This window comes from Rhizobium sp. RHZ01 (assembly GCF_014851595.1).
In the GTDB taxonomy this organism is placed as follows: Bacteria; Pseudomonadota; Alphaproteobacteria; order Rhizobiales; family Rhizobiaceae; genus Rhizobium; species Rhizobium altiplani.
This window is the reverse complement of the sequence record NZ_JACUZZ010000015.1, coordinates 1-115,343: the sequence shown is the minus strand read 5'-3', so window position 1 is coordinate 115,343 and position 115,343 is coordinate 1. Positions and strand designations below refer to the sequence as shown.

The 115,343-nt window shown below is 59.4% G+C and carries 102 protein-coding genes, 4 pseudogenes and 1 riboswitch (1 of these 107 running past the window's edge); of the genes and pseudogenes, 31 read left to right on the top strand and 75 right to left on the bottom strand.

Annotated elements, in window-relative coordinates:
• The 4 genes in view from IB248_RS17025 to IB248_RS17010 are tightly spaced (at most 27 nt apart) and all read right to left on the bottom strand, a layout consistent with a single transcriptional unit that may run on beyond the window.
• On the bottom strand, nt 1-1,045 hold the 5' portion of the coding sequence (locus IB248_RS17025) for a beta-N-acetylhexosaminidase (protein WP_192241308.1). 875 nt of this gene lie to the left of the window's left edge; only the first 1,045 of its 1,920 coding nucleotides appear in the window; it begins with the start codon at nt 1,043-1,045; its stop codon lies off the left edge, out of view.
• A 25-nt stretch (nt 1,046-1,070) separates the two neighbouring features.
• The gene (locus IB248_RS17020; protein ID WP_192241307.1) at nt 1,071-1,847 is read right to left on the bottom strand and encodes an SDR family oxidoreductase; all 777 of its coding nucleotides are present in this window, start codon (nt 1,845-1,847) and stop codon (nt 1,071-1,073) included.
• A 27-nt stretch (nt 1,848-1,874) separates the two neighbouring features.
• Nucleotides 1,875-2,738, bottom strand: a complete 864-nt coding sequence (locus tag IB248_RS17015) for a MurR/RpiR family transcriptional regulator (RefSeq protein ID WP_025661273.1) — start codon at nt 2,736-2,738, stop codon at nt 1,875-1,877.
• A 22-nt stretch (nt 2,739-2,760) separates the two neighbouring features.
• The gene (locus tag IB248_RS17010) at nt 2,761-3,150 is read right to left on the bottom strand and encodes a RidA family protein (protein WP_192241306.1); all 390 of its coding nucleotides are present in this window, start codon (nt 3,148-3,150) and stop codon (nt 2,761-2,763) included.
• 112 nt (nt 3,151-3,262) lie between these two features.
• Here IB248_RS17010 and IB248_RS17005 point away from each other — a divergent pair, with 112 nt between their 5' ends.
• Genes IB248_RS17005 through IB248_RS16995 form a run of 3 tightly spaced genes read left to right on the top strand, consistent with a single transcriptional unit; the run spans nt 3,263 to nt 6,345 of the window.
• Nucleotides 3,263-3,748: a hypothetical protein gene (locus IB248_RS17005; protein WP_062376155.1), complete on the top strand. Its 486-nt coding sequence runs from the start codon at nt 3,263-3,265 to the stop codon at nt 3,746-3,748.
• Nucleotides 3,749-3,767: 19 nt separating this feature from the next.
• Nucleotides 3,768-5,228, top strand: a complete 1,461-nt coding sequence (locus tag IB248_RS17000) for a M81 family metallopeptidase (protein WP_192241305.1) — start codon at nt 3,768-3,770, stop codon at nt 5,226-5,228.
• A gap of 16 nt (nt 5,229-5,244) precedes the next feature.
• Nucleotides 5,245-6,345 (top strand): D-TA family PLP-dependent enzyme, encoded by a 1,101-nt coding sequence (locus IB248_RS16995; RefSeq protein ID WP_192241304.1) that lies wholly within the window; start codon nt 5,245-5,247, stop codon nt 6,343-6,345.
• A gap of 338 nt (nt 6,346-6,683) precedes the next feature.
• Here IB248_RS16995 and IB248_RS16990 read toward each other — a convergent pair whose 3' ends face one another.
• Both IB248_RS16990 and IB248_RS16985 read right to left on the bottom strand, forming a co-directional pair.
• A complete protein-coding gene (locus tag IB248_RS16990) occupies nt 6,684-7,829 on the bottom strand; it encodes a hypothetical protein (protein ID WP_348648604.1) in 1,146 nt (381 codons plus the stop codon).
• Entirely contained in the window at nt 7,762-8,517 is a 756-nt protein-coding gene (locus IB248_RS16985; RefSeq protein WP_192241303.1) for a hypothetical protein, read from the bottom strand. The genes IB248_RS16990 and IB248_RS16985 overlap by 68 nt, the downstream gene beginning before the upstream one ends.
• 442 nt (nt 8,518-8,959) lie before the next feature.
• Here IB248_RS16985 and IB248_RS16980 point away from each other — a divergent pair, with 442 nt between their 5' ends.
• Nucleotides 8,960-9,256, top strand: a complete 297-nt coding sequence (locus IB248_RS16980) for a hypothetical protein (RefSeq protein ID WP_192241302.1) — start codon at nt 8,960-8,962, stop codon at nt 9,254-9,256.
• Between the two features lie 27 nt (nt 9,257-9,283).
• On the opposite strand, the gene ugpC is transcribed toward IB248_RS16980, so the two are convergent.
• From ugpC to scpA, 6 genes are all read right to left on the bottom strand, one after another.
• The gene (ugpC, locus tag IB248_RS16975; RefSeq protein ID WP_192241301.1) at nt 9,284-10,417 is read right to left on the bottom strand and encodes a sn-glycerol-3-phosphate ABC transporter ATP-binding protein UgpC; all 1,134 of its coding nucleotides are present in this window, start codon (nt 10,415-10,417) and stop codon (nt 9,284-9,286) included.
• An 86-nt stretch (nt 10,418-10,503) separates the two neighbouring features.
• The gene (locus tag IB248_RS16970; protein WP_025661280.1) at nt 10,504-11,733 is read right to left on the bottom strand and encodes an ABC transporter substrate-binding protein; all 1,230 of its coding nucleotides are present in this window, start codon (nt 11,731-11,733) and stop codon (nt 10,504-10,506) included.
• A gap of 34 nt (nt 11,734-11,767) precedes the next feature.
• Nucleotides 11,768-12,628 carry a carbohydrate ABC transporter permease gene (locus tag IB248_RS16965; RefSeq protein ID WP_018858424.1) on the bottom strand — a complete coding sequence of 287 codons (861 nt, stop codon included), beginning with the start codon at nt 12,626-12,628 and terminating at the stop codon, nt 11,768-11,770.
• Nucleotides 12,625-13,509, bottom strand: a complete 885-nt coding sequence (locus tag IB248_RS16960) for a sugar ABC transporter permease (RefSeq protein ID WP_018858423.1) — start codon at nt 13,507-13,509, stop codon at nt 12,625-12,627. Before IB248_RS16960 ends, IB248_RS16965 begins: the two co-directional genes overlap by 4 nt.
• Before the next feature lie 13 nt (nt 13,510-13,522).
• The gene (locus IB248_RS16955) at nt 13,523-14,680 is read right to left on the bottom strand and encodes a Gfo/Idh/MocA family oxidoreductase (RefSeq protein WP_025661283.1); all 1,158 of its coding nucleotides are present in this window, start codon (nt 14,678-14,680) and stop codon (nt 13,523-13,525) included.
• Between the two features lie 250 nt (nt 14,681-14,930).
• Nucleotides 14,931-17,069, bottom strand: coding sequence for a methylmalonyl-CoA mutase (gene scpA / locus IB248_RS16950; protein ID WP_192241300.1), 2,139 nt, complete (start codon nt 17,067-17,069; stop codon nt 14,931-14,933).
• Between the two features lie 246 nt (nt 17,070-17,315).
• Between scpA and IB248_RS16945 the strand changes: the two genes are divergently transcribed.
• Together IB248_RS16945 and IB248_RS31790 are read left to right on the top strand one after the other, a co-directional pair.
• Nucleotides 17,316-18,341, top strand: coding sequence for a hydroxyacid dehydrogenase (locus tag IB248_RS16945; RefSeq protein WP_192241299.1), 1,026 nt, complete (start codon nt 17,316-17,318; stop codon nt 18,339-18,341).
• A gap of 76 nt (nt 18,342-18,417) precedes the next feature.
• Nucleotides 18,418-18,659, top strand: a pseudogene (locus IB248_RS31790) (IS630 family transposase); the annotation flags it as partial.
• Between the two features lie 97 nt (nt 18,660-18,756).
• Here IB248_RS31790 and IB248_RS16940 read toward each other — a convergent pair.
• The gene (locus IB248_RS16940; protein ID WP_192241298.1) at nt 18,757-19,590 is read right to left on the bottom strand and encodes a universal stress protein; all 834 of its coding nucleotides are present in this window, start codon (nt 19,588-19,590) and stop codon (nt 18,757-18,759) included.
• A 153-nt stretch (nt 19,591-19,743) separates the two neighbouring features.
• On the opposite strand from IB248_RS16940, the gene IB248_RS31345 reads away from it, so the two are divergent.
• Nucleotides 19,744-19,998 carry a hypothetical protein gene (locus tag IB248_RS31345; RefSeq protein WP_169683449.1) on the top strand — a complete coding sequence of 85 codons (255 nt, stop codon included), beginning with the start codon at nt 19,744-19,746 and terminating at the stop codon, nt 19,996-19,998.
• Here IB248_RS31345 and IB248_RS16935 read toward each other — a convergent pair.
• From IB248_RS16935 to IB248_RS16915, 5 genes are all read right to left on the bottom strand, one after another.
• Entirely contained in the window at nt 19,995-21,389 is a 1,395-nt protein-coding gene (locus tag IB248_RS16935) for an ATP-binding protein (RefSeq protein ID WP_192241297.1), read from the bottom strand. The genes IB248_RS31345 and IB248_RS16935 overlap by 4 nt on opposite strands.
• Nucleotides 21,386-22,063 carry a response regulator transcription factor gene (locus IB248_RS16930; RefSeq protein WP_192241296.1) on the bottom strand — a complete coding sequence of 226 codons (678 nt, stop codon included), beginning with the start codon at nt 22,061-22,063 and terminating at the stop codon, nt 21,386-21,388. Before IB248_RS16930 ends, IB248_RS16935 begins: the two co-directional genes overlap by 4 nt.
• A complete protein-coding gene (locus IB248_RS16925) occupies nt 22,060-22,626 on the bottom strand; it encodes a cytochrome b/b6 domain-containing protein (protein ID WP_192241295.1) in 567 nt (188 codons plus the stop codon). Before IB248_RS16925 ends, IB248_RS16930 begins: the two co-directional genes overlap by 4 nt.
• 1 nt (nt 22,627) lies before the next feature.
• Complete coding sequence (locus tag IB248_RS16920; RefSeq protein ID WP_192241294.1) at nt 22,628-22,894, bottom strand: PepSY domain-containing protein; 267 nt, start codon at nt 22,892-22,894, stop codon at nt 22,628-22,630.
• A gap of 453 nt (nt 22,895-23,347) precedes the next feature.
• Nucleotides 23,348-24,247: a LysR family transcriptional regulator gene (locus IB248_RS16915; RefSeq protein ID WP_192241293.1), complete on the bottom strand. Its 900-nt coding sequence runs from the start codon at nt 24,245-24,247 to the stop codon at nt 23,348-23,350.
• Between the two features lie 126 nt (nt 24,248-24,373).
• On the opposite strand from IB248_RS16915, the gene IB248_RS16910 reads away from it, so the two are divergent.
• From IB248_RS16910 to IB248_RS16895, 4 genes are all read left to right on the top strand, one after another.
• Nucleotides 24,374-24,853, top strand: coding sequence for a carboxymuconolactone decarboxylase family protein (locus IB248_RS16910; protein WP_018858418.1), 480 nt, complete (start codon nt 24,374-24,376; stop codon nt 24,851-24,853).
• A gap of 75 nt (nt 24,854-24,928) precedes the next feature.
• A complete protein-coding gene (locus tag IB248_RS16905; protein ID WP_192241292.1) occupies nt 24,929-25,681 on the top strand; it encodes an SDR family oxidoreductase in 753 nt (250 codons plus the stop codon).
• A gap of 23 nt (nt 25,682-25,704) precedes the next feature.
• A complete protein-coding gene (locus tag IB248_RS16900) occupies nt 25,705-26,124 on the top strand; it encodes a cupin domain-containing protein (RefSeq protein WP_169683461.1) in 420 nt (139 codons plus the stop codon).
• A 75-nt stretch (nt 26,125-26,199) separates the two neighbouring features.
• A complete protein-coding gene (locus IB248_RS16895; RefSeq protein ID WP_192241291.1) occupies nt 26,200-27,210 on the top strand; it encodes a mechanosensitive ion channel family protein in 1,011 nt (336 codons plus the stop codon).
• On the opposite strand, the gene IB248_RS16890 is transcribed toward IB248_RS16895, so the two are convergent.
• The 10 genes from IB248_RS16890 to IB248_RS16845 all read right to left on the bottom strand — a co-directional run bounded on the left by IB248_RS16890 (nt 27,193) and on the right by IB248_RS16845 (nt 40,435).
• Complete coding sequence (locus IB248_RS16890; RefSeq protein WP_192241290.1) at nt 27,193-27,681, bottom strand: Rrf2 family transcriptional regulator; 489 nt, start codon at nt 27,679-27,681, stop codon at nt 27,193-27,195. The genes IB248_RS16895 and IB248_RS16890 overlap by 18 nt on opposite strands.
• Nucleotides 27,682-27,896: 215 nt before the next feature.
• A complete protein-coding gene (locus IB248_RS16885; RefSeq protein WP_192241289.1) occupies nt 27,897-29,516 on the bottom strand; it encodes an FGGY-family carbohydrate kinase in 1,620 nt (539 codons plus the stop codon).
• A gap of 2 nt (nt 29,517-29,518) precedes the next feature.
• Nucleotides 29,519-30,247, bottom strand: a complete 729-nt coding sequence (locus IB248_RS16880) for an SDR family oxidoreductase (RefSeq protein ID WP_169683468.1) — start codon at nt 30,245-30,247, stop codon at nt 29,519-29,521.
• 55 nt (nt 30,248-30,302) lie between these two features.
• Nucleotides 30,303-31,562 (bottom strand): ABC transporter permease, encoded by a 1,260-nt coding sequence (locus IB248_RS16875; RefSeq protein WP_018858412.1) that lies wholly within the window; start codon nt 31,560-31,562, stop codon nt 30,303-30,305.
• Nucleotides 31,559-32,380, bottom strand: coding sequence for an ATP-binding cassette domain-containing protein (locus tag IB248_RS16870; RefSeq protein ID WP_062376113.1), 822 nt, complete (start codon nt 32,378-32,380; stop codon nt 31,559-31,561). The genes IB248_RS16875 and IB248_RS16870 overlap by 4 nt, the downstream gene beginning before the upstream one ends.
• Nucleotides 32,381-32,464: 84 nt before the next feature.
• On the bottom strand, nt 32,465-33,550 hold the full coding sequence (locus tag IB248_RS16865; RefSeq protein ID WP_112643212.1) for a sugar ABC transporter substrate-binding protein: 1,086 nt from the start codon (nt 33,548-33,550) through the stop codon (nt 32,465-32,467).
• Between the two features lie 240 nt (nt 33,551-33,790).
• Nucleotides 33,791-34,687 (bottom strand): AraC family transcriptional regulator, encoded by an 897-nt coding sequence (locus IB248_RS16860; protein WP_025661294.1) that lies wholly within the window; start codon nt 34,685-34,687, stop codon nt 33,791-33,793.
• 377 nt (nt 34,688-35,064) lie between these two features.
• Nucleotides 35,065-36,294 (bottom strand): L-2-hydroxyglutarate oxidase, encoded by a 1,230-nt coding sequence (gene lhgO, locus IB248_RS16855; protein ID WP_192241288.1) that lies wholly within the window; start codon nt 36,292-36,294, stop codon nt 35,065-35,067.
• Between the two features lie 750 nt (nt 36,295-37,044).
• Nucleotides 37,045-37,542 (bottom strand): Lrp/AsnC family transcriptional regulator, encoded by a 498-nt coding sequence (locus IB248_RS16850; protein ID WP_192241287.1) that lies wholly within the window; start codon nt 37,540-37,542, stop codon nt 37,045-37,047.
• 37 nt (nt 37,543-37,579) lie between these two features.
• Nucleotides 37,580-40,435, bottom strand: coding sequence for an FAD-binding and (Fe-S)-binding domain-containing protein (locus tag IB248_RS16845; RefSeq protein WP_210333019.1), 2,856 nt, complete (start codon nt 40,433-40,435; stop codon nt 37,580-37,582).
• 274 nt (nt 40,436-40,709) lie between these two features.
• Between IB248_RS16845 and IB248_RS16840 the strand changes: the two genes are divergently transcribed.
• A complete protein-coding gene (locus tag IB248_RS16840) occupies nt 40,710-41,609 on the top strand; it encodes a LysR family transcriptional regulator (RefSeq protein ID WP_192241286.1) in 900 nt (299 codons plus the stop codon).
• 44 nt (nt 41,610-41,653) lie between these two features.
• Here the strand turns inward: IB248_RS16840 and IB248_RS16835 are convergent, their stop codons facing one another.
• Complete coding sequence (locus IB248_RS16835; RefSeq protein WP_192241285.1) at nt 41,654-43,060, bottom strand: adenylate/guanylate cyclase domain-containing protein; 1,407 nt, start codon at nt 43,058-43,060, stop codon at nt 41,654-41,656.
• Nucleotides 43,061-43,592: 532 nt separating this feature from the next.
• Here IB248_RS16835 and IB248_RS16830 point away from each other — a divergent pair.
• Entirely contained in the window at nt 43,593-44,846 is a 1,254-nt protein-coding gene (locus IB248_RS16830; RefSeq protein ID WP_192241284.1) for a D-amino acid dehydrogenase, read from the top strand.
• Nucleotides 44,847-44,927: 81 nt separating this feature from the next.
• Here IB248_RS16830 and IB248_RS16825 read toward each other — a convergent pair whose 3' ends face one another.
• The 3 genes from IB248_RS16825 to IB248_RS16815 are packed head-to-tail and all read right to left on the bottom strand — an operon-like array spanning nt 44,928 to nt 47,918.
• The gene (locus tag IB248_RS16825) at nt 44,928-45,569 is read right to left on the bottom strand and encodes a ThuA domain-containing protein (RefSeq protein ID WP_112643234.1); all 642 of its coding nucleotides are present in this window, start codon (nt 45,567-45,569) and stop codon (nt 44,928-44,930) included.
• 17 nt (nt 45,570-45,586) lie between these two features.
• Nucleotides 45,587-46,687, bottom strand: a complete 1,101-nt coding sequence (locus IB248_RS16820; RefSeq protein WP_192241283.1) for a Gfo/Idh/MocA family oxidoreductase — start codon at nt 46,685-46,687, stop codon at nt 45,587-45,589.
• Nucleotides 46,688-46,721: 34 nt separating this feature from the next.
• A complete protein-coding gene (locus tag IB248_RS16815) occupies nt 46,722-47,918 on the bottom strand; it encodes an ROK family transcriptional regulator (RefSeq protein WP_192241282.1) in 1,197 nt (398 codons plus the stop codon).
• Nucleotides 47,919-48,133: 215 nt separating this feature from the next.
• Between IB248_RS16815 and IB248_RS16810 the strand changes: the two genes are divergently transcribed.
• The 3 genes from IB248_RS16810 (at nt 48,134) to IB248_RS16800 (ending at nt 51,291) form a co-directional block, all read left to right on the top strand.
• Nucleotides 48,134-49,444 carry an extracellular solute-binding protein gene (locus tag IB248_RS16810; protein WP_192241281.1) on the top strand — a complete coding sequence of 437 codons (1,311 nt, stop codon included), beginning with the start codon at nt 48,134-48,136 and terminating at the stop codon, nt 49,442-49,444.
• Nucleotides 49,445-49,511: 67 nt separating this feature from the next.
• Nucleotides 49,512-50,450, top strand: a complete 939-nt coding sequence (locus IB248_RS16805) for a sugar ABC transporter permease (protein WP_192241280.1) — start codon at nt 49,512-49,514, stop codon at nt 50,448-50,450.
• Complete coding sequence (locus IB248_RS16800; protein WP_025661306.1) at nt 50,443-51,291, top strand: carbohydrate ABC transporter permease; 849 nt, start codon at nt 50,443-50,445, stop codon at nt 51,289-51,291. The genes IB248_RS16805 and IB248_RS16800 overlap by 8 nt, the downstream gene beginning before the upstream one ends.
• Before the next feature lie 13 nt (nt 51,292-51,304).
• On the opposite strand, the gene IB248_RS16795 is transcribed toward IB248_RS16800, so the two are convergent.
• The 4 genes from IB248_RS16795 to thiM are packed head-to-tail and all read right to left on the bottom strand — an operon-like array spanning nt 51,305 to nt 54,319.
• Entirely contained in the window at nt 51,305-52,069 is a 765-nt protein-coding gene (locus IB248_RS16795) for a 3-oxoacyl-ACP reductase (protein WP_192241279.1), read from the bottom strand.
• Nucleotides 52,066-52,887, bottom strand: coding sequence for a bifunctional hydroxymethylpyrimidine kinase/phosphomethylpyrimidine kinase (gene thiD / locus IB248_RS16790; RefSeq protein ID WP_192241278.1), 822 nt, complete (start codon nt 52,885-52,887; stop codon nt 52,066-52,068). The genes IB248_RS16795 and thiD overlap by 4 nt, the downstream gene beginning before the upstream one ends.
• Nucleotides 52,884-53,519, bottom strand: a complete 636-nt coding sequence (gene thiE / locus IB248_RS16785) for a thiamine phosphate synthase (RefSeq protein ID WP_192241277.1) — start codon at nt 53,517-53,519, stop codon at nt 52,884-52,886. The genes thiD and thiE overlap by 4 nt, the downstream gene beginning before the upstream one ends.
• Nucleotides 53,516-54,319 carry a hydroxyethylthiazole kinase gene (gene thiM, locus IB248_RS16780; protein ID WP_169683501.1) on the bottom strand — a complete coding sequence of 268 codons (804 nt, stop codon included), beginning with the start codon at nt 54,317-54,319 and terminating at the stop codon, nt 53,516-53,518. The genes thiE and thiM overlap by 4 nt, the downstream gene beginning before the upstream one ends.
• 49 nt (nt 54,320-54,368) lie before the next feature.
• Nucleotides 54,369-54,465: riboswitch (TPP riboswitch) on the bottom strand.
• 981 nt (nt 54,466-55,446) lie between these two features.
• Between thiM and IB248_RS16775 the strand changes: the two genes are divergently transcribed.
• From IB248_RS16775 to IB248_RS16765, 3 genes are all read left to right on the top strand, one after another.
• Complete coding sequence (locus IB248_RS16775) at nt 55,447-56,334, top strand: YadA-like family protein (RefSeq protein WP_348648603.1); 888 nt, start codon at nt 55,447-55,449, stop codon at nt 56,332-56,334.
• A gap of 50 nt (nt 56,335-56,384) precedes the next feature.
• A complete protein-coding gene (locus tag IB248_RS16770) occupies nt 56,385-56,999 on the top strand; it encodes a hypothetical protein (RefSeq protein ID WP_192241275.1) in 615 nt (204 codons plus the stop codon).
• A gap of 987 nt (nt 57,000-57,986) precedes the next feature.
• Entirely contained in the window at nt 57,987-59,126 is a 1,140-nt protein-coding gene (locus IB248_RS16765) for an alpha/beta hydrolase (RefSeq protein ID WP_246779257.1), read from the top strand.
• Nucleotides 59,127-59,314: 188 nt separating this feature from the next.
• On the opposite strand, the gene IB248_RS16760 is transcribed toward IB248_RS16765, so the two are convergent.
• The 3 genes from IB248_RS16760 to IB248_RS16750 all read right to left on the bottom strand — a co-directional run bounded on the left by IB248_RS16760 (nt 59,315) and on the right by IB248_RS16750 (nt 63,625).
• A complete protein-coding gene (locus tag IB248_RS16760) occupies nt 59,315-61,693 on the bottom strand; it encodes an EAL domain-containing protein (protein ID WP_192241273.1) in 2,379 nt (792 codons plus the stop codon).
• Nucleotides 61,694-61,725: 32 nt separating this feature from the next.
• Complete coding sequence (locus IB248_RS16755; RefSeq protein WP_192241272.1) at nt 61,726-61,983, bottom strand: PepSY domain-containing protein; 258 nt, start codon at nt 61,981-61,983, stop codon at nt 61,726-61,728.
• A gap of 898 nt (nt 61,984-62,881) precedes the next feature.
• Entirely contained in the window at nt 62,882-63,625 is a 744-nt protein-coding gene (locus tag IB248_RS16750; protein WP_025662403.1) for an ROK family protein, read from the bottom strand.
• A 165-nt stretch (nt 63,626-63,790) separates the two neighbouring features.
• On the opposite strand from IB248_RS16750, the gene IB248_RS16745 reads away from it, so the two are divergent.
• Nucleotides 63,791-66,199: a glucan 1,4-alpha-glucosidase gene (locus IB248_RS16745; protein ID WP_192241271.1), complete on the top strand. Its 2,409-nt coding sequence runs from the start codon at nt 63,791-63,793 to the stop codon at nt 66,197-66,199.
• Nucleotides 66,200-66,412: 213 nt separating this feature from the next.
• Here the strand turns inward: IB248_RS16745 and IB248_RS16740 are convergent, their stop codons facing one another.
• From IB248_RS16740 to IB248_RS16710, 7 genes are all read right to left on the bottom strand, one after another.
• A complete protein-coding gene (locus IB248_RS16740) occupies nt 66,413-67,402 on the bottom strand; it encodes a sugar kinase (protein WP_192241270.1) in 990 nt (329 codons plus the stop codon).
• Complete coding sequence (locus IB248_RS16735; RefSeq protein ID WP_112659794.1) at nt 67,399-68,214, bottom strand: carbohydrate ABC transporter permease; 816 nt, start codon at nt 68,212-68,214, stop codon at nt 67,399-67,401. The genes IB248_RS16740 and IB248_RS16735 overlap by 4 nt, the downstream gene beginning before the upstream one ends.
• Nucleotides 68,214-69,155, bottom strand: a complete 942-nt coding sequence (locus IB248_RS16730; protein ID WP_192241269.1) for a sugar ABC transporter permease — start codon at nt 69,153-69,155, stop codon at nt 68,214-68,216. Before IB248_RS16730 ends, IB248_RS16735 begins: the two co-directional genes overlap by 1 nt.
• Complete coding sequence (locus IB248_RS16725) at nt 69,155-70,486, bottom strand: sugar ABC transporter substrate-binding protein (RefSeq protein ID WP_192241268.1); 1,332 nt, start codon at nt 70,484-70,486, stop codon at nt 69,155-69,157. The genes IB248_RS16730 and IB248_RS16725 overlap by 1 nt, the downstream gene beginning before the upstream one ends.
• 52 nt (nt 70,487-70,538) lie before the next feature.
• Nucleotides 70,539-71,216, bottom strand: coding sequence for a GntR family transcriptional regulator (locus IB248_RS16720; RefSeq protein WP_192241267.1), 678 nt, complete (start codon nt 71,214-71,216; stop codon nt 70,539-70,541).
• Between the two features lie 5 nt (nt 71,217-71,221).
• Nucleotides 71,222-72,106, bottom strand: a complete 885-nt coding sequence (locus tag IB248_RS16715) for a dihydrodipicolinate synthase family protein (protein ID WP_192241266.1) — start codon at nt 72,104-72,106, stop codon at nt 71,222-71,224.
• A 143-nt stretch (nt 72,107-72,249) separates the two neighbouring features.
• Entirely contained in the window at nt 72,250-72,693 is a 444-nt protein-coding gene (locus IB248_RS16710; RefSeq protein ID WP_272481257.1) for an Lrp/AsnC ligand binding domain-containing protein, read from the bottom strand.
• 145 nt (nt 72,694-72,838) lie between these two features.
• On the opposite strand from IB248_RS16710, the gene putA reads away from it, so the two are divergent.
• On the top strand, nt 72,839-76,549 hold the full coding sequence (gene putA, locus IB248_RS16705; RefSeq protein WP_192241264.1) for a trifunctional transcriptional regulator/proline dehydrogenase/L-glutamate gamma-semialdehyde dehydrogenase: 3,711 nt from the start codon (nt 72,839-72,841) through the stop codon (nt 76,547-76,549).
• Between the two features lie 135 nt (nt 76,550-76,684).
• Here the strand turns inward: putA and IB248_RS16700 are convergent, their stop codons facing one another.
• The 4 genes from IB248_RS16700 to IB248_RS16685 form a co-directional block, all read right to left on the bottom strand.
• Nucleotides 76,685-78,193 (bottom strand): arylsulfatase, encoded by a 1,509-nt coding sequence (locus IB248_RS16700; protein ID WP_246779256.1) that lies wholly within the window; start codon nt 78,191-78,193, stop codon nt 76,685-76,687.
• 74 nt (nt 78,194-78,267) lie between these two features.
• The gene (locus tag IB248_RS16695; protein WP_192241332.1) at nt 78,268-78,639 is read right to left on the bottom strand and encodes a response regulator; all 372 of its coding nucleotides are present in this window, start codon (nt 78,637-78,639) and stop codon (nt 78,268-78,270) included.
• A gap of 81 nt (nt 78,640-78,720) precedes the next feature.
• Entirely contained in the window at nt 78,721-79,374 is a 654-nt protein-coding gene (locus IB248_RS16690; protein WP_192241263.1) for a response regulator, read from the bottom strand.
• Nucleotides 79,371-81,260, bottom strand: a complete 1,890-nt coding sequence (locus tag IB248_RS16685) for a HAMP domain-containing sensor histidine kinase (RefSeq protein WP_192241262.1) — start codon at nt 81,258-81,260, stop codon at nt 79,371-79,373. The genes IB248_RS16690 and IB248_RS16685 overlap by 4 nt, the downstream gene beginning before the upstream one ends.
• A gap of 189 nt (nt 81,261-81,449) precedes the next feature.
• On the opposite strand from IB248_RS16685, the gene IB248_RS16680 reads away from it, so the two are divergent.
• The 3 genes from IB248_RS16680 (at nt 81,450) to IB248_RS16670 (ending at nt 84,406) form a co-directional block, all read left to right on the top strand.
• Nucleotides 81,450-82,457 carry an HAD family hydrolase gene (locus IB248_RS16680; RefSeq protein ID WP_192241261.1) on the top strand — a complete coding sequence of 336 codons (1,008 nt, stop codon included), beginning with the start codon at nt 81,450-81,452 and terminating at the stop codon, nt 82,455-82,457.
• A 106-nt stretch (nt 82,458-82,563) separates the two neighbouring features.
• Nucleotides 82,564-83,418, top strand: a complete 855-nt coding sequence (locus IB248_RS16675) for a hypothetical protein (RefSeq protein WP_192241260.1) — start codon at nt 82,564-82,566, stop codon at nt 83,416-83,418.
• 199 nt (nt 83,419-83,617) lie between these two features.
• Entirely contained in the window at nt 83,618-84,406 is a 789-nt protein-coding gene (locus IB248_RS16670; protein WP_192241259.1) for a hypothetical protein, read from the top strand.
• Nucleotides 84,407-84,434: 28 nt separating this feature from the next.
• Here IB248_RS16670 and IB248_RS16665 read toward each other — a convergent pair whose 3' ends face one another.
• From IB248_RS16665 to IB248_RS16650, 4 genes are all read right to left on the bottom strand, one after another.
• Nucleotides 84,435-84,866 carry a DUF2721 domain-containing protein gene (locus IB248_RS16665; protein ID WP_113471327.1) on the bottom strand — a complete coding sequence of 144 codons (432 nt, stop codon included), beginning with the start codon at nt 84,864-84,866 and terminating at the stop codon, nt 84,435-84,437.
• A 38-nt stretch (nt 84,867-84,904) separates the two neighbouring features.
• Entirely contained in the window at nt 84,905-85,564 is a 660-nt protein-coding gene (locus tag IB248_RS16660) for a hypothetical protein (RefSeq protein ID WP_192241258.1), read from the bottom strand.
• Between the two features lie 82 nt (nt 85,565-85,646).
• Nucleotides 85,647-87,320: an arylsulfatase gene (locus tag IB248_RS16655; protein ID WP_192241331.1), complete on the bottom strand. Its 1,674-nt coding sequence runs from the start codon at nt 87,318-87,320 to the stop codon at nt 85,647-85,649.
• A 657-nt stretch (nt 87,321-87,977) separates the two neighbouring features.
• Nucleotides 87,978-88,238: a helix-turn-helix transcriptional regulator gene (locus IB248_RS16650; RefSeq protein WP_113113703.1), complete on the bottom strand. Its 261-nt coding sequence runs from the start codon at nt 88,236-88,238 to the stop codon at nt 87,978-87,980.
• 100 nt (nt 88,239-88,338) lie between these two features.
• On the opposite strand from IB248_RS16650, the gene IB248_RS16645 reads away from it, so the two are divergent.
• Both IB248_RS16645 and IB248_RS16640 read left to right on the top strand, forming a co-directional pair.
• Nucleotides 88,339-89,235, top strand: coding sequence for a LysR family transcriptional regulator (locus IB248_RS16645; RefSeq protein ID WP_192241257.1), 897 nt, complete (start codon nt 88,339-88,341; stop codon nt 89,233-89,235).
• Between the two features lie 74 nt (nt 89,236-89,309).
• On the top strand, nt 89,310-90,452 hold the full coding sequence (locus IB248_RS16640) for a TDT family transporter (RefSeq protein WP_246779255.1): 1,143 nt from the start codon (nt 89,310-89,312) through the stop codon (nt 90,450-90,452).
• A 349-nt stretch (nt 90,453-90,801) separates the two neighbouring features.
• Here IB248_RS16640 and IB248_RS16635 read toward each other — a convergent pair.
• From IB248_RS16635 to IB248_RS16580, 12 genes and pseudogenes are all read right to left on the bottom strand, one after another.
• A pseudogene (locus tag IB248_RS16635) lies at nt 90,802-90,981 on the bottom strand (universal stress protein); the annotation flags it as partial.
• Nucleotides 90,982-91,100: 119 nt separating this feature from the next.
• A complete protein-coding gene (locus tag IB248_RS16630; protein ID WP_192241256.1) occupies nt 91,101-92,396 on the bottom strand; it encodes an amidohydrolase family protein in 1,296 nt (431 codons plus the stop codon).
• An 11-nt stretch (nt 92,397-92,407) separates the two neighbouring features.
• Entirely contained in the window at nt 92,408-93,349 is a 942-nt protein-coding gene (locus IB248_RS16625; RefSeq protein WP_192241255.1) for an ABC transporter permease, read from the bottom strand.
• Nucleotides 93,346-94,395 (bottom strand): ABC transporter permease, encoded by a 1,050-nt coding sequence (locus IB248_RS16620; protein WP_018860270.1) that lies wholly within the window; start codon nt 94,393-94,395, stop codon nt 93,346-93,348. Before IB248_RS16620 ends, IB248_RS16625 begins: the two co-directional genes overlap by 4 nt.
• A complete protein-coding gene (locus IB248_RS16615; RefSeq protein ID WP_169684444.1) occupies nt 94,385-95,911 on the bottom strand; it encodes an ABC transporter ATP-binding protein in 1,527 nt (508 codons plus the stop codon). The genes IB248_RS16620 and IB248_RS16615 overlap by 11 nt, the downstream gene beginning before the upstream one ends.
• Nucleotides 95,908-97,332, bottom strand: a complete 1,425-nt coding sequence (locus IB248_RS16610; RefSeq protein WP_192241254.1) for an amidase — start codon at nt 97,330-97,332, stop codon at nt 95,908-95,910. The genes IB248_RS16615 and IB248_RS16610 overlap by 4 nt, the downstream gene beginning before the upstream one ends.
• A gap of 12 nt (nt 97,333-97,344) precedes the next feature.
• Nucleotides 97,345-98,331 (bottom strand): BMP family protein, encoded by a 987-nt coding sequence (locus IB248_RS16605; RefSeq protein ID WP_192241253.1) that lies wholly within the window; start codon nt 98,329-98,331, stop codon nt 97,345-97,347.
• 370 nt (nt 98,332-98,701) lie between these two features.
• Nucleotides 98,702-99,799: an ABC transporter ATP-binding protein gene (locus IB248_RS16600; protein WP_192241252.1), complete on the bottom strand. Its 1,098-nt coding sequence runs from the start codon at nt 99,797-99,799 to the stop codon at nt 98,702-98,704.
• Nucleotides 99,796-100,623 carry an ABC transporter permease gene (locus IB248_RS16595; RefSeq protein WP_192241251.1) on the bottom strand — a complete coding sequence of 276 codons (828 nt, stop codon included), beginning with the start codon at nt 100,621-100,623 and terminating at the stop codon, nt 99,796-99,798. The genes IB248_RS16600 and IB248_RS16595 overlap by 4 nt, the downstream gene beginning before the upstream one ends.
• Nucleotides 100,620-101,465 (bottom strand): ABC transporter permease, encoded by an 846-nt coding sequence (locus IB248_RS16590; protein WP_192241250.1) that lies wholly within the window; start codon nt 101,463-101,465, stop codon nt 100,620-100,622. The genes IB248_RS16595 and IB248_RS16590 overlap by 4 nt, the downstream gene beginning before the upstream one ends.
• Nucleotides 101,466-101,569: 104 nt before the next feature.
• Entirely contained in the window at nt 101,570-102,700 is a 1,131-nt protein-coding gene (locus IB248_RS16585) for an extracellular solute-binding protein (protein WP_192241249.1), read from the bottom strand.
• An 89-nt stretch (nt 102,701-102,789) separates the two neighbouring features.
• Nucleotides 102,790-103,704, bottom strand: a complete 915-nt coding sequence (locus tag IB248_RS16580) for a LysR substrate-binding domain-containing protein (protein WP_192241248.1) — start codon at nt 103,702-103,704, stop codon at nt 102,790-102,792.
• Nucleotides 103,705-103,803: 99 nt separating this feature from the next.
• Here IB248_RS16580 and IB248_RS16575 point away from each other — a divergent pair, with 99 nt between their 5' ends.
• Entirely contained in the window at nt 103,804-104,589 is a 786-nt protein-coding gene (locus IB248_RS16575) for a creatininase (RefSeq protein ID WP_192241247.1), read from the top strand.
• A 60-nt stretch (nt 104,590-104,649) separates the two neighbouring features.
• On the opposite strand, the gene IB248_RS16570 is transcribed toward IB248_RS16575, so the two are convergent.
• The 7 genes from IB248_RS16570 to IB248_RS16540 form a co-directional block, all read right to left on the bottom strand.
• Nucleotides 104,650-105,864 (bottom strand): M24 family metallopeptidase, encoded by a 1,215-nt coding sequence (locus IB248_RS16570; protein WP_192241246.1) that lies wholly within the window; start codon nt 105,862-105,864, stop codon nt 104,650-104,652.
• A 277-nt stretch (nt 105,865-106,141) separates the two neighbouring features.
• A complete protein-coding gene (locus IB248_RS16565) occupies nt 106,142-107,191 on the bottom strand; it encodes a GlxA family transcriptional regulator (RefSeq protein WP_192241245.1) in 1,050 nt (349 codons plus the stop codon).
• Between the two features lie 790 nt (nt 107,192-107,981).
• On the bottom strand, nt 107,982-108,227 hold the full coding sequence (locus tag IB248_RS16560; RefSeq protein WP_169684133.1) for a hypothetical protein: 246 nt from the start codon (nt 108,225-108,227) through the stop codon (nt 107,982-107,984).
• A 127-nt stretch (nt 108,228-108,354) separates the two neighbouring features.
• A complete protein-coding gene (locus IB248_RS16555; protein ID WP_169684132.1) occupies nt 108,355-108,654 on the bottom strand; it encodes a helix-turn-helix transcriptional regulator in 300 nt (99 codons plus the stop codon).
• A gap of 94 nt (nt 108,655-108,748) precedes the next feature.
• Nucleotides 108,749-109,228 carry a hypothetical protein gene (locus IB248_RS16550; protein ID WP_169684130.1) on the bottom strand — a complete coding sequence of 160 codons (480 nt, stop codon included), beginning with the start codon at nt 109,226-109,228 and terminating at the stop codon, nt 108,749-108,751.
• 726 nt (nt 109,229-109,954) lie between these two features.
• Nucleotides 109,955-110,344: a heme-binding protein gene (locus tag IB248_RS16545; RefSeq protein ID WP_192241244.1), complete on the bottom strand. Its 390-nt coding sequence runs from the start codon at nt 110,342-110,344 to the stop codon at nt 109,955-109,957.
• Between the two features lie 48 nt (nt 110,345-110,392).
• Nucleotides 110,393-111,226 (bottom strand): enoyl-CoA hydratase/isomerase family protein, encoded by an 834-nt coding sequence (locus tag IB248_RS16540; RefSeq protein WP_192241243.1) that lies wholly within the window; start codon nt 111,224-111,226, stop codon nt 110,393-110,395.
• 253 nt (nt 111,227-111,479) lie between these two features.
• On the opposite strand from IB248_RS16540, the pseudogene IB248_RS16535 reads away from it, so the two are divergent.
• Together IB248_RS16535 and IB248_RS16525 are read left to right on the top strand one after the other, a co-directional pair.
• A pseudogene (locus IB248_RS16535) lies at nt 111,480-111,845 on the top strand (type 1 glutamine amidotransferase domain-containing protein); the annotation flags it as partial.
• Nucleotides 111,846-112,322: 477 nt separating this feature from the next.
• Nucleotides 112,323-112,733, top strand: a complete 411-nt coding sequence (locus IB248_RS16525) for a GFA family protein (RefSeq protein WP_169684125.1) — start codon at nt 112,323-112,325, stop codon at nt 112,731-112,733.
• Between the two features lie 216 nt (nt 112,734-112,949).
• Here IB248_RS16525 and IB248_RS16520 read toward each other — a convergent pair whose 3' ends face one another.
• A complete protein-coding gene (locus IB248_RS16520) occupies nt 112,950-113,282 on the bottom strand; it encodes a hypothetical protein (RefSeq protein ID WP_169684124.1) in 333 nt (110 codons plus the stop codon).
• 202 nt (nt 113,283-113,484) lie between these two features.
• On the opposite strand from IB248_RS16520, the gene IB248_RS16515 reads away from it, so the two are divergent.
• Nucleotides 113,485-114,048, top strand: coding sequence for a GNAT family N-acetyltransferase (locus IB248_RS16515; RefSeq protein WP_192241242.1), 564 nt, complete (start codon nt 113,485-113,487; stop codon nt 114,046-114,048).
• Nucleotides 114,049-114,353: 305 nt separating this feature from the next.
• Here the strand turns inward: IB248_RS16515 and IB248_RS16510 are convergent, their stop codons facing one another.
• On the bottom strand, nt 114,354-114,656 hold the full coding sequence (locus tag IB248_RS16510) for a hypothetical protein (protein ID WP_348648606.1): 303 nt from the start codon (nt 114,654-114,656) through the stop codon (nt 114,354-114,356).
• A gap of 182 nt (nt 114,657-114,838) precedes the next feature.
• On the opposite strand from IB248_RS16510, the pseudogene IB248_RS16505 reads away from it, so the two are divergent.
• Nucleotides 114,839-115,343, top strand: a pseudogene (locus tag IB248_RS16505) (IS110 family transposase); the annotation flags it as partial.

The window sequence follows — 115,343 nt, the reverse complement described above, 5'->3', positions numbered from 1 at the left end:
CACTGTTGCCGAGTTGAGGCAGGAGCGGCTCATCCGGCCCCCGCAAGACGCCTGTCGTCGTCAGTTCCGGATAGGCCTTGATCTCAAGCCGCCATGCCTCGTCGTCAGTCAGATGCCAATGGAAGATGTTGACCTTCAGCCAGGCAAGGATGTCGATCAGGCGGTTGATATCGGCGACCGGATAGAACTGCCGCGAAACGTCGAGATGGCACCCCCGCCAACCGTATCGCGGCTTGTCGGAAATTGTCCCGGAGACGGGAAAGCGGAACGTCTGTGGATGGCTGCGGGCGCCATGCAGGAGTTGCGAGAGCGAAGTCAGCCCGTATTGACGTCCGGCAGCATCGGCAAAGGATAGCGTGATCGTCGCGGGCGAGAAGGCAAGCTTGTAGCCTTCCGGAGCTATCGTCGGATCAACCGAAAACTGCAGGGCCCGGCCCTGCGGCGAGGCCACGAGATTGAAGGGTGCGTGGTCGCTCTCAAAGAGGCGCCGGAAGAGCGAAAGGGCAGTTGCGACGGCGCGCACGTCGTCAGCCGAGGATCCTTCGGCGGGATAGAGAACGACAGGAAAGCCATCGCCGGGCCTGGCGTCGATTTCTGCCGGCCATGGCTGCAACGAGAATGGAAGCGTGAGCCTGCCTTCCGGGAGAAGCATCGGCGGCGGTTCATTGACGCGACCTTCAAGCAGCAGATCGGAGACGGAAACCGTGACATGCCTGCGATCAGCCAGCGTCACATAGGCGGACTTGGCGCCATCGGTGCAGTGGCGCGCGGGCCTGTGCAGGCCACTGACGGTGAAAGTCCAGCTCTTGCCCGGTTCGAGGACGAAGTCGGTTGGCGGTGCAAACTCGTGAAAATTGGCATTGCGGCGCACAAAGGTGGCATTTTCGCAGGCCTTGGCATCGATGACACGCGTCAGCGAGGTGTAGACCAGCGTGAAGCCGGAAAGCGCAACATCGGAAAGATTGAAAAGGGAAAAGGTAAAGCGGCCGTTCGGGCCACCATCCGGCTGCCACGAACTCTCCAGGCGGTAGGGCGCCACAGTCATATCTGTTCCTCTCTTGCTATGTCTTTCAGTAGTGCTCGGATTGCGAAAAGGTACGGGCAAGTTCCGCCTGACCGGCGGTGAGGCCGCAGTCCACCGGCAGGCAGACGCCGGTGATGGCAGCCGCCTGCGGGCCAGCCAGAAATGCAACGGCATTGGCGACATCCCGGGGATCGACAACCCGCTGCAGCGGGTACCAGCGGCGCGCTTCCTCAAAGACATTGGGATTGGCGGCAGCGCGCGCCTCCCAGGCCTGCGTACGCACGGTGCCGGGCGCAACCGCATTCGAGCGGATCCCGAGCTTTCCATATTCCACGGCAATCAGTTTGGTCAGATGCAGCAGTCCGGCTTTCGCTGCGCTATAGGCAGGATGGCCGAAGACGTTCATGCCGTTGACGGATGCAATGTTGACCACCGAGCCCTTCGTCGCTTCGAGCTGTCCCTCGACGGCGCGGAAGCAGAGGAACGCCGCCTCGAGATTGAGGGCATTGTCCATCCGCCAGATTTCCGCAGTGGTATCGTGCAGGCTGACGGCGCGCGCAGCACCGGCATTGTTGACCAGCGTCCTGACCGCACCAAGCGTTTCGGCACGCTTCGCCATCTCGGCAACACTTGCCTCGTCCGTTACATCACAGCCACAGGCGATGAAGCGTTCGGCCGCGCCCAGCGCATGGGCGGCCCTCTCGGCGGCGGCAAAGTCGATGTCGACCATCAGGATGGCATCGTGATCCTCGGCAAGCCGCTCGGCAATCGCACGGCCTATATCACCCGCAGCACCGGTCACGATTGCTACCGTCTTTGTCATTCTCTACCCCTCTTTGGCATGGAATGGTCAGTCCCCGAGCAGTTGCCGGTCATCACCATCGCGGTGGGCAACGAGCTGCTGCTTGATGCGGCGCAGCGCTACTGCCGCCTTTGGCTGGATGGCATAGGCAACGAGGCTGGCGAGAATATCGACCGCCGCCAGATAGGCGATGCGGGTCGAGGTGGGCCGGAAGATATTGTTGCCCTCTTGCAGATCGATCGGCACGACGATTTCGGCTGCTTGCGCGACCGGGCTATTGCTCTGGGTGAGCGCGATCGTCGTCACCTTCGACTCGCGCGCAAGAGCGAAGGCACGCACGAGCTCGGTGTTGCGTCCGGTGAAGGACGAGCCGATCAGCACGTCGTTCTGCTTGGCGGCGGCGGCCATCATCAATTGCATGCCGTGATCGGAGCTTGCGGTGACATGCAGGCCGAAGCGAAACAGGCGGTTTTGCAATTCACTGGCAATCATTGATGAATTGCCACCAGAGCCGAAGGCATAAATCATGTCGGCGCGTGCAAGTCGCCCGGCGGCAAGCTCGATGGCAGCAAGATCAAGTGAACGATGAAGCAGGAAGAGAGCGTTCTGCGCCTTTGTTATGATGTCTTGCGCGACATCGCCCGGATTAGTGCTTTTCGGCTCAGGTTTCAGGTACCGCATCCCGACATAGGCTGTTCGGGCAAGCTGGACCTTGAAATCGGAGAAGCTTTCACAGCCAAGCCGCCGGCAGAAACGCGTGACCGTCGGCGGCGATACGTCGGCCTTTTCGGCAAGCTCGATGATCGAGGCGTTCACCGCGAACTCGAAGTCATTGAGAAGGATATCCGCGATACGGTTTTCCGAGGGCGAAAGCCGGGGCTTCTCTTCCTGCAATGTAGAGAAAATGTCCAACCGAGCTCTCCCGTCGTTTGCGCTATTGATCCTTCGGCTTATACGCTACGCAGTCGATTTCAACCTTGCAGTCGACCATCATTGATGACTGGACGCAGGCGCGCGCCGGCGGGTGGTCGCCGAAATATTGCTGATAGATGGCGTTGAAGGTCCAAAAGTCGCGAGGGTCGTCGAGCCAGACGCCGCACCGCACCACATGCTCGACGCCGTAGCCGGCTTCGTTGAGAACAGCGATCACGTTCTCGATCGTCTTGTGCGTCTGCGCGACGATGTTTCCATCAATGATCTCGCCATTGTCCATGGCAACCTGGCCGGAAACATAGAGCCATCCGTCTGCTTCGACGGCGCGGGCAAAGGGGAGGGGCTTGCCGCCGGCACCTTTTTGAACCGTGCCATAACGCTTGATGGACATTGGTCGATCCTTGCAAATTATTTTCGTATTAAGTTGACAAGTCACCATAGAAAGCGGAATTTGACCAGCGAAAAACAGCGTTCATGAAAAGAATTTCAATGCGGGGGAGATAATGCGCGATCCTTTCAAAAATCCGTTTCCTGCTTCGGACGCTGCCCGCCACTCGATCTGGGAGATGCTGGTAGCGCGCGATATCGATGCATTCCTGGCTGCCGACTGGTCGATGGTCGAGCATGATTTCGTCGAGGAAGGCTTCCTCGGCATCGACGGACGCAAGCAAGTCAGCCCCGACAAGTGGCGCCTGGCGTTTCCGACTTTGTCGGCCTACCGTGACGAGTGGCTGCGTCAGGCACGAGACTTTGCAACACAGTCCTTCTCTGAGGACACCCGTAGCGCCATCTTCACGACCACCACGCTTGAGGACATCGAGATCGAAGGTGAAATGGCGCTGGTGCGCAAGAAGTTCGATGGCGGCCTTACCAAGGCCGATGGTACGCGTGATGTGATGCAGTGGCAGACGCTCTATTATTGCCGCCTGCATGAAGGCCGCTGGAAGATATGCGGCTTCACCGGCTACCTGCCGAACCCGATGGGCTGATCAACACAAAGGCAAACCCTTGCGCATTTTTACGGCGGCGCTCGCAACCGAGACCAATACGTTTTCCCCGATCTGCGTCGATCGGCGGGCGTTCGAGGCGTCCCTTTATGCGCCTCCAGGGCAGCACCCGGAAACCCCGACCCTCTGCACGGCGCCAATCACCGTAGGGCGGCGTGTTTGCGCCGAGAAGGGATGGGAGCTGATCGAGGGTACGGCGGCGTGGGCGGACCCGGCCGGACTGGTAAACCGCTCGACCTATGAGGGGCTTCGCGATGAGGTGCTGACCCAGCTTGAGGCCGCGATGCCGGTCGACGCCGTTATCCTCGGCCTGCACGGCGCCATGGTCGCAGCCGGCTACGAGGATACTGAGGGCGACATACTGGCGCGTGTACGCGCGATTGTCGGGCCTGATGTCCTTGTCTGCGCCGAACTCGATCCGCACAGTCATCTTACAGCCAGAAGGCTGCAGGCCGCCGACTTCTTTGTCTACTTCAAGGAGTTCCCGCACACCGATTTCGTCGATCGCGCGGAGGATTTATGGCGCATTGCCAGCCAGACGCTGGAGGGTCGATCAAAACCGGTCATGTCCGTCTTCGACTGCCGGATGATCGATGTCTTTCCCACCTCGCGCGATCCGATGCGCTCCTTTGTCGACAAGATCATGCGGCTTGAGAAGGAGGACGCTGATATCCTCTCGATCTCGGTCATTCACGGCTTCATGGCAGGCGACGTGCCGGAAATGGGTACGAAGCTGCTTGTCGTCACCGACGACAAACCGGAGAAGGGTGAAGCCTTGGCGCGTGAACTCGGCCTCGAGCTGTTTTCGAAGCGTGGTACCTTCATCATGCCGCAGATCGACGAGATTGAGGCCGTAACGCAGGCAGTGGCAGCAACGTCCTGGCCGGTCGTCGTCGCCGACGTCTGGGACAATCCGGGCGGCGGCACTGCCGGCGATGCCACCGTCCTGTTGCAGGAACTCCTCGCAAGGGATGTGAGAGATGTTGCGATCGGCACGATCTGGGACCCGATGGCGGTGCAGATCTGCATGGCGGCGGGAAAGGGGGCCGAAATTCCCCTGCGCTTTGGTGCCAAGTCCGCACCCGGCACCGGCAACCCGGTCGATGGCGTCGTCAAGGTCGTGAAGCTCGTCACGAATGCTGAGATGCGTTTCGGCGAGAGCTTTGCGCCATTCGGCGATGCAGCGCACATCGTACTCGACGGCATCGATATCATTCTGAATTCGACCCGCGCCCAGAGCTTCGACCCAAGCCTTTTCTCGGTCATGGGCATCGATCCGATGTCCAGGAAAATCCTGGTGATCAAATCGACCAATCATTTCTACGCATCCTTCTCCAAAATCGCTGCGGAGATCATTTACTGCTCTGCCGGAACGCCTTATCCCAACAATCCGGCCAAGACACCTTATCGTCGGGCGCCGAAGAACATCTGGCCGATGGTCGAAGATCCCCACGGCCGCTAGCGCGGAGAGCCGTCACATGCAGCAGAATTCGTTTGCCGTCGTCGCCAAGCCGGGCGACAGGGTCGCCGACCTTTCAACGCCGCGGCCGATCATCGATGAGGAGCGACTGGCGGCAAACATTGCCCGCACGCAGGCCTACATGGACAGGCACGGCCTAAACTTCCGTCCGCACATCAAGACGCACAAGATCCCCGCGCTTGCCACCGAGCAGATCGCGGCAGGTGCCAAGGGCATCAATTGTCAGAAGATCAGCGAGGCGGAAGTGTTCGCCGCGGCCGGCTTCGAAGACATCCTGATCACCTTCAATATCCTTGGCGCGCAAAAGCTCGAGCGCCTTGTCGCGCTCAACGACAGGATCTCGGCTCTGAAGGTCGTTGCCGATAGCGCCGTGACGGTCGACGGCTTGTCCTCTACCTTTCAATCCCGCAAGCCGCTGACCGTTCTTGTCGAATGCGACACTGGTGGCGGGCGCTGCGGTGTCCAGACGCCCGAAGAAGCCAAGAACCTTGCCAAGCGCATTCACGACGCGCCAGGGCTTTCCTTCGGCGGCCTCCTCAACTACCCGAAGCCCGCTTCCGCCGAGGCTGTGCAAGCGTTCCTCGGCAAAGCACTGCTGCTCTTGAACGCTGACGGCATTGCCTGTCCAATTGTCAGCAACGGCGGCACGCCAAGCCTGTTTGAGGCGCATCTCGTGAGCGCTGCGACCGAGCACCGCGCTGGCACCTATATTTACAACGATCGCTCCATGGTCCGTGCCGGCCACTGCAGCGAGGCCGACTGCGCCATGCATGTACTGGCAACCGTCGTGTCGCGCCCGACCGCAGATCGCGCCGTCATTGACGCCGGATCGAAGGCCCTTACGTCCGATCTGCTTGGCTTCTCCGACTTCGGAACAGTCGTCGGCTATCCCGAGGCGGTGATTGCTGGTCTCTCCGAGGAGCATGGCGTCATCGACCTTTCAAAATGCGGCAACAAGCGTCCTGAGATCGGCGAGAAGGTCCGCATCATTCCGAACCATACCTGCGTTGTCTCCAATCTCTTCGACACGATGGTGTTTCATCGTGACGGCGTGGTCACACGTGTCGAAGACGTGGCTGCGCGCGGTCTTGTCTGGTAGAGCCCTGGGGTGCTTTCCCTATCAGCCTCGGTCGTGTGGAGGTTTGCGCGGTGGGATCCACTTTGGAGCGCTGACAAGACAGCTCGCGGTCCTCAATCTCGCGGCGAGGGCTAGATCTTTAGGTGTCAGATCCTCGGCGCGGCCGCGCCAGCGTCCGGCGGTGTCCTGACCGCCAAAAAGCTCTGTGAAAGAAAAAGATGTATGAGAACTAGGGCCGGAGCGAGGAGGCGGCTTGCGGAGTCCATGGGTTACATCCAAGGCATGGCAGATAACATAACTGTTTCGAGGGCGGATTTGCGGATTGCATGCCTGCTAAAGTCGCGCGGCGAAAATCACGCTCAGCAGAACTCTTGAGAGATAGCCTGAATCTCCTTCGAGGGTGTCCCGTAGATTACAAGCTTCACATCTAGGTCGAACGTCTTCATCAAATAAAGGGCTCGCCGTATGGCGGCCTGGATCCAACTGCTGGGATTGCCGAAGGCGCCGCCGCCGAGAAGCGTCAGGAAGACTACGTTCGAAACGCCGCGTTGCGCGTTCAAAACCGCAGCCCACATGGTGGCCTCATATGCAGCCTCCAGGACTAGCGATCCGAACAACTCCCAAAAAGGCGGCGCTACGCGACTATAGGCAACGGGGAGCGCCGAACAGAGCGCCTGTGAGACTTGCGGCCGTTTCGGCCCCTCCGCTTCGGTGGCTTCCACATCTCTGTGTAGCCCAATGCGAAGCTTCCCACGCAGAATGTCGATCTCGTCCGGAGCAAGCGATTTAAGATGCCGCGTGATTGCATCAAGTCCCGCCTTGTTGCACAGCGCGTAACCGTTTTTCATGGTCCAAAGATCGCTGACAGGTAGTTTGATCCCGCTGCTCAAAGCCGCGCCAAGGTCTGCGAGCCCGTCGAGCTGCCTCGTGGCGGTCTGGCCCTCGCAACCCTCGATAGGAACGAAATAGTTTCGGTAAATGGTCGCTGAGCCCGCCGCAATGGCGCAAGCTGGCCCTTGAGTATGGTCGCTTTGATATCGGGTAATGCCCTGTTCCGGGGTCACTTCTGGCGACACCATCTCGAGGAGATTGAACTGTGATGCAACTTGGAACAATGCGCCGGCATTTTCGAGGGACCGGTGCATGCTCCGTATGTCACCGGTCACCACATTCGTTCGGATCCGACCCGGCAAACCGCCCCCAGATTTTGCCTTCTCGCGGAGCTCCTCAAGGGAAATCAGTTCAAGGTCGCCAGTCGCATAACTCGCGCTATTGACCCGGGAGTGCAGTCTCCCGTCAACGATCTTGAGCCGTGCACGGGTTTCTTCGTAGCCGGTCTCCCTGAATCCCGTGAGCTTTTCGAACCAGTCAGTCATACGTTCTATCCCTTGCCACATCCTGACGCGAATACCCAGGCCGCACGTACCTGTCGCGGGCTCAGCTTGAAATCGTTGGATTGAAATGTTCTTTGAGCTTTTCGCGGTCTTGCCGACTAACGCGCGCACCGCTCAGGTGGACGATACCCGATGTGGGGATACCCCCGAATTCTCCCTTCACAACAAGGCGATTGCAGCGTTGCCCTAGCAAGGCGGTTTCGCCGTTTGTGTTTGTTAGCTGCTTGAAGGTTCGCAGGCCAATCACGACCAAGTGCTGGGGCTCCAATACTTCAACAATCCGCTGCGCTCGTTCGAGACTAAATTGCTCCAGTTCGCGCCTTAGCGTCGACGGGATAGAATCCCATGCTTTCATATTGGGAGCGCGGAAAAAGACCATGTTGAGCCCAGTATGCTTTACCGTTTCGATCCCGAATACGGCTCGAAGATGGTTCGCCAGGGGTGACGACGCATTTGCATGCCATGATTGATCCGGCCAACCGTCATGCTGACCTTCATCGCTCTCGTCTTGCCGCCCGCCGGGCTGAAAACCCAGGAACATGTACGGCGCACGCACCATCGGCGGACCATAGAGAATTCGGAAGCCCAACGCTGCCGATCCGAGAGCCGGCTTGAGTTTGTCGTAACAGGAGCGGGTTTCTTCATAAATCTTTCGACAGACGATCTCGGCATCCGACATATTGCTCGCCGTTCTTGGCGAGGGTCGCAAACCGTCGTTAACGTCGCGCTCCACCATGCCCTTGGCTCCGGCCGCGTATTCGAGATCTATCTTTCCGACATGTCTGTAAAGGCTTCTCATGTGATCTCCGTTCGTTGACTAGACGCCTTGGCCCGCCGACCTTGCCGTACTCGGCACCACGTGCTCGGATTTTGAAGAGCTACGTCGTTGTAATTGGAACTGACACGAGCTCTACATCTCGATCCTCCCTTCATCAGAAGGCGGCGACAATCGTGGTCGAAATCGGCAGACTGAGGCCAAGAGATAAGTGGGATGCCTTACACGCAGCGACTTGCTCGCTGACGCCAATTGTTAGTGGTCAGGTGCCAAAAAGAGCGCGGTGTCCTGACGAATGCCCACCTCGGTCGACGCACGCTCTCGGTTGGCTGAAATTGACAAGCCCCCCGCAACATGACCTGTGATGTCGGACCCCGCGCCTTCCTTTGGTGTCGGACACTTGACCTTACGCGATTGAAAAGCATCTTCTTTTGTGTGGGCGTTAGGCACGCGGGAGGTCACGTCGATGAGAGTCTTAGTTGCAGTGGGAATGGCAGCAAGTCTTTTGGCAATATCGGCGGCCGAGCCGCCCTGGCAATGGCAGACCTTTCACGGCGTACGGATGGATTCCGATCCCGTGCTGCTTTCGCGGTTTGACAGGATCTATCGCTATTGCTTGCCCGAAGCCAACTATCGCGGCTCACCCTATCCGACAAATGCCTGGCACATCACAGCGCTGAGAAGCTGCATGTATCGATTCGGGGTCGTGGACCGGGGGGCTTATTCCTATCCGGCCAACAGGCTCTTCTATCCTCTCTTCTGAGGTGGAGCACCAGCACGGGGTTGGTGATCACGCAGCCGTGGGGTTGAGGAGGTTCATGTCGATGCTCGTCAGCTCCACATGGCGCTCGAACGCGATGCCCGCCTCATCGAACAGATGGCAGTCGGCAACATTGATCCCGGTGACGAGTGGCTGATCCGGGTGAACAGCGGCGCGCCCATGCAGCGTCGCGCAGAAATTCTCGCTTTCGCCGTCGAGCGACGCATAGGCGACCGTCTGGGCGCCAAGGCGCTCGATGACAGACGGGGTAACGGTGAAGGCGATGTCGCCAGACCCGATCTGGATATGCTCCGGACGTACGCCCAGGGTCAGCTGTTTGCCAATAGCGCCGCCTCTTGGCGTGACAGGGATCACCGCCTTCTGTCCTTTGTAGTCGATTTCGATGCCGGCATCGCTGACACCTGTACAGGTGACGGGCAAGAAGTTCATCTTCGGATTGCCGATGAAGGCGGCAACAAAGATGTTGGCAGGCTTGTGGTAGAGTTCTAGCGGGGCGCCGGTTTGGGCGATCTCGCCGGCATTCAAAACCACAATCCGGTCCGCCATGGTCATCGCCTCGATCTGGTCGTGCGTGACATAAATCATCGTCGCCTTCAGCTGGCGGTGCAGTTTGGCAAGCTCGATGCGCATGTCGGCGCGCAAGGCAGCGTCGAGGTTGGAGAGTGGCTCGTCAAACAGGAATATCTTCGGTTCGCGCACGATCGCGCGGCCGATCGCGACGCGCTGGCGCTGACCGCCTGAAAGCATCCCCGGCTTCTGCTGCAGGCGCTGATCCAGGTGGAGGATGCGCGCGGCATGCTCGACCTTGGCCTTCAGCTTCTGCTCTTCCATTTTTTCCACCCGCAGCGGGAACGCGATATTCTCGAACACAGACATGTGCGGATAGAGGGCATAGGATTGGAACACCATGGCGATGCCGCGCTTGACCGGCGGCAGGTCGTTGACCCTCAGCCCGTCGATGACGATGTCGCCGCCGGAGGTTGCGTCCAGGCCGGCAATCATGCGCAGCAAGGTGGATTTGCCGCAGCCTGATGGCCCGACGAAAACTACGAACTCGCCGTTCCTCACCTCAAGCTGAACACCCTTGAGAACCTCGAAGTCGCCGTAGAACTTCTGAACCTTGTTGAGAAGAAGCTGTCCCAAAACTTGTCTCCGGTCACCGCCGCTGCGGCACTGTATGCGATAGTCAAAGGGATCGCGGTTGTTGCGCCCGCGATCCCGACAAAGGCTTACTTGAACGCTTCGATCTCGCCAGCAGCCTTCTTGAGAGCATCGGCCGGCTCGGCCTTGCCCGTCACGACAGACTGTACCATTTCGATCATCGAATTCTGGAAGCCCTTGTAGTCGGTGAAGAGCGGCTCGGGACCGCCGAAAGTGATACCGTCGATGAACGGCTTCCATGACGGATCAGCCTTGACGAACTCATCGACCTTCGGCGACGGACGCAGCGGCGTCAGGCCGGCACCACCCTGAAGTTCGTATTCGCCTTGCGGGCCCGGCGAGGTGATGAACTTGGCGAATTCGATCGCCTTGTCTTCCACACCCGTACCCTTGAAGACCGCCAGGCTGTCGGTGATGAGCAGCGTGCCTTCACCCTTGGCCGACGGGCCGAGCGGCAGCGGTGCGACGCCCCAGTTGATCTTGGTGTCCTTCAGGCGGGCAGCAGCACCCGAACCTGCCTGGATCATGCCGACCTTGCCATCGAGGAAGATGGCGCGGATTTCGTTCTGCTCGTAGGCGGTTGCGCCTTCGACGGAGTAGGGCGTGATGTCCTTGTAGGCCTGCAGGGCGGCCAGGACTTCCGGGCTGTCCATGACGATCTTATCGCCGTCGATCACCTTGCCGTTGTTGGTGTAAACCCAATGCATGAACTGATGCATGGTGTTGTCGAAGGTCTTCGCCGGGAGGCCGTAGCCTGCAATGCCGGTCTTTTCCTTGATCTGCTTGGCGGCGGCAATTTCCTCAGCCCAGGTCTTCGGCGGGTTCTCCGGGTCGAGGCCGGCCTGCTTGAAGATGTCCTTGTTCCAGTAGAGTGCCTTGGTAGAGAAGGCGACCGGCACGCCCCACTGGTTGTTGTCGAAGGTGACGGTGTCGACGATGTTCGGGTAGTAGCTCTTCTTCTCGTCGTCGGTCATCGGCACCGGAACGATCAGATCGTTCTGGGCGAATTCCTTCAGCGTACGCGAACCGACATAGGCCATGCCGACCGGAGTGCCGGCAGCAGCCAGCGTCGTGGCCTTGTCCTGGCACTGTTCCCAGCCGACAACCTCAGGCGTGACCTTCCAGCCTGGGTTCTTGCCTTCCCATTCCTTGATGTATTTCTCGTGGATCGGATCGATCTTGTCGCCGCAATAGATCCAGCTGATCTCCTTGTCAGCGGCGTGCGCGGTCATTGCGCCGAGCGCGGTAGAGCCGAGCAGGGCAAGGGCCATCAGCCCGGTCTTGAATTGAATTGTCACGTTGTTAGCTCCCGTTTTTTCTCTGGTGGTTGACTTACTGTTTCACCGCGCCCGCGGTCAGACCGCTGACGAGATACCGTTGAAGGAAGAAAATCACGATCATGGCCGGCGCAATGCCGACGAAACTTGCAGCCATCAGTTCATTCCACACGACTTCCTGGCGGCCGAAATAGGCGAAGAGCCCGACCGGCAAGGGCGCAAATTCACTCTTGGAATTGAAGGTGAGCGCGAAGATGAACTGCTGGGCATAGGAGCCGATGAAGGTGGTGATCGCGACTACCATGATGCCCGGCATGGCGATTGGCAGGATGACCCGGCGCAGGGTATAGAAATGGCTGGCGCCGTCGACGAATGCGGCTTCGTCCAGCTCCCGCGGAATGCGCATCATGTAGGTTCTGAGCAGCCAGATCGCCGAAGGGATCAGGAAGGCAACGCCTGGAACCATGATGGCGAAATAGGTATTCAGCAGGCCGAGCGTTCGCATCAGCCGGAAGAGCGGGATGAGCAGCACCGCGCCCGAAAACATGTTGACGGCCAGGAACGCGCCGAGCAGCAGCCCGGCGCCTTTGAATTCAAACCGCGCGAACGCATAGGAGGCAGGGATGACGAGCACCAGGACAACGGCGGTGACGATGGTCGAGATAAAGAAGGAATTGAAGATGTAGCGCGCAAAGCCCGGCACGCTTACCCACATGGTCCGATAGGCCTCGAACGAACCGTTCTCGGGGATGAACCGGTAAGGCGATGAAAAGAGCTGGCTGAGCGGCTTCAGCGATACCAGGAAGCCCTCGACGAAGGGCGCAAGCACGAAGGTAAGGAACACCAGGATGCCGGCATAGATGCCGATGATCTCATACCATTTGTACCGATGGATCAGCAGATGCGGCTGTTTCATCGCTTGTCTCCGGAAGTAAGGCGGCTGGTCACGCGGAAGTAGCAGACGCAGAAAATCGACAGGAAGATGCAGATCAGCACGGCGCGCGCGGCGCCTTCCCCGTATTTGTTCGAGCCGATCGCGGTTTTATAGGTGTCGATGATCATCGTCGTCGTTTCGCCGCTCGGGCCGCCACGCGTCAGGATCCAGATGATGTCGAATGAGTTGAACGTAGCGATCAGCGACAGCATCGACATGGTGATCATCGACGGGACGATCAGTGGCAGGGTAATGCGCCGGAAGCGATAGAAACGGCCGGCCCCGTCGGTCCAGGCGGCCTCATAGAGATCCTGCGGAATCGCCTGCATGGCCGCGAGCATATAAAGCGTGACCAGCGGAACGCCGATCCAGACATCGGTGATGATCGTCGCCCAGAACGCCGTGGACCCCTGCGCGAGAAATGCGACCGGCGCGTCCACCAGCCCGAAGCGCTGCAGCATGCCGGAAATCATCCCGAACTGGCCGTTGTACATCCAGCCCCACATGAAGATGCCGATCGCCATTGGGACAATCCATGGCGGCATGGTCAGGACGCGGAAGAGCGCCCTGCCGGGAACCGCAGAATTCAGCATCGTTGCGCCGAACACACCGATGATCATCTTGATGGAGACGGAAAAGAACGTCCAGATGAAGGTGCGAATGATGACTTCGGCGAAGGTAGCATTGAAGATCTTGCTATAGTTCACCCAGCCGACCCAGTTCGTCGTCTTCTTCAGCGACGCATCGGTGAACGAGAGGATGAATGTGTCGACCAGCGGATAGGCGACGATCACTGCGACATAGAGGACTGCCGGAAGGAGAAGTATCCAGGCAAAGATGACTGCGTTGCGTTGGACGCTCATCTTGCCGCCCTCCTCAAGCCGCTCTTGCGTGCAGGGCTTCGTCGAACCTGTCCCAAATCGGGCGCAGATCGATCACCGCCTTTTTCATCCTTGCCTCGTCCATCGATAGGGCAAGGATGCCGGCCTCAAGGGCGTTGAGTGTCGAAACAGGAAGTTCGGTACCGGTACGCACGCTGTCGAGCAAATCCGCTGCCATCTGTTCGTCGGCACCGTAATGCTGCGAAAGCTCGGTCGCCACGTACTTGTTCTCAACCACCTTCTTGCCCGTCAACTGCTCATGGACGTCGAGATAGCCGCGGACGAAATCGCCCTCCGCCATGCCGCGCGATCCCATGATTGCAAAACGGCGGAACTGGTCGGGAACGTTGAGGTTGGTATGGAAATTCATGCCGACGCCATTGGCATATTCGACGATCGCCACCTGATAGTCGATGATGTCGCCGTCACTGTCGAAAACCTTGTCGGACCCCATCCAGCCGCTCGGCTTGCGGTGAAAAAGCTCCAGGTCGTTGATGCCTTCGCGTGCGGGATCGTTGGCCGGAATGAAGCTCTTGCGGCCGCCGAAGCTTGCAACGCGCTCCGGACGAGCGCCGACGACGCCGTTGTAGAGATCAAGGTCGTGGCAGCACTTTTCCAGCATGAAGCTGCCCGAATAACGCTCGTAGCGACGCCAATCGCGCATGAAGAAAGCGCCGTGGTAGGGCTCGATATGCTCCGAGGCCTCGATCGAGACGATCTGTCCAAGCTTGCCTGCAGCCTGAATGGCGCGAAGGTCCTTGTAGAGGGGCGAATAGCGAAGGACGAGACCAACCATCAGTCGCTCATGACCGAACTTCGCCATCAGACGGGCGAGCTCAATGCTCTCGGCGACCGTCGTGACGATCGGCTTTTCGCAGAAGACCTTCAGGCCACTTTCAAGACCCAGCCTGATATGATCGAGATGCATGTGGTTCGGCGAACCGATCATCAGGAGATCGAGCTTTTCCCTGGCGATCAGCTCCTCAGGGGAAGCATAGGCCGTGCCGGCAGAGATTCCTTTTTCGACAAGACCCGGAAGACCTGCCGGGTCGGGGTCGACGTAACCCACGATCTCGAAGCTTTCATCAACGGACTTGAAGACGTAGCCAAGATAGCCGAGCCTGAAACCTAGCCCGATAATTCCCACTTTCATGCTCTTCTCGTTCCCATTCACGTAATTTATTTTCGTCAAGTTGGGACAAAATTTCGAACTCGTCAACACGAATCCCGCGAAAAGTTGCAAGCATGAAATTAATTTTCATAACCACCCATTTCCCAGCTTCAATCGCCTTCAATCGGGCATGAACGCCCGTTCTGGCCGCGCGCAAACGCCGAAGGATGGCCTGCGAGCTTGCGTGAGGGCCCGGCAACGGCGAAAAACGCCGTCGTCGCGCTGCCTCGATCTAGCGGTTTCGCCGTTTGCCCTCGAGCAGATCGAGCACGGAATTTGCGGCATCGAGAACGTTCGTGCCCGGGCCGAAGACCGCCGCAACCCCGTGGTCCATCAGGTACTGGTAATCCTGCCGCGGAACGACCCCTCCCACCACGACGATGACATCGCCGGCGCCCTGTGCCTTGAGTTCGTCAACCAGTTGCGGTGCCAGTGTCTTGTGGCCAGCCGCCAGCGACGACATGCCAACCACATGTACCTTGCTGGCGACCGCGAGGTCGGCGGCTTCCTTTGGCGTCTGAAAGAGGGGGCCCGCCAGCACATCAAAGCCAATATCGCCAAACGCCGAGGCGATCACCTTGGCGCCGCGGTCATGACCGTCCTGGCCAAGCTTGGCAACCATGATTCTCGGCCTCTGACCGAGGACCTTGCCGACTTCGACCATGCGGTCCTTCAGTACTGCCAGCTCCGGCTCGTTGCGGTAGGCTTGACCATAGACGTCCCTGATGACCTCGGGCTCGGCTGCGTGGTCCCCGAAGGCCCGACGCATGGCATCCGAGATCTCGCCAACAGTTGCCCGCGCGCGCGCCGCTTCGATGGCTGCCGCAAGCAGGTTCCCCTTGCCGCTGCTTGCGACCTCCTCAAGCACCTTGAGGGCCGCTTGTACCGTAACGCCATCGCGGCGGCGTTTCGTGTCTTCGATCCGCGCAATCTGGGCGGCGCGCACGGCTGCATTGTCGATCGCCAGGATCTCGAGCTCTTCTTCCGTGTCGAGACGATATTTGTTGACGCCGACGATGACCTCTTCACCCTTGTCGACCGCCGCCTGGCGTCGCGTCGCCGCTTCTTCGATGAGCCGCTTGGGCAATCCCTCGTTCACCGCCCTGGTCATGCCGCCGAGTGCCTCGACCTCTTCGATCAGGGCCCAGGCCTTGTCGGCAAGCGCCTTTGTCAGGCTCTCGACATAGTAGGAGCCCGCAAGCGGATCAACGACATTGGTTACGCCCGTCTCATGCTGAAGAATGAGCTGCGTGTTGCGGGCGATGCGGGCAGAAAACTCCGTCGGCAAGGCGATTGCCTCGTCGAAGGAATTGGTGTGGAGCGACTGAGTGCCGCCCAGAACCGCAGACATTGCCTCGAAGGCGGTGCGGATGATGTTGTTGTAGGGATCCTGCTCCTGCAGCGAGACGCCCGATGTCTGGCAATGCGTGCGCAGCATGAGGGAGGACGCTTTCCTGGGCTCGAACTCCTCCATGATGCGCGTCCAGAGCAGGCGCGCAGCACGCAGCTTCGCTGCCTCCATGAAGAAATTCATGCCGATGGCGAAGAAGAAGGAGAGGCGGCCGGCAAAATCATCGACGTTCAATCCCTTGGCGAGCGCGGCACGAACATATTCGCGCCCGTCGGCAAGCGTGAAGGCGAGTTCCTGGACAAGCGTCGCGCCGGCCTCCTGCATGTGATAGCCGGAGATCGAAATGGAGTTGAACTTCGGCATCTCCCTTGCCGTGTATTCGATGATATCCGCAACGATGCGCATGGAGGGCTCCGGCGGATATATGTAGGTGTTGCGGACCATGAACTCCTTGAGGATGTCATTCTGTATCGTCCCCGAAAGCTCGGCCCGGGACACACCCTGTTCCTCGCCGGCAACGATGAAGCTCGCAAGTATCGGAATGACGGCGCCGTTCATCGTCATCGAGACCGAGATTTTCTCCAGCGGGATGCCATCGAACAGGATCTTCATGTCTTCGACGCTGTCGATCGCAACTCCTGCCTTGCCGACATCGCCGACGACGCGCGGATGATCGCTGTCATAGCCGCGGTGGGTTGCCAGGTCGAAGGCCACGGAAACGCCCTGCTGGCCGGCAGCGAGCGCCTTGCGGTAGAAGGCGTTGGAGGCTTCCGCCGTGGAAAAACCGGCATATTGCCGGATCGTCCAGGGGCGGCCAACATACATCGTGGCTCGCGGCCCGCGGGTAAAGGGTGCAAAACCCGGCAGCGACCCGAGGTGCTCGGCACCCTCTATATCGCCCTCGGTATAGAGCGGCTTGACGTCTATCCCTTCGGGCGTGTGCCAGACGAGTGCGTCGGGGGAAGCCTTCAGCTCTTTCTCGGCAAGAGCCTGCCAGTCGCCAAGCGTTTTCTTCGTCATGCTATCCTCCGGCATTCTTCTTTTGCCGCAGGCTAGCACTTTAACGACGCGAGGCGCGATAGAGCTTTAGGATATTTTATGAAGAAGCTATTCCGGAAAACTTGCTGGTCTGAAGGGGGCCTTAGGCAGCCCCAAAAAGTTATCAGGCAGCCGCTGCGATGCTGCATGAGACTGAACTGGTTCCCGACGCTGTGATTCTTTCAACATTCCACTACTATAGCCATCCTTTATTCGATGGGAGGAAACATGAGCCGCGCCGTAGTCATCGTCGATCCATTGCCACGTACCCTTGACTTAATCATGGAGCCCGACGTCCGCGCGAGGTTGGAGCGGCTAGGGGAGGTCGTCGTTTCCGAGGACAAACCGATGCCGTCGGCACTCGTAGACGAGCTCCTGCCAGATGCCGTGCTCATCTTCGGGCAAACGGACATGCCAAGGGAGCGCCTGGATCGAGCGACGAAATTGAAGGCGATTATCAACGTCGAATCCAACTTCTTGCCCAATATCGACTACAAGACCTGCGTGGAGCGAGGGATCTGGGTCATCACGCCAGCTGCAGCCTTCGCGCCCCCGGTAGCCGAGGCGGCGTTGGCCATGGGGCTCGATCTTGCGCGCGGTATCACTCAGGCGGACCGAGACTTCCGGGCAGGCGTCGAACAATATGGGTTGGCTGGTAACCACGCGACCTTCAGGTTCGCGGGAGCGCCGGTCGGCATCATCGGGTTCGGCGATCTTGGGCGACAGTTCAGAGACCTGATCCGGCCGTTCAAGAACACAGTGCGGGTTTTCGATCCGTGGCTCCCTCGGGAGATCGTCACCAATGCAGACGGCATTCCGACGCCTTTGGAAGAAGTGCTGACAGAAAGCCAGCTGGTTTTTGTCTTTGCCAGCGTGACGAGTGAAAACCAATCATTTCTGGGCAGGCGAGAGTTCGCAATGATGAGGAAAGGCGCTGCTTTCATTCTTATGAGCCGCGCCGCGGTGGTAGACTTTCCTGCGATGTTGGCAGCTGCCGAATCCGGTCACATCCGTGTCGCGACCGATGTCTTTCCCGAAGAGCCGGTGCCTGCAAATGATCCCGTGCGTTCCGTACCGGGGATCCTTCTTTCGGCGCATCGCACCGGTGGAACACGCGATGCTTTCTATGCCCTGGGCTCCATGGCCGTCGCCGATGCCGAACTGATAATGAGAGGATTGCCTCCGCAACTTTGCCGACGGGCGGATCTGGCGACGGTCAGCCGGCTCCGGTCGAAGCCTGTGACGGTGTCCTAGTCATCTTGGATCTGACGCTACATTGCTCGGCCTCTTCATGGGTGGTTGAGCAATGGCAAACGCGACTGGTCGACACAATCGGCCGCTGTTTCCCAGTATGGCCAAGAATAGCCAAATCCAAGCACACTCTCGCGCGCAGCCACTGTTGCCGAGGAGGTCTGGCGTCCATGAACGGCGCATGCATTCTTATGTTCGGCATGGCACAACGACGTTGTTTACAGCTTGCGAAGTCGCCGCCGGTATTGTCTCGGCACATGCCATAAGCGGCATCTTGCCACCGAGTTCCTGGACTTCCTGACACCGATCGATGCGACTGTGGCGCCCGATTTGGACGTGCTGGACAACCTTCGCCGACACAGGCACAGCACGGCCATCTGCCGGCCAGGCCACGTAACCGGGCCGCCAGCCTTCGACATTACCGCGACAGGAAGAGCGGGATCCGGCTTTCTTTCAGCATCGAACGGGTCACACCTCCAAACAGGCGCTGCTGTATCCGTGGGTGGTTGTAGGCGCCCATGACGACCATGTCGGCTGTCACGTCCGTCGCGTGTTGTCGCAAGGCCTCGTCCACGCGCCGCCCGCCGGTGGCCACCTGGTCAACCACCACCTTCACGCCGTGGCGGGTGAGGAAGGTGGCGATGTCAGATCCGGGCTCTTCGCCTTTCTCCAAACTTCTCGCGGCGGGGGCCACGATCGTCACATGCACGGAATCACAGCCCTGCAAGAATTCCATGGACTGGTGGGCGGCCCGTGCTGCCTCGTCGCTCGAGTCCCAAGCGAGCAGGATCGACTTCGGAAACGAGCATACAGCCTGCTTGCGGGGGTTGATCAGGATCGGTGTCGGGGACCGGAACAACGTGCCATCGATGATACGCCTTTGAAGGGCCTCATTGCCGGCGGCTTGCGCGCCAACAAGGACGAGATCGGCGTAAAGCGCATGCTCAGCAATGTCTTCCTCAGCCCATCCGAACTCAGTGTAGATCTCCTTAACATCAAACGACAGATTGGCTTTTTCTAGAACCTCTATGACCGCATTCGTTTCCTCGGCGAGGTGGCCGATTTCCCTTTCCTGGCCATCGAGCCAGCTCGTCGATATCGCTTCATAGGTGCCGACCGATGGAATGCCCCCCATGCAGATCACAAGGGCGCTCATATGAGCGCCCTGCGTTTCGCAAAACTCTATTGCCGACTTGACGTCCTCGTCCCAGCAATCGACGTCAAAGACACACATAGCGGTTTTGATGCTCATCACAGTGCCTCCTTCCTGACGGCTGTGATCGTATCACGTTCCAGGAAAGTTTCCTTGCTCTTCGTCGGCGTCGGTGGGGTCCCAAGTCGGATTGAGAACTCCGGCGAGAACCGCTGGGCGTGAGCCTGTTTTAAGGGGCGATTAGCGCTCATCATGTCGAGCCGCATGCTTCCGGCGAAGCGGACAGAAAAGCTCTCTTGTCGCCCAGTCGAGCGTTCGCGGCGACATCATCGCGACGACCCAATGGTCGTCGTCCGCCCGTTCGAGCAGGTTCTCGCCTTCGCTTCTTCTGGCGGGAGGCAGGGCTTTGCGGCGGCCGTACCCGACGCGGCAGTGACCGACATTGCTGCACGTTCTGGCAAGGACGAGAAAGCCTTGCTCCAGACATTGGTCTCGTTGCCTCGTTAAGGCCGGAAACCATAGTTTCTTACGCCCGACCCCATCGCCGGCCGGCGATTTCGGGCGTGCCTTCCCCCGCTCTTCCTTTCGAAACTAATCTCGAAGGCAAGACCCAGCCTGGACTTGGACTGGTGAAGCGAGGCCCGGTGCAATTCAGCAATCCGCCTGACGATCTTCAACCCGATGCCGAGGCTGCCATTGCTGTCGGACGCACTGATTTCTCGACACATACCACCTGGATACTGATCCTCGACACGGACCATATTGCTGCCTACCTTCACAAGAACATCAGTGCCCGCCGGCGTATGGCGTACTGCATTCTCGACGAGATTACGCACGGCGTCTCGCAGTAGCGCGGGCGCCCCTTGGACAATGGCGGTTTCTACTTGAGGACAGAACGCCAGAGAGTGGTTGTTCTCATAGACCCATGGTGCGAGTTGCTCGACGACGGAGGACGACAGTATCACGAGGTCAACGGCCTCAAAGGTCCCGTGGTCGAAGCCATCAAGTCGGGCGAGGGTCGTCAGTTCAGCGACGAAGCGTACGAGGTCGTCCAGATCGATTTCCGCCCTGCGGGCACGCGGATGGTCGATGTTTCCCAGCTCAAGCTTGATTGCCGCAAGTGGGGTACGAATTTCGTGCGCGATGCCCGATGTGAGAACTTTCTGTGACGTCATCAGTTCGCCGACGCGCTCGAAGGCGCGATTGATAGCGATGGCGAGATGGGCGACCTCACGCGGCATCTCGTCGAAACTCAGGTGCGAATTTGCGTCCATCGGATCAATCTTGTCGGCGGCATTGGCTGCTGCACGCACCGGCTTCAGGGCCTGTCGCACGGAGAGCAGGGTGGCACCGAGAACGAGGACCAGCAAGATACTCATCGGCACCAGCATATGTTCGACCACCTCCTTCCAGAAGACGGAGGAGACGACGTCTTGCGGATCGTCGATCGTTGCGACGTCGACGACGAACCGTTGATTTCCGACCACGAATGCGCGACCGCCGACCAGTGATAACGGCTTGCCTGGCTTTAGAGACCTCAGCCAAAAATCCGGCGGGTTTACATCCGCTGGAAGAAACCGGCTTTCACAGGCATCGTCGCAGGACTCGAACACAAGTGCGCCGGTAGCATCGCGTATCCTCGCGACATAGCCCGATGATCGCTCTTGGTAGCGATGTCTGACATTATCGGGAAGCTGGTATCGGACGCTTTTCCCATCCACGGTTATGCCGGAGGCTAGACGCTCGGTTTCCTGCTCAACAAACAGGCGCGACAGCTCGCCAACGTTCCAATAATAGTCGGAGAATATTACGGAGAGTTGCAGGACCATTGCGAGTACTGCAAAGAACGCAATCCGTCTGGTCAGGATTGCACCGAGGGTAGGACGTGAACGGCTCACGCGCGCTCCTCTCGTATCATGTAGCCGACTCCTCTTACAGTTTCGATCGACGAGCCCGTCCGATGTCTTTCGAGCTTCTTGCGTAGCCTCGAGATCGTCAGTTCGACAGCATTGCTGCTTCTTTCATCGCCGTATTCTGAAAATGCGTGCTCTATCTTGATTTTGGAGACCACCTTGCCGCCATTGCGCATCAGAAGTTCGAGTAGATCCTTCTCCGATGGGGTTAGTGCGATCTCTGCGTCGGCGCAGCTTACTCGTCGCGAAGCGATATCGAATTGGATGTTAGCGAATTCCAATGTCGGCATCGTGGTGACAGGAGCCCGCCGCATGAGAGCGCGAATGCGCGCGATCAGCTCTCCGTTATGAAAGGGCTTCGCGAGGTAGTCATCCGCGCCTGCATCCAAGCCAGCGATACGCTCGTCGATCGCGCCGCGCGCCGTCAGCACGAGAACGGGCGTCTGAACCTTTGCACCTCGCAGTGATATGAGAAGATCGATCCCGTCCTCGTCTGGCAGGCCGAGATCAAGAAGGAGAAGATCGTAGTCCGCGCCCTCAGCAGCGAGCCGTCCCTCCTGCGCGGTCGCGAAGGCGTCGATTTTCCAACCGACGCGTCTGATGGCCTCGCAAAGCAGTTCGCGAAGACGTGCGCTGTCCTCGATGAGCAGAATTCTCATGCCTTCTTCCGACCAGTAACCATGGACCAGACGAGATTTTCCCGGTGCCTCCAGCTTTCGAAAACGGCGGCGCCGGCGTGGATGAACGCCAGGACCATGATGCTGTTGGCGATTGCGCCGTGCAATTCCTCCAGCCACTTTTCTCCCCAGAAGGCATCGAGCGTCGTCATCCAGCCCGTCAGCGCCGTAGCCGCCAGCAATGCCATCAGGCAGAGCATCATCACCGAAGCTAAAGGGTTGTGGCCGATGTAGCGCTTTTCATTCCGATCGCGGATGTCCACGATGTGAGCCATCACCTTCGAAGGCGTTGGCACGAAATCACTGAAGCGAGAATGTTCGGTACCGACGAAGCCCCAGACAGTACGGACGACAATCGCGGCGGCAACGACATATCCTGTGACACGGTGCCAGTGCTTGCCCTCGTCAAGTATGAAGAGGTTGAGCATGCATGCCACGACGACCGTCCAATGAAATGCCCGGACGACGGGATCCCACACCTGGATCGTGCACGTGGCAGTGGTGGAGGGCCTTGAGCCCTCCGTCATCGATGAGACCCGCGTCATCTCAGTCTCCGTTCTGGACAATGGCACCAGAAACCGGGTTGAAATAGACCTCGGCCCGACTGCCGTTCTTGTCCCTGCCGTAGATTTCGTAGCAGTTGCCCGTGATTTCGAACGTCTTGACCTTGTAGCCCATGGCGTCGATCTTTGTCTTCATGGCTTCTTCAGACATCCATTTGGACTTCGGTTCACCGGTGCAGCTCGGGCTTGCGAGCGCCAGGGCCGGCGTTGCGGATGTGATAGCGATGGCGGCGATAAGTTTCAGTTTCATGGAAGATGTCCTCTGTTGGTAACCCGTTGCGGGAGACGGGGATACCGATACGACTGGGAAGCTGTCGGTTTCCTGTCTGACGAACTATCATCCAACGAGCGTCGTTTCTCGCTTTGCGCCAGTGCCCCGTCGCGCTTTGGCCTGGCAGTGGTCTACGGCAGCAGGCGCACATCCGGCCGGAAGGCTCGTTAGTGTCGCGAAAATTCGGGTTCTCAGGGCATTCCAGCTTCAAACACATCTCCGTCCGAACGAATGCCCACGCGTCGCTTCACGCCGGGCTTAGCATTCCTGAGCTCAATTGATGCCGCGCCTTGACCTTCTGCATGATCCTCGCTGGCACGGTCAGGACGAAAGCACCGGCAGCCGTAGATCACCCCACTTCACTTCGCATTGGAGACCGAACCGGCAGAGGCCATCGACTTCAACGACCTCGACCACGACGCGCGGCAAATCCTAGGAGGCCATCAACGGGTCGTCCCTCACCGTCTGCGCCAGGAAATCAAGGACCGCGCGGACCCGCAACGGCAGGTTCTTGCGCGATGGGTAGACGACGTTGATCGGCAGGCGTGCCGGCGGAAAATCGGGCATCACGTTTATCAGCCTGCCGGCCTCGATGTCGGGGCAGGCGAGGATGTGCGAGAGCACTGCAAGACCGCCCCCGGCCAGTACCGCGCGATGCACCGCGACCGCATTGTTGGCAATCAGGCGTGGCGCGATGCGCACCGAGGTCTCGTCGGAACCATTGGAAAATGTCCACGACCGCAAATCTCCGGCGCGGCTGTAGCAGATGCAGTCATGCCCGCCGACGTCGTCGGGCGTTTCGGGCATGCTTCGTCGTTCGACATAGTTCGGTGCCGCAACGAGAAAGGCGGTCGTCCATCCAATCCGCCGGCACATCAGATTGCAGTCAGAGACGGGACCGAGGCGCACTTCAAGGTCGATGCCATCGCCGATCAGGTCGGACGGCTCCTCGCGAAAAATCAACTCGACGGAAAGCCCGGCATGGCGATCGAGCAGACCGGCAAGACGCTCGCTGACATAAAGACCAAGCGGCGCGGGCAGGGTGAGCCGCACCCGACCGGATACCGTGGTGGCCTCGGCACAGGTCGCTTCGTTGAGCGCGTCCACCGCTTCGACCACCTTCAGCGCCATCGCAATCATCTGCTCGCCCTCGACCGTCAGGGCAAGTGCGCTCGTGCTACGATGCAGCAGGCGCGTGTTGAGATGTCCTTCCAGAGCGGAGACCTGCCGGGAGACCGCCGGCTGTGTCAGGTCAAGGTCGATCGCCGCTGCAGAAAAGGAGCCCGTTTCCGCAACCCTTAGAAAGGCTCTCAGTGCAGATACGATGTCCATTCGTCCCCCATACATTTCGACATAAGCCTTATGCAGCAGTCTAGGTCGGAAGCGCTTTACTGTCCAGCAATTACGGATATCTTATGTCCATAAGGATACATGATATCCTTAATTAAGGAGACCGACATGTCGCAGCGCCTCAACTACGCACAGCATTCCCCCGAACTCTTCAAGAAGATCTCGGATCTCAGCATGAGCTTGAAGGACAGCACCATCGAGCAGAAAATCCGCGATCTCGTGAACATCCGGGCTTCCCAGATCAACGGTTGCGCCTTCTGCCTCGACATGCATGTCAAGGAAGCCAAGATCCACGGCGAAAGCGAACTGCGCCTCTATCATGTCGCGATCTGGCGTGAATCGAACCTCTTCGTTCCGCGCGAGCGGGCAGCTCTTGCCTGGACCGAGGCCGTCACGAAACTTCCGGAAGGCGGAATTCCCGACGAACTCTACGAGCGGGTCCGTGGTCAGCTCTCGGAAAAGGAAGTCTCCGACCTGACCTTCTCGATCATGGTCATCAATGCCTGGAACCGCGCGAGCATCGCCTTCAAGGCAGTGCCCGGCTCCGCCGACAAGGCCTATGGCCTCGACAAGGCCGGCCTCAACTAGGCTGGCCTCAACTAGGCCTGCAACCTCATAGCCATCAACACCGCGGCCGGCGGCCGCTCGAAAGGGAGAAGTCCCATGAAGATTGTCATCATCGGCGGGACCGGCCTTATCGGCTCCAAGACAGTGGACCGCCTGCGCAAGCGGGGACATGAGGTGATTGCCGCCTCTCCGAACACCGGTGTCAACACGATCACCGGCGAAGGACTGGCCGCCGCACTTGCCGGTGCAGAGGTCGTCGTCGATCTCGCCAATTCGCCGTCCTTCGAAGACCGGGCCGTGCTGGAATTCTTCGAAACCTCGGGACGCAATCTGTTTGCGGCTGAGAAGACCGCCGGCGTCAAGCACCATATCGCGCTGTCAGTCGTCGGGACCGAGCGGCTGCAGGCAAGCGGCTACTTCCGCGGCAAGCTCGCCCAGGAAAGGCTGATCAAGGCCTCCGGCGTTCCCTACACGATCGTTCATTCGACGCAGTTCATGGAATTCCTGAGCGGTATCGCGCAGTCGGGCACGGTCGGCGACAAGGTTCATCTGTCACCGGCCTATGTGCAGCCGATCGCCTCCGACGATGTTGCCGACGCGATGACCGATGTGACCCTTGCTGCCCCCGTCAACACAACGATCGAAATCGCCGGGCCGGAACGCTTCAGGCTCACAGAACTCGTCGCTCGCTACCTCAAGGCGATGGGCGATCCACGCAAGGTCGAGCCGGATCCGCAGGCGCCTTACTTCGGCGCCCTGCTGGAGGATGGTTCACTGGTCTCGGACAACAACCCCCGCCTGGGACAGATCACCTTCGAGCAATGGTTCAAAACATCCGCGCGAAAATAACCACCCACGAAAGGAATCTCGCAATGATGAAGTCGCTTTTTGTCGCGGCTGCGCTCGCAGCCGCATCATTCAACACAGCCTTTGCCGCCGAGGCAGGCGGCAAGGCTGCCAAGGTCACCCTCGTCTATGAGCATGAACTGCCGAACGCCCCGGGCAAGAGCATCAAGGGTGTTCTGGTCGAGTATGGTCCGGGCGGCTTTTCCGAGGGGCATACGCATCCGAATTCCGCCTTCATCTATGCAACGGTCCTGGAAGGCTCGATCCGCAGCCAGGTCAATGATGGGCCGGTGAAAACCTACAAGGCCGGCGAGAGCTTCTCGGAGATGCCTGGCGACCGTCATGGCGTCAGCGCAAACGGCAGCAAGGCAAAGCCGGCCAAGCTCCTTGCCGTTTTCGTGGTTGACACCGACCAGAAAGAGCTGACCTATCCCTTGAAGAAGTAGGCGAGGACGGGGCCGGGTGTCGATCGCGCACTCGGCCCCCCCAAAAGCGCAGCAATTATCGCGATCGGAGCTGCCATGTTCAACGACCCACTTTCGTTGCCGCTTGTTCTGATCAACATTCTGGGCGTAGCCGGCATTGTTGTCTGGCATCTCCAGGGCCGTGACCGCCCGACTGCGCGGCTGATCGTCCAGATCCTCTTCTTTGCAGGCATGACCGCCGTCCTCGTTATGGCAGGCATTCTGCCTCATCGCGTTGAGGAGACGCAGCTTGCCGGCGTGATGGCATTCCTGTCCATCTCGGCAAGGGTATTGTGGTGGACACATCTGGCATGGACCCTCATCGGCTTCGTACGCATCTATATCGTTCTGGAAAAGAGGCCGCGTGAAGCGCGGCTGTTGCAGGATCTGATCGTTGCCGTCGTCTATCTCGGTGTCGCGCTGTCCATCCTGGGCTTCGTTTTCAAAGCGCCCATCGGCACCCTGGTGGCAACGTCGGGTGTGGTTGCCATCATCTTCGGCCTGGCGCTGCAAAATACGCTTGGCGACGTGTTCTCGGGGATCGCGCTGACATTGGGCCGGCCCTTTGCCATCGGTGACTGGATCTTGCTTGGCGACGGCACCGAGGGCCGCGTCATCGAGAACAACTGGCGCTCCACCTTTCTGCTCACCGGCGCTCACAATGTCGTCATTCTGCCCAATAGCGTGCTGGCGAAGGTGGGTCTTACCAACCTCAGCCGTCCCGATGAAACGCATCAGATCACGCTGCTTGTCCGGATCGCGGCAAACCATAGCCCGCAGCTTGTCGAGGAGGCGCTGCGAACCGCGTTGCAATCAAGCACGCGCATCGTCCAGGATCCACCGCCGATCGTCGCTCTCAAGGGGATCGATGCTGTCGCAATCGAGGCAGAATTGCAGTTTCGCGTGACCAGTCCAGCAAACAGGACGCCGGCGCGCAACGAAGTGATCGATCTCGTCCACAGCCACTGCCAGGAAAGCGGGCTCTCGCTCGCAATGCCCCCTCAGAGCTATCTCTACGCATTGCCCGACGCAAGCGAGGTCAAGCTGCGATCAGCCAGCTCGCTCTAACACCCACTCGAAGCTGTTCTTCCAAAGGTCTTTCGGAATATCCCTCGCCAGGGTCTCGATCAGATCGGAAAAGCTGACGCTGCGCAATTTCTGGCGCCACGCTTCGTCGGCGTCCCACATGACGCGCGCCACCGCGCATGGACTGCTTTCGCAATAGCCGTGAGGCCGACAGGGATTGTTGGCTCTGATGTTGTTGCAGACAAAGGTCTGCGCCTTGCCTTCGACTGCCTCGACGATGTCGAGAAAGGTCAGATCGGCGGGTGCTCTAGCCAGTCTGTAGCCGCCAGATGGGCCCAGCGTCGTATGAACGAGACCTGCTTGAGAAAGGCTCTGCAGCGCCTTCGAAAGATATTCCTTCGGAAGTCCGTGGAACTCGGCCAACGCCTTCGTCGACAGGTAACGGCCTTCGGGCAGACCGGCAAGTATGGCGCAACAATGCAGCGCCCATTCGACTTGGCTTTTCAGGATCATCATTTCCGTCCGAAAGGGTACCGAGCGGCACCTATTAAGGACAGAAAATATCCCTATTTCGCGGCAATGTAAACGGGACAAGAAAGCAACAAGCGTCCAGGTCGCCAGCAATCAGCCAGCGACCAGCCGTGAAGCCCGGGACCGATCTGCTCCGGTATTCAGGCACCCCCGGGCTGCAACATGGAAGCAAAGGGATGTGGACGACACCAGCCTTGTCAGATCATCTCTCGCAATCGTCGACCCGTTTCCTGCAGCAGCTTGAACGCCTGATATCGCCGATCGTGTTTGTCTCGAAGCGCCCCCGAAACAGGGCGATAGACCTTTGCAATACGCGACATGACAGCCATCGCGCTGGAAAGGTCCGGGTAGTGCCCGCCGGCGACCGCCCCGAGCATTGCAGCCCCAAGCAGCACCGGCTCAGGGCTTGTCACGCTGGCCACCTCCGTTGCCGTGGAATCCGCGATCATCTGCAGGACGAGGGGGCTGTTTGCCGCTCCACCACTGGCCATGATCAAGTCGATATCGATCGCCTTGTCGGCCAATGCGTCAAGCAGTTGCCGCAGCCCACAGCCGAGACCTGCAAGGCCCGCCACGTAAAGTGCGACAAGCGAAGCCTCGCTTTCGTCGAGCGTCAATCCGGCGATCAGGGCTCGCGCATCAGGGTCGGCAAAGGGCGCCCGGTTGCCGAGAAATTCGGGCACGACGACAATGCCGTCGGCGAGGTCGGCAACACCATCCCCTGCGCGAGCGGCTGCTCGCTCCAGATAGCCGACGAGCGACAGTCCCTCCGCCTTGGCACGCGCCTCGGATGCGCCGGCGGCCGGGTGCATGCGCACCAGATAGTCGATCGCGGCGCCTGCCGCCGACTGTCCGCCCTCGTTCAGCCAGAGGCCTGGAACCATCGCGGAAAAATACGGACCCCAGACCCCGTCGACAAAGGTGGGTTGCCCTGTTGTCGCCATCGAGCAAGCCGAGGTCCCGAAAATATAGGCGAGCCGTCGGCCGATGTCGGCGCTTCGTTCTGTTTCGATCTCACCTGCGCCCAGCGTTCCAATGCCTCCAGCATGCGCATCGATGAGCGCGGCGCCAACAGGCGTGCCGACCGGCAGGGCGAGCTCGGCAGCCGCTTCGACGGAAAGCCCGGTGCCGAGCGCGACGCCCGGCGCGACAATATCCGTCCCGATCCGCCTGAATTCATCGGCGGCCAGATCCTCAAGGCCGATGGCCCGAAAATAGTCGGCGTCCCAGCGCCCTTCATGGGCGAGATAGGTCCATTTGCAGGTCACCGTGCAGACCGATCGTGCCAGGCTTCCCGTGGCACGCCACGTCAGATAGTCGGAAAGGTCGAAGAAGTGGGCGGCCGCCTGGTATTGCTCGGGGAGGTGCCGCTTCAGCCACAGGAGTTTCGGGGTCTCCATCTCGGGCGAGATGCGGCCACCAACATAACGCAGCACCGCATGCCCGCCGTCGTTGATTTCGTCGGCTTCCGCGACCGCCCGGTGATCCATCCACACGATGATGTTTCTGTCGGGGTCACCGGAACGGCTGAGGCTGATCGGAGCTCCGCCCCTGCCGACAGCCACCAGCGAACAGGTGGCGTCGAAGCCGATGCCGGCGATCAAGGCCGGGTCGATGCCCGCGTCTGCGACGGCCTGACGAACGGTGCCGGACACTGCCCGCCAGATATCCTCGCTGGACTGCTCCACGACGCCGCCAGCCTCATGCCAGATGGCAATCGGCTGCTTGGCTGATGAGAGAAGATCACCGCTCTCGTTGAATACCCCCGTGCGCGCGCTGCCGGTACCGACATCTATGCCGAGAAAATAGCGTGCCATGTCTAGAGATCCGTGCTGTGAGGCAAAATGACAAGGTCGCGAATTGTCACGTTGCGCGGTCGCGTCAGCATGAACATGACGGCGTCGGCCACTTCGCTGGCTTCCATCAGACCGCCTGCTGCGATGGTCTCCTCGAGCTTGGCCTTCGGCCAATCGCTGATCAGGGCGGTGACGACGGGGCCCGGCGCGACGGCGCCGACGCGGATGCCATGCTTCATCACCTGTCGCCTGACAGTGTGAACAAACGCCTGCACGGCGAACTTGGAGGCAGTGTAGATCGGCTCCCAAACCACCGGAACGAGGCCCGCGATCGAGCTCGTCATGATGATGTCGCCGGTCTGCCGTTCAACCATATGCGGCAAGACGGCCTGAACGGAGCGAAAGGCAGCATTGACGTTCAAGTTCAGCATGCGATCCCAGGCATCGGGATCCCCTTCGACGACATCGCCGCCGATATAGGCACCGGCATTGGCGTGGAAGATGTCAAGCTTGCCGAACTTTTCCAGGATCTGCGGCATCATCGTTGCAACGCTTTGCGGGTTCGTCAGATCGATGACCAGCGGAAATGCCTGGGGGCCGAGTTCAGAGCAGATATTCCTCAATGAATCCTCTGCCCGATCGATGAGAACGACACTGACGCCCTCGGTAAGCAGCGCCTTGGCGCATTCAAGGCCGATCCCCGAAGCCGCGCCGGTGACCGCTGCGACCTTTCCCGAAAGTTCCTGTCTCATAACATTCCTTACCTTTTGTCTTGGACCTTTTATCTTGGGACCTTTTGTCTTGGGTCTACGCGCGTCCGTGCGACACTCTTGAACGGCGTGCGAGTGAATCGACGATGACGGCAATGGCAAGAACGGCGCCCGTGATCATGTAGCGAAGCGACGATGACAGATCGAGCAGCGTCAGTCCGTTGGCGATCGACTGGATGACGATGATGCCGAGCAGGGCCGAATAGGCGCTGCCGCGACCGCCAAACAGGCTGGTTCCGCCGATGACGGCAGCAGCGATGGCATTGAGGTTGACGTCGCCCGTTCCGGCCTGCTGGCTTGCCGATGCAAGACGAGCCGCAGACAGCACGCCACCCAGCGCAGCCAGTATCGAGCAGAGCATGAAGGCGCTCGTGTAGATCAGGCGGACATTGATGCCGGCACGGCGCGCAGCCTCGCGATTGCCGCCAACAGCGGTCATTGAGCGCCCCCACTTGGTCCGGGTCAGCGCGTAGCTCATGGCCACGACCAATCCCACGAAAAGGCCGAACATCCACGGAATGCCGCGGTCCTGGTTGAGATAGAAGACGATGAGTTCCAGCACAACGGTGATGAGGATTGCACGCAAGACGAGGCTGCCGAGCGAGCGTGAGGACAGGCTTGCCTCACGTCGGCGAACGACTGTCCGGTAGCCGGTCACGAACAGCACGATCCCTGGGATGGCGGCGAGCACGTAGGAAACAGGATCGGGCATGACGAGTAGCTGTCCGAAATTCACGACCGCCGAACCGTAAGGCAGATTGATCGAACCGGTCGCGCCGAGAAGATAGAGTTGCATGCCGAGAACCGCGAGCAACCCGGCCAGGGTCGAAACGAAACTCGGCATTCCCAGGCGATTGAACAGCAATGCGTACAGAGCGCCGATGAGGCCACCTGCGACAAGAGCGGCAAGGATCGCCAGGGCAACCGGCCAGCCTTCGTTGACCCACAGCATACCGACGAGTGCGGATGCAAAGCCGCTGATCGAGCCGACGGAAAGGTCGATCTCGCCGACCATCAGGATGCAGACTATGCCGAGCGAGATAACGCCAACCGTGGAAGCGTCGAACAGCAGGTTGACGAGATTGTTGGCCGAAAGGAAGATCGGATTGAGCGAGGCGAACACTGTCCAGATGAGAACCAGCCCGACGACAACAGGCAATGATCCAAGGTCGCCCGATCGCACGCGATCGGCGAAAGCCCGGACGGCGCCGCTGACGCCGGTTTCATGTTTGACGCGAACGTCGCTTCTATCCAGCAACGGCGCGGATGGCGCGTTCTGATTGGCGTTGCTGCTCATGGGCTGTCTCCATCAGTGATTTCCCGCGACAGCTGGCGTCGGCTTGCCCTGCGGGAGACGGAATTGTCGGCAGCTCCGGTGATGGCACTGACGAGTTCCTGGTTGGTTGCGTCGGGATAGAATATTCCATTGTTGCGACCGAGGCGCAGGACCACGATGCGGTCCGCCACGGCCCGGACGTCTTCCATGTTGTGGCTGATCATGATGACGCCGAGGCCGCGGTCGCGGACCCGTTCGATGAGGTTCAGGACCTCCGCCGTCTGTGCCACGCCAAGTGCGGCCGTCGGTTCATCGAGCATGATGAGCTTCGGTTCCAGGAGCAGTGATCTGGCGATCGCCACCGTCTGGCGCTGACCACCGGAAAGCGAAGCGATGGGGATGCGAACGCTTGGGATGCGCGCCGAGAGTTCATTCAGAAGCTTCCACGAACGCACCTCCATCGACACTTCGTCGAGCTGCAGCGGACTGGTCTCCCGGCCAAGGAAGATGTTGGCGACAACATCCAGATTTTCGCAAAGGGCGAGATCCTGAAACACCGTCGCAATGCCCAGATCAAGTGCGGTGCTGGGGTCGGAGAGGGTCACCGGCTTGCCTGCGAAGGTGACCGTGCCCGATGTCGGCTGGTGCACGCCGGCAAGAATTTTGACGAGCGTCGACTTTCCAGCACCATTGTCGCCGACCAGAGCCACGACCTCTCCCGCATGGACGTCGAGATCGATATCCGTCAGCGCCGACACGGCGCCGAAATTCTTGGAGACGCCACGCAGGCTAAGCACCAGCTCGCCGGTCGGCGGCGCGTCGTGTTGATTGTTCGTCATCGAGGCAAGCCTTTCCGTATTTTCGCATGATACCTGCAATGAGCCCCCCGACGACAAGCGCCGGAGGGCCCTCGGGAGGAGCTGTTAGCTGCCAATGCCAAGCTTCTTGCAGCCTTCCGCGTAGCGGTCGCCGCAAAGCTGTTCGGGTGTCTGGATCGGCTTGCCGTTGACCGTCTTGTCGATGATCTCGGCCTTGAGGTTTTCGGCCGTCACGAGTGCCGGCGTGAACAACTGTGTCGGCGTGTCGAACAACTTGGTATCGGCCTTCGGCGTTTCGCCGGCAAGCAACTGCATCGCGACGTTGGCCGCAGCGGCAGCAACGATCTCGCTCGGCTTGGAGATGGTGTTGTACTGGTCTCCGGCGATGATCAGCTGCAAGCCGGCAATTGTCGCGTCATTGCCTGTCACTGGCGGGACCGGATCCACACCAGCCGCCTTGAAGGCGGCGACCGCTCCACCGCCGGTACCGTCATTTGCCGCCACGACGCCGATGATCTTCTTGCCGAAGCGGGTGATCTGGCCACTTGCCCACTGCTGAGCCTTCGGGGGCGCCCATTCCGGCGTGTCATATTCGGCCAGAACCTGGTATCCGCCCTCAGCGATGCCCGCATGGATGCCCTTCTTGATGAGGCCGGCGGCCGCGTCGGTCGGCGAGCCGTTGATTTCGAGCAGACCACCATCTTCCGGCTTGACGTTGTTCTTCTTCAGATGCTCCACGAGCGATGCGGCAATCATCTTGCCGATCTCTTCATTGTTGAAGGAAACGTAGTAGTCGGCTGCTGCGGACGGGATCGGGCGGTCATAGGCGATGACCTTGACGCCCTGGCTCTGTGCCATCTTCACCAGCGAAGCAGCAGCCGTGGAATCGACCGGGTCAAGTATGATTGCCTTGGCACCCTGCGAAATCGCAGAGTTGAACTGCTGCTGCTGGCGCGATGCGTCGCCGTTGGCGTTCTGGTAGATTACCTTGCAGCCGGCGCAGAGCTTTGCCATTTCGGCCTGGAAGCCCGGGAAATCATGCTCTTCATAACGTGTCGAGCTCTGGTCGGGCATCAGGAAGGCGACGGTCGCGTCCGTGACTTTGGCCGATTGTGCAAAAACGGACGTTCCACTGAGAAGGCCCAGCGCCAGAACCGCGGCGCCTGCGAGTTTCGTCGAAAGTTCAGTCATTTTCGGTTTCTCCATTGAAGAGATCGATTGTTGCGGTTACTGACTCAGACCCGTGGCTGGCCCGAGTTCGAAAGCGTACAGAGCCCCGGTCCGAAGCTGACGGTCAAAGACGGCAGCCGGCCGCACTTCTGAGCTGCACCTGTTTCCAAATTTGAAGACAAGCGATCCCTTGCGGAGGCCGCCACGGTCTCCGTTCGCACTTGCCCTCAATGTGTCCTGTCTCCTCCCGTCCTCCTTGAGTTAGGCGGCCTCCACCGCTTTTTCGTTTTGTGCCCTCAGGGCTCGGAACCTCGAGGGCGGCATCCCTTTCTGCGCGAGAAAGTGCCTGTTGAAATTCGAAAGGTTGTTGAAACCCGATGCGTAGCAGATATCGATCACCGCCAACTCCTGGCTGCTCATCAGCAGCTGACAGGCGAGGTTGATGCGCAGCCGGTTGACATACTGAACCACCGAGAAGCCGGTATGCTTGCGAAACGACCTGGAAAATGCGCTCGGCGTCTGACCGGCAATCGCCGCCAGATCGGTCTCGGAAAACGGTTCGGTCAGGCGCTCGCGGATATACGCCAGCGCCTTGTTGGTGCCGATCGACATGTAACCGGAGGGATCGGGCTGGTAGTCGGATGTCGTGAGCGCGACGTGATTGCTGGCGCCGGTCAGGAGTTCGACGAGTTGCATGAAGAGTGCGATGCGACGGGCACCCACGGCCTCCAGCATTTCCTGCATGATTGGCTTTGCAAGTTGAGCCGTCTCGAGCGGGAAGAGCACGCCCCGACGGCTGTCGGCAAGCACCGAGCGGAATCCCTTGAGCTCCGGAAGAATGGAAAGCAGGCCATCGATGAAGGCCTCGGAGAATTGCAGAACCAGGCATCGCTGCTCGATGCGCCTGTCGTCGACAACGTCGCTCACCCAGTTGTGGGGCAGGTTTGGGCCAGTCATGACAAAATTGCCCGGCTGGAAGTCACCGATGAAGTCGCCGACAAAATAGCAGCCGGACGTCTCGGTGATGAGGTGGATCTCGTATTCGGGATGAAAGTGCCACCGCACCGTATGATAGGGATATCCGTGCGACCACATCTTGAAGGACTCGCCGGATCGTATCTGGACGACTTCCAGATCGGGCTCTGATACATCCCGCATACGACAACCCCTCCCTGGGATACACTTTGCTGCCAGGCCTTGAACGGAGGAGCTCTCCCGGCTCCATCCCGCGACCATGGAAGAAGTTTAGCCGGATGCGACAGGGGGCTCCACCACATTTGACCCCGCCGGCCGATACTTTTTTGTCATCCGATTTAGCGTTACCTAGATGCCCCCTGGCATATTTCCAGCTGAATCTGCTTTTGCCGCCGGCGACCGCGGCCGCTGTGGCGGGAGAGAATGCTCAGGCACGGGAGACACGTTCACGTCACCCCCTCGGGCGAAGAGACCACATGGTCACCGGCATATTGCTCGCCGTTGAATCGGGCTTGCGATCCCTTGACGCACACGAACGTCAAACCGGCCCTGCGAGAACGCTAGGCTCGAGCGTGCTCCGGGACGGCGGGCGCCTTGGTTGCCTCGCCCTCAAGCAACCGGTCCACGATCATCCTGCCGATCGGGATGGCCGAGGTTGCCGCGGGTGAGGGGGCATTGCAGACATGCAGCATTCGTTCGGTCTGCTTGAAGAGAAAATCATGGACCAGGGTTCCGTCGTCCATAACCGCCTGGGCGCGAATGCCAGCCTGTGGGCTCTGCAGGTCATCAATTGTCAGGGACGGGCAATATTTCCGGCATTCGGCAAGATAGCGGGCGCGCGATGCGGAATTGGCAAATTCTGAGATTGCCGAGCGCCAGTTCCTCCGTGCCATTTTCCAGAAGCCGGGAAATGTCGTCATACTGGCGACATCAGCGATCGCAAAGCTGCCCTTGGCATAGCCCTCGCGCGCAAAGCCAAGCACTGCGTTCGGGCCGACGGTCATCCCACCGTCGATCGTTCGCGTCAGGTGAATTCCGAGGAACGGCAGATCCGGATCGGGGATTGGATAGATCAGGCGCTGGGTGACCTTCGCCTTCGATGCCGGCAGTGCGTAGTATTCTCCCCGGAAAGGCACGATCCGATGGCTGATCTTCACGCCGGCCATCAATGCGATGCGGTCCGATTGGAGACCGGCGCAGGCTATCAGTCTTCTCGCTTCGACAGGACCGGACGCGCTTTCGATGCCCACGCCCTTCTCGTGTTCGTGGATGGCTATGACTGCCGTTCCGCGCCTGATTTCGCCGCCTCCGGTCTCGATCGCCCGTGCCATGGCACGGCAGACAATTGCATAGTCAACGATCCCCGTGGAGTGGACGAGAAGGGCACCGAGACCCGCGATATTGGGCTCATCGGTTCTCAGTTGCGCCGTCGCAAGCCGCGCATAATCGATGCCGTTTTGCCGCGCCCTGTCCTCAAGCGCCTCCATGCGCTGCATCTCCGCATGATCAGTCGCGACCAAAAGCTTCCCGCAGGTTTCGAAGGGGATGCGGTTCTCAGTACAGAAGCGCTTCGTCGCCTCGGCGCCCTCACGGCAAAGCTTTGCCTTCAGCGAACCGGGAGCATAGTAAATTCCGGCATGGATGACGCCACTGTTGTGGCCTGTCTGGTGTCTCGCAAGCTCGGGCTCCTTTTCCAGGATTACGATGCTGGCGCCCGGCATCCTTTCCTGCAACGCCATGGCGACCGCCAAACCGACGATGCCACCGCCAATGATACAATAATCATACATCTTGCTGCCCGACTCCGACTGCTGCCTGTTGCAAGGCTAGCACTCGAGCGCCACGCCGTCTTGAAGTTCTTATGACGTAACTTGCTCGTCAGGCGCGGGCATAGAGCGCGCGGTTCTTGTTGCTGGGGGGGCGCGTGTCGACGCCATCGTCGCGGGAAATTGGCAAACGGCGGGGTTCTCACCGTCAGAACGAAAAGAACCCCGCTGAAGGAAGCGGGGTTGGAGTTTTTGAACCCCGGAAGTCGCGGTTTCAGGGGCAATAGAGCGTTAAGGCCTCGCGGGGAAGAAGATACGCAAAGCCCAACCCCAAACCGATAGGGCGCCCGTTGGTTCCCATTTCTTTTAGAACCTCACGCGAGGCGGGCTTATGACAGGAGGCCTCCCCGGCGGGGGTTGGCGCAAGGGAAGCCTCCTGTTACGGCGCACCTTCGGGACACCGGTCCCGAAAGCGCCCCACACTAAACCTTATTTACAGTCCTGCTAATATGATTTCTCGCCAGACCTGGACGAAAACGAACGAACTTCCCCATGTTGCGACCTCTTGTTTGGCAAGGAGAGCGCACTCAGTATTCCAATTAGATCTTTCGAGGTCGAAATGGCTGAATGGCATCTCGCCATGCGTTCGGGGCAAATCAGGTTCCGTTTGAAGTTACGGGCCACATCGGCGCCCGGCCAACGAGAACGGCCAGCGATCGCCGCACAAATCCAAACCGCGCAGCATATGGACAAAGGGCCCAAGCCCGCGCCGATCTAGCTCGTTGAACGCTTCGTCGGCGCGCCGCCCCCTGCCAGAAGTCTATTCTCGCGTGTCGACAGGACGTTGCGGATGGAAAAGCTGGAATTGATCCGCAGCACCCCAGGCAGGGCAGAAAGGATTTCCTTGTGGATTCGTTCGAAAGCGCCGGCACTCTCGACGTCAACGCGAAGCATGTAGTCGGACCCGCCCGTCATCAGGAAGCACTCGCGGATCTCCGGATACTTGCGCACGGCGGCTTCGAAGCGATTGAGGTATTCCTCCGTCTGACGCTCCAGTGTGATCTGGATGATGACCGCAATTGCTTCCTCACCCACCACATCAACTATGGCTGTATAACCTTTGATGATACCTGCCTTTTCCATCAAGCCTATACGGCGAAGGCAGGCAGAGGCGGACAGGCCGATCTCCTTGCCGAGGTCGACATTGGATATCCGGGAGTTCAGACGCAATTGCCGAATGATTTTCCTGTCGAGAGCATCAATCTCATACATTGTCGCCTCATCTATTCGCGCCGCGGCGGTACCGCCTTCATCCAGCATCGATTGCGTCGGCAATCCATCGCATGGGATGTTCACCCCGAATAGAAGAGAATCGCTTCGTTTGGCAACGGCATGAAAAGCCGGAGACCATCGCCTCGTCTTCGCCCTGCAGCTGGCCCGCCCAGGAAAGATCAAAAGTCTGCCTGCTGTGGGCTTGGTGCCGATCCTGATGGCCAAACATGCCGGCCATGCCGCAACATCCGGTTGCCGCAATTTCGACCGACGCGCCAAGAGCAGCAAGAACCCTCTTCCAGTCCATCAGGCTACCGCCAGCGCTTTCGCTGCAATGGACGAACAGCTTGCGTGGCAATCGCGCCGCGGTCAGCTTCGGCAGGGCGCGTCCCCGGGCGATTTCCTCGCTCAGGAACTCCTGGACAAGAAGAATAGGCTCCCCCGCCAGGCCGGCCTTCTTGTATTCCTGGCGGATCATCATGACGAAAGCCGGATCGACCCCCACCATCGCCCTGCCGGATCCGGCAACTTCGTCGATCGCCGACCTCAGCTTCCTGGCCTGCCTGATGAACCGGGTTCTGTCGCCGAGCACGTGGGCCGCCTTTCCCCCCGCCGACATCGCAACAAAAACAGGCCGGTAGCCAAACCGGCTAAGACCATCTGCGAGCGCCAGGGCTGCCTGTGTGTCGAAAAGCGCCGTAAACGGATCCTGCCAGATGAAGACCGTTTCCTCGTGCCATTGCCGTTTTGCGATCACTTCGGCGGAAAAGGTCTGATATCCGCCTCTGCCCACATCGTGAAATGCCAGTGAAGGAAGGTTGCGCAGACCAGACAGTGTCTCCATCAGCGGGTTGAACAGTCTTGCAAAAATCGCCGCGAATTTTCTGTGACGAACCAGAACCGGTGAATATTCTTCGAGCAACAGCGCTGCCTTGTCCGCCAGTGATCGTCGACGCTTCCGATAGAGCCGGTCGAGGAAATGCGATTTCATCTCGGGTATGTCGACCTGCACCGGGCAACTCGTCGCACAGGCCTTGCAGCCAAGGCATCCGTCGAGCGCGGCCAGGACATCATCCTCCAGTTCCTCGGTCGCATGGCCGCTCTGATGCATCTGGTGCCAATGTCTCAGCGCGTCGGCGCGGCCTTTCGGGGAATGGCGAAGGTCACGGGTCGCCTTGAACGAGGGGCACATGACGGTGCTGCGCTGATAGCTCAGACACTGCGCATTGCCGTTGCACTTGAACGCCAGGCTGAGAGGATCGCCGTCTTCGGTGTTGACGCTGCGGAACGGGGTTGTCTCGATACCCATGAGGGCACCCGGTTCACCGACGAGCTTTCCCGGGTTGAAGCGATGCCGCGGATCGAATGCCCGCTTGATGCGGCCAAACGCGTTGTAGGCCGTGGCGCCGACGAACTCCGCCAGATAGGCGCCACGCACGCCCTTGCCGTGTTCCCCCCAGAAGATGCCGCCATGCCTGCGCGTCAATTCGAACACGCCGTCCGAAATCGCCCTCATGATGGCCCTGTCTTCGTCGCGATCGATATTGAGGGCAGGGCGGATATGCAGGCAGCCAACGTCGACATGCCCATACATGCCAAAGTTCAAGCCGTTGGCGCTCAGCAGCCCCGTAAAATCCCTGACGAAGGCGGTAAGGTTTTCGACAGGCACCACACAGTCCTCGACGAAAGCGATTGGCCGGCGTGTGCCACCGACCTTGCCGAGCAAACCGACACTTGCCGCCCTGACCTGCCAGAGCGCAGCCATTTCGATATCATCAACAGCCACGTGGCTTGCGATTGCGCCGGTAAGCGTCAGCGCGCTCTTGCGCAGGACTTCAACCTGCCGTGCGAGATCGGCTTCGTCGTCTCCGACGAACTCCACGAAATTATAGGCAATCGGCTGCCCGTCGCGAGCGCGAAGCCCGGCAGGCAGCGCCTGCAGAATTCCGGCCGTTTCGGCCAGACCCTGGACCCATTCGTCCATGACTTCGATCGCCAGCGGATCATGCGCCAGAAGGGCACCGCCCGCATCAAGCGCCGCGGCAAATGTCTCGAAGCCGATGACGACCAGTCGCTTGAATTTCGGCTTTGGCAGCAGACGCAATCTTACCCGCGTGACGAGACCGAGGGTGCCTTCCGCGCCGATCGGTAGCCGCCACCATTCGAGATCGCCTCCAGGCGGTTTGGCCCGCTCGAGATCGTAACCAGTAAAACGCCGTGAAAGCGCCGGCACCTTTTTCAGCAGTGCTTCGCGACCCGACTGACAGGCCCCCTCGATCTCCAAGAGCATTGCATGAGCCCAATCGGGGGGCGGCGCGGCACTGTCCAATGTCCGCCCGCCATCGAGAACGAGTTCCATTCCAAGGATATTGTCGCTGGTCTTGCCGTAGCGCCGCGACCCCTTGCCCGACGCATCCGTGCTTACCATGCCACCAATGGTGCAGCGGCTCGCCGTTGATGTCGTCGGCGCAAAGAAAAGACCGGTCGACGCAAGCTGCGCATTCAGTTCATCAAGAACGATGCCGGGCTCCACCTCTACCCACTGCTCTTCGACGTTCACCGCCAGTAGACGGTTCATGTGCTTCTGAAAGTCTACGATGATGCCTGCATTCAGGCTCTGGCCGTTGGTGCCCGTGCCGCCACCGCGCGCGGTAACGGGAACGCCGCTGAGTGCATCAGTATCGAGGACACGCATCAGCCGTCGCACGTCCTCGGCATCGCGTGGGGCAACGACGATATCCGGCGCGATCGCATAGACGCTGTTGTCGGTGGACATGGCTGCGAGGAGTGCAGCATCACTTGCGACGTCGCCACGAAAACCAGTTTCCTTCAGAAGAGCAGGAAGTCGTTCAAGAGCAGGATGATAAAGGGGCTTCTTTATGTTCTGGTGCATTATCACTGTAACCCAGGGGCATCACGGAAAGGCATTGAACCACAAAGACGACGTTCGTATAATTAGAAAGATATGAAAATGTTTTCGGAAAATTCGAACTTGGGCCTGCGCCATCCTCGAGCCTCGCTAACGGTTATGGAATCCGATCCGGTAAGCAATGATCTCAAACTCGCAAAACAATCATTCTGACCCGGGGTAAAAGATGATTCCAGAACCAGGGTGCCCTCTGCGTCCCGCCTCGACCAACCACCGCTGAACTGGAGCTATTTCTTCGATGAAGGTATTTCCAGAAAACACGAACATCGGTTTGCGACACCTGAGGGCAGCGCTCACTGTAATGGATGAGGGGTCCTTTACCCGAGCTGCGCTGTTGCTTGGGGTCGTTCCCTCAGCCTTGACCGAAACAATTCGGACACTCGAAGCAGAGTGCCGGACGGCAATTTTTGACCGGAAATCTCGTCCGATACGAGCGACTGAAGCGGGTCAGGAATTCCTGGAGGGCGCACGCGATATTCTCGCTCGTTTTGAGCTTTCGCTTGCAAATGTGCGACAGGTAGGTGGTCTCAAGCGGGGGCGGGTGCTCATAGGCGCTGCGCCATCCGCCGTCCTTACTCCGCTTTCTGAAGCGATCATTAAATTCCGCTCAGATCATCCTGGGATCGACGTCATTGTTCACGACGACGTTGCCGAACGCCTAGCCAGCCTGGTTGTTGACGAAACGCTTGATTTCGCGTTGGCCGGGCCGGGGTTCAAGTCGGCCGAATTGCATGAAGAAAAGATCAGCGAAGATGCATTTGGTCTCGTTTGCCATAAAAGCCATCGCCTGGCCCAGTCTTCAGCTTCGGTCCTTCTGTCCGACATCGATCCAGATGACCTGATAGTCCTCGACGGACAGGCCGGTATTGCGAGGATGCTCGCGGACTGCCCTGACCTGCCGCAACAGCTGACTGTCGGTCGCATTCAAACATTCAGCACCATCGCCCAGTTGACCTTGATCAGTCGCAATGCTGGCATAGCCCTGTTGCCACAGCAGGCTGCCGATGTCATTCAAAGTGACGAGATCGTCTTTCGCGAGATCGCTGACCTACACCTGGTGCGCTCGCTCTATCTCTTAACCCGCACTCGCTCGACTTTGCCGCCCGCGGCGAAGCGCTTTATCGCCTACCTCACTTAGCACCCTCTCACAGGATAAGCAGGATCTTGCCTGGAACAGTGGGCTCAGGACAGCGCGAAGATTCTCACCTCCCTGGCTATGCCCTGAAGTTCCTCCATTCTGGAAACCGACGTGATGCCGCTGTCATGCAGGATTTCTGAAACGTGGGTATCCCCGACAATCGCTTCCGTCGTCATGATCACATTGGGATCAGCAAGGCCCTGTACGCGGGAGGCAATATTGACTGTCTGACCGAAGTAGTCCTGCCTGTCGTTGAGATTGACTGCAAGACATGGTCCCTCGTGGATGCCGATCTTCAGGAGAAGATCGTCGCTGCCGTGCTCCGCATTCAGCTGAAGCATCGCCTCGCGCATCCGGAGCGCTGCGGCCACTGCGCGGTCCGGGCTCGGGAAGGTCGCCATCACGGCGTCGCCGATTGTCTTGACGACCGCTCCGGTCTCCGCGGCAACGATCTCGTGAAGGACCCTGAAGTGCGCTCGTACCAGATCGAATGCGGCAAGGTCGCCGACGCGTTCGTAGAGCGCGGTCGAGCCTCTCAAGTCGGTAAAGAGGAAGGTGAGGCTGGTGATCTTGAGGCGCTGGTCGACGTCAAGTGTGTCGGTCCGATAGATGTCCCGGAAACTCTGGTTCGACAGGAGACGTTTCGCCGTGAGAAAAGCTCGCCTGCGGCCCAGCAGGTCGTGTAGCTCGTCTCCTGCAACGCAGACGTTCGGTATCACCCTGCGTTCGGTGTGGTTCTCAAGCATGAGCCGCAGTGGGCCGGGACGAAGCGGGACCGTTTCGTTTAGCGCATGCGCCTTGCTGATGACCATCGACAGGTTTTGCCGTTCGTCGGTGGGCTCCCCCTTCACGTCGATGAACTGCGCCGCGTGTGTTGCCGGATCGAAGATGATCACGAATTGCGCCGGCAGGTGCAGTGAGAGGAAAGCCTTCTCCCCCGGAGCCAACTCGATCATCTCCAGTTGGATGCGTGCAAACCTTGCTTCGAAGTCCTCTGGCAGGTCGACTCCGGAACTGAAGAAGATCTGTCGGTAATATTCAAGCGGCGGAAGCCGATCGGGGTCGTGGGCAGAAATCCTGCGAACCCTTGGACTGACCGTGAACGTCACCTCGACCATTTCGTCGAGGGTTGGTTCATATCCGGCCGCGCAGAGCGCGCACTGGTACGTTTCCTGATCGACTGTTTTCAGAGTTGCACCGGTGTCCAGGACGCCCCCGCAACCTGGGCAAAGGACATTCCACGTCATGTCGAACACGCCAATGCGCGCTGCATGCAGAAATGCTGCGATCGTTTTCTCTTCGTCGAGATGATGCTTATCAGCAAAGGCGAGCACATTGATGCGATTAAGATCGCGATCGGACCCATGCGTGACTACGCGCTCGATACGGTCGACCGTCTGCGGGTCAGCAGCCTGTCGCAGGGTGGCAAAAAGCGCGTCCACTTCGTTCATAAGACACGGTCTCCGTGTGCGTAACCACAAGCGATAACGCCAACACCCGAATTGTACCACGGAATTTTCTGATCGAAATCTCGCCACCAATGAGATTGAATCGAGGTCATTCAAGAGCCGGGACATGGTCTTTCTAGAGATCGCCGATTTTCGGCTTGTCCGCTCGCTCTACCTGTTGACTCGAAGCCGCGCGAGCCTGTCTCCTGCAGCAGAGCGGTTCATCAGTTACCCTTTTCCGGCGGGTGCCGCACGAAACGCTCAATGATCTGATGAAAATTGCGAAAATACGTCCGCAATTGCTTGTTTCCATAACGGATTGAGCGAAACTTCCGTTTGACGAACGATATCCTCACCCAAGGTAAATCGGGACCAATCATGGACAGTAGTACCTTCAAAGTGACGCTTGCAACGGACGGATGCGGCGTCATTTTCATTGACGTTGGCGCCGCTGCCGTAAACTGCCGACGGTCTGGAGCGCTGCTGCCAACGCCGTTACATCTGAGCTGACGTCTTTCATTTTCTGGGGTGCACAATGAAGATCACCGTTTTGGGCGCCGGCGTCATCGGCGTCACCACAGCCTACTATCTGGCAAGATCGGGACACGATGTAACGGTGCTGGAACGCCAGAGCGGACCAGCGCTGGAGACGAGCTATGCCAATGCCGGTGAGATCTCGCCGGGTTACGCGTCGCCATGGGCCGCCCCCGGAATACCTCAGAAGGCCATCAAATGGCTCTTCATGAAGCATGCGCCGTTGATCATCAGCCCGACTGTGGATCCGGCCACCTGGGCCTGGGTGATGGCAATGCTGCGCAATTGCACTTCCAAGCGCTATGCCATCAACAAAAGCCGAATGGTGCGCATTGCCGAATACAGCCGCGACTGCCTGATTGAGCTGCGCGCTGAGACCGGCATTCCGTATGACGAGCGAACCCAAGGAACCCTGCAGCTCTTTCGCACGCAAAAGCAACTGGACTCGATCACAAAGGATATCGAGGTTCTTGCAAAGGACGGCGTGCCGTTCGAGGTGCTCGATCCGGCCCAGTGTGTTGCCGCCGAGCCCGGGCTTTCGCCGGTGAAGCACAAGATCGTCGGCGGATTGCGTCTTCCCAATGATGAGACTGGTGACTGTTTCAAGTTTACCAATGAACTTGCCAAGCGTGCCGAGGCACTGGGCGTCCATTTCGTCTACGGAACCGATGTCCACAAGCTGCGGATCGAGAACAACAGGATCAGCGCAGTGGAAACATCGCGGGGCGTGTTCGATGGCGATGCGGTCGTGGCCGCATTCGGCAGCTTCACGCCAAGTCTGCTGAAGCCCCTCGGACTGAAGATCCCGATCTACCCGGTGAAGGGATACTCGATCACGGTTCCGATCATCGACGAAAGCCGCGCACCAATCTCGACAATCATGGACGAGACCTTCAAGATCGCCATCACCCGCCTTGGCGACCGGATCCGCGTTGGTGGCATGGCCGAAATCTCGCGCTTCAACAAGGACTTGCCGACGTCCCGCAAGGCAACGCTCGTGCATTCCGTCGAAGATCTGTTTGGTGGGGCAGGGGACCAGAGCCAGGCGCAGTTCTGGTGCGGCCTGCGCCCGATGACGCCCGACGGAACGCCGATCATCGGCAAGACCGTCTACGACAACCTTTACCTCAATTCTGGCCACGGCACGCTTGGCTGGACGATGGCATGCGGCTCCGGCCGAGTGCTGACAGATATCATCAACAGGGCAAGACCGCAGATATCGATTGAGGGTCTCGATCTCAGCCGCTACGGCTGAGGAGACGAAAGGCAGAATTCGTACGCTATCCTGATAAAATACCGGCGCCGCGATGGCAGCGCCGGGGTCACGATCGGGTGGTCAGCGTGCCGCCCAGTTGGCACCACGCCTGAAGATGGTCTTCATCTCGGGCACCGAGAATTCCTTGGCCTGATGGCCGAGCGAGGAATAGAAAACGCGGCCCTTGCCGTATTTGCGTTTCCAGGCAACGGGCATGACGACACCATCGATCCAGTAGGCGTGATCGCCGGTGAACCTCGTCGTGGCCAGCACCTCATTCGAGGGGTCGACGTGCATGTAGTATTGCTCGGACGTGTAGGGGAAGTCGGCAATGCCTTCCATGATCGGGTCGTCCGGGCGCGTGACATTGACGGTGTAATCGATGATATTGCCGGGGTGCGCGACCCACTGCCCACCGATGATGAACTGGTATTCGACGCATTCGCGGAAGCTGTCACCAGCGCCGCCGTGGTAGCCGGCAATGCCGACGCCACCCTCGATCGCGGCCGCGAGGTTCTTGATCTCTTCCTTTTCGATCTTCGACATCGTCACGATCGGCACGACGAGGCTGAGATCATGGACGGACGGATCGGCAAAAGCCTCGGTCGTGTGCTCGACGTAGACCTTGAACCCGTCCTCCTCCAGCATGTCCTTGATGATTGCGGCGCATTCCTGCGGCTCGTGGCCACTCCATCCGCCCCAGACGATCAGTGCTTCACGCATAGTCTTCCTCCTGATGATTACTTGGCCAGTCGCCCGTCGACGAGCGACTGTGACAGCGGCATGGGCCGCTCTGTTTGGGTGGTGATGGCAACCGTGCGCCCGCTCTCTGAGGCAGCGTGGAAGGCCTCCATGACCTCGAGGACATGCAGAGCCAGGTCGCCGTTGGCACGATGCGGCCGGTTCGAGCGGATGGCATGGGCGAGATCCGCAACACCGATCGAGCGATAGTTGCCATCGCCATAGGGCGCCGTCAGCGGCTGCTGTTCGAAGGCGCCACCTTTCTTCAAAACTTCAACATCGCCTCCGAAGTGATTGGGATCGGGAACGATCAGTGTGCCCTCGGTGCCGTAGATCTCCAGTGGCACATGCTTGTGTCCGGCAACGTCGAAGCTCATTCCGATCTGCACGACCGCACCGTTGGCGAACGCCATGAGACCGGCGACATGGGTGGGTACGTGTACCGGGATGTGCTCGCCGTTTCTCGGTTCGCTGGTGATCACGCGCTCCTTTCGCGGCGTGATGGCGAAGCCCGCCACCTGCGCGACCGGTCCGAAAAGGTTGACGAGATCGGTGATGTAGTAAGGACCCATATCGAGCATCGGTCCGCCGCCGACCTCGTAGTAGAAGGCCGGATTTGGATGCCACCGCTCGTGACCGGGGCACATGAAAGTTGCTGTGCCGCCGACCGGCTGGCCGATGACACCCTGATCGATGAGGGCGCGCGCTGTCTGATGCCCGCCGCCGAGAAACGTGTCGGGAGCCGCACCGATGCGCAGCCCTTTGGCCTTGGCGGCTTCGGCGAGCTTCTTGCCCTCCGCGAAATTGATGCCCAGCGGCTTTTCCGAATAGGCATGCTTGCCGGCCGCAAGCGCCTGCAGGCCGACGGCAACGTGGGCCTTCGGGACGGTCAGATTGACGATGATCTCCACTTTCGGATCAGCAAGAAGCTCATCAATCCTCTTTGCCGGCACGTTGAATTCGCTGGCCTTGGCTTCTGCCAATGCGTGGTTGAGATCGGCTACGCCGCGAACCTCAAGGATGGGGAAGGATGCCATCGCTTTCAGATAGGCGCCGGAGATATTGCCGCACCCGATGATGCCGATACCGACTCGTTCCATGATTTCCTCCCGTTGGATGTCGTGATTTTGCTGCTCAGAGCGCTGGACCAGTGGTGTTCCAGGGCGACTCGTAGAGTTCGTAAAGGGCCACCGCAGCAGCTCCTTGCGCCCAGAAGTCGTCCGTCGAATCGTCGAAGACGAGTTCGGCAACGCCCTTCAGCGACGGCGGAACGGCGAGCGCATAGGCGTTGCGCAGGCTGTCGAGAAATGGCTCACCGAGCGCAAGGCTGGAGCCGACGAGGATGACGCGGGGCGGCGCAAACAAGGTGACGATGTTGGCGATCGCAACGCCAACGGCTTCGCCGGCCCGGATGGCAGCACCAATCAACGTACTGTCCTCGGCCTTGATGAGCGCCTGGGCATGCGTCATGCCGCGTCCAAGCTTGATGGCCTCGGCAAAGCGGCCACTGGCCGGCTCGCCAAGTATTTCGCTTTCGCCGGCCTGGCTCGACAGCCGCACGACCCCGTTGGGTCCCATGCCAAGCACCAGGTCGCCGAGATTGTGGCTGAGGCCGCCAGCTCCACGAAACAGCTGATTGTCATGAAGCACGCCGAGACCGAGTGTCTGCTCGAGCGAAATCAATACCATGTCTTCCAGGTCACGGGCCTTGCCGAACCAGTGATGGGCAAGCGTGATCGCATGCGCATCGCTTTCAACGATGGTCGGGGTATCGAGCCTGGTCGTCATCTCGCTTGCGAAATCGACATTCGTGTCGCGAAAGATCGGGCTGCTTCGGATATGGCCGGTTCGATGCTCGATCACACCGGGAAGGCCGAGGCAGACACTATCGACATCCTCGAGCGAAAGGCCGGCATCGACGACGCAGCGGCGCACCCCGTCTTCGACGAGGTCTGCGATCACGCCGATCGGCTGGCGGTCGATGCGGATCGGCAGGGTGATTTTCGACAGCACGTCGCCACGGAAATCGGTCACCACGAACACCAGGCGGTTGGCCGCGATCTTCGCCCCGACGACGCGCGCTGCATCGGGATTGAGCTCCAGCATGACGCGCGGCCTTCCGCGTGCCGCCTCGTTGCGAATATCGCCCTCGTGGCGCGGCAGGATCAGCCCGTCGTCGAGCAAGGAAGCAGTGATCGCCGAAACGGTCGTGGTCGACAACTGCGTGCGTTCGCTGATCTCGACACGCGATATCGGCCCGTGACGCCGGATCGTGTCCAGCACGTTCAAGCGATTGATCGCGCGCATCAATTCGGGATCTGCGGTCTTCATCAGGTCGGCCAGGCTCTTCAATGTCAGCGCGGCGTGCGGCGCTCATATTTTCAACGGTATGCGAATTAAATAGCGCGCCAGCAGCCCCGTCTGTCAAGGCAAATCTACCGATTTCAACGAGGGGAGTTGACATTCGCCAAAACCTCCCGATGATTTAATCCGCATAAGGGAAAAATTGAAGAGGACGATTTTTGCCCTTGCTGGAGGAGAAAATCATGTTTGACCAAATGAAGGCGAAAGCCTTGCTTCGCAGCCGTTTCATCGCCCGCTCGGCGGCCACGGGACTGGCGCTCCTGATTGCTGCGGGAAGTGCCGCGGCAGACACCACCGTCAAGTGGCTGCACCTTGAGCTCGATCCGAACTATGTCGCGATCTGGCGCAAGATTGCAGACAAATACCAGGCCGAACATCCCGGCGTGAAAATCGAAATGCAGTTCCTGGAAAACGAAGCTTTCAAGGCCAAGCTTCCGACCCTCTTGCAGTCGAGCGATGCGCCGGATTTCTTCTACAGCTGGGGCGGCGGCGTGCTGAAGCAGCAGCTGGCGACCGGAACGCTCATGGACCTGACGTCGGCGATGAACGCAAAGGACGGCGCCTGGGTGAAGAGCTACAACCCGGCCGCGATCAAGGGCCTGTCCTACGACGGCAAGATCGGCGCCGTGCCTTTCAAGATGGGCACCGTCTCCTTCTTCTACAACAAGGCCCTTTTCGCCAAGGCCGGTGTCGATGCCGCCAGCATCAAGTCCTGGGATGACTATCTCAATGCCGTGAAGAAGATCAAGGATGCCGGCATCGTCCCGATTGCGGGCGGCGGTGGCGAGAAATGGCCTCTCCATTTCTACTGGAGCTATCTGGTGATGCGCAACGGTGGCCAGAAGGTCTTCGACGCGGCCAAGACCGGTGAAGGGGAAGGTTTCAACGATCCGGCAATCATCAAGGCCGGAGAGCAACTTGCCGAGCTCGGCAAACTGGAGCCGTTCCAGCCCGGCTATCTCGGCGCCACCTGGCCGCAGACGCTCGGCGTCTTCGGCGATGGCAAGGCAGCAATGATCCTGGCGTTTGAAAACACCGCGGCCAACCAGCGCACGAACGCCGGTGATGGCAAGGGGCTCGATCCCGACAATATCGGCCGCTTTGCGTTTCCGGCCGTGACGGGCGGCGCAGGCGCGGTCACCGACACGCTTGGTGGATTGAACGGTTGGGCCGTGACGAAGAAGGCGCCGCCTGAAACGCTCGACTTCCTCGCCTATCTGACGAACGCCGAAAACGAGCGCGATATGGCCAAGGCCGGCATGCTCATCCCGGTCGCCGTTGGTGCCGAGGACGGTGTGACCAATCCGCTGTTGCATCAGTCTGCCGAACAGTTGGCGCACTCGACCTGGCATCAGAACTTCTTCGATCAGGATCTCGGCCCGTCGGTCGGCCGTGTCGTCAACGATGTCTCCGTTGCCATAGTCTCCGGGCAGATGAGCCCTGCCGATGGAGCACAGCAGATCCAGGAAGCCTTCGAGCAGGATCAGCTCTGATCAAGACTATCGCGGCGCGGAGAAGCATCCGCGCCGCCCTCAATCTGAATGAGGAGGATCGGCTTCAATGACCACCATCAGCGCGACGAGCGTCATCCGTCCGCGCCCGACTTTAAGATCGTCGGCGCGCAGCAAGGATCCCAGCCTGGCGCGGCGCCTGCCTGTCCTGCTTCTGTTTCTGCCGCCAGCACTGCTGCTGTTCACGATCTTCGTCATCCTGCCGATGGGCGAGGCGGCCTGGTACAGTCTCTACAAGTGGGATGGCTACGGTCTGCCGACACAGTTTGTCGGCATGCGGAATTTCGAGGTCCTGTTCAAGAACAGCGCCTTCATAACAGCATTGAAAAACAATGCCCTGATCATCGTTGTTTCCATTCTGGTTCAGATTCCGCTCGCGATCTGGCTGGCGATGATGCTGGCGCACCGGATCGCCGGTGTGGTCCTCTTCCGCTTGATCTTCTTTCTGCCCTACGTCCTGGCCGAGGTGGCGGCAGGCCTCATCTGGCGCTTCGTCTACGACGGCGACTATGGCTTGTTTGCCTCGGCTGCCCACCTCGTTGGCGTCGAGACGCCCTATGTTCTGGCGGACAAGGACCTGGCAATCTATGCGGTGCTGGCCGTCGTCGTCTGGAAGTATTTCGGCTTCCACATGATGCTGTTCATCGCCGGGCTGCAGTCGCTCGACAAGAGCGTGCTGGAGGCTGCCGAAATCGATGGCGCGAGCGGCTGGCAGCGGTTCCGCTACATCACGCTGCCGCTTCTCGGTTCGACGGTGCGCCTGTCCGTCTTCTTCGCCGTCGTAGGCTCGCTGCAGCTCTTCGACCTCATCATGCCGCTGACCGGTGGCGGGCCGTTCAATGCGACGCAGACCATGGTCACCTTCCTGTTCAATTTCGGCGTCACGCGCATGCAGGTCGGCCTCGGCAGCGCCGTCGGCGTCGTCCTTTTCGTCATCTGCGTGACGCTGGCCTTCGGCTACAAACGGATATTCATGCGCAATGACTGACATGGCCTCATCTGCCCGGACCGCGACCGGCACGAAGATCTATCTCTATGTTTCGCTGACGCTCATCGCGGCGATCGTGCTGGTTCCCCTGATGACGACGGCACTTGGCGGCTTCAAGGACCTCGGCGACCTCAGAACCAACCCCTTCGGGCTACCTGCCGCATGGCATCCGGAGAACTATACCGACATTCTCTTCGGAGACCGCTACTGGCGACAGATGATGAATTCGCTGATCATCGCCACCTTGACTGTCTGCCTGACGGTTTCGGTTTCCGCCATGGCTGCCTTCACCTTCGCGCATGTAAAGTTCTTCGGCGCCGGCTTCCTGCTCAACTACTTCCTGATCGGCCTGATGTTTCCGGCCGCGACCGCCATCCTTCCCTTGTTCATCCGGATCCGGGACCTGGGCCTGTTGAATTCCTACTGGGGTGTTGTCCTGCCGCAGGTCGCCTTTGGCCTCGGCATGAGCATTCTCTTGTTCAGGAATTATTTTCGCAACCTTCCGGAAGAATTGTTCCAGGCTGCCATCGTCGACGGCTGTGGCTACATCCGGTTTTTCTGGCACATTTCGCTGCCGCTCTCGCGGCCGATCATTGCAACGGTCAGCATCATCTCCTTTGTCGGCAGCTGGAACAGCTACATCCTGCCGCTGATCATGCTGAATTCGGAGACGATGTATCCCTGGCCGCTCGGCATCATGGTTTATCGCGGCGAGTTCGGCACTGCCTGGCAGCTGGTGCTCGCTTTCATCACGCTGACAATCATGCCAACCATCATCGTCTTCTTCCTGGCGCAGAAGCACATCATCGCCGGCTTGACCGCGGGTGCGGTCAAGTCCTGATGAGGGCTGCGCCTCAGCCGAAGACGAGTCCGCCGTCGACGATGAGGTTCTGCCCGGTAACAGCGCGTGCCCAGGGGCTTGCGAAAAACAGGACCGCGTCGGCCATTTCCTCGGGCGTCGTCACTTGCCGGAGCGGGGTGTTTGCCGCAATCAGATCGAAGACGGCATCCGGTGTGGCGCTGCTCGCTTCGGTGGCGCGCAGCAAGCCGCCCGAGACCATGTTGACGGTAATGCCTGATGGGCCCAGCTCTGCGGCCGCCGTGCGGGTCAACGACAGAAGCGCACCCTTGGCAGCCGTGTAATCATGGTAGGGCACCACAGGGTTCTGGAAGAGATTGGTGCCGATCGTGATGATCCGCCCAAAACCGGCGGAAGCCATGACCGGGCGGGTGGCCTGGATCAGGTTCAACGCCCCCTTCACGGCCGTATCGAGCTGGGATGTCATTTCACCCCAGGTCAATTGGTCGAGCTTCGATCGGGCGTCTCCGTTGAAGCTGAAGTCGGTCAAGGCATTGTGCACGACTGTCGTCGGCGCACCGAGTGTATCCTTGACCTCGGCCACCATGCGCTTGACGGCATGGCTGTCGCGGACATCCGCCTGGAAGGCCCGGGCACGATCACCCAACGACGCGGCAAGCGCCTCGGCCTCGGTGCGGCTGTTGCGGTAGTTGATTGCGACCTTCGCGCCTTGGCGGGCAAAGGCAGCAGCGATGGCGGCGCCGAGGCCACGTCCGGCCCCGGTGATGATGACGGTCTGCTCGCTGATTGCCAATGTCATCTCGAATGTCCTTCTTTCAACTTCCAAAGCTCATGAAAATGCTGAACCGGCCCGTGCCCGGAACCGACAGAAAGCGTATCCGCCTGCGCGACGGCATGGGCGAGGTAGCTTTTCGCATCCGCCACTGCCTCGGGCAGCGTCGCCCCCTTCGCGAGCTCGGCGGCAAGCGCGCTCGATAGCGTACAGCCGGTGCCATGCGTGTTCGCCGTCGGTATCCGGAGCCCCTCGAACCAGCTCAACCCCTCGGCTGTCGCCAGGACATCAGGGCTCTCCTGGCTCGGCAGATGACCGCCCTTGACCAGCACCGCCTCCGGGCCAAGAGCACGCAGGCTTTGCGCCTGCTCAGCCATGTCCGCGCGGGTATCGGCCGTCGGTCCATGCAGGAGTGCTGCGGCTTCCGGCAGATTGGGAGTAAGCAGCGTCGCAAGCGGCAGCAGCCGTCGGGTGAGGACGTCGACCGCGGACAGATCGAGGAGGCTGGCCCCGCCCTTGGCGACCATGACAGGATCAAGAACGATCGGAATGCCCTTGTGGGGTTCGATCGCATCGGCGACAGCGTCGGCGATTTCGGCATTGGCAATCATGCCGATCTTGATTGCATCAACGCGGACATCGGCAAACACTGCCTTGATCTGGTCGGCGACGAAGGCAGCCGGAACCAGATGGACCCCGCAAACGCCCTGTGTGTTTTGCGCCGTCAGCGCGGTCAGCACCGCCATGCCGTAGACACCGCGGGCAGAGAATGCCTTCAGGTCCGCCTGGATTCCGGCGCCGCCGGAAGGATCGGATCCGGCAATGGAGAGAACGTTTCGGATCATCGGTGAACCTTTCTGATGTTTTCCGCGATCTCGCGAGCCGCCGCCTCAGGGTCACGCGTGCCGCATATCGCAGAGACCACGGCAAGACCGTCAGCCCCAGCAGCAAAGACATCCCCGACATGAGCCGCCTTCAGCCCGCCGATTGCGACCGCGGGAACGGGGCAGGCGCGCACAAGGCGGGCAAGGCCAGCAAAACCGGTCGGCTCCTTGTGATCCGCCTTCGTCGATGTCGCAAAGACCGGGCCGATACCCGCGTAGTCGACGATTGCCGGATCGACCCCCGCGGCCAGCGCCTCGGTCTCAACGGAGAGGCCAAGGATCATATCGTCTCCAATCCGCGCGCGGGCAGTTGGCGCATCCATGTCCTCTTGCCCGATGTGCAGACCGTCAGCACCAATTGCGACGGCAGCCTCCACGTCATCGTTGACGATGAGCAAGGCACCGGTGCCAGACAAAGCCGCCTTGAGCGCCCGACCTGTTTCGATCATCAGGGGTGTATCGGCATGCTTGTCGCGCAGCTGGACAACGCTCGCTCCGCCAGCAACAGCCGCCCGCGCGGTCTCCACCATGCCGAAGCCGGCACAAAGACCGGAATCGAGGACAAGATAAAGTGAAAGGTCGATGGTCCTCATGCGAAACGCACCCTTGCATGGCGATCGAGGAGCGGGGCGTCAAGCGCTGCAAGCGCATCGAGAAACGCCGGAGAAAACGAACCCGGGCCGTCCGCGCTGCTGGCTGCCATCTCGCCGGCAACAGCAAAGGTCGTAAGCGCTGCAACCGTTGCCTCGAACGGCGCGGCAGGCCGGATCGCCGTGAATGCTCCGACGAGGCAGGTCAGTGCGCAGCCGAGCGCGGTCACCTTGGGCATCAAGGCCGACCCGCCTTCAATCCAGGCAGCTCGTTCACCGTCGGTGACGAAATCGACGACGCCGGTTACCGCGACCGTCGCACCGTGTGTCCTCGCAAGCAGCCTGGCGGATTCCTCTGCCTGTTCGACCCCGTCACGACTGTCCACCCCCTGGCCCCGACTTTCGCCACCGGCAAGGGCGATGATCTCGGAGGCGTTGCCACGAATGATGGTTGGACCGAGTTCCAGCAGCCGATCAACGGCCGCCCGGCGGAATAAGGTGGCATAATGGGCAACCGGATCGAGAACCCATGGCTTGCCGGACTGGCTGGCGGCGAGGGCTGCCGCCTCCATGCCGCGCAACCAGGATGACGACAGTGTGCCGATGTTGATTGTCAGTGCGCCTGCGATCGCCGCAAACTCGCCAGCCTCTTCTTCCGCATGCACCATGGCGGGAGACGCGCCAGCGGCCAGAAGCACATTGGCTGCGATATTCATGGCAACGAAGTTGGTGATGCAGTGCACGAGCGGCGGTTGCGCGCGCAACTCGCTGAGCAGTATTCCCGGTAAGGTCTGATCTTGCATGGTGCGCCTTTCGATCGGGGAGAAAGGCGCGGGGACTGACGCAGGAGGCGAAACGTCCCGAGCGACTCCCTCCGCCGGCATTATCCGGTTCAGGTTCAAAGGGTACTTCTCAGCCCATCCTTCGAGGGGCGCCCCTGTCTCTCATTGCCTTCTTCTCGCAGAGAAGCACGCGCCTGTCATCCATAAAATGGACATCGCCAGGTGAACCCGGAGAAGGCCCCGCAGCAGGAGCGCGGCACCCTTCCGGCCTTCTGGCGGTTGCATCACTCATCCGATAGCGCGCCATAATACAGCTGACGGAAGGACTTGGATTTCCCCCTGCAAACTGCTCACTTCTGGATTGCGGTGAGCAACCCGTTACGGATTCCGGCGCCGCTTTTCTTTGTCCGAACCATGGCACTTTCCAAATGTTCGGCGGTTAATAGCCGGCAGTTGCAAGCATTGTTGGATGGCAGCCGACACAGCGATCGTGTTGCATTTACTTATTTTTGTTTACTTTCCAGGGATTGTGTCAAATGGCATACTCCCGCTCGCTGGGTAAAGGCGAGTTCCATGGGCGTCCGACGATTTTCGGTTCTGACCTACTCGACTGCTTGATTACACGCGGCCAATAGGCCGGCAAGACAATGCCGATGCAATCGTCCAACTCGGTTGGCGACCGAAGGGAGGTCTTGATGCGAACACCTCATGCTGCAGTCTCTGTATCGCTTCCTGCCGTGTGTGTTCTCCTATCTGCTACCATAACAACATTCTCGCCCACTCCTGCTCGGGCCCAGTTCGTCTGCGAAAACACGACAGGCTCGGGAGACGGTGCGGCTGCCGGTGGTGTCAATGACGTCGCCTGCGGAACCAATGCGACAGCGGGGGGCGCCGCGGGAGCAAACTCCGCTTTCGGTTTCCGAAGCAGCGCGACAGGCGGAGCCGCCACTGCCCTCGGCACAACGACCAATGCCTCCGGTGCATCATCGGTGGCAGTTGGGCAAAATTCTCAGGCGACAAACAGGGGCGCGGTCGCGGTTGGTTTGGCCAGCAACGCCTCCGGATTCAACAGCACAGCCATCGGGGAAAATAGCAGAGCTGCCGACGCTGGCGCGACTGCCCTGGGGGTTGACAGCAATGCGCAGAGTGTGGACAGCACGGCCGTTGGTGTTCGAAGCCTGACGACGGGTGCCGGTGCGACTGCCATTGGGGTCGGCAGTCAGGGCACCAGTGTTGATACCTTGGCTGCTGGCGTTAGAAGCGTTGCCAGTGCTGGCGGCGCAGTCGCGCTCGGAGGTGACAGCATTGCAAGTGGCGGCAATAGCACTGCGGTTGGTAATAGGAGTTCGTCCTCCGGCAATCAGGCAACAGCGATTGGATTTAACAGCAGTGCCCAGGGCCAAAATAGTCTTGCCCTGGGGACCGGCTCAGTGTCATCAGGGCAGAATTCAGTGGCGCTCGGAGCTGGTTCGACGGATGGTGGTATCGCCAATGTCGTCTCCGTCGGGGCGCCGGCCGCCGAGCGAAAGATCGTCAACGTCGCGCCCGGCACGATTTCAGCGACCTCGACGGATGCGATCAATGGCTCCCAGCTGTACGCCACAAATCAGAATGTCGCCCAGAACACGAACGAACTTGCCGATCACGAGACGCGCATCACGAACAATACCAACGTTCTCAACCTCCATACGACTGAGATCGCCGGCCTCGATACGCGTGTAACCGCAAATACAAACGCCATCGATTCCCTGGACAATCGCGTCAGCAGCCTCGAATCCAGCATGTCGCCGATGAATGGACGCATCGACAAGGCCTACGAGGGCACGGCGATGGCGCTGGCGATGGGTGGGGGAACCCTTCCGAATGACAAGAACTTTGCGGTGTCCATCAATTGGGGCACGTTCGAAGGCGAGAACGCTTTCGCTGGCAGCGCTTACGCGCGGATTACAGAGAATCTGCTGATCCATGGCGGCGTCGGCGTAGGGGCGAGCGAAGGTACTTTCGGTGGGACCGCGGGGTTGACATTCACGTGGTGATCGTCCGAGCGCTACAGCCGTTCGGTTCGCGCGAGCCGAGATCCCAAACGATGCATTTGCCGTTCAAATTTATCGTCGCGGCGCTGGCAGTCCTTTGCGTAGAGGCCGGCCTTGAAAGCCCCGTTCGCGCCGAAATCAAGAAATCCCCGAAGGAAGATGTTTCAAGAGCACCGCGTCCGGCAGATATCGATCGAAATGGCGTTCTTATCCTTGTGCGAAACACGCTTCTTGCCCTCGACCAGGCGAACAAGACTGGCAACTACACCGTTCTGCGGGAACTCGGCTCGCCGGGCTTTCAGGCCAATAATTCCGCGCAACTTGCAGAGATCTTTGCCTCGCAACGAAAACAGGGATACGACCTGAGTGGCCTTGCGGTCATCGAGCCGCAACTAACTGTGCTTCCGCAGATCGAGCCAGACGGCAAGTTGCATATGGCGGGGTTCTTTCCGTCGGTGCCAATCCAGGTGCATTTCGAGCTACTCTATGCGCCTGTCGATCGTCAGTGGAAGCTCTTCGGGATATCAGTGAACTTTGATGAAAGTGGCCCGGCCGCACCCGCAACAACCGACAATCGGGCCCAAAAGCCGGACGTTCCGGTGAAGCTTCCCGACCCGCCGACGCCTGCGGTCAGACCGAAAGCACCTTCTTCAGATTCGGGCCTTTGAGACGTCGACCTCGACGTCGTTGGGTTCCGGCTCCTGCACGGAAATGAGGTCTGATCGATACGCCGGGCCATCAGATCCGCTCCAAGCTGCTGGCCAAGTGAACTCCCGTCGGTGCGCAAGGTCCAGGGTCGCGCCTGTGACAAGCTGGACAGATGATATGTCGGGGCCTAGTGTTCTGAAATGTTGGGATGTCGTCTTCTTCTCTTCGGTTTGATCTTGCTGTTCGGATGGACAGCAGGCGCGCAGCAGATGCCCTGTCCCTTTGAATATCCAGACACGCCGGTCAACCGGTCTCGCGGGGTGGTCGGCTGCTTGCTGCAGTGCGATCAGAAGCTCACTTGTCCAGGCCAGCAGGCGATCGAGCCACAAAAGCTCCCTTCGGCGCAGGCTCCCGGCAATGCGGTCAATGCGAGTGGAACTTGTCCGGAGGGGAAAAACTGGGATTCGAGAAGGAAAACTTGCGTCGCGTGCGCCGCGGGGGCGGCGTGGGATGCCAAGCGCTCGACCTGTTCCTGTGGGACCGGCCGGTTCGTTGATCCGAAGACAAAGCGCTGCGTCAGTTGTCCCGAGAATTGGGGTTGGGAAAAGGGGAGGTGCCTGTGCACTCGCAGCTTGAAATCAACCTTGGCGGGAAAGTCCTGCTCGCCCAAGCAGCCGGTCTGCAGGACCGACAGCGTTTGGGATGCCGAAAACAAGCATTGTGTGGCAGTGAAGCTCCGGAAACCGAAGGCGTAGCTCGAGATGGATAGACCAGACCCCGAATTGAGCTTGTCGTAGATCGTTCGTCCGGCGCGGAGGGCATGGAGCGCGAATTGCACGTGACATCCGCGTCGTTTCTGTGAGAGTACTTCACCAGAGCCCGGCCACCGCAAGGTGCTTGCGTTTCAATGAGGGAACCGGAACGTGATTGCTGCCCGTACTGTTCGGACACTTGCACCTTTGCTCGTCGCGGCAGTTCTTGCCAGTTGCGGTCATCCAAGCGGAGTCATGGCCCCTGTTGCGCTATCGGCGGCAACGCAGAATACCTCAAAGGTCAGCATGCTGGTCGCAACCACGCGCGAACCTTCCGGCGACCCGGCGACGCTCTTCACCGGCGAACGCAGCCCAAAGCCCTATCTGACGGCGATTGACGTCTCCATTCCGCCGAAACGAGCCTCAGGCACAGTCCAATGGCCGGAGCGTCTACCGCCCAATCCCGCAACCGATTTTGCGGTGACCAGCGTCAAGGAGATCGACACCGTTCCAGAGGGGCGCGCCTGGTTCCACCAGAACATCCAGGGCGGGCATGCGCTGGTCTTTGTCCACGGCTTCAACAACAAGTATGAGGATTCCGTCTTCCGCCTGGCCCAGATCGTCCACGACTCCGGGATGCAGGCGACCCCTATCCTGTTCACATGGCCGTCACGCGCGCAGCTCACCGCCTATCAATACGACAAGGAAAGCACCAACTATTCACGCACGGCGCTCGAGCAGGCGTTGCGGACGCTAGCCGCCGACCCCGACGTCAAGGACATCACGATCCTCGCTCATTCAATGGGCACCTGGCTGACCATGGAATCCCTGCGGCAGATGGGTATCCGCGACGGACACGTGAACAGCAAGATTCACAACGTCATTCTCGCGTCCCCGGATATCGATATTCAGGTCTTTGCCAAGCAGTTCGCGGAGATGGGCACGCCGGCGCCGAAATTCACGATCTTCGTGTCTCAGGATGACAAGGCGCTTGCGGTTTCAAGTTTCATCACGGGAAAGGTCTCGCGTTTGGGCGCGATCGATCCGACCGTTGAGCCCTATCGCTCGAAACTCGAAGCCGCCGGCATTACCGCCATCGATCTCACCAAGGTCAAAGGCGAAGGCCTGAACCACGGCAAGTTCGCCGAAAGTCCTGAAATCGTTCAGCTGATTGGCCAGCGGATCGTCACTGGTCAGACGCTGACGGATTCCAACGTCACGCTCGGCCAAGGACTTACCGCTGTTGTCGGCGGAACAGTGACGACCATCGGTAACGTCGCAGCCACGGCTGTCGCCGCGCCGGTCACCGTGCTTGAACAACCGATGCGGGCCAAGAGGCGCCCGGTCGACGAAACCCTGCAAGGCGATCTCAAGCCGCAGCAGTTGACCCAGTAGGCGCTCCCGCGCAACTTCAACTGCTCCAGAAACTGCCCGCGTCCAGCTCATGGCCGTTCTTTTGCACTCTTCTTGAAGCCCACGATGAGGTGAGGGTTGGTCGCTCTGGACGCCTTCTGGCGTGACTGCGCGACTGTTTTTATGGCGAGGAATACGAGACGACGGTGGTCGCTGAATTGAAAGCTGAGTTATGCCACAGCCACCCTTGCAAACTCGTCGAATATTTTCTGAATATCCCTTGCCGGTCGTGGTTTGCTGAACAGATAGCCCTGCACCTCGGTACAGCCCTCCACCTTCAGCATGTTGAATTGGGAGACGGTTTCGACCCCTTCAACCGTGGTCTCCATTCCAAGGCTGCTACTCAACATCGCCACTGCCTTGACGATCGCCAAAGAATCCGGTCGATCGGTGACATCGCGTACAAAGGACTGGTCGATCTTGATCTTGTCGAACGGAAATTTTCTCAAATAGCTCAGCGATGAGTAACCGGTGCCGAAGTCGTCCATCGAGATACGCACGCCGAGTGCGCGAAGTTGATGCAGTGTCGAGAGCACCTCGTCCGTATGCTGAAGCATGACCGATTCGGTGATCTCCAATTCGAGCCTCCGGGCCGATAGCCCGGATGCGGCGAGTGCCGAAGTCACATCGAGAACAAGACCGGGGCTCTTGAACTGCACTGGTGACAGGTTGACCGCCACCCGCGTCATTTCAGGCCATGCCATGGCGTCAGAACATGCCTGCTTCAATACCCAGGCGCCTATGCGCCCTATGATTCCGATCTCCTCAGCGACCGGAATGAACACGTCAGGCGAGACCATGCCGCGCTCAGGGTGATGCCAGCGCAACAGTGCTTCGAAACCGGAAATGCGGTTGTCCTTCAGGCTGACGAGTGGCTGGTAGTATACTTCCAGTTCGCCATTGCCGAGTGCCTTGCGCAGGTCAAGTCCCAGAGCCCGCCGCTCCTGCATCCTGGCGTCCATCTCCTGTTCGAAGTACTGATAGTTGCCGCGCCCTTCATTCTTGGCCCGGTACAGTGCCATATCGGCCGCCTTGAGCAGCACGTCAGGATCATCGCCATCGTCGGGCGCCGCTGCGATACCGATGCTGGTGCCGATGACCACCTGGTGGCCGTCAATCTCGAATGGTGCACTGATCTCAGTCACGATGCGCTGCGCAAGCAAGCTGTTTTCACCAAGAGTCGCGTGACGCTGTATGATTGCGAATTCGTCGCCGCCGAGCCGAGCCACAGTATCATGAGGGCCAACCGCGTTCCTGAGACGCTTGGCGACAGCCTGCAGAAGCTGGTCGCCAATCGGGTGACCAAGCGTGTCATTGACGTCCTTGAAGTGGTCGAGATCCAGGAACAGGACATGGGCCGCCTGGTTTTCGCCCACAGCCAGCAGCGTGGCGTCCAGAACGTCGCGGAAAAGCACTCGGTTCGGCAAATCGGTGAGAGCATCGTGATGCGCCATATGCGCGATCCGAGCCTCGGCGTGCGTCCGCTCGGTGATATCCTCGTGCGTCGATACCCAGCCGCCGCCGGCCAGCGGCCGACTGACGACCTTTACGATCCGCCCATCCACCGCGTTCACGATCGACGAGAACTCACCGGCCGCGAGACCACGCTGCATCATTTGCAGAACATAGCCCTTGTCGCCCTCCATATGGGCACCATGCGCAACCTGGTAACTGATAACGTCGTCGAAGGACGTGCCCACGCGCATCAACTCGTCAGGCAACTGGTAGATGTCGCCGAAGCGCTGGTTGCAGACGATCTGCCGGCCGTCCTTGCCATACATTGTGAGGCCCTGCGACATGTTTTCCAGCGCAGCGTTGAATCGGTCGTTCTGGCGCTGGAGGTCACGGTCACGACGCTTGAGGCTTTCCAGCGCATGCTTGAGTTCGTCGTGGCTTTCCTTCAGGGAAGCGGCGAAGCGATAGTTGCCGATCAGTGCGAGCGTGCTGACAAGGCCGCTGACCACGAAAAGTACCGTCAGCATCCAGAATACATTGGTCGTCCCAGCGCTGGACGCTGCGGCGGTCTGCTGGGCCCTGCCGGTGGCACTGGCTTCCAGCCGCTTCAGGATGTCGCCCGCCGTGCCGGCTTGCTGGAAGACGTTAAGGAAATGATATGCCTTCTCCCCCTCGGTCATGCCTTCCTCGAGGCCGTCCTTGACCTCGTCCCAGCTATGGCTGAACGCCTGCACCGCCTCCGTCAGCGCCTGCTCCTCCTGGGGGCTGAGAAATACGCTCGTCAGGCTTTTGGCGGACGTCACCTCACGCTGCAGAGACACAAGGTTCCTGTCGGTCTTGCTGTAGATCTCCCTGCGTTCCTCCTCGGACAGGTTCAAGGGAGCCGCGGCAAGGTTGAACATGCTTTCGCTGACGCGCGAGTGCAGATCTCGGGCCTGGGTCGCAAGCTCCGCGGCCTCGCGGTTCGCGTCGAGGTAGCCACGGATACCGGCAAGTTGCGATAGGCACAGTGCGCCCGGAACCACCCCTGCGAGGAGGCTCACCGACAGGACTAGACGCAAGCTTCCCTTATTGGCGAAGATCATCTCGAACATGGACCATTCCCTGAGAAAGGTTCTGCTGCTGTTCAATGCTCTTCAACGATTTCGCCGGTGACGGGATGGTAGTAGATCTCCACCCGTTTTCCCTTCGCATTGCGACCGTAGACCTCATAACAATTGCCCTTGGTCTTCTTGAAGACTTCGACAGAATTGCCCGTGGCAACGGCCCTTTCGCGTACCACAGCATCCGAAAGCCAGACGCTTTCCGGCTCCTTTGTGCAAAACGGCGACGCCCAGGCTGAAAATGCCAGGCTTGCAAACGCTGCGGTAAAAAGAATGCGCACTACCCCGTCCTCCGATTGGTCGGACGACTATGGGCGTTATGAGTAAAACCTACGTTAAGTTACAGTATTGCCGAGAATAACCATTGGTGGCCGAGGGGTTCGCACGGCTCACCTCGCTGTCGGAGCCGACGCTGAACAGACTATGTCCGCCTGGATGAAGTTGACGACTAAAGTTCAGCTACGAGTGCGGGGCGGATAGAGAGGCCGAACACCAACGGCGATACGGTCCTCGAAGTCTCACGGCCCGCCTCCGTACAACCTAGGTTCAAATATCAAAGCACCGGATGCTTGAGGAATGGCGCCGTTGGTTTCCAGCTTGACGTCTGTTCTTGATGCCGTGGACGGCTCCTCCGCTGGCATCGCGATGTGCCATATTTGCAGTGCTGTCAGGAGCCGCATGGGAGGAGCCATCCATGGAAGTACCACGAATGGAAAGAGCCGCTATGTGGTCCAGTTCTTCATTCGTTGCCGGAAAATGCAGTAATTCCAACGGTTAGGGCGGGCCACTTTAGTTGAAAGCGACGCGGCACGACATGGTCAGTTAGGGGATTATTTGACCTTACTTAGGCCCTCGCCATCGCTCGGAGCGAGGCTCACGGTTTCCACCCTAGTAAATAGCCAAAGATCCTGCGATCTCTGACGCACCGATCACGATGATGACCATGAGTAGGGCGACCAACAGCTTGTTCCTGATGCGCATTGCCATCAACCAGATCAGCGCGCACATCGCCGTCGACCCCTAGTTTGACTGGCCCTAGTTTGACTGGCGGTCGCTGCGGCGTTGAGGCCTCGACCTACCCTTCATAAGGGGGTTGCCGTTCGGCTTGGGATTACGTTGGGAGGCCGAGCCCTGCAGTCGTCCCAAATAGGTCATCAACTCTTGTGAGAGGCGTCGAGTTTAGATGCGCAGGCTGTCATCCAACCAGACCCGAAAACCGCCGCGGAAGGCGTTGTCGTTGTTGCCGCGGCGGCACTTCGGTGGCAGTTCCTTGAGCCGGTCGACATTGCCGCCGCCTATGACGATGTAGTCCGGCAGCAGGGCAGCACCCAAGCGGTCGGCGACGTCGAATACCGATTTTCGCCATTTGCTTTTGCCGCGACGCTTCAGGCCGCGTTCGCCGACATAATCCTCGAATGTCGCCTTTCGGTAGGGCATGTGCGCCAGTTCCAGAGGCATGCAAACGTTCTCGGCGATAATGGCCGAACCGAGGCCAGTGCCGAGGCCGAGAAAGAGCATGCGGCCTGCCTGGTAACTACCGATCGCCTGCATGAGTGCGTCGTTTACCATCCGCACTGGCCGTTCAAACGCTGCTTCGAAATCAAAATTCTTCCAGCCCGGCCCGAGGTTAAATGGATCGGCGGCGGCCCGGTGGGCGATAACCGGTCCGGGATATCCCATCGCGACAAGGTCGTAGTGCCAGTCTTCCGTGAGCTTGCGCAGTGCCGCCACCATCTTGGCCGCTGTCATCTGATGGCCGGATTCGACCGCGCGCCGTTCGCTGCCGCTGCTGAGTTCAACCTTCACATGTGACCCGCCGATATCGATGGCAAGCACAGTGCGATCAGCAGGTCCGGTGCTCGCCTCGGGCTTGCCATGCTTGCGCTCTTGCGATGCTGCGATTGTTTCAGTCGTCCCAGCCATGTTCTGCGCTCCTCTACGGGCCGTGCCCACATTGCTCCCGCATTGCGCTATCGCGGTCAAGATCAGGACTGGCTGTCGAGTTCCAGAAGGCAATGGGGTGTCGCTTGATTTCAACCCGACGATGGCTCACTGAAGTGAAGTGCATTTTGAACGGAGGATCAGCAGTTGGCCTTTCCGACATTGCCCCCCGGTGCTCTTGTCCCACCAGGCGCACCCGGTATCGAGCCCCGTTGGACCTCCAGCGACAAGAGCGCGGTTGGCACCGCCGTTAGCGTGGCCAGCCGCGTTTGGTTCACGGTAAGCCACGGAATCCTTAACGAGATCTACGCGCCGCGGCTCGATATGGCCTGCGTCCGCGATTTCGGCTTCATCGTGACGGCGGATGGCTATTTTTCCGAGGAGAAGCGCGACGCTGATCATCAAGTACATGCGGTCGAGGACGGTGTTCCGGCGTTTCGTCTCGTCAACACCGCCCACGACGGCCGCTATCGGATCTCAAAGACCATCCTTTCAGACCCTGAGCGCGAGGTGGTGTTGCAGGACCTCCGTTTTGAGGCGTTGGTCGGCAAGCTTTCCGACTACCGGCTGCATGCACTTATTGCGCCGCATCTCGTCAATGGCGGCGCCGATAACACAGCCTGGTATGGTGATTTCAAGGGTCGGCCCATGCTCTTCGCCGAGGGCTCGGGAAGGGCGCTTGCGATTGCTGCCTCTGGCCCCTGGCTTGCGCGGTCGGCGGGCTATGTCGGCTTCTCCGATGGCTGGCAGGCTTTGTCGCGCGGGGAGGAGCTGAAGGAGGAATACCACTGTGCGCCGTCGGGCAACGTCGCGCTATCGGGGACGCTCGACATGGAGGCGACTGAAGGGCGGGTGCAGATCGCCATAGGCTTCGGCACGCAACCCGAGGAAGCTGCCTTTCGGGCCATACTCAGCCTGGAACAAGGTGTCGAGCCGGCGCTGAAGCATTTTCGCAACGGCTGGCGGGACTGGCAGGGGGGATTGCTTACCCTCGACGAGCCCCATGAACCTGGCCAATTGAACCGGTACCGCGTCAGCACAGGTGTGCTTGCCACCCACTGTGACGATGCCTCGGGCGCCATCATAGCGAGCCTTTCCATCCCTTGGGGTTTCAACAAGAGCGACGACGACCTCGGCGGCTACCATCTCGTCTGGACGCGCGACCTGGTGGAAACGGCGGGCGGGTTGCTCGCCGCGGGCGCGGGAACCGACGCGCGTGCGGTGCTCAACTATCTTTCTGCGATCCAGGAAGCCGATGGCCATTGGGTGCAGAATGCTTGGCTCGACGGCCGCCCCTACTGGCATGGCATCCAGATGGACGAGACGGCGTTTCCCATCCTGCTTTACGACATGCTGCTGCGCGCCGGCGAGATCGACGCCTCGGGGGCTGGCCGATATCTGCCGATGATCGAGGCTGCTGCGGCCTATATTGTCAGAAACGGTCCCGCCACCCAGCAGGATCGTTGGGAGGAAGATGCCGGTTACTCCCCTTTTACGCTCGCCGTCGAGATCACCGGGTTGCTGGCGGCGGCCGACGCGGTGGAAGCGACCGGACGATTATCGGCGGCGCAATACCTTCGCGAGGTAGCCGACGGCTGGTGCGAGCGGATCGAGGAATGGACTTACGCCTCCGACACGGAATTGTCGCGGCGGTTGGGCATCGATGGCTATTATGTGCGGATCGCCACGGCGACGGACGCCAGCTCCTCGCTCGGTCGCGACTTCATCCCGATCCGCAACCGCGACGACGGCGCGGCCGTCATCGAAGCGGATCTGCTTCTCAGCCCCGATGCGCTTGCGCTTGTCCGGTTCGGTCTTCGATCCGCGGACGATCCGCGTATCCTCGGTACCGTGGCGGCGATCGATGCCGAGTTGCGGCGCGATCTTCCGGCCGGATCCTACTGGTATCGGTACAATGATGACGGCTATGGCGAGCGCGTCGACGGCGCCCCCTTCGCCGGCAGCGGCGTCGGCAGGCTCTGGCCGCTTCTGACCGGTGAACGCGCCCACTATGAGCTCGCCGCCGGGCGACCGGATGAGGCGCGGCGCCTGCTGGCGGCACTGGAAGCCTCGGCAAGCGACGGCGGTTTACTGCCCGAGCAGATTTGGGATAGCGAGAACGTTCCCGAACGCGAGCTTTTTCTTGGCCGCCCTTCCGGTAGCGCCATGCCCTTGGTCTGGGCCCATGCGGAACACATCAAACTGCTGCGCTCGATCCGCGATGGTGTCATTTTCGACATGCCACCCCAGACTGTTGCGCGCTATGTCGCCGGTCAGCCGCCGATTGCGCCTTTCGCCTGGCGCCTGACCGACAAGCGGACCGTGATGGCGACAGGACGTAGCCTGCGCATTGAACTGAGTGAGACTGCCATCGTGCATTGGTCGACCGACGCTTGGGCTCATGTCACGGACAGCCATACCCGTGATACGGGCTTCGGTACTCATGTCTGCGACTTGCCGACCAAAATGCTCGGCCCAGGCATCATCGTCTTCACCATCTTCTGGACGGCTAGGCAGCAGTGGGAAGGCACCGATTTCCACATCAACGTGATTTGAAACTCGCATGCGCCGGGTGAGACGGTAGAATTGCGAAGACACCGCCTAGAAACTGGGCCAGAAGTAAGTGAGTTTGGGGCACCAGTCGGGTCATCCTCCTGTTCCGGTGTGGACGACCGCTCGGTCTGGTTCCGCAGGCTGTTCGTTGATGTCGTCGAAAGCGCGCTCAAGGCGTCCGGTTGTTCCATGGGAGTTTCGAAGGTCGCATGATCTTCAAACGGCTTGGCCAGCGGGTCGGGTGACGTCGACGGCACGAGCCGGCCAGCTCGTCAACGCCTCATCAAGCTCTGCTCGATCAGGCGCCCCGATGCGCCCTCCAAACGTTTGGCACTTGATGGCCGCCGCCATCGATGACGAGCGCATCACGTCTTCCATCGCCATGTCCTCGCAAAGCATCAGCGCAAAGGTTCCGTGGAAGATATCGCCCGCAGCCAGCGTATCGACGGCTCTAATGCGTGGTGCCTCGAGATGACGGATAAGCGCGTCATCATCGTCGAACCAGTAAGAGCCTCTCTCGCCGAATGTCACGCTGACGAAGGCATGAGAGAACGTCTCCTTCAACTGGCGGACGATCGACACCGGATCTGATGCTCCCGTCAGTCGTTCAGCCGCCGGTTGCGAAAAGATAATGTGGCTTGCGGCCGGCCCCAGCATCTCGATCACGCCTTCGGGCGCGACGTCGCCATCGAGGATGGCAGGAATGCCTGCTTGCCGGGCAGCAAGCAATGTCTTGAGGGCAAGCTCTGGCCAACGCACGTCGACCAGAACTGCATCAAATGCCGCGATATCTTCGGCGGTGACGGGTTGGACGCCGTGATGCAGCCGCGGATCATAAAACGGTATGATCAGGCGTTCGCCGGCATCATCGATCAGGATCGTCGATACGGCTGAGCGGGCGCCTGCCACGCAACGCATGCCAGCGGTATCGATGCCGCTTGCAGCCAGATCGCCGATGATGCGCTCGCCGGTCTCGTCATCTCCGACAGCGCCCCAGATGCTGGCGCTCCCGCCAAGCCTTGCAACAGCATAAGCGGCACTCGAGGCCATTCCTTCTGCGATCTGCAACATGTCGGTTGGCAGCACTTTGCCTTGGCCGGCGGGAATGAAATCGACCCTGAAGAGCGTATCAAGAACAGCGGCTCCGACGCACAGAATACGCCGCGCCGGCTCCGGCTGCTGCTTGGTCGGGATCGTCGGTGTCACTTCACCGCACCCGCCGTCAGGCCGGCAACGATCTGCCTTTGTGCAAAGACGGTCAGGATCAAAACCGGCAGGGTGACGATCAAGGCCGCGGCAGCAAGCGGACCCCAGCTGACCTGCTCGAAGGACAGCATGTTGTAGACCGCGACAGGCAGCGTACGCGTCTCACGACTTGCAAGGACGATGCCGAACACGAAGTTGTTCCAGGAGAAAATGACCGACAGGATGAAGGCGACGACGATCCCGGGCCTTGCGATCGGCAGTGCCACCAGGCGGAAAACCTGCCAGGGCGTTGCCCCGTCGATACTTGCGGCTTCTTCCAGCTCCATCGGCGTCGTTTCGAAGTAGCCGATCATGATCCAGACGACGATCGGGACGGTTACGACGAGGTGAATGATGATCTGTGGCCAGAGCGTGCCGAGCAGGTTCAGCCACTGGAACAGCAGGAACAGCGGAATGAGGAAGGAAAGGCCGGGCGTCATACGCGCAATCATGATGACGACGGCGGATTTCTCAGCCTTCAGGCGGGCAATGCCGTAACCAGCCGGCACGCCGATAACAAGCGCCAGAAGCGTTGCCGCACCCGTTACCAGGACCGAATTCCACAGATAAAGGAAGAAGTTGTTCTCCTCGAACACCTTGACGTAGTTCGACCAGGCGAAGCGTTCGGGGATGAAGATCGGGGGGAAGGCGCCGTTGTCGATCTCGTACTTCAAGGACAGTGAGATCATCCAGAGGAAGAACAGCACCACCGGCGACACCATCACCAGCGCCACGAACAGAAGTCCGATGCGATCGAGTGCCTTGCGCTTCATCAGCGTGCCTCCCCGTCGGACCAGTTGGCGCGCTGCTTTATCATCAGCAGAATGAAGGAAAGCATAACGATCAGGACGAAGAAGACGACCGCCATCGCCGAGCCATATCCGATGTCATAGTAGGAAAACGCGGTGTTATAGAGATAGATGTTGATCGTCTCCGACGCGGTGCCCGGTCCGCCCTGTGTCATCGCATAGATGATGTCGAAGCTCTTGACCGCATCGATGCTGCGAATGATCACGGCGATCATCAGGAACGGCGCGATCATCGGCAGTGTCAGGTACCGAAACTTCTGCCAGACATTGGCGCCATCGATTTCCGCGCTCTCGTAGGGCTCGCGCGGGACGGCGGCGAGGCCCCCGAGCACGATCAGCATGACGAGCGGTGTCCACTGCCAGGTTTCCACAAGCACCAGCGAGGGAATGACGCTCGTCTGGTTGTAGATCCATTCCTGCGGACCGATCCCGACATAGGAAAGCAGGTAGTTCAGGACCCCGAGCTGCGGATGGAACATCATCGTCCAGACGAGCGCGATGGCGACCGGCGTCGCCATCATCGGCATCACGAACACCCCGCGTAGGATACCGCGCAGTGGAAACTGGGTATCGAAGATGAGCGCGGCCAGCGTTCCGAGAAAAAGCGGAGCGACGACCGACAGCGTCGTGTAGAGCACGGTATGCCACAACGAGTCCCAAAAGCGCGGGTCGACCGCCAGGCGCAGGTAGTTATCCAACCCGGCAAAGACCTGTGCCTGGCCAAGCGTCCAGCTGTTGACGCTCATCCACAGGGTAAAGACCCAGGGAAAAACGATGACAGCCGCCACGACGATCAGCGCGGGAATGACGAAAGGCCAGTAGTTGGGAGCAAACCGACCCGGTTTGCTCCTCTGCTTTTGCTTGGCCTTGGCCGCGGTTGCGGCTTCCATGCTCACCGAAGACATTATCCCTCGCTTCGTGCCAGCACCGGCTCGAACTGAGCCGTCGCCGTCTTCAGCTCGGCAGCCGGATCAGCGCCACCGATCATATTGGTGAGCCCGACGCCATAGATGTCGCGGAACTCCGTGACCGGAATGATGATCGGCAAGGCAAGTTGCGACACCTTTGCGGAACCCGCGACAGCATCGAGCCATGCGGCCGGCATCTTCACGCCTTCGCGCACCTTCTGATCCTCAAGGACCGACTGACGGAAGGGAACGCCGGCGCCAGCCTGCAGCAGGCGCGCACCCATGTCATGGGAAATCGCCCACTGGCAGAAGAGATATGCGGCTTCCTTCTTCTGGCTTGCAGCCACGACACCGAGCCCGTCTCCGGTTGTTGCTGCCGCCTGGGCCTTGGGACCCTTCGGCATGATGCCGTAACCGACCTGGCCGACGACACGCGACTTTTCCGGGTTCTCGATCGGCGGCGCAAAGCCGACGCCATCGAGCCACATGCCGATCTTGCCCTGCAGGAAGGCCGACTGGGCTTCTGCCCAGTTGAAGCCGGAGACGCCGGGAGGGGCGGCTTTGGTCATCAGGCGCTGGTAGAGCTTGGCCGCTTCAACAGCCTCTTCGGAATTGGTGCGCAGCTTGCCGTCCGCACCAAGCGGGCTCGATCCGTAGCCGAGCAACAACGTCGTCCAGACCGGCGTATTGGCGTTCTTCAGGCCACGAGCGACGAAGCCATAGGTGTTGGTCGAGGGATCCGTCAACGCTTCGGCAGCGCTTGCCATTTCCTCGAATGTGGTCGGATAGGAAAGCCCTTTCTTTTCGAAGAGCGCCTTGTTCCAGTACACGATCCAGTAGTCCACCGAGAAGGGCAGGGAGCGCAGGACGCCTTCAGGGTCCTTGGCGAAGGTCATGCCGGCGCCGGCAAAGTCGCTCTCGACCAGCGACGGATCAGTCAGCGATGGATCCTTGATAAAGCCGCTGATATCGGCAAGCCAGCCGCCCTTTTCGAACTGTCGCTTCTGGACGTGATAGCTCATATGCACCACGTCGAAACTCGGCTTGCCTGAGCTCAGTTCGATCGTGGTTTTCTGACGCTGCTGCTGCTCTGGCGTCGCTTCTGCATTGACCTTGATGCCCGTCAGCTCTTCAAACTCCGGGAGATACTTGATGAGTGTCTCGCTGCGAGGGCTCTTGACCAGATTGACTTCCAGCGTGGTGCCGGCGAAACGCTTCCAGTCGACGGCCGCCGATGCAGAGCGCACGCCCATGAGGCTGCTGGCGCCGAGTGCCGCGGTACCGGCGAGAAAGCCGCGCCGGGTGGGATTCAAGAATGATGATGGCATGTAAGTCCTCCTCTTGTTGCCGCCGATCTCCTCATCGCCGGCTATGATGCAATTAGATCCGCAGGGCACGATCCCTGGCGTGGTTGATGTGAGCGGCGAGGTTGTTCACCGCATCCTCGGCCGAGCGGCTTTCGATCGCCTCCAGGACCTTCAGATGCTCTCCCATGACAGGACCGACACGCCCGTCGATACGGAAGCGTTCCTGGCTGATCAGGCGCATCTTGATCGAATTGACCCGGTAGGCGTTGGAAATGATCGTATTGCCAAGCGCGTCGATGAAGGCGTCATGCATGCCCCAGTCGACGGCTTGTGCGCGTACTTCAAGCTCATGGGAAGCGTCGCCACTGGCGATGGCTTCGGCGATATCGCGATGCTGCTTGATGAGCCCGGCAATCGTTTCATCGGAGGCGGAGCGCGTAAAAAGCGCCACCGCCTCCTTCTCCAGGAAGAGCCGGAGCTGAAAAGCCTCGCGGATGAGATTGAGGTCGATATGGGCGATCTGCAGGCCGCGCTGCGGGACCGTCTTGATCAGTCCTTCGGCCTCGAGCCGCGGGATTAGCTCGCGAATCGCAGCAAGCGTCAGGCCGGTCAACTCGACGAGGCGGCGCTGGGAGACAAATTGGCCGGGGCGCACGTCGCGCGCCAGCAGGTGGCGCGTGAAGCTTTCATACGCCTTTTCCCGCAGCGTCGGCTGCTCCTCCAGTCCGTCCATTGCCTCCTCCTCGTACATGGCGCCTATGCAGCCTTGGAGCGGAAAAGTGAATCGAAGGCAAGAGCAAGCTGCTCCTGTCCCTCGCCAGATATCGAAATGAGTGGTGGGCGAACCGCAAGCCACACATCGTCGCAGGTTTGCCTGGCCACCATGACCTTGACTGCCGGGGTAACCGGATACTTCAGAAGTTCGGCGACAAAATCCTCGACGCGGGCATCGTCCCTGCCTTCTTCCGCCATCAGCTTGACCTCGGCAGGCAGGAAGTTCGCCATCCCGGAGATCGCACCTTGTCCGCCGAGGCGTACACCCTTTGCAAGGTGGCGCTCGTCGCCGATCAGGATGATGAGGTCACCGTGCGCCTTCAAAAGGGCTTCGGTGAACGGCCAGTCGCCGGACGAATCCTTCACGCCAGTGACAACCGTTGGAAAGGCCGTCCGCAAACGCCCGATCAGAGACACGGTCAGGGGCACCATCGTAACGGAGGGAATATTGTAGACGATGATGTCGCGCGCCTTGTCGCCGAGGATCACAAAGACCGCCGAGAACCATTTGAAGAGGCCGTCATCGCTCACATTCTTGAAGTAGGAGGGCGGGGCAAGCAGGATGTTGCGCACGCCATGCGAAAGCGCATACCCAGCCTGCGCTGCGGCATCTTCGGCGGCGTCAACAAGCACTCCCATGACGATCTTCCGCGGCTCGATACCGGCATCCAGGAATGCTCCGAGGATATGTTCACGCTCCTGGGTGCCAATCGACGATCCCTCGCCGGTGGTGCCAAAAAGCGTGACACTCGAACATCCAGCTGCAAGGCTTTGTTTTGCCTGCCTAATCATCGTGTCAACAGCGATCTCGCCGTTGGTTTCGAACGGCGTGGCAAGCGCAACGGAAAGCCCAAATTTCTCAGTCAATATCCATCCTCCAAGGCAACGTGTTAGACGTAACAGACTGACATGTTAGTTGTAAATAGGTAATATATCGCAACGGATATTTTCCCCCGCGCCAAGCGGGGCGGGCGGTGGAAAATTCAGGCTGAGCTAGGCCAGGCCGACCTTCAGGCTCCGTTTTCCTTGACCGCCTCCATGGCCACGAAGGTCGATGTACTGGCGACGAAGGGGAGGCTCGATATCTTCTCGCCGAGCACGAGACGGTAATTGGCAATGTCTGATGTGCGGATCTTCAAGAGGTAGTCGAAAGCGCCGGCGATCATATGGCACTCCTCGACTTCCTGCAGCTTCCGCGCGGCGATGTTGAAGGCCTTCAGCGCGTGCTCACGCGTGTCGGAGAGCTTTACCTCTGTGAACGCGACATGATTCTTGCCAAGTTTCTTCACGTCGACGATTGCGCGGAAGCCAAGAATATAGCCATCCTCGATCAATCGCTTTAGTCTGACCTGGCAAGGAGTGTTGGACAGGCCGACCTTCTTTGCAAGGTCGGTAATCGACATGCGACCGTCGGCGACAAGGGCCTCGATAATCCTGTGATCGAACTGGTCAATTTCTCTGCCGTTTGCGATGGTATTCACGACATTACCTCTGATTTCCGTGTAAATTAGGCAAATACCTTCCATTCAAGCCTATTTCAAGTGAAATCAACTTCATAGATCTGCTATGTATCAGCCATACCTGATCTGGAGCAAAGACATGACGATCACCAACGATACGGTGGGCAACGAAACCAATGGCGTGCAGCCGCGTGACGCTGCAAATCCTTTCGAGGGTTTCGCGCCGGCGGTCCGACCGCAAAGCGAGCTGCGTCGTGCCATTACGGCAGCTTACCGCACGCCCGAGACCGTCTGTGTTCCGCGCCTCACCGAGGCTGCAACGCTGCCGGAAAAGGTCAGGCAAGACGCAGCTTCGACCGCTCGCAGGCTCATTGCAGCGCTTCGCGCCAAGCACAAGGGCACCGGCGTGGAAGGGCTCGTGCACGAATATTCTCTTTCGAGCCAGGAAGGCGTGGCACTCATGTGTCTCGCCGAGGCCCTGCTGCGCATCCCCGATACAGCAACGCGCGATGCCCTGATCCGCGACAAGATTGCTGAAGGAGATTGGAAGTCGCATCTCGGCGGCGGTCGCTCGCTCTTCGTCAACGCCGCGACCTGGGGTTTGGTGGTGACCGGCAAGCTCACCTCGACAGTCAACGATCGCAACCTCTCGGCAGCGCTCACCCGCCTGATTGCACGCTGTGGCGAGCCTGTCATCCGGCGTGGCGTCGACATGGCGATGCGCATGATGGGCGAGCAGTTCGTTACCGGCGAAACGATCGACGAGGCGCTGCAGCGGGCAAGGCCGCTTGAACAACGCGGCTTCCGCTACTCTTACGACATGCTGGGCGAGGCCGCGACCACAGGCGCCGACGCCGAACGCTACTACAAGGATTATGAAGCGGCGATCCACGCGATCGGCAAGGCGTCCGACCGCCGCGGCATCTACGAAGGCCCCGGCATCTCGATCAAGCTTTCGGCCCTCCATCCCCGCTATTCGAGAGCCCAGAGCGCGCGCGTCATGGGCGAATTGCTGCCGAAGGTGAAGGCACTTGCGCTGATCGCTAAGTCCTATGATATCGGCCTGAACATCGACGCGGAGGAAGCCGACCGGCTGGAACTGTCGCTCGATATCCTCGAAACGCTGTGCCTGGACGAGGACCTTGCCGGCTGGAACGGCATGGGCTTCGTTGTCCAGGCCTATGGCAAGCGTTGCCCCTTCGTCCTCGACTTCATCATCGATCTTGCCCGCCGCGCCGGTCGCCGCATCATGGTTCGACTTGTCAAGGGCGCCTATTGGGATGCCGAAATCAAGCGCGCGCAGCTTGATGGCCTTGAAGACTTCCCTGTCTTTACCCGCAAGATCTACACGGACGTCTCCTATATTGCCTGCGCCAGGAAGCTGCTTGCCGCGACCGATGCCGTCTTCCCGCAGTTTGCCACCCACAATGCACAGACGCTCGCCACCATCTACCACATGGCCGGTTCCGACTACTACGTCGGCAAGTACGAGTTCCAGTGCCTGCATGGTATGGGCGAGCCACTGTACGACGAGGTTGTCGGACGGCAGAATCTCAACCGCCCGTGCCGCATCTATGCGCCTGTCGGCACTCATGAAACGCTGCTTGCCTATCTTGTGCGCCGCCTTCTCGAAAACGGCGCCAACTCCTCCTTCGTCAACCGGATTGCCGACCCCAATGTCTCCATCGACGAGCTTGTCGCCGATCCGGTTGAGATTGTCGCGAGAATGCAGGTGCCCGGCCAGAAGCACGACAAGATTGCGCTTCCCTCCGACCTCTACGGCCAGCGCCGCAACTCTGCCGGCCTTGATGTCTCCAATGAAACATCGCTGCAGGCGCTTACAGAAGCACTGAAGGCGAGCGCCACCCTCTCGTGGTCGGCCGCGCCAACCAACCAGACCGAGGCGGGAACTGCCCGCGACGTTCTCAACCCGGCCGACAACCGCGACCTTGTCGGAACAGTACGCGAAGCAACCGCAAAAGAAGTCGCCTCGGCAGCCGCGATCGCCCTGAAAGCTGCTTCCTCCTGGGGATCGGTAACGCCGGGTCAAAGGGCAACACTTCTTGATCGGGCTGCCGACATCATGCAGGCGAGGATGGAGACCTTGCTCGGCCTCATCATCCGCGAAGCCGGCAAATCGTTGCTCAATGCAATTGCCGAAGTGCGCGAGGCAATCGACTTCCTGCGCTACTACGCCGAGCAGACTCGCCGAACCCTTGGCCCTTCGCATGCGCCACTCGGACCGGTCGTATGCATCAGCCCCTGGAACTTCCCATTGGCAATCTTTACCGGGCAGGTGGCTGCTGCTCTTGTTGCCGGCAACCCGGTTCTTGCCAAGCCCGCAGAAGAAACGCCGCTGATAGCCGCCGAAGCAGTTCGCATCCTGCATGAGGCTGGTATCCCCGACGATGTCGTCCAACTGGTTCCCGGCGACGGAAGGGTAGGGGCGGCCCTCGTCGCAGCGCCTGAAGCCGCCGCTGTGATGTTTACCGGCTCGACCGAGGTCGCCCGACTGATCCAGGCGGAACTTGCCAAGCGTCTGTCAAAGGATGCCAAGCCGATTCCGCTGATTGCCGAAACTGGCGGTCAGAATGCCATGATCGTCGATTCCTCGGCGCTCGCCGAACAGGTCGTTGGCGACGTGATCGCCTCTGCGTTCGACAGCGCCGGGCAGCGCTGCTCGGCACTTCGTATCCTGTGCCTGCAGGAAGACGTCGCTGATCGCACGCTGGCCATGCTCAAGGGGGCGTTGCGCGAGCTTTCGATTGCCAACACCAACCGGCTGGCCTCCGACATCGGCCCGGTAATCACCGCCGAAGCCAAGGAGATTATCGAGAAGCATGTAGATGCCATGGGCCGTTCCGGCAGTGCCGTGGAGCGCGTCGAATTGCCTGATGCGACCAGGAATGGCACCTTCGTTGCGCCGACGATCATTGAGATCAACAGGATCTCTGAACTCAAGCGCGAAGTGTTCGGGCCTGTTCTCCATGTCGTTCGCTGGCGCCGCCAGGACCTTGGCCACCTGATCGACGAGATCAATGCAACCGGATATGGCCTGACCTTCGGGCTCCATACACGCCTCGACGAAACGATTGCGAACGTTACCTCGCAGGTGAAGGCCGGCAACCTCTATGTCAATCGCAACGTCATCGGCGCAGTTGTCGGCGTCCAGCCCTTCGGTGGCCGCGGCTTGTCGGGCACCGGCCCGAAAGCGGGCGGGCCGCTCTATCTCGGGCGCTTGGTGACGACGCCACCGATCCCACCGCAGCACAGTTCCGTCTACAGCGACCCGGCTCTTTCGGACTTTGCGAAGTGGCTGGACCAGCAGGGCCTTTCCGAGGATGCTGAAATGGCGCGCCATCTCGGCAGCCAGTCGGCCCTCGGACTTGAAACCGAACTTGCCGGCCCCGTCGGTGAGCGCAACCTCTATGCGCTTCATCCCCGCGGGGCGATCCTGTGCGCTCCGGTCTCCCCGACCGGCCTCATTCGCCAGGTCTCGGCTGTGCTTGCCACCGGCAACAGCGCGGTAATCGAATGCGATGGGAGCCTCCGCACGACGCTGAAAGATGTTCCCGTCAGCGTCGCGCAGCGGATTTCCTGGAAGGAGGCAAGTGCCCAGACCGAGCCGATGGCTGGCGCACTTGTTGAAGGCGATGCTGATCGTGTCTGCGCCATGCTCGCAAAGATCGCCGCGATGCCGGGCCCGTTGCTGCTTACACAATCCGCTTCGACAGAGCAGCTCGAGCGCGATCCTGATGCTTATTGCCTCAACTGGCTTTTGGAAGAGGTATCCACTTCGATCAATACCGCCGCGGCCGGCGGTAATGCCAGCCTGATGTCGATCGGCTAGGCGGATCGACGAAACCAGATGCTCTGCTCAGGCGCAACCAGTTGCGCCTGAGCAGGATTTGTTTTCCGTTTACTTCATTCGGGAACTGGCGACCATGGAACGAGTTGTGCTTGAGTTCGCGCAAGGCTGCGGCAGCTAAAACCTTGTCATGTTCGCCGCCGGCGGGTTTGGTGATCGCGCAAGGCTCGCCTTATATTCTCCCACCGCCTGCAGCAGCGGCCCCAGAACCCAGTTGTACATCTCGCCGATATTGTGCTCCTCCTGTGGATCGGCCTCGATGTTGAACACTTGCGGATAACCGTTCATGGGCGCAGCGCTCGCGCCAACGCCTCCCATCAACGTTGCACCCCCTGCGCCGCTACGGCCCGGCGCCACGTTCACGAAATACGCACGGAACTGTTTCCAGCGGGCTGCGGCCAATTCCGACCCGACGAAGGTCAGCAGATGATCACGGGCACCGTCATCGTCCTCTCCCAGCAACATGCTGGTTTGATCCACACCGTCGATTGGCCGGTCATCCGGAACTTTGGCGCCAGCGATGTGAGCGAAGGTCGGGAAGAAATCCATGATCGAAAACATCGCGTACGAAGATCCCGGTTTGATCCGTTGCGGCCAGCGTATCGCCGCGGCCGTGCGTATCGCACCTTCGCTGATCTCGCCAAGCGCACCACGATACGGTCCGGAACTGCCAATATCCGGCATGTCGCCGCCGAACCGGTTTGCGCCAGGGCCGTCCGGTCCATTGTCTGATGCAAAGACCACGATCGTATCCTGCTCGACCCCAAGGTCCTTGATTGCGTCAAGCATCGTTCCAACAATCGCATCGCCCTCCATCAGGGAGTCCCCGAACTGACCAATCCGCGACGCGCCCTCGAACCGTTTCGAAGGCAGGTTCGGGAAGTGCGTGCGCGATATCGGCAGGTAAAGGAAGAACGGCTTGCCCGCCGATTTTTGCCGCTTCATGAAGTCGATGCCGTGATCCGCCAGCTCCCAATCGATTTCGCGGCGCACTTCCTCGGTGTATGGCTTCACGGATTTAAGTGGCTGGCCGCGGCTCGCTTCGACGATTTGTGGTCCCTGGTCGAGAGGGATATCGAGCGCGTTCGTCTGCCTTGCCTGCCGGATCATTCCAAATGCGTCCCAGGTATCGCCGGGCGGAATACCGTAGAATTCGTCGAAACCCTGGTTTTGCGGTTGACTGTAGGCTTGCGCACCGAGATGCCACTTGCCGAAGATTGCGGTCGCGTAGCCTGCGTCATGCAGCATTTCCGCCATCGTGACTTCGTTTGCCGGTAAGGAAAAAGACGTGCCCGGAACAGCAACCAACGACAGTCCGGAACGAATGGAATAGCGTCCTGTCATCAAGGCTGCGCGAGACGGCGTACAGGAGGGCTCGACCAGAAACTGCGTCAGTCGCAGCCCTTCGGAGGCAAGCTGGTCAATGCGCGGCGTCGGCGATCCACGCAAATTCCCGCCTCCGTAAACGCCGATGTCTCCGTAGCCGATATTGTCGCCGAGAATGAACACGATGTTCGGTTTTGCTTGCTGAGCAGATGCGGTTCCGGCAGAAAACGGATGCACGCTGAGGCAGGACGCCATTGCCAGTGCTTCGGCCATCGGCCGCCAGTGTCTAAGCCATTCCATATTAGACCTCCCTGTTAGCCTTCTGGCTGGTCAGTCTGCCTGAGCGTCGTGGCGGTCGGTCATCGAGCAAGAACTCACGATCCAATCGCCTTCTTCACCGCGTCGATTAGCCCGACCCCTGCGAAAGGCTTTCGCAGATAGGCGACACACCCGGCTTGTTCTGCCTGACTTTTCAGGCGGGGGTCTTCGAGGGCGGTGATGAAAATCACCGGCAGTTTCGATCCTGCCTCTTTCAACTTGTGCTGCAATTCGATTCCGGACATGCCGCCGAGGTCGATGTCCAATACAAGACAGTCGATCAGGATGTTTGGATCGCGACCGAGGAAGGCCTCTGCAGATTGGTACTCAATGGCCGGAAAACCGTAAGCGTAGAGCAGGCGTCCGACGCTTCGACGCAGGCTCGCATCATCATCGACAACAGCGACCGTGCCGCGCAGCTTTCCCACTATCATGCCCCCATTGTGACATTTCTCGAGATCCGCAGTTGGCACCCATTGTAGGCGCGTCGTCGAAAACTCGATATTGCCCTAAGGGGAAGGCAGGCCGTCACTTTGCGTCACACGTCGTACTTGTCCGTGGTCGAGCCCGATGTCCGCGGCAATCGAGACAGCCTCCGCAAGCGACCTTGCTCCGAGCTTCTCCATAACCTGATGACGGTGAACCTTTACCGTGCGCTCCGATATACCAAGGGCGTAGGCAATTTGCTTGTTGAGATGGCCACGGACAACAAGCCCAAACACTTCAGCTTCGCGGGCACTGAAGCCAGCCACCAAAGTCCTCATTTGCTGCCGGCGCTCATACTCGGTCCTGCGCCTCTCATACTGAGCCAACGCGCGCTGGATGGTTTCCATCAGGACCGCTCCTGAACTCGGCTTCTCCAGGAAGTCTTGGGCGCCCGCCTTCATCGCGTCGACGCCGGCCTTTATGTCCCCTTGCCCCGTAAGAAACACAATCGGAAGCAGCGGTGCGAGCTCGGATAGTTGGTGCTGTACCTGCAAGCCGGACCGACCGGGCATCTGCAGGTCAAGAAGAACGCAGCCCGGCTCGCAGCCTGGAAGGCGGGCAAGAAACTCATCACCGGATTCATAGACCTCCACTGCGAAGCCATAGGCGGAAAGCAGCCGTGCAGTTGCCGTGCGGTAAGATTCATCGTCATCGACGATATGGACGACCGGTTTCATGAGTGTCGCTCCCCGCCTCGGGCAAGCGGGAGCGCCACACGAAAGATTGCGCCACCTTCAGGTCGGTTGGTCGCAGAGATCGTTCCGCCGTAAGTCTCAACAATCGCGCGCGCGATGGAAAGGCCAAGACCCGTTCCTGCCTGCTTTGTCGTGTAGAACGGCTCAAAGATGCTGGACAGGCGTTCCTGCGGAATTCCGTTGCCCGTGTCGGCCACGCAGAGCTCGGCTTTCTCTTTCACAACTCCTGTTGCCAGCGTCAGAATTCTGCTGTCGGACCCCGCCTCGGTCATGGCATCCATCGCATTGGTCGCCAGATTGAGGACAACCTGCTGCACATGAACCTTGTCTGCGCGCACCGGTAGCTCTGTCGTCGGCCGCTTTGTCTTGAGCGTGATCCCCCTGCGTTCCGCCTCTCCGTGAATGATACTGATTGCGTTCGACGTGACATCGTTCAGGTCGAACTCCTGCCAGTCGATCTCGCTTCTTTTCTTGAGCAATCCTCTCATCCTGCCAATGATGTCGCCCGCACGCTGATCATCTGCCTGGATATCGAGAAGGATTTGGTGGATGAGCTGAAGGTCCGGGCTGTCATTTTGAAGCAGTACAGAAGCAGCCTCCGCGTTGTTTCTGATGGCCGACAGTGGCTGATTGAGTTCATGGGCAACGGAAGACGACAACGCCCCCGCCGTCGCAGACTGGTTCAGGTGGACAGCTTCGAGCAGGTGAAGTCGCGACCTGCTCTCTGCCTCCTGGCGACGGCGTCGCTCGAGAAGGAGGGCTGCGATGATGCCGGCCTGCATCAAAACGACACCAAACGCTCCTGTCACTGCCAGCCAGTGGCCTTCCCAGAGGCCCTTTTCCCTGTACATCTGGATGGTGCCCGCGGGCAGGTTCTTTTCCCCCAAGCCCCAACGCTTCAGTTGTCGCGCGTCGACGATGTAGGTCTGGGGCGCTTGAATATCCTTAATCGGCCTACCGGCAATGGCATCGAGGACCAGGTTGCCGACGGTCTGACCCAAGGTTTCAAATGTGACGGTATTGCCGCCGACGACCCCGTAGTTGATGTAGGTCTGGTAGGGGCCATAAACCGGAGCAGTGGCCGTTGCAGCAATTTTTCCTATCGCTTCGCGCGGTATGAAATTCCGCCCGGCCTGATCCTTGAAGACCGTCAACGCCAGTATGATGCTGTCGGCAGGGACATCGGCTGCCCGTTCAATGAATTGCTCGATCGTCAGGTTTTCGAGGTAAGTCGTTTCGTATGACTTGGAGAATTCGGCGAGGTCGGCGCGCGCCGTTGCCAGCCAACCCTGGTCGAACTCAGATGATCCGCCGATGATGTAGAGGTGACGGGCGCCGGGTTGCAGACCTCGCGCCATTTCCGCGGTCTTCAGAATGTCGAATGTCGTGAACGCGCCGATCACGTCATCGGGAAGGTCGATGTTTTCAGAGGTCGAGTTGCCGAAACCGGCCGCCACTATCTTCGCGTCGGGAGCGATGCTTGCCCGGTTTGTCGAAATGAAACTGGCCGACTCCTTGCCGAGCGCGACAACGACGTCCGGGCGACGGATGGCATACTTCTCTGCCATGTACCGCCCCAGTCGCTGGACATGTTCAGCCTCCGGAAACCGTGACAGGTCCAGGAACTCGGAGAACAGATCGATCTTCCCACTGGTTGCTTCAAGGAGCCGGCCTCGCAGTGCTTCCCCGGCAGCCGTGGTCGCAGCGATCCTTTCGTCATATGGATAAAGTATGAGAACCCGCGGCGGCCGATCGAGAGGCGGTGGTGTGGTTTGAGAGGCAGCGAATACGACCGAGGCCGTCAGAAAGAGGGGTGCCAGCAAGGCGCCAGCGTACTGCAGTCGACCTTCCCCCTTGCCTAAGGCCATCGGTCCACCCCCAAAGCCGGAGGATGATAACACCTTGTCGCTGAGGTGTCATGCTCCACCAGAGCCACTCATGGTTGCTCCGATTCCCCAAAGGGCAATATCGCGGAGGGAATGCTTTCGTTAGAGTCGATCCATGCCGGAAGAGAAGGAACGCGTAGTCCACGCCACTCTTGCCCTGGGGTAACAACAATGTTCCGCCACCTTGTCAACGCGCCACTCCACGTGGCTGCCGCCGTCATCTTTGGGACGTTCGCCTTCGCAATATCCGCGTACGCGCAAAGCGATCCCCTACCGTCCTGGAATGATACCGCGCCAAAATCGGCAATTGTGTCGTTCGTGGAGAGAGTGACAAAGCAGGGGGCGCCCGACTTCGTCCCGGAACCGGAACGGATCGCCGTCTTCGACAATGACGGGACTTTATGGGTTGAGCACCCCATGTACACCGAACTTGCCTTCGCCCTGGACCGGGTGAAGACGCTCGCTCCGCAGCATCCGGAATGGCAGAACGTCCAGCCATTTGAGGCCGTGCTCGACGGCGACATGAAGACACTCGCCGCATCAGGGGAAAAGGGTCTGCTAGAGCTCATCATGGTGACCCATGCGGGAATGACCACATCTGATTTTGAGAAGGTGGTGACCGACTGGCTTTCGACGGCCCGCGACCCGAAGTTCAAACGACCCTACACGGAACTCGTATACCAGCCGATGGTCGAGCTGCTTTCCTACTTGCGCGCCAACGGCTTCAAGACGTTCATCGTGTCGGGCGGCGGGGTTGAGTTCATGCGGCCATGGACGGAGGCGGTCTACGGCGTCCCGCCCGAGCAGGTTATCGGTTCCTCGATCAAGACGCAGTTCAAGATGCAGGACGACACGCCGACCTTGTACCGTCTGCCGGAAGTGAATTTCATCGATGACAAGGCCGGTAAGCCGGTTGGAATCAACCAGGAGATCGGTCGTCGTCCCATCGCAGCGTTTGGCAATTCCGACGGGGATCTCGAAATGCTGCAGTGGACGACAATGGCAGGCGCGCCCGCACGTCTCGGGGTCCTCATTCACCACACCGATGAGGAACGTGAATACGCGTATGACCGCAAGAGCGAATTCGGCCGCCTCGACAAGGCACTCGATGCGGCCGCGATCACAGGCTGGACCGTCGTCGACATGAAGACCGACTGGAAGAAGATCTTCAAGGACTAAGCGGCGCTGCTGTTTGGGAGATCGCTACACCAGGAAGTCTGTGACTTCAAAACGGGGCGTGGATGGTAATGCAACACGACCCCGTCACAACTGCGAGGACACATCCATGAAACTCGACCGATTGACTACGCTCATCCTGCTCGCAAGCGTGGCTATGAGCCCCGCCGCCTTTGCCCAGGACCCACCGAAGAAGCCGCACGTGCCGTTGGAAAAGACGATTGGCGTGGTCACGCCGACAGGGCCGGTCCCGTCATTGGCGGTGCTCAATTCGTCTGGCGCGAAAATGGAAAGCGGTAAGCTCATTCTGACCGGCGTGTCGGCCAATTCGATCGTCTTTGCCGATCGGCCGGTTCGGGCCGCAGGGCATGTGACGACCGAACAATTCATCATGCAGTGGGATGACGGCAAGGACAACTTTGCGGTCGACCCTCCGAACGCAACGGTGTCGGTTCTGGGCGGCGACGGTTCAGATGTCAGCGACGCTGTCGTGACGCTCAAGACCCCAAAACTGGATGGGACGACGCTCACCTTCGATATAACCGTTCTGGAGGGCAGCCTTAATGGTGCCTCCGGACCGGCAGCCCTCTTCATCGATCATTTCGGTGGTGGTGGCGGAGGGTTCGGTGGTGGAGGATTCGGCGGCGGAGGATTCCACGGAGGAGACTTTGCCGGTGGTAGCTTCGGCGGCGGAGGCAGATTCGGAGGAGACATGCGCGGAGGAGACTTTGCGGGCGGTTTCCGGGGGGACGACGTCCATGTCGGCGACACCAACATCAACCGTGTGGGAGGTACATACTGGCATGCGCCCGTCTATCACGGTGCCTGGTATCGTGGTGCTCCGGTTGCCGCGGGCGTGGTTGCAGGCGCTGCGGTGGGCGCGGCCGCAGCGCGACCCTACTACTACAACTCCTACTACAACGGTCAGCAATGTGGGTACTATCCGTTCCCGCCTTGCTATTGATCCCCAGCAAGGGACACGTCACCTTCGTGGCGTGTCCCTGCCGTCAGGAAAGCAAGACTGAGGCCAACGAGCCACAGTTTCAGGCATTCTGTGGCTCCAGCAAGTCCGAATAGCCGTTTCGGCTTGCCGAACTCCAATCCCGTCACGCACTGTCGACCCGGAAGCAATGCTGAGCGGTAAACGAGATCGGGGGATTCTCATGAAAACCATTCACTTGCCTGCGATCGTCATGCTCGCAGTCCTGTCGACCACATCGCTCGGCGATGCTGCTGATCTCACGCCCCTGGCACCCGAAGCGAAAACGGTGGAGACCCGCAGCGGCTGGGAGTTCACCGTGGCGCCCTACTTCTGGGCTGCCGGAATTTCCGGGAACGTGCGCCAATTCGGGCTTCCCGAGGTCAAGATCGATGCCGATTTTGGCGACATTCTCGACAATCTCGACTTCGCCTTCATGGCTACGGCCGAGGCACGTTATGACCGCTACAGCATTGTCGGCGACATCGTCTACGTCAAGCTGGGGGCCGATGCGCACACGCCGCGCGGCATCTTCGCCGATAGCGTCGGAGTGACGTCGGAGACTTTTGCAGGACTTCTAGGCGTGGGCTACGCCATACTCGAAGATCAGAATGGCCACCTCGACGTGTTCGGCGGCGTGAAAGTCTGGTCGGTGGAGACGGACATCTCATTCAACGGCGGACTTCTGGCCGGAGTGGAACGGGATGACAGCGCCACGTGGGCGGACGCGGTCGTGGGCCTGCGCGGAAACTACTTCTTCACCTCGGAAATCTATGTCACGGGATGGGGGCTGGTGGGCGGTGGCGGCGCCGACGTCGACTGGGACGTGGGCCTCGGCCTCGGCTACAAGTTCAACGACACCATCTCGGCAGTGGCCGGATACCGAGCCATAGGCGTCAACTACGAGGACGACGGTTTTGTCTTCGACGTCGTCCAGCAGGGGCCGATCATAGGGGTAGCCTTCCACTTCTAGTGAAGGCGAACCCGCACAGTTCGATCTATCACCGCAACTGACGATCTTTGTGCTCGCCTTGGGAGAGCCTGATGTCCTGCAGGAACCGGAACAGGGATCCAGCCAGAAAGCAAAGCGACGCGATGAAAAGCACGGCGGCGCCTGGTTCGTGGCGGTACCCCAAGAATGCCACGACAAAGCCGAAGAGGAGTAACAGCGTCACCCCGATCCCGGCAAGGACAGCGAGGTGCAAGGCACTGTTCAAGAGCAGCTCCCGCCGCCTGAGTTCGCCGATCTCCTGCTTTAGCCTGGCTCGAACGAGATCAGCTTCATCGATCTCACGCAGGTTTCTGATCCGCTCGGTAACGGTGGAGATCCGGTTGACGAGCACGGCCACCATCGCCGCGACGCCGTTGAGCATGAACGCGGGCGCCACCGCGTGATTGATCATTGTTGAAAGCTGATCGGCCTCGACTGACATCAGGCACCTTCGATCTCGACGGCACGAACAATGCGCCGCTACGGAATGACATTGACGGCGCGCGCAGCCACGAGCACGAGCGTCAACAGAGCAATGGCACTTTCGACCATCATCAGTCCCTTCGCACGTCTTGTCATCGGCAGCACGTCGGTGGGACTGAAGGCAGCCGCCGTATTGAACGCGAGGGAAAGATAGTCGACGTAGAGCGGTCGCCAGTCCGGCGCGGCTAGTTCGGGAGCCGACGCCTGCGGGAAAAGCCAGTCGGGTCGTCCTGCCATGCTACGCGCGAGGCGCGCGGGACCACCCGCGTCGATCTGCCAGTACAGCAGCGAGAAGGTCAGGACGTTGCTGATCCAGATCGTAAAGGATGACGTCAACAGCGAAACCGAACGCGTCTCGGGCGGATGAACGGTGATGATCCCGACCATGTCGCCAAGCTCCGCTGCCGTATTCCCCGCGTAAACACCGGCGAGCAGCATGATCGCGACATGCTCGACCCGCAGCCACACGGCATTGTCGCTGGAAAGCGTGACAAGGACCATCGGCACAATGGCTGCCACCAGAACCGCGTATGATATCCACCGTGGCAGGGCGTAGACGTGATGCGGCAGCACCTCCAGAAAGGCAAACACCCCGAGGATTGCCAGCACCGGAGCCCACCGCGGTTCATCATGATCTGCTTGGGTGAAATCGCTCATCGTTCGGCCCTCTGCAGTTGGGCATAGTGATATAGCGGCCGCCATGTGACGGCCGCTACAAATGTCGTTATTCGCCTGCGCGTCAGTCGTGACCAGTCTTCATTTCGCGGACCTGCTGCATCACTTGCTCCAGATTATAGCTTGCAGGGCTCTGAAGCGGCGGAAAGTCGATGTAGGTCTCGAGATGCTTCAGCCACAACTGCTGGCCGATGGGCAGGATATTCCAGTCATAGACATAGGCGGTGGACGGTGACGCGATGGCCCCGCCTGTACCGAAGAGCGTCTTCAACTGTTGTCCGACCGAGGTTTCAAACGGGTCGCGCTTGATGTTGACGACCTGCGTCCAGGCGTAAGGCTGCACGCCGCCGATGAATCCAGCCGGATCGTCTGAGACCATGGCGAAGTACATCTTCCAGTTCTTGTAGCGGACTGCCGACGGCTCCTTGCCGGAATAGTACAGGAACGAGTCGCGCTTGGATGGCGACTTGCCTTCCAGGAAGTCGCGCTGATCAATCCCGTCGAGCGTGGTCTTGACGATGCCAGGATACTTGCCTGCCTCGATCTCTTTTTTCAGGCCGTCCCCCTTGGGCCCACCGGCGATATTCACAAAGGTCGGCAGCCAGTCAAGGGCCGAGAACATCTCATTCTTGACCGTACCGGGCTCGATGTGCCCCGGCCAGCGAACGACGAGCGGTGCACGCATGCCGCCTTCCCAAGTGCTGAGCTTTCCGCCCTTGAACGGAGTGGTGCCACCGTCCGGGAATGTGATCGTCTCGGCGCCGTTATCGGTCGTGAAGACGACGATGGTATTGTCGAGTTCGCCCATCTCCTCGAGCCTCTTCAAGACGTAGCCGATGTTGTCGTCCATCTGCTTCATCCCGGCTTCGTTGACGCCCCAGTCCTTGCCGCCCTGCTCACCCACCATGTTCAGGTACTTGTCCGGCAGCACGGTGGTGATGTGCATGCGCGCGGGGTTGTACCAGACGAAGAACGGCTTGTTGGTCTTCTTCGGGTCGTTGCGGTCGAGGAAATCGATGACCTTGGCGGAGATCTCTTCGTCAACCGTCTTGGAGCGCTCGAGCGTCAGTGGCCCTGCGTCCTTGCATGACTGGTTGGCCGGGGACCCGTCGGACGATGTGCACGCGAGCATTGGACGCGGCGGCGTCAGGCAGGTCGTGGTTTTTGCATCCACCGCCGCCGGATCTTCCGCCATGCCAGGAATGGGCGTGTTCCTGCAAGGTGGCGCGATCCCCTGCTCGGTTGAGGTCTTGTTGATGTCGGGGAAGCTCACCCCCTGCATGGCGTCGAGGTGATAGAGATAGCCCCAAAATTCCTGGAACCCGTGTGCCGTCGGCAGGGATTCGGTGGTATCTCCGAGATGGTTCTTGCCGAATTCCCCTGTCGAGTAGCCGAGATCGTACAGGAACTTGGCGAGGTGAGGCGTGCCGGCCCGCAGGTAGGACGGACTTCCGGGAATCTCCGGCAGAACCATGCCGACGCGCACCGGCTGCATGCCGGTAATGAACGCGGTCCGCCCTGCCGTGCAGCTCTGCTCGGCATAGTAGGTCATGAACTTCGCGCCTTCCCGGCCGATGCGGTCGATATTGGGGGTTTCACCGACCGCGAGGCCTTGGTGATAGATGCTCGGCTGCATCCATCCGATGTCGTCTCCCATGATGAACAGGATGTTGGGCTTCCTCTCCTCCTGCGCATGTATTGTCGCGGTACTCGCAAGCAGGCTGCCCGCGACCGCCATTGCGGTTGTTATCAGCTTCGTGGTCCGTCTCATTTCGAATGCCTCCCTCTGGGGGCCGCCTCGATGACGGCCAAGGTTGGTTGAAAGACGAGTCAAAGCAAAAGAGGGTTTTCTCGGCGGCACCCAGTTCACTACCCAATGGCTGGTCTGCTCCGGTAAAGACGCGGCTCACGGCCGTAGGTGACCCTCGACTTGCAGAAGAGGACTTCCACTCTTCCAACCATTTTCTACAGTGTATTAGATGATGCAGATATTGCCCTTTAGGGAATCGCCGTGATCAACCGCTGTGCTTGCCAGCGATGGAAGCCGTCAGCGACGACGCATTCTTTGCGAGCGCGACGTGCCTCCCTAAGGGGTAAAGGCGGCGACCGAAGTGAGGCAAACGTCACAACGCCGGAACGTCTGGGCTGATCGGAGGGGGTGACCAAGCCGGACGCCGGCGCCCGCCATTCCTCGTATAATTCCGGTGACAGTAGGCAAAAGTAAGCCTTTAGCCTGTCGGCCAGCGGATGCCGGCGACACGGGCCGCAGGGAACAAATCCCTGGAAGAAGTGGTGGGCCCAGAGCGACCCGAACCCCCAACCAAGCGGTTATGAGCCGGTGGACGACTTGTTAGGTTCGGCTCAATTCCATCAGTCGCTTCAGGGGTTGAATCACTTATTTCGTTGGACGGCCGCGACGCAAATTTTGAGGCGGTCGCTCTCCTTCTGTCGGTTCGAGCAACAGCTCAAAAATCTTGCAGTGCAATACAGAGGCAATCTTTCCTAAAGAATCGACTCCGAGATTCACCTGTTTCCGCTCGAGTTGAGAGATTGAGACACGCTCCAATCCCGCTTCAAGCGCAAGGCGCTCCTGGGAGAGGCCTCGGCGAACTCGAAGTTTCTTCACATTCCAAGCGAGTAGATCACGTGGCGACATCCGCCCACCTGATCATTCTGTTGGGAATAAAATAACTGGCTATTCTATACAAATAACGATAGACTCTCCATGCTCACATGGCGAGCAGAGGAACGAATCGGTGGAACTACGCCAACTCACCTATTTCAAAGCGGTGGCCGAGGAACTGCACTTCGGTCGGGCGGCAGCCCGGATGCACATTGCCCAGCCGGCCTTAAGCAACCATGTGATGTCGCTGGAAAGGGAGCTTGGCTGTCCGCTGTTCATCCGCTCGACCAGAAGGGTGGAACTGACCAGGGCAGGGGAAACCTTTTACGATCGCTGTGTGCGGATCTTGAGCGACATCGACCTGACCACCGAACTGACGCGGGCAGCCGGCGGCAGCCGCATCCGCCAGATCAGGATCGGCAGCATCTACCCCGCCACCATGGGCATGCTGCCAACCTTCCTTGCCAAGATCGCCCGCAAGTTTCCGGATGTCCGCATCCATATTGCGTCGGGCAATACCAGCGAGATCATCCGCGGCCTGGAGACCGGCCAGCTCAATCTGGGCTTCATCCGCCCGGTGGAAAACATCGGCTCCTTGCGCTTCGTCTCGCTTGCGCATGAGCGCTACTACCTGGCGGTCGGCCATGCCAATCCGCTGGCAGCCAGGGACGAGATCAGCATCGATGATCTGCGCACTCAGAAGATCATCGCCTTTAACCGGCAGAACCTGTCGTTCACCGAACGTTACTTCAATGAGAAGTTTGCCGAATACGACCTCACCGCCAACATCGCCTTCAGCTGCGATGACACCTATGCGCTGGTGTCGCTGGTCTCTGCCGGGCTTGGCATCGGCTTTGCGCCGGAATGGACGCTTGATCTTCCCAATCGCGGCTTCGAGCTGAAGAAGGTAAGCGGGATCGACTTCCGGATCGGGCTTGGGATCGCCTGGAACAAAGAGGATCCAACCGCTGGCCGCGACGATATTGTCGATATTGCGAGGTCGCTGGCAAGGGCAGGGGGACGCTCGTGACCTGCGACTGCAAGACACCGTTCGACTTTGGCGAGGAGGGGATCAGCCGTAGCAAAATCGTGCCATGACGGTGGTTGGCTATTTCCGCTAACGTCATTTCAGTTGCAATGTACGCTCTTGGCCGCATAGCGGACGTCATCGCCATTGCAGAGTATAGGCTCGACCGTTACGATTGCTGCGCTCAGGCTAAGCCAACCAAGAGTGGCGGCAAAACAATGCCCGCAAATGGATTCAAGAACCTGTCAGAACGAATAAGAAGCTTTCCAACGCCGGTAGCAGGGCTGGCGCTTGGCATCGCGAGCCTTGGCTTGTCGTGGGAAAATCTGCTTCCTGGCGTTGGGCTTGCCGAAACCGGTGCCGTGATTGCTGCGTTTCTGCTCATTCTGCTGAGCGTGCGGTTCGTCCTTCACCCGAAAACGCTTTCCCGCGACCTCGCTAATCCCGTGGTGGGCGGTGTGGTCGCTACGTATGCAATGGCTTGGATGCTTGTCTCGATAAGTCTCTGGCAGTCCAATCATCTGGCCGGGGCGTTGCTATGGTTGTTCGGGCTGTGCATGCATGTTGTCTTCTTGGCGTTGTTTGCCAGAAACAGAATGGCGGTTCGGTTCGAACTGCCGCATATGGTGCCCAGCTGGTTTATTCCCCCGGTCGGCGTCATTGTTGCCGCCGTGTCCTATCGAGGCCCGCACGAAGGACCTTTGTTCTTGTTGGCGGTTACTGCGTTGTATTTCGGGATGGTTATCTACGCGCTGATGCTGCCGGTAATGTTTTACCGGTTCATCTTTGCGGAGAACGTTGCGGTTACAGCTATGCCGACGCTGGCGGTCCTCGCGGCCCCGGCCAGCCTGTCGCTGACAGGATATTTGTCGTTGGTCGACGACCCGCAACCATTGCCAGTTATTCTGCTGATGGGAATCTCGGTGCTGATGACTGCCATTGTGTATGTCGCGTTCGTACGATTGCTTGCGCTCCCGTTCTCGCCCGGGTTTTCGGCTTACACTTTCCCCTTGGTCATCGGGGCGACGGCGCTTTTCAAAACTGCCGATCAGCTGGAGGTCTGGCAAATCCGACAGAAACTAATCGACCAAACCCACGGGCTGGCGGTCTTCGAATTGCTGATTGCGACCGCAGTTGTCGTCTACGTGATTGCACGGTTCGGTCAGTTCGCGTGGACACACTGGTGGCAAGTGCCTCGACCCGACTTGCTGGAGGCATAGTCACGGAAAGATTGCCCAGGTAAGTCGGAAGCAACCGCCACGAGCGTTGAGGGATATCATCGTGTGGTCGGAATTGGGACGTAAAGCGGGCTTCGCAATGACCGCGATCGGCCCATTAGCGGACAGGTGTTATGGCCAGGAGCAGTGCGAAGAGGGCCTAAGGATACTTGAATCCACCCCGGCAGACCAGTGAACTGGATGACGAGACCTGACGTTGGTCAGGGGCACTTCACGAGAGCTAGCTGGCGCAACAGAGGGAGCGATGAAGGGCGCGCCTCCGATGGCGTCGTCACTGTTCCTTCATGGCCACCGGAAGCAGATGGATTATCGCTCGCAGCGAGCCGTCCCATCAACGAGACAGGAAAAGCGAAATGTTTCTGTCCTTCAACATTGAGCGCGTAACGCCGCCGAAAAGGCGTTGCTGTAGCCTTGGGTGGTTATAGGCGCCCATTACAATCATATCGGCGGCGACATCAGTTGTATGTTGCCTCAAGGTTTCATCCACGCTGCGTCCGGCACTTATCAGCCGGGTCGACTTCGACTCCATGGACTTCCCTCCTTGAACGATGAGGTCAGTCCATCGCGTTCCGAAAAATCCTCCTTGATATCTGTCAAAGCGCGGCTCGAGGGACGAGCACGTTTCGGCCCTCACGAGGACGTCATCGGGACGTAATCGCGACCGCTGTCGATCGTTGTGGGCCGGTCATCGAGAGACAATTCGGCGATCCGTGGCTTTGATTGAGCGATAATCTTGCCCCGGCGGATGACCCAAAGCCGGGTGGGCTTGAGCCGTAATGCCTCAATCGGGTCGGCTGCCTGCAGGACAACAAAGTCCGCGTTGCAGCCTTTCATCATGCCATAACCTTCAAGACCCATCGTCTTTGCAGAGTTCAGCGTAAGGGCGTCGAAGATCTTTTTCTTGTCAGCGATGCCGGCCATCTGCGCGACATGGATCGCCATATGTCCGACTTCCAGCATGTCGCCCGAGCCCATCGAATACCAGGGATCCATCACGCAGTCCTGCCCGAAGGAGACGTTTAGCCCGACATCCATCAGTTCACGCACACGTGTCATGCCGCGGCGCTTGGGATATGTATCGTGCCTGCCCTGTAGCATGATGTTGATCAGGGGATTGGGGATGACATTGATTTCGGCCTCGGCCATCAGCGGGATGAGCTTTGAGACATAGTAGTTGTCCATCGAATGCATCGAGGTAAGGTGGGAACCGGCAACACGTCCCTGAAGGCCGAAACGCACAGTCTGGGCGGCCAGCGTTTCAATGTGACGCGACATCGGATCGTCCGTCTCGTCGCAATGCATGTCGACCGGAAGTCCACGATCAGCGGCGATCCTGCACAGCGCCTCGACAGACGCGCGGCCGTCTTCCATCGTTCGCTCGAAGTGCGGAATACCGCCGACAATGTCGATCCCCATGTCGAGGGCACGGTTCAGTGACTCGACGCCGGCTTCCGCCCGGTAATAGCCATCCTGCGGAAAGGCAACGAGTTGCAAGTCGATGTAGGGTTTTACCCGTTTTCGAACCTCGATCAGAGCCTCGGCGGTTACCAGACGTGGATCGGACGTATCGACGTGGCTTCTGATGGAAAGAAGGCCCTGGCTTACGGCAAGGTCGCAGTAGCGCAGGGCGCGATCGACCAGCGCCTCCTGTGTCAATGACGGACGAAGCTCGCCCCAGAGCGAGATGCCTTCCAGCAGCGTGCCGGAGATGTTCATTCGCGGCAGGCCGAGTGACAGCGTGGCATCCATATGAAAATGGGGATCGACGAAGGGAGGCGTCACCAGCCGGCCCGTTGCATCGATTTCCGTGCCGGCAGACGCCTGGATCTGATGCTCGACGGCAGCAATCTTTCCGTTCTCCACTGCAATGTCGATCCCGGTGCGGCCATCGGGGAGGTTCGCTTTCCTGATGATCAGTTCGAACATTGGGTCTCCTTTTATCGTTCGCCACGGCGGTAGGATTGCATCAGGGCCTGAGGAACGCGCGCGCGGCGGGCCATGACGGCAAGCGCCAGGATCGACAGGACATAAGGCGTCATCAGAAAGATCTGATAGGGGATACCCTGGACGACGGTCTGCAGGCGAAGCTGGAAAGCGTCGAAGAAGGCAAAGAGCAGCGCTCCGAAAAGCGCACGCCCGGGTCTCCAGGATGCAAAGACGACGAGCGCAATGCAGATCCACCCACGACCCTGGACCATGGTCGGGAAGAAGCTGTTGAAGGCTGACAGCGTCAGGAACGCGCCGCCCATGCCCATCAACGCGCTGCCGACGATCACCGCACCATAGCGTATTCGGATCGGATCGACGCCCTGAGCCTCTGCCGCATGCGGGTTTTCGCCGGTCATGCGAATTGCAAGACCAAGCGGCGTGCGAAAGACGACATAGGCAAGAAGGAGCGCAATGAGGATGGCGAGATAGGTGGGTGCTGTCTGCGTGAAAAAGGCCGGTCCAACAAATGGCACGGTGGAAAGGCCAGGGGTGCTGATTGGCTGGAAGGGGACGATCGTTGGCGGTGTGCCGGCCACGGGGACGATCAGACGGAACACATAGTAACTGAAGCTTGAGGCAAACAGGGTCACGCCAAGACCTGAGACATGCTGGGACAGGCCGAGCGTAACGGTCATCGCGGCGTGCAGGAAACCAAACACCATGCCTGCCAGCGCAGCCACAAAGAGACCGGTCCAAAGGTCAGCGCCATGATAGACCGCAAGCCAGCCGATCATCGCGCCGAAGGTCATGATGCCCTCGATGCCGAGGTTAAGAACGCCGGCTCGTTCGCACAGAAGTGCGCCAAGAGTGCCAAAGATCAGAGGAGTGGCAATTCGAAGGATCGCCGCCCACAGGCCCGCCGATGAGATGATGTCGACAATAACGTTCATCGCCGGATCCTGTATTGGGTGAAGAACAGGGCAACGAGCATCGTCAGGAGCGACAGCGCTACCGTTACATCAGCGATGTAGGTTGGTATGGCGAGGCTGCGGCTCATGCCGTCGGCACCGACGAACATGGTTGCCGTGAACAGTGCCGCGAGCACGACGCCGAGCGGGTTCAGGTTGGCGAGCATCGCGACGACGATTCCTGAATAGCCGAAGCCAGGAGACAGATCCGTGGTGACGTAGCCCTTGACGCCGAGGACCTCGATTGCGCCGGCAAGTCCCGCAAGGCCCCCGGAAAGGCAGGCAACCTTGACCAGGGTCCGCGTCAGCGGCACGCCGGCAAACGCTGCACCCTGCGGACTGAGGCCTGCAGCGCGTGACTGCATGCCAAAGACCGTCCTCGTCTGCAGGAAATGGATGATGACAGCAAGGACGATCGCAATCAGGAGGCCGATATGGAGCCGCGATCGCGCAACCAGCTTCGGCAGCATGGCATGGTCGACCACTGACTGCGACTGCGGCCACCCAAAGGCCATTGGATCCTTCAGCACACCGTTGATCAGCATGGAGACAAAAAGCAGCGCGATGAAGTTGATCAGGAGGCTGGTCACCACCTCATCAACAGAGAAGCGCAGTCTGAGCCACAGCGGGATGAGGATCAGTACCATGCCCGCAACAGCACCGATCAATAGCAAGGCGGGAATGAGGATCGGGCCCGGCAGGCCTGCCAGCATGTTGGAGCCGCAGGCGGCGACTGCGATAGCGCCGACGTAGAACTGGCCTTCCGCGCCGATATTCCAAAGCCTCGCCCGAAAGGCCGTCGCGGCAGCAAGACCGGTCAGGATAAGGGGCGTCGCCCGGGTCAAGGTCTCGGTCGCCGAGAGACGTGAGCCGAAGGCGCCAATCAGGATGCGCCGATAGGCTTCCAGGACCGGCGCGCCGGCGATTGCGATCAGAATGCCGGCAAGCAGAAGTGCTGAGACGACGGCAGCGATCGGCGAACCGACCAGGAGATAGACCGGCCGATGCTCGCGGCGTTCAAGGCGCATGTCTGATCTCCGTAGGTGTCTCACTCCAGTCGCCCGCCATCATCAGGCCCAGGCGGCGTGCATCGACGTCGCCCGCGTCGACCGGTGGCGACAGCCTGCCACCAACAATCGCCTGGATGCGGTCAGCAAGCGCGATCACTTCATCAAGATCCTCGGAGATCAACAACACCGCAGTACCCTGCCTGCGGGCTTCAAGAATCCGGGCGTGGACGGCGGCAACTGCGCCCTCGTCGAGACCGCGTGCCGGCTGGGCGGCGATCAAAATACGGGGACGCTGCTGCAGATTCCTGCCGAGGATGAGCTTTTGCATGTTCCCACCCGACAGGAGGCGGGTACGGCTGCGCGGCGCACCACCTCTCACGTCAAAGGCATCGATGATCTCCCGGGCAAACGTCATGCCTGCCTTGCGGTCCACCATTCCAGCCCGGGAGAAAGCAGGAAGACGCTCGAGCACGACGTTTTCCCATATCGCCATTTCGCCGATCGCCCCTTCCTTGTTTCGGTCTTCGGGAATGCGGCCGATGTCAGCTGCTACGACGTCCGCCACGTCGAGATTGCCGACATTTTTTCCGAACAGGATGAGGTCACCCGCCGTGCGGGACAGCACGCCGGACAACAAGGCTGCCAAGGGCGCCTGGCCGTTGCCGGAAACGCCGATGATCCCGAGCACCTCGCCTTCGCTGAGTTGGAAGTTGATGCTCTTCAGCCTGTCAACCCCGCCAACTCTGGAGGTGATGCCAACGCCTTTGAGGACAACCGCGCCGGGTGTCGATGGTTCGCGAACGGGGCGGCTGACCCGGTGACCCACCATCAGTTCAGCGAGTTCGTCCTTGCTGGTTTCCGACTGAAGACGCTCGGCGACCATCCTGCCGCCGCGCAGCACGACAATCCGGTCGGCCGCGGCCATGACCTCATCCAGCTTGTGGGAAATGAAGATCACCGACAATCCCTGACGGGCCATCTCCTTCAACGTCGAGAACAGCCTTTCGGCCTCGATATTGGTGAGAACGGCGGTGGGTTCGTCGAGGATCAGGATTCGAGCATCGTTGAAAAGCGCCTTGAGAAGCTCGACCCGTTGCTGTTCCCCGACCGAAAGATCACCGAGTCGCTCGTCAGGATCGACCTTGAGGCCGAAACGATCCGAAATAGAAAGAAGCTTCCTGCGCGCGGCATTTGTACTCGAGCGCAACGCCCAGAGTTTTTGCGTTCCGGTCATGATGTTCTCGATGACCGTGAGATTTGGCGCGAGCGAGAAATGCTGGTGCACCATGCCAACGCCAGCCCGGATTGCCTCGCGGGGCCTCCCCGGCGGCAGCTCACGGCCATGGATCACGATCCGGCCGGTGTCTGGCACATAGTGGCCAAAGAGAATGCTCATCAACGTCGTCTTGCCGGCGCCATTCTCGCCAAGAAGTGCGATAATTTCTCCTTCCTTCAGCGACAGCGAAATGTCGTCGTTGGCAAGGTTGTCGCCGAACCGCTTTGAGACACGGGAGATATCGAGCACGGTGGTCATGCAGCCGATTCCGCAATTGGGAAGGGATGTTGCCACCTTCCTTCGGCTTCCAGTCTGAAGGCAAGCGACAGGAGCTGCAGATCGCGGCCGATTGGCGCCATCAGCTGGATCGGTAGCGGCAGGCCGGCGGCATCTGATCCGAAAGGAAGCGTCAAGGCAGGGACTCCCGAGACATTGGCGAGTGGCGCGAGCGGCGCGAAGGCAGCCATGCGTTCGAAATGCAGCTCGATGTCGGCATGATCCGATGGGAACGAACCGACCGCAAGTGGTGCCGACGACAGCATTGGGGACAGAACGCAATCAACCTTGTCGAACAGGGCCCACATATGATGGCTGACGAGAACAGCCTTGTTCAGCGATGCCCAAAGGGCGGCGGCAGGCATCGCGCTGCCCTGTTCGGCGACTGCCTGTGTCAGGCGCTCGGCCATTGCCATGTCGAGGGCAAGGTCCTGGACCAGGTTGAACAGGTTGACGGCGACAATGTCCTCGAAAACGCGCGCGCTGTCTCCTACGGTGGTTTCAAGATCACTCCACCGCAGACGGACGATCTCGTGGCCGTCGATCTCGAGCGCGGTGGCCGCCGCCTCGACAGCATCCAGCCGGTCAGCGGCGGTTGGAAACCGCACGCCGGTATCCGTCAAGAGGCCGATCTTCAGGCGGGACGAAGGGGGGGCTGTCATGGACACATCTGGAAAAGGGCCGCGCGCTTTACCGCTCAACGCCGTGAGAGCGAGCTCGGTGTCCCGGACCGAGCGCGTCACGACGAATTCGCTCGCGATGCCACCGAGATGATTACCGAACGAAGGACCCGCTGGCATGGCGCCCCGGCTGGGCTTCAGGCCAACCAGGCCGCAGCAGGCGGCGGGAACCCGAATGGAACCGCCAGCGTCGGTCGCATGTGCTGTTGAAACGATGCCGGCGGCAACAGCTGCGGCGGCACCACCCGATGAACCGCCAGCAGTTCGCGATCGGTCATGCGGATTTCGACAGACCGGACCAATCGTTGGCTCACTTGCGAGCGACAGCCCGAATTCAGGACTCGTGGTCAGCCCAAACAGGCAAAGGCCGGCCGCGCGGAACCGCGCCGCAAGCTCGGAATCCGCATCGCCGGAGTCTCGCTTGAAAAGACGTGAACCGGCTGCAACCGGCAGTCCTTTGAACGGACCGCCAAGATCCTTGGCAAGCGTCGGCACCCCACCAAACGCACGCGCAGTAAAACGGATCGGGGCCGACCGACGCTCGTCGTCGGCCGCCTGGGCTGCCGCCATCCCCATGGACGCATCAAGATGAGTAATGGCACCAAGACTGGAAAGGCGGGTGGCAGCGGCCAGGGACAGCCGCATCGCCTCCGTTGCGGTCAGTTGGCCGGAACGGATCAGTTCCGAAACGTCGGTGGCGTCTACTGGCCGTTTGCCGGGCATGGATCGGCCGAATTACTTGGGCTGTTCCATGTTCTGCGGCACCTCAAACTTGCCGGCCTTGATGTCGGCGCGCTTGGCTTCCATGGCCGCTTCCGCGTCTGCCGGTGCCACGCCCTTCACAAAGACGATGTCGCTTCCGCCTTCCTTCATCAGGCCGAAGGCCGTGTAGTTGCGGCCGACTGGCTTGCCCGCAGCCACATCGGCAATCGCCGCATTCAGAATGGGCCGGAATCCCCAGAGGGCATTCGCAAAGACGGTGTCGGGATAGCGCGGGGTATAGTCTATCAGTGATCCGACAGCCTTGATCTTGCGTTCCTTGGCTGCATCGGCAGTGCCGATGCGCTCGCCAAACAGGATGTCCGCACCAGCATCGATCTGGGCAAGGCCCGCCTCGCGCGCCTTCGGCGGATCGAAGAACGTCCCAATAAAGGCAACGAGATGCTTGCAGTCAGGATTGACCGATTTGACACCTTCGGCGAAGGCGTTGATCAGCATGTTGACCTCGGGAATAGGCATGGCACCAACGGAGCCGACCACGTTCGACTTGGTCATCTTGCCTGCCAACATTCCCGCGAGATAGGCGCCGTCGTAATTCCAGGTGCCGAAGACGCCGAAATTGCTGCCTTCTTCCTTGCCACTCGATCCAAGAACGAAGGCCGTGTCGGGGTAATCGGCAGCCACCTGGCGCGCTTCCTTTTCGACAGCATAGGCTTCGCCGATGATCAGCTTGTTTCCTTGCTCGGCATATTCGCGCATGGCGCGGGGATAGTCGGTCCCGGAAACGCCTTCTGAAAATACATATTCAATCACGCCTTCCTTGGCGGCGTCCTGCAAGGCCTTGTGAAGACAGGAATTCCAGGCGTTCTCGACAGGCGAGGCATGGATGCCTGCCACCTTCAACGGGGCGGCGGCGCGGGCGATCGGCGCCAACCCGCTGACGCCCAGGGCAATGCCCGAGGCCACGAGCGCGCGACGTGACATGAGAAGGTCTTTTGTCATGATTGTTCCCCTTTTTTTACCGTTTGGTTCAAAACCATATGGAGGGGCTAAAAAAGTGTCAAGCGAGGTCCGGGTTTAAAAAATGGGCATAGCCAATCGCCGACGGCAACATCGTGTGTTGCCGTCGGGCTGGCGGTTCCAGTGCTGCTGATGCGCCTGGGGTTTTCGTTGCGGAGCCAGCTGTTGGACCCACAGACGAGGTGACTTGCCGCCGCGACGCTTGCCGGGCCGGAAGGGTCGTCGATGAACTGAGTGCAAAGGAGCAAGTTGTCCTGCGTGCCGGCTCCGCCGTCGCGCCCTCAGCGCACCCGATCGGCCCATGATGTCGCGGGGCGTGCTCAGAAGCTAACGGGCGATGGGATGATGATGCTCACGTCTCGCCGGGAAGGATATGTGATGCCTCTGGACGCCATGACACCCAGATCCGCCCGCCAGGCTCGAGCTTGAGGCGATCCAATTCCTCGTGGCTCTTTTGTGCCTTGATTTCGATATGACCAGAAGCTTCCAGATGAACCACGGCGGTGGCGCCGACGAATTCCTCGCCGACGACGGAAGCCTCGAGACAGTTCCACTCAACGGAAGGCCGCTCCGGGGTCAGCTGAATACAGTCGCTGGAGATCGCAAACGTCGCCTTGTCTCCGGCAGACAATTGCCGGGCAGGGGTATCGGCAACACGAAATTCGCCAACAGGCGTCGCGATCTTCATCGCGCCTGCAGCGGCAGCAGTCACCTTGCCGGGGAAGATGTTGGACGAACCGAGAAACTCTGCCACGAAGCGCGTGCGAGGTGTCCGGTAAATCTCTTGCGGCGTGCCTGTCTGTTCGATCTTGCCGCGGCTCATGATCACGACACGGTCGGCCATGGAGAAGGCTTCCGACTGGCTGTGGGTGACATAGACAAAGGTGATCCCAAGCTCACGCTGCAGGTTGGCGAGCACTGTTTGCATCCGGACCTTGAGGTGGGCGTCAAGCGCCGAGAGCGGCTCGTCGAGCAGCAGGATCTCTGGTTCGGTGACCAGCGAGCGGGCAAGCGCCACGCGCTGACGCTGGCCGCCGGAAAGGTGGGCGACATTCCGGTCGGCGAACTCCGAGATCTGCATTCGGTCCAGCCACTTCTCGACGCGTTCTCGGCGCTCTTCTTTCGCGACGTCGCGCATCCGCAGGCTGAACTCGATGTTTTCCCGGACCGTGAGGAAGGGAAAGAGCGCCAGGCTCTGCCAGACCATCGGCGTGTCGCGTTGCCATGTCGGCAGCTCGTTGATGCGTTTGCCGGCAAGCCGGATTTCGCCATCGCTCGGTGTTTCCAGACCCGCGAGCATGCGCAGTGTCGTCGTCTTGCCGCAACCCGAGGAGCCCATGATGGCCAGAAACTCCCCCTTGTTGATCTCGAGGTGGATTGGGCTGACGGCGGTAAAATTGCCGTAGCGTTTCGAAACTCCGTCGAAAGCGACCAGGGGCTGCTCTGTCATGACTGCCGGGCTCCATTGTTGATCGAGGATGGTGGGTTGCCTCGCGTCATGAGAAGGGCCTGAGCGACGATCACCAATGTGATTGAGGCAAGGAAAACGAAGGTGCCGATGACATTGATGCGCGGGCTGACTTGTCCCTGCAAAAAGCCGAGCACTTTCACCGGCAGGGTCTCGTTGAGACCGGACACGAACCATGATACCGCAAACTCGTCAAAGGACACGGCCATGGTGATCATGAGAGAGGCAAAGATTGCCGGCTTGCAGAACGGGATGATCACATTGCGCATTGCCTGCCATTCCGACGCACCGAGGTTCCATGCGGCTGCTTCCAGCGACGGGTCCATCTGTGAAAGCCGCAAGCGGGTGATTGCCATCGCAAACGGTGCACACATGACCACGTGCGCAATGATGACCGAATGAATGGCCCCTGAAAGCTCGACGTTTGAAAGAAAGGCCAGCATCGCAAGTCCAAGGATAACGACCGGAATCGTCGGGGGCAGCAGCGCCAGGGCGACATAGATCGTCTTGCCAAAGAACCGGTAGCGGAAATCAGTATAGGCTGCACCGAAGCCGAGGAGCGTCGAAGTACATGAGACGGCGATGCCGACGATAAGGGTATTGCGCAAGCCTTCAAAGACGAGCGGGTCGGCAGCCACTGCTTTGTACCAGACGGTCGAGAATCCTCCGAGCGGAAGCGAGGGAAACCGGTCGACATTGAAGGAAAAGACAAAGCTTGCGGCGATAGGCGCGAAAATGAAAGCGAGGGCCAGCACGATATAGGCCTGCAGGGCCAGGTCGATCGCCAGGTTGCGATTGTGGTTCATTGCCCGCGCTCCCGATAGGCAAAACGAACGGCGGCAAAGGCAACAGCGAGAAGGGTCGCGATCATGACAAGCGCGATGACTGCTGCACGCGGCCATTGTTGACCGGATTTCGTGGTGTCCGTGATCAGGATGGACAGTGTTGGCGGATCGCCGCCACCGAGATAGAGGGGGCTTACAAAGTCGCCAAACGTAAGGATGAAGCAGAACAGCGCTGCAATGACCAGGCCGACCTTGGCAGCCGGAATGACGACTTCGACAACAGTGCGCAAGCGTCCGCAGCGAAGGTTATGCGCCGCCTCGATCAACGTCCTGTCGACAAAGACCAGGCTGAACAGTTGCAGCAGAATGACCAGCGGCAAGCTGAGCGTGAGATACCCGACGAGCTGGCCAAACACGGAATTGAGCATTCCGAATGGTCCGATACCTGCCTTGGCAAACAGGGCATTGAAGATGCCGTTGTCAGACAGGAATATCTGCCAGGAATAGATCCGCACGAGGTAGCTGGTGAAGAATGGCAACACCATCAAGAAGACGATGCAGCGCCGAGCCTGTTCCGACAGCTTGTACGCGACGGCATAGGCACAGGGAAAGGCAATAGCGCTGGTGATCGCCGCCGCTGTTGCGGCAAGACCGAGGGTCCTGAGATAGGCCTCCCAGAAGACACCGCGGCTAAGGACATAGGTCCAGTTGGTGAAGACGAAGGCTGGCTCCATGCGAAAGTTGCGCACGGTCCAGAAGCTGAGCGCCATGAGGAAGATAAGCGGCGCCAGGAAGAAGGTCAGTTGCCAGACAAGGAGCGGCACCGAAAAGGTGAGCCCGTAAAGCGTGATCGATTTCCGCATTCTTAGGGTTCCCGAACGAGACGAAACCGCCGGCCGCTTCGTGGCGTGGTCTGGCTCGGCAACAGGCGTAACGCTTGTTGCCAAGGCCGCGGCGACGGAAGGTCTCATGCGCCCTTGTAGTCCGACCAGAAGTCGTTCCAGTCTTCCAGGCCTTGCTGTATCGGAATCTGGCGATAGTGGATGCGGCCGGAGCGGATGAGGTCCATCACATTGCTTTCGTTAAGGAGCATGCCTTGGCGCTTGGCTTCCTCGGGCGTTTCCTTTGCGAGCAGTTCCCACCCCTTTTGGTTGGGGATGAGCGCCGGGTAGGCTGCCATGTTTGCAGACTTCACCTGGCCCTTTGCCGAGGTGATGTACTGGATCCACTTCTTTGCTATATCCGCCTTTGACGATCCCTTTCCGATCGAGAAGGATTCGGTCCATTGAAGTCCACCTTCGGCGGGGATGACGCTGCGCACCTTTGCGCCATTCTTCTCGAGCGTACCGGTGATCCAGTCGCCGATACCGGCCATTGCCAGCATCTGGCCGTTTTGCAGCGAAGAGAACGTACCGCCGTAGTCGAAGAAACCGCCAATCTGCGGTCGCAACGTTATGGTTTTCTCTCTCAGTTTCTCGAAAGCTGTCGCATCGATGTCGAAGGGCGCGGCGTTGCCATTGAGCAGGCTGATTTCGCCGAGGTTCGGCAGATGCCAGTCGAAATGACCGACCTTGCCCTTCAGCTTCTCGTTCCAGAAGACGTTGTAGGTCATCGCCTCCTTCTCGGTGATGGCCTCGGTATTGTAGGCGACACCGAGGAAGCCAAATCGCGTGAAGACCGAATAGAGCGTTCCGTCCTGCCAGTGGCCGGCAAATTTCTGGAACTCCGGGAAGTAGTCGTCGAAGGGATAGTCCTTCGGATCGAGCGCCTCGATATAGCCGGCGGCATTGAGCTGCTGGACATATTCCGCGTCGGACAGGATGATGTCGAAAGTGCCGGGTGGTGACTGGGCAATCAGGCCCAGCATGTTGTCGCCGCCGGTGTAATATTTCGGCTTGAACTTGACATTATGCTCGGCTTCGAAGTCCGCGACCACGTCAGGCTCGGCATGACCGTACCAGGCGAGCATGGTGATTTCTGTCGGTGCGGCGAAGGCGCGGCGGCTCAGCAAGGGGGTGGCAAGCATGGCGCCCCCCAGAGCACCTGTGGTCTTGAGAAACTGACGCCGGGTCGATCTTGCAGAACTGGTGTTGGTCATTGCATTCCCCTTTGCTGTTGTTGGCAAAAGGCTATGCAGCGCCGTTGCATTTGGAAAATTAATTAAAATAATTTCCGCATTTGGAATGCTTATTGGCGGTCAAGCTCGACATGACGCCGTGTCGGGTCGCCGGAGACGCCGGCTTCGTCAAGCCGGGCGATCACATGATTGACCAGCCGAATACCGGCATCCGACAGGCGCGGATGCTTGTAAAATAATCCGACCCGGATCTCGGCAAGAGGCGGGAAACCGTCCTCCTGCGTCAATGCGCGCATGCCGGGCAGCATCGTGTAGCGTGTGAGTGCGCTGACACCGAGCCCATTGACAACAGCATTCTGGAGGCCGGCAATACCGGGGCCGGTATAGGCAATTCGCCAGCGCACCTTGGCGGCATCGAGTGCCTGGATCATGCGGGCGCGATAGGCACAACCCTCCGGATGGGCGGCGAGCGGTATACCCTTGACCGTGTCCAGGTTTCCGTTTTCGGCGGCAGCCCATATCGGGCGCTCGATCCACGACCGCGATAGATATTGTGTGTGTTCGCTGTTGGCCATGGCAACGACGATATCAAGATCGTCGGCATTCAACCGTTCGAGGATTTCCGCGCTCCAGCCACAATGCAGCTCGAGGGAAATTTCGGGGTGCTGGGAGGTATATTCGGTAATGACGCCTTGCAGGAATGCAACGGCATAATCGTTCGGCAGACCCACGCGCAACACGCCTGCTATTTTCGACCGGTTGAAATAGGAAGCAGCTTCGTCGTTCAGGCGCAGGATCTCGCGGGCGTAGCTTAACAGCATCTCGCCCTCCGAGGTCAGCACAAGCGCGCGACCGACCTGCTTCAATAGCGAAGCTCCAACCAACTCTTCCAGGCGGCGCATTTGCAAGGAGATTGCTGGCTGCGTGCGGCCCAACGCATCACCGGCCTTGGTGTAGGCACCAAGATCAACCACCGAGACAAACGTCCGCAACAGGTCTGTCTGGAAGTTCGTGATATTGCCCATCCAATTTGCATTCCTTATGTGGCGATGACGATTATAAATTTCCCATATCAATGGACGAGGATCAAATCAAAGCTTCCGACCCATGTGAGGAGCTTTTTCATGTCTCAACAGACCGTATTTGCCGCAGAACTTTCCTGGCCTGATTATGATGCCCGTGTGCGGGACGGATCGGTGCCAATCCTGATCCCTATCGGCTCCATGGAACAGCATGGCCATCATATGCCGATGAACGTCGATGTGCTCCTGCCGGTCGAATTCGCCCGTCGCGTAGCAGGCATGACCGGAGCCCTTGTGGCTCCGCCTTTCACCTACGGCTACAAGTCGCACCAGAAGTCCGGCGGCGGCAATCACCTTCCCGGCACGACGAGCCTTGATGGCGCTACGCTGGTGGCTGCCCTGCGGGACGTCATCAAGGAATTTGCGCGTCATGGCGTACGGTCCATATGCCTGGTCAACGGCCATTTCGAGAATTCCTGGTTCATCATCGAAGGCATCGATCTTGCCCTGCGCGAATTGAGATGGGGTGGAGTCGAGACCATGAAAATCGTGGTTCTTTCCTACTGGGACTTCGTCGACAAGGCGACGATTGCGCGTCTTTACCCGAATGGCTTTGCGGGCTGGGATCTGGAACATGGCGGCGTGCTTGAGACTTCCCTCATGCTTGCCCTTTATCCGCGGCAGGTTTCGCTCGAGCGGGCGATCGACCATGCGCCGGCAAGTTTTCCACCCTATGATGTCTATCCCGCCAAGCCTGAGTGGACACCTGTGTGCGGCACGCTTTCCTCCCCGAAGGAAGCGACCGCCGAGAAGGGTGAGATACTGCTGCAGGTCTGCGTCGAAGGCATTGCGAAGGCGCTGCAAGCCGAGTTTGCCTCGGCATCCTGACAGAAACGAGAAAAGTGGCGGGTTATCCCGCCACTTCAATTCAATAGTGTGCGACAGGCACTAGTTGCGGATGATGTTGTGCTCAGGACCGAACGGAAAACCGGTGATGTTCTCCGCCCCATCTTCCTTGATGATCAGAATGTCATGCTCACGATAGCCGCCAGCACCTGGCATGCCTGCTGGCAGCATGACCATCGGTTCCATGGATACGACCATGCCCGGTTCCAAAACCGTTTCAATATCCTCGCGAAGTTCGACACCGGCCTCGCGACCGTAATAATGGGATAGCACACCGAAGGAATGGCCGTATCCGAAGGAGCGGTGTTTCAGCAGGTCCCATTCGCGGTACATGTCATTGAGTTCTATCGCGATATCCCTGCAGCGCGCGCCCGGCTTTATGAGCTCAAGGCCGCGGCGGTGAACGGCAACATTCTTCTCCCAGATATCGAGGCTCGTGTCATCGACGTGGTCACAAAAGAGGGTGCGTTCGAGTGCGGTGTAATAGCCGAAGATCATCGGAAACGTATTCAGTGACAGGATGTCGCCCGACTGGACCTTGCGGTTCGTGACCGGATTGTGGGCGCCGTCCGTGTTGATCCCTGACTGGAACCAGGTCCAGGTATCCATCAGTTCGACAAAGGGAAACGACTTGGCGATCTCGCGGACCATTGCGTTTGTCGTGGCGATTGCAACTTCGTGTTCGGGTACGCCCGCGCTGACGGCGGCGACACAGGCCGCGCCACCAACATCACAGATCCTTGCGCCCTCCCGGATGAGTTTCTGCTCTTCCAGCGACTTGATCGAACGCATCCACATCGAGGGCTGGGCGATATCGACGAACTCGACACCGGGAAGTGCCTCTTCCAACTGTCGTCGGTATTCGAGGTTGACGTGGTCGAATTCGATGCCGATGCGCCTGGCACCCCGCGTCAGTTGCCGTGCGGCGCGGTAGAAGTTGTCCCGCCGCCAGTCCGTATAGGTAATGTTGTCGCCATAGCTTCGACGCCAGGGCTGGCCGCCATCGATGCCGGCTGAAATCGTTGTCGCATTCTCGTGGTCGATGACCATGCCGTACTTGCGGCCGAAGTAGCAGTAAAGCCAACCGGAGTAATAATTGATGCAATGGTAGGAGGTGAGGAGCGCGGCATCGACGTCGTTCTTCGCCATCCAGTCGCGCAGGCCCTCCTGGCGCCGGGCCATTTCCTCGTCGGAAAATGGCGAGAACTCCTTCGCGCCATTGTGCCATTTCATCACGTGAAGCATGTCGTCGGTCATCGGAAATTCCTCCTGATTGGATGAGCAGTCCGAACTTATCGACGAGAATGACATTACAGAAATTTATTCACCTGATGCAGGAATAACCGATGCTTATCGAAAGTGACCGCAACGGCCGTCGCGCGTATTGCCTCTGCGGTAAAAGGGTGATGGAGAGCGTCGTGAGGGATGCCGGATCGAACGACGACAGAGGGCTGGTTGCTTCGTCAGCACGGATCATGTCGGCATCCTGGTCGCCCTCCGGCCCACGTCATCCTTCAGCTCGTAGGCTGCAGGATCACACTGATGGAACGGTTTCGCCGTCGATCCGCAGAGCTGTCGGGCTCCTCCCATGGATCTTCCTGAACGCGCGAGAGAAATGCGATGCGTTGTCGAAACCGACATCAATCGCAATGTCCACTATTCGCCGATCTGTATTGATGAGAAGGTAGTGTGCGCGTCTGAGGCGCAGCTCGCTATATGCACGGGCAGGGGACATCCCCAATATGGTCCGGAACAAGCGTTCGAGCTGCCGGCGAGAGACGCTTACGCTGGCGGCGAGCTGTTCGATTGTCTTCGGAGCAACGAGGTTCTGCTCCATCGTCAGCAGGACGGCGTTAACGCGGTTATCGATGGTGCCGTCGCCAGTAAACTGACGGATCGGCAGACGAGCCTGGGCGTCCGTAAAATGTCTCGCGTGATTTATCTGAAGCACGTCGAGTGCGTTCTGCGCCGCGGCAGGGCCAATCCGCGATCGCACCAGGAACGCAGCCAGATCCGCTGCACTGCTTCCGCCGGCGCAGGAGCCCCTTCTTCCGTCAAAATTGAAGAGCCGATCGGCGCGAACGCGAAGATGCGGGAAGCGGTCGCGGAATTCATCGACATGCAACCAGCTGACGCAGTTATGATGCGCGCCCATGAGGCCAGCCTCTGCGAGCATGAATGTTCCGGTGCATAGTCCAATCAGGGGGACACGTGCCTTTGCCGCCTGCTTGAGATAGGCAAGAGCCTCCGCGTCGCAGGACTGATCGGTTCCGAGCAGCCCACCGACGACGACAATGACGTCAAAGCGTTCAGGTGCGACAAGATCCGATGTCGGCGCAACGCTCACTCCGCAGCTCGATCGAATGAGATGCCGGGTATTGGCAAGAACCTCCCAATCGGCGCGTAGTCGGCGCGACCTGTCCAATTCATCGCCCGCCAATCTCAATGTATCAACGAACAAGGAAAACGCGGAGAGCGTAAACGACCGTGCCAGAATAAAACCGACTTTAAACTTCGACTGTGTTTGTCCTGCTGCCCGGCTTGGAAAGGTGCCAGGCTCGGGTCTATCGTGGCCTCGCCACATCAGCTGCTCCCGTTTTGTGTTGTTCCCGAGGGAGATTTGCGATCGCTGCACCGATTGGCCGAATGCTCTCAATACCCTCTCGAGAAGGGTATGCGGGAGCCTTCCGCCACGCAAATAAGTACGCGTCATGGCCATATGAGGTTTGCTTATGGTGACCGAGGGCGGGAGATGCCTCTCATTCGACGATCTTCGGTAAGCGCCGCACCAGAAGCATCGTTACGATCCTGTGGTCATCGTCCGACCACTCGAGCAAGACGTCGACACCACCCCGCCAACGGTGGTGATGGGGGCACATGTCACCGGGGACATTGACGATGTTCTTTGGCGAGTGACCGGGTGATCCATCCTGTGTGCCTCCTCATCGACGGGCCAGTCCCTGGGACCACCAGATATGTGAGAACGACGAAAACCACCAACCGCCACGCTGCTCTCGCCCACAGTGGCCATCTTCGCGTGCTCCAGGGCAGCTCATCACAACAAACAATAGTAAAGTTGCGCTGATCTGGGCGGCTTTCTTTGTCATGTGAGTTCCATCGAAAAACGTGCACGGGGCCGTCGCAACCACGAGCCGGGAGTATGTTGACATCGGCCCCTCGATGGAACAAGCGCTGGCGGCTTGACTAGCTTTGGCTGCATCTCGCCGAATAACACGGCGAGGAGCACGAGGCGCTCGACCATCTCGAGCATCGCTTTCTCTACCATGCGACCCGCCCCGGTCATCAAGGCAATGAAATTAGCAGACGGTGCGTCCAGATGTTCTGTTGGGTCACACCCAACTGACTGATTAGTTTCAGCGAAGTGGCGGGGCGACGTTTAAAGCCCCGATCTTCTCTAACGGTCCACCATCGATCGAGATAAATGCGACAATATCTCCCGAGGCGGGCACAGGCACGTCGAAAGGTCCCATAGAGAACGTTAATGGGAGCCACGGAGCCGTTATATCCACTTCTCCGCCATGATGAACATCGTTGTCGGACGATCCTGGACCACGAAGGAAGAAATCGACGTTGTGCTTTCCGCCGGGCAGATCGGCCATTTGAAGCCATACCACTATGCGTATAAGCGCGGGGAACCCGCCGGTGAACGCCAACCCATTTGGATAGACGCCGACAAGTATGTGCTTTCCGCTCGCCTCGACCCGCACATCATCGCAAAAGACTACATTACCTCGCATATTTCAAAACCGCTGTTTGCACGGCGGCTGCTTCCTGCTTTGCTGCCGGCGCCTCAGTTGTTGTCGAGGAAATAAATGTATTTCCCTTCATCCCGCTAAAGGCAGCGAAATCAACGATCTCTGCGCCTTTCTTTAAGTTCGACATCTTGACGTTGATTTCAACCTCACCGCCGAGAGCCCAAGCAATGTCAGAAAGTGTTTTCAACGTAATGTTTCGAAAGCCACTCAGGCATTTTGTTAAGGTTGCTTTGTCCGTCGCAAGAACCTCGGCAACATCCGCCTGCGTCATGCCATCATGCGCCTTCCTGACGTTTAACGCCTTGCGCAATTCTCGCGCGGTTCGACTTATCAATGTGGTACTAGCCGCTTCGCGAGGGTCTATTTTAAGTCGAAAAGACATGTTCCTTCGTCGCTCCCACTACGTATTTTGGCGGATCGAGGTCGATCCCTTCTCTCGCTCTTTCAACCTCGCCTCTATAGCCAGAGGCTAGATCGTAGGTGTGAACACGCTCCATAGAATCCGCACGAACTACGACAAAAATGCCAGCACGCACAAACCATCCATAGAATCGAGTGTCCGGACTCTTTAACTCGTAGACGTCGTTCTCAATCGGCCGCATGAGCCGGTATTCTTCACCTTCCTCTAATTCATGACCGGTCAAAAACGTTTCAAAGAGTGACCAAACTTGATTAATCGGAGCGATGTCCTCTTCGTGGAAAGCTTTCAATGTTGGAAGCACATCCTGAAACCACTGTCGAACTTCCGGGAGAATGTAGATCTTCCTCTTTTCCAGCGTGGCATCATCAAGGACATCGATCTTGATTAAGACCTCATCTTCTACAAGTTTCTCTATGGTTGCCATATATGTCAACACATCTGAATTAACAAGTTGTTGCTTGCACGTGGCTGGTGCGTCAAAATCGCCCTACGGATTCAAGGTATGCGAGCATTTGTCAAGTTGGTGAACGCCATCGTTTCGTCCCCATCCGTTCTTTTCCGTACTTGCTATCCTTGCGCGCGCCGGCGTCATTCCAGCATTACGAGCATTCGATGTAAGCGAAAATTCAATACGCGAAATAACAATCTCCGAATGACCCTATGGAACTCGCGTCTGCGGTTTCATTTCGCGATCATTCGGCGACGTCGCTACGCCGACAAGGGCTTCGATCTTGCGCTAGGAATTGCGAGCATCGCTCGGTTGGTCGGCGCCGGGATATACGCCAGTATGATCGCCTTGTTTCCAAGCCAAGGAGGCTCCGCCGTAGGAAGCGTATGACGCAAATGTGAATGCCACCGGGTGCATTGGCTCAGTGTCGATCCTTCCTTGCCCTGAAGAATTGCCGCCATCTTGATGAGGAGGCAGTGTGCGCGTCCTCCTCACCTGCCCACGGTGGGCCTTGACCGTGAACTCGCAGATACCAAGCGTGTGGGCCACCTGCGTGCTCAAAAAGCCCCTTCGTCGGCTCGAAACATGACGTCGTTCGAGCAGCGGGAGCTGCTCGCAGCTTAGCCACTGCCGATCTTTGGCACAAACGCGCAGCAACGGATCTGCGGGAGGGCGGCCGCGCCGCCACCGTCCGTTTCTCTACTAGACGCCAAGAAGTGCTCCCTCGAGGATCGCGACGTCCTGCTCGACAGTTCCCCCGCTCACTCCGACGCCCGCAACCACCTTGCCCTCGAAGTCGATCGGGGCTCCGCCGCCCATGGCGCAAAATCTCCCCTGAGACATTAGGGGATAGAGCGCCTGGCCCGGCTGAACCATCTGGCAAATGTCGGCCGTGCGTACCTGCACGAGCGCCGAGGTGTAAGCCTTTTGCTGAGAAAGCTCCATGGAGAAAGCCAACGCCCCGTTCATTCGGTGCTCCAGAACGATGTTGCCGTGTGTGTCAACGACCGACACGGACACCGGCACGTTGACGCGCGACGATTCCGCTTCCACGCGGTCAGCGATTTTCTTTGCAATAGCTAGCAGGTCCATGATCGATATCCTTTGCTGAGAGCGAATGCGTGTGTACGAACCCGTGTTTCAGCGACCAAGCTGGGGCAGGTAGGATCCCATACGATCCTCCGCGTCTCCGGGCCGGTGGAATCCCAGTTCAAAGAACGCCTTGAGCCTGTTCTGGGCCGCCGGCCGGGCGATGGAACTCATGCAGGCGTCCCAGCCGGCCGTGATTTCGACATCCGGCGGCAAGGCGGCGGCGTTCACAAGTCGCTTGGTGTTCGAAATCGCCCATTTGTCGAACGACGCGATGCGACTGGCGAGGGCGTCGACGAACGCATCGAGCTCGGAGTCCGGGAGCGACCTGTTCACATATCCGTAGGCTTCCGCCAGATCTCCACGGATGTCCTCGGACCCCAAGAGAATCTCCAGGCCCCGGCCTCTGCCCATCAGTCTGGGCAGGCGAGCCATGGGGCCGCCGCCCGCGACAAGGCCCACCCCGACCTCCCACTGGGACAGCACAGCGTGTTCCCGGCTAGCGAAACTCATGTCGCAGGCGAGCGCGATCTCGCTGCCGTTTCCTGTGGCTCGCCCCCGAATAAGCGCGATGGACACCACGGGAGCCCGAGTCAGGCGGACAAGTATGTCCGGCCACGCCTCCAGTCCTGTCGGCCCCTGGGGAATGCTGGTCAGGTCCTCCAGCTTTGCGTTGAAGTCGCTGTGATTGAGGAAGAAGCCGTCGACTGCGCTGTCGAAGACGACGACCCTCACGTCTTCGTCATTTTCCAGTGCCGTGATGATTTCCCGGAACTCCTTGACGAATTTCGGACCCATGACGTTCAGCGGTGGGTTGTCAAACGTAATCCGCCAGTATGTTGGCGTACGCCGGACAAGGTGGATCTGCTCTGCCGTTGTGTTCATCGGAGCCTCCTGCGGTCGAAAGACTGAACGCAGCGAGGGTGATATCGATTTTTGAAGAACGCCATTGCACCTAAGTGTCGGCGATACCATCGGACAGGTTCTAGGAACGGTGGCAGGGGACTCGAGGGAAGGAGCGTGGCCCCTACTTAGGTATCGGCGATACCTAGGTGCACGTGCGGCAACTGCTGATAGTCGACATAATCGCACCCGCGCAGTTTATGTTGGCTGCGCGATAAAGGAAGGAATCGGACAGATTAAGATCCTGGTGGTGTTCACCTCACACGATATTCTCTGCAGCACCGGGCGCAAGACCGGCTTCTGGCTCGAAGAGGGCGCGGCGCCGTATTTCGTATTTCGGGACGCTGGCGTCGACCTCACGCTCGTGTCGCCAAAAGGCGGTCGGCCCCCCGTTGATCCGAAAAGCGACCTACCAGAGAACCAGACGCCCGCCATGGCGCGGTTTAAGAAAGACGAGGCGGCGCAGAAGGTTTTCGCCACTACGGCGAAGATGGAAGACATGCGCTCGGAGGCCTTCGACGCGGTATTCTATCCAGGCGGTCACGGTCCGATGTGGGACCTTGTCGACAATCCCCAATCGATCGCTTTGATTGATAACTTCGAAGCGGCCTGCGAGCATGGCCTTGAAGGCATCATGCGAAATACAAAGACGCCCCTTTTCGGTCAGTGGCTGGCGTGACGAGGCCGAGCGTCGGTCACGTTCCTCAGGCTCCCCCCGGGAGGTCATCGGCCGGGGGGGTGAAAACGGCGTCGCAGACTGCATCGGGGCTGCAATCAAGGAGCAATGGATGGATGGGGTCCTCGTCATCGGTGGTTGCGATAAGAATATGCTAGGAGAGTTTGTTCACCACAATTTAGTGACGTTCGCTAAAAGCGCAAAAACAGCGGCGCGTTTCGGGCCGAAGCGGTCACTACCTCGACTTTGGCATATCCATGGTATACTTTTATTGCTCGTGATGGTTGACATTGAATATGGTCTCCGTCCCCTCGTATCGCCTGCGCAAGTATTGCGATACTTGCATGCACTTCAGCCCCCACAATTTAACTTGATCTCGCCACGTATCTGGAAGGATTTGCCATGGCCAACGCCCAATGCGCCTGTGGCGCGCTCAGACTGTCCACTAAGGGACGGCCGCAACTGACGGCGCTCTGTCACTGTATTGCATGCCAACGGAGAACGGGCGTACCGTTCAGCGCCAACTCGTTCTACGCGATTGATTGTGTCGATATAACAGGATCGGCGACAGAATATGTTCGCACCGCCGACAGCGGTCGCAAGGTTCACATGCATTTTTGCCCGACTTGCGGCTCGACCGTCTATTGGAAGGTCGAAGCCGCGCCGGCCTGGATCGGTGTGGCGGTCGGTTCATTTGCCGACCCGGCCTATGTGCCGCCCTCCATGTCAGTCTTCGAGCAATCGAAACATCCCTGGGTGCGACTTGACAGCACGGTAGAGCACTTCGAAGGTCTTCCAGTCCGCGAGGGCTGAAGGCGAGGCCTAAAACCGCTCAAGGCCGGCGACTATGCGAGGTCGAGCGTCGCGCTCGTTTGGTCGGATGGAGGCAAATGTATGGGTGTATGCGTCGGCAATTCGCTGCCTCTGTTCGCCGCTGTTGGTGGCGACAACGTGTCTGCCTCTGACGCGAAGGAGCGGGCCTTGGCATTATTTCCGATCAGCACGCGCGGCTTTTTCCCCTGTGTCAGATTAGTATCCGGCCTTTCGCCAGCCAGCGGCACGCGCTTCTTGCTCGGAACAGAACCAGCGCTCGCCATACTGCGGCGATATCTTCGTGGCCTCGTAGTAGTGCTGGCCCGGTACGTGATAGATGCGTTCGCCGGAATCGATGCTGACGTTGCCCTTGATGTTGCAGTCCGTGCCTCGTTGGACGATCACTCCGTTGTCAATGATCATTGGCCGTGTCTGTGCGGCAAACGAATGCTTGATCGGAGCGGTTACGGATTCCGGCAACACGGTGTAGCCACCGGCTCCCAAGAATGCTGCTGCCGAACTCAATGCTACCAATGTTGGAAACTTCATGTCTCACCCCTAAAACCTCTTAGGGTTGTAACATGACGGGCTTTATCGGCCGTATATCGAATAGCTAAAATGCGCGGTATTGGCGGCGTCGGACGTTTCTGGGGTATCAAGCGTCATAGTGAACTGGTCCTTGGAAACCAAGGTTGACACTTTCTAAAGTCGCATAACTTTCCAATTGCAATCCGAGGATGCATGAGCTTCAATGAAGCTCGCAGTTCGATGGGAAGGGGTAGCCGACAAATCAATTTGTACGCCAGGTAAAATAGAAATAGTTCCCATCGCGTCGGAGAATATTGAAGGTTTCCACGCGGCGCTCGACGTTGTAGCGCGGGAACGAAAGTATTTGACCATGCTGGAAGCGCCTCAACTTCCACAGACGCGCAGCTTCGTACTCGGCATGATTGACAAGGGCAATCCGCAGTTCGTCGCCCTCGACGAGGGGCGGGTCGTCGGCTGGTGCGACATTACTCGCCATTTTCGGCCGACCCAATCGCACCGTGGATCGCTTGGAATGGGGATTATTCCCGGCTATCGCGGTAACCGACTTGGGCGGCGTTTGATGGAAGCGGCTTTGAACGCAGCAACCGACGTGGGCCTAATCCGGATCGAACTGTTTGTTCATACCGACAACGCTCGCGCTATAGCTCTTTACGATCGCGTGGGTTTCCGCCGTGAAGGGGTAGAAAGACGCGGTACATTGATCGATGGGCGATTTATCGATTCCATACGCCTGGCGCTCATGCTTGATGAGCGCGGATGGCGATGAAGCAGATCAATCGGCCTTGATTCCGCGTTGGAATGCACGCTCGTTCGTTTGTTCCGTAAACATTTGTCTCCACAAAGCGCGACTTGACATCGGCTTGTTGACGGGGACGCTCGGGAAATGCTGTCAGTGGACGAAGCTTGAGGAGCGGCTACCAGTTCTCCGTGCTGCCAATAGTTTCTCCGCGTTTGCCTCAGTACCGTCCTCGGATTACAATTCGATGTCGTACGCTTTTCCTATATGTATAGTCTCGAAATCCTGCTTGGCACTGCCAAGTGGTCTATCACCTCGCGAGGCTCCGCGCTCGATCAAAAGTTAGAGCGGGCAATGCACACCGACGAAGAACACATCATGCCCTGACAGAAGGCCGACAAGGGTTTCAAGCCATCCATCCATCCATCTAGGATGTGCTCAAGAATGAGAGCATTCCCGGCATCTGCGTAAGCCTTTAACGAACCGTGAAATCCGTCGAAGAAGGCGGCCCGAACATCGGCCCAGCGGAAATCGCCGCTTCTAAAACGCTCCGTTGGAAGGACGCCAGCATCACGCAGATGATCAATAGATATGTGCCAGAACGGTTTCTCGATGCGTGCCTGAAGTGCTTTCGCAATGGTTGACTTGCCACTGCTCGACGCACCGCGCAGAAAAATAGGTCGTGTCCCGCCGAGTGGTGTAGTTCGTCGGTAGAGAAGCCGCTCGGGAGCGCGCCCTCATCAGCGCTGTAGATGCTATGGGGGGAGCGGCGAGGGTGTGTCATCCTTCGGCGGTCGAAAAAACCAAAAGGAGCACCCTCATGTCGGAATCATTTGACGCGACCCGGTCCCTCGCCGCCTTCGACGAGGATACTACGTTGGTCGTCGTGGTCGAGATGAGCCTATCGAAGTGGCTCGTCGCAGCGATTGTTCCAGGACTTGAGCGCCGGCCACTCAAGAAACTTGATGCTGATCCGGAGGAACTGCTGAAGCTGTTGCATAGCTGGCGGAACGAGGCCGAGCATTCGGGACAACTGATCAAGCGGATCACGGTTGCCTACGAGGCCGGACGCGACGGCTTCTGGCTGGCGCGCTGGCTGCAGGGCCGAGCCGTCGAGGCGCAGGTGATCCATCCCTCGAGCGTTGCGGTGTCGCGCGAACACCGGCGTGCCAAGACCGATCGTCTCGACACCGAGCTGTTGATGCGCGCCTTTCTTGGCTGGCTGCGCGGCGAGAAGCGCCACTGCAGTATGGCCGTGATTCCCACAGTCGATGAGGAGGACGCACGGCGGCCGAACCGCGAGCGGGACAGCCTGGTGCGCGAGC

Coding starts and splice junctions, on each gene's coding strand:
- IB248_RS17020 (WP_192241307.1), bottom strand. CDS start 1,847: ATGACAAAGACGGTAGCAATCGTGACCGGTGCTGCGGGTGATATAGGC.
- IB248_RS17010 (WP_192241306.1), bottom strand. CDS start 3,150: ATGTCCATCAAGCGTTATGGCACGGTTCAAAAAGGTGCCGGCGGCAAG.
- IB248_RS17005 (WP_062376155.1), top strand. CDS start 3,263: ATGCGCGATCCTTTCAAAAATCCGTTTCCTGCTTCGGACGCTGCCCGC.
- IB248_RS16995 (WP_192241304.1), top strand. CDS start 5,245: ATGCAGCAGAATTCGTTTGCCGTCGTCGCCAAGCCGGGCGACAGGGTC.
- IB248_RS16985 (WP_192241303.1), bottom strand. CDS start 8,517: ATGAGAAGCCTTTACAGACATGTCGGAAAGATAGATCTCGAATACGCG.
- IB248_RS16980 (WP_192241302.1), top strand. CDS start 8,960: ATGAGAGTCTTAGTTGCAGTGGGAATGGCAGCAAGTCTTTTGGCAATA.
- IB248_RS16965 (WP_018858424.1), bottom strand. CDS start 12,628: ATGAAACAGCCGCATCTGCTGATCCATCGGTACAAATGGTATGAGATC.
- IB248_RS16960 (WP_018858423.1), bottom strand. CDS start 13,509: ATGAGCGTCCAACGCAACGCAGTCATCTTTGCCTGGATACTTCTCCTT.
- IB248_RS16955 (WP_025661283.1), bottom strand. CDS start 14,680: ATGAAAGTGGGAATTATCGGGCTAGGTTTCAGGCTCGGCTATCTTGGC.
- scpA (WP_192241300.1), bottom strand. CDS start 17,069: ATGACGAAGAAAACGCTTGGCGACTGGCAGGCTCTTGCCGAGAAAGAG.
- IB248_RS16945 (WP_192241299.1), top strand. CDS start 17,316: ATGAGCCGCGCCGTAGTCATCGTCGATCCATTGCCACGTACCCTTGAC.
- IB248_RS16940 (WP_192241298.1), bottom strand. CDS start 19,590: ATGAGCATCAAAACCGCTATGTGTGTCTTTGACGTCGATTGCTGGGAC.
- IB248_RS31345 (WP_169683449.1), top strand. CDS start 19,744: ATGTCGAGCCGCATGCTTCCGGCGAAGCGGACAGAAAAGCTCTCTTGT.
- IB248_RS16930 (WP_192241296.1), bottom strand. CDS start 22,063: ATGAGAATTCTGCTCATCGAGGACAGCGCACGTCTTCGCGAACTGCTT.
- IB248_RS16925 (WP_192241295.1), bottom strand. CDS start 22,626: ATGACGCGGGTCTCATCGATGACGGAGGGCTCAAGGCCCTCCACCACT.
- IB248_RS16920 (WP_192241294.1), bottom strand. CDS start 22,894: ATGAAACTGAAACTTATCGCCGCCATCGCTATCACATCCGCAACGCCG.
- IB248_RS16915 (WP_192241293.1), bottom strand. CDS start 24,247: ATGGACATCGTATCTGCACTGAGAGCCTTTCTAAGGGTTGCGGAAACG.
- IB248_RS16910 (WP_018858418.1), top strand. CDS start 24,374: ATGTCGCAGCGCCTCAACTACGCACAGCATTCCCCCGAACTCTTCAAG.
- IB248_RS16905 (WP_192241292.1), top strand. CDS start 24,929: ATGAAGATTGTCATCATCGGCGGGACCGGCCTTATCGGCTCCAAGACA.
- IB248_RS16900 (WP_169683461.1), top strand. CDS start 25,705: ATGATGAAGTCGCTTTTTGTCGCGGCTGCGCTCGCAGCCGCATCATTC.
- IB248_RS16895 (WP_192241291.1), top strand. CDS start 26,200: ATGTTCAACGACCCACTTTCGTTGCCGCTTGTTCTGATCAACATTCTG.
- IB248_RS16890 (WP_192241290.1), bottom strand. CDS start 27,681: ATGATCCTGAAAAGCCAAGTCGAATGGGCGCTGCATTGTTGCGCCATA.
- IB248_RS16885 (WP_192241289.1), bottom strand. CDS start 29,516: ATGGCACGCTATTTTCTCGGCATAGATGTCGGTACCGGCAGCGCGCGC.
- IB248_RS16880 (WP_169683468.1), bottom strand. CDS start 30,247: ATGAGACAGGAACTTTCGGGAAAGGTCGCAGCGGTCACCGGCGCGGCT.
- IB248_RS16875 (WP_018858412.1), bottom strand. CDS start 31,562: ATGAGCAGCAACGCCAATCAGAACGCGCCATCCGCGCCGTTGCTGGAT.
- IB248_RS16870 (WP_062376113.1), bottom strand. CDS start 32,380: ATGACGAACAATCAACACGACGCGCCGCCGACCGGCGAGCTGGTGCTT.
- IB248_RS16865 (WP_112643212.1), bottom strand. CDS start 33,550: ATGACTGAACTTTCGACGAAACTCGCAGGCGCCGCGGTTCTGGCGCTG.
- IB248_RS16860 (WP_025661294.1), bottom strand. CDS start 34,687: ATGCGGGATGTATCAGAGCCCGATCTGGAAGTCGTCCAGATACGATCC.
- lhgO (WP_192241288.1), bottom strand. CDS start 36,294: ATGTATGATTATTGTATCATTGGCGGTGGCATCGTCGGTTTGGCGGTC.
- IB248_RS16850 (WP_192241287.1), bottom strand. CDS start 37,542: ATGTATGAGATTGATGCTCTCGACAGGAAAATCATTCGGCAATTGCGT.
- IB248_RS16845 (WP_210333019.1), bottom strand. CDS start 40,435: ATGCACCAGAACATAAAGAAGCCCCTTTATCATCCTGCTCTTGAACGA.
- IB248_RS16840 (WP_192241286.1), top strand. CDS start 40,710: ATGAAGGTATTTCCAGAAAACACGAACATCGGTTTGCGACACCTGAGG.
- IB248_RS16835 (WP_192241285.1), bottom strand. CDS start 43,060: ATGAACGAAGTGGACGCGCTTTTTGCCACCCTGCGACAGGCTGCTGAC.
- IB248_RS16830 (WP_192241284.1), top strand. CDS start 43,593: ATGAAGATCACCGTTTTGGGCGCCGGCGTCATCGGCGTCACCACAGCC.
- IB248_RS16825 (WP_112643234.1), bottom strand. CDS start 45,569: ATGCGTGAAGCACTGATCGTCTGGGGCGGATGGAGTGGCCACGAGCCG.
- IB248_RS16820 (WP_192241283.1), bottom strand. CDS start 46,687: ATGGAACGAGTCGGTATCGGCATCATCGGGTGCGGCAATATCTCCGGC.
- IB248_RS16815 (WP_192241282.1), bottom strand. CDS start 47,918: ATGAAGACCGCAGATCCCGAATTGATGCGCGCGATCAATCGCTTGAAC.
- IB248_RS16810 (WP_192241281.1), top strand. CDS start 48,134: ATGTTTGACCAAATGAAGGCGAAAGCCTTGCTTCGCAGCCGTTTCATC.
- IB248_RS16805 (WP_192241280.1), top strand. CDS start 49,512: ATGACCACCATCAGCGCGACGAGCGTCATCCGTCCGCGCCCGACTTTA.
- IB248_RS16800 (WP_025661306.1), top strand. CDS start 50,443: ATGACTGACATGGCCTCATCTGCCCGGACCGCGACCGGCACGAAGATC.
- IB248_RS16795 (WP_192241279.1), bottom strand. CDS start 52,069: ATGACATTGGCAATCAGCGAGCAGACCGTCATCATCACCGGGGCCGGA.
- thiD (WP_192241278.1), bottom strand. CDS start 52,887: ATGATCCGAAACGTTCTCTCCATTGCCGGATCCGATCCTTCCGGCGGC.
- thiE (WP_192241277.1), bottom strand. CDS start 53,519: ATGAGGACCATCGACCTTTCACTTTATCTTGTCCTCGATTCCGGTCTT.
- thiM (WP_169683501.1), bottom strand. CDS start 54,319: ATGCAAGATCAGACCTTACCGGGAATACTGCTCAGCGAGTTGCGCGCG.
- IB248_RS16770 (WP_192241275.1), top strand. CDS start 56,385: ATGCATTTGCCGTTCAAATTTATCGTCGCGGCGCTGGCAGTCCTTTGC.
- IB248_RS16765 (WP_246779257.1), top strand. CDS start 57,987: ATGGCCCCTGTTGCGCTATCGGCGGCAACGCAGAATACCTCAAAGGTC.
- IB248_RS16760 (WP_192241273.1), bottom strand. CDS start 61,693: ATGTTCGAGATGATCTTCGCCAATAAGGGAAGCTTGCGTCTAGTCCTG.
- IB248_RS16750 (WP_025662403.1), bottom strand. CDS start 63,625: ATGGCTGGGACGACTGAAACAATCGCAGCATCGCAAGAGCGCAAGCAT.
- IB248_RS16735 (WP_112659794.1), bottom strand. CDS start 68,214: ATGAAGCGCAAGGCACTCGATCGCATCGGACTTCTGTTCGTGGCGCTG.
- IB248_RS16730 (WP_192241269.1), bottom strand. CDS start 69,155: ATGTCTTCGGTGAGCATGGAAGCCGCAACCGCGGCCAAGGCCAAGCAA.
- IB248_RS16725 (WP_192241268.1), bottom strand. CDS start 70,486: ATGCCATCATCATTCTTGAATCCCACCCGGCGCGGCTTTCTCGCCGGT.
- IB248_RS16720 (WP_192241267.1), bottom strand. CDS start 71,216: ATGTACGAGGAGGAGGCAATGGACGGACTGGAGGAGCAGCCGACGCTG.
- putA (WP_192241264.1), top strand. CDS start 72,839: ATGACGATCACCAACGATACGGTGGGCAACGAAACCAATGGCGTGCAG.
- IB248_RS16700 (WP_246779256.1), bottom strand. CDS start 78,193: ATGGAATGGCTTAGACACTGGCGGCCGATGGCCGAAGCACTGGCAATG.
- IB248_RS16690 (WP_192241263.1), bottom strand. CDS start 79,374: ATGAAACCGGTCGTCCATATCGTCGATGACGATGAATCTTACCGCACG.
- IB248_RS16685 (WP_192241262.1), bottom strand. CDS start 81,260: ATGGCCTTAGGCAAGGGGGAAGGTCGACTGCAGTACGCTGGCGCCTTG.
- IB248_RS16680 (WP_192241261.1), top strand. CDS start 81,450: ATGTTCCGCCACCTTGTCAACGCGCCACTCCACGTGGCTGCCGCCGTC.
- IB248_RS16675 (WP_192241260.1), top strand. CDS start 82,564: ATGAAACTCGACCGATTGACTACGCTCATCCTGCTCGCAAGCGTGGCT.
- IB248_RS16670 (WP_192241259.1), top strand. CDS start 83,618: ATGAAAACCATTCACTTGCCTGCGATCGTCATGCTCGCAGTCCTGTCG.
- IB248_RS16665 (WP_113471327.1), bottom strand. CDS start 84,866: ATGTCAGTCGAGGCCGATCAGCTTTCAACAATGATCAATCACGCGGTG.
- IB248_RS16660 (WP_192241258.1), bottom strand. CDS start 85,564: ATGAGCGATTTCACCCAAGCAGATCATGATGAACCGCGGTGGGCTCCG.
- IB248_RS16655 (WP_192241331.1), bottom strand. CDS start 87,320: ATGGCGGTCGCGGGCAGCCTGCTTGCGAGTACCGCGACAATACATGCG.
- IB248_RS16650 (WP_113113703.1), bottom strand. CDS start 88,238: ATGTCGCCACGTGATCTACTCGCTTGGAATGTGAAGAAACTTCGAGTT.
- IB248_RS16630 (WP_192241256.1), bottom strand. CDS start 92,396: ATGTTCGAACTGATCATCAGGAAAGCGAACCTCCCCGATGGCCGCACC.
- IB248_RS16625 (WP_192241255.1), bottom strand. CDS start 93,349: ATGAACGTTATTGTCGACATCATCTCATCGGCGGGCCTGTGGGCGGCG.
- IB248_RS16620 (WP_018860270.1), bottom strand. CDS start 94,395: ATGCGCCTTGAACGCCGCGAGCATCGGCCGGTCTATCTCCTGGTCGGT.
- IB248_RS16615 (WP_169684444.1), bottom strand. CDS start 95,911: ATGACCACCGTGCTCGATATCTCCCGTGTCTCAAAGCGGTTCGGCGAC.
- IB248_RS16610 (WP_192241254.1), bottom strand. CDS start 97,332: ATGCCCGGCAAACGGCCAGTAGACGCCACCGACGTTTCGGAACTGATC.
- IB248_RS16605 (WP_192241253.1), bottom strand. CDS start 98,331: ATGACAAAAGACCTTCTCATGTCACGTCGCGCGCTCGTGGCCTCGGGC.
- IB248_RS16600 (WP_192241252.1), bottom strand. CDS start 99,799: ATGACAGAGCAGCCCCTGGTCGCTTTCGACGGAGTTTCGAAACGCTAC.
- IB248_RS16595 (WP_192241251.1), bottom strand. CDS start 100,623: ATGAACCACAATCGCAACCTGGCGATCGACCTGGCCCTGCAGGCCTAT.
- IB248_RS16590 (WP_192241250.1), bottom strand. CDS start 101,465: ATGCGGAAATCGATCACGCTTTACGGGCTCACCTTTTCGGTGCCGCTC.
- IB248_RS16585 (WP_192241249.1), bottom strand. CDS start 102,700: ATGACCAACACCAGTTCTGCAAGATCGACCCGGCGTCAGTTTCTCAAG.
- IB248_RS16580 (WP_192241248.1), bottom strand. CDS start 103,704: ATGGGCAATATCACGAACTTCCAGACAGACCTGTTGCGGACGTTTGTC.
- IB248_RS16575 (WP_192241247.1), top strand. CDS start 103,804: ATGTCTCAACAGACCGTATTTGCCGCAGAACTTTCCTGGCCTGATTAT.
- IB248_RS16570 (WP_192241246.1), bottom strand. CDS start 105,864: ATGACCGACGACATGCTTCACGTGATGAAATGGCACAATGGCGCGAAG.
- IB248_RS16565 (WP_192241245.1), bottom strand. CDS start 107,191: ATGTGGCGAGGCCACGATAGACCCGAGCCTGGCACCTTTCCAAGCCGG.
- IB248_RS16560 (WP_169684133.1), bottom strand. CDS start 108,227: ATGGCCGATCTGCCCGGCGGAAAGCACAACGTCGATTTCTTCCTTCGT.
- IB248_RS16555 (WP_169684132.1), bottom strand. CDS start 108,654: ATGACGCAGGCGGATGTTGCCGAGGTTCTTGCGACGGACAAAGCAACC.
- IB248_RS16550 (WP_169684130.1), bottom strand. CDS start 109,228: ATGGCAACCATAGAGAAACTTGTAGAAGATGAGGTCTTAATCAAGATC.
- IB248_RS16545 (WP_192241244.1), bottom strand. CDS start 110,344: ATGGACCTGCTAGCTATTGCAAAGAAAATCGCTGACCGCGTGGAAGCG.
- IB248_RS16540 (WP_192241243.1), bottom strand. CDS start 111,226: ATGAACACAACGGCAGAGCAGATCCACCTTGTCCGGCGTACGCCAACA.
- IB248_RS16525 (WP_169684125.1), top strand. CDS start 112,323: ATGGCCAACGCCCAATGCGCCTGTGGCGCGCTCAGACTGTCCACTAAG.
- IB248_RS16520 (WP_169684124.1), bottom strand. CDS start 113,282: ATGAAGTTTCCAACATTGGTAGCATTGAGTTCGGCAGCAGCATTCTTG.
- IB248_RS16515 (WP_192241242.1), top strand. CDS start 113,485: ATGAAGCTCGCAGTTCGATGGGAAGGGGTAGCCGACAAATCAATTTGT.